This window comes from Thiobaca trueperi (assembly GCF_004342175.1).
In the GTDB taxonomy this organism is placed as follows: domain Bacteria; phylum Pseudomonadota; class Gammaproteobacteria; order Chromatiales; family Chromatiaceae; genus Thiobaca; species Thiobaca trueperi.
Genome location: NZ_SMAO01000010.1, coordinates 1 through 115,343, shown reverse-complemented (window position 1 = coordinate 115,343; position 115,343 = coordinate 1). Strand labels below are relative to the sequence as shown.

At 61.7% G+C, this 115,343-nt stretch carries 99 protein-coding genes (1 of these 99 running past the window's edge); 43 read left to right on the top strand and 56 right to left on the bottom strand.

The window, feature by feature from the left end:
* The 4 genes from EDC35_RS16730 to EDC35_RS16715 form a co-directional block, all read right to left on the bottom strand.
* Positions 1 to 145 carry the 5' portion of a HesB/IscA family protein gene (locus EDC35_RS16730; protein ID WP_132978405.1) on the bottom strand. 239 nt of this gene lie to the left of the window's left edge, so the window shows 145 of its 384 coding nt (coding positions 1–145); the start codon lies at positions 143 to 145; its stop codon lies off the left edge, out of view.
* Between the two features lie 134 nt (positions 146 to 279).
* A complete protein-coding gene (locus tag EDC35_RS16725; protein WP_132978404.1) occupies positions 280 to 492 on the bottom strand; it encodes an RNA polymerase sigma factor sigma-70 region 4 domain-containing protein in 213 nt (70 codons plus the stop codon).
* A 223-nt stretch (positions 493 to 715) separates the two neighbouring features.
* A complete protein-coding gene (locus tag EDC35_RS16720; protein WP_132978403.1) occupies positions 716 to 1,207 on the bottom strand; it encodes a DUF5063 domain-containing protein in 492 nt (163 codons plus the stop codon).
* Positions 1,208 to 1,286: 79 nt separating this feature from the next.
* Positions 1,287 to 1,451, bottom strand: a complete 165-nt coding sequence (locus tag EDC35_RS16715) for a rubredoxin (protein ID WP_132978402.1) — start codon at positions 1,449 to 1,451, stop codon at positions 1,287 to 1,289.
* Positions 1,452 to 1,466: 15 nt separating this feature from the next.
* Between EDC35_RS16715 and thiD the strand changes: the two genes are divergently transcribed.
* The 4 genes from thiD to EDC35_RS16695 all read left to right on the top strand — a co-directional run bounded on the left by thiD (position 1,467) and on the right by EDC35_RS16695 (position 6,506).
* Complete coding sequence (gene thiD, locus EDC35_RS16710; protein ID WP_132978401.1) at positions 1,467 to 2,273, top strand: bifunctional hydroxymethylpyrimidine kinase/phosphomethylpyrimidine kinase; 807 nt, start codon at positions 1,467 to 1,469, stop codon at positions 2,271 to 2,273.
* Positions 2,274 to 2,432: 159 nt separating this feature from the next.
* Positions 2,433 to 3,068, top strand: a complete 636-nt coding sequence (gene thiE / locus EDC35_RS16705) for a thiamine phosphate synthase (protein WP_132978400.1) — start codon at positions 2,433 to 2,435, stop codon at positions 3,066 to 3,068.
* 1 nt (position 3,069) lies between these two features.
* The gene (hemL, locus tag EDC35_RS16700; RefSeq protein ID WP_132978399.1) at positions 3,070 to 4,353 is read left to right on the top strand and encodes a glutamate-1-semialdehyde 2,1-aminomutase; all 1,284 of its coding nucleotides are present in this window, start codon (positions 3,070 to 3,072) and stop codon (positions 4,351 to 4,353) included.
* Between the two features lie 257 nt (positions 4,354 to 4,610).
* On the top strand, positions 4,611 to 6,506 hold the full coding sequence (locus EDC35_RS16695) for a propionyl-CoA synthetase (protein ID WP_132978398.1): 1,896 nt from the start codon (positions 4,611 to 4,613) through the stop codon (positions 6,504 to 6,506).
* A 251-nt stretch (positions 6,507 to 6,757) separates the two neighbouring features.
* On the opposite strand, the gene EDC35_RS16690 is transcribed toward EDC35_RS16695, so the two are convergent.
* The 11 genes from EDC35_RS16690 to lptD form a co-directional block, all read right to left on the bottom strand.
* On the bottom strand, positions 6,758 to 7,135 hold the full coding sequence (locus tag EDC35_RS16690) for a NifB/NifX family molybdenum-iron cluster-binding protein (protein ID WP_132978397.1): 378 nt from the start codon (positions 7,133 to 7,135) through the stop codon (positions 6,758 to 6,760).
* Positions 7,136 to 7,165: 30 nt separating this feature from the next.
* Positions 7,166 to 7,660 carry a SprT-like domain-containing protein gene (locus EDC35_RS16685; RefSeq protein WP_132978396.1) on the bottom strand — a complete coding sequence of 165 codons (495 nt, stop codon included), beginning with the start codon at positions 7,658 to 7,660 and terminating at the stop codon, positions 7,166 to 7,168.
* Positions 7,661 to 7,671: 11 nt separating this feature from the next.
* The gene (locus EDC35_RS16680; protein ID WP_132978395.1) at positions 7,672 to 8,007 is read right to left on the bottom strand and encodes a hypothetical protein; all 336 of its coding nucleotides are present in this window, start codon (positions 8,005 to 8,007) and stop codon (positions 7,672 to 7,674) included.
* A 16-nt stretch (positions 8,008 to 8,023) separates the two neighbouring features.
* Entirely contained in the window at positions 8,024 to 9,637 is a 1,614-nt protein-coding gene (locus EDC35_RS16675; protein WP_132978394.1) for a hydrogenase large subunit, read from the bottom strand.
* Positions 9,634 to 11,106 carry a hydrogenase 4 subunit F gene (locus EDC35_RS16670; protein ID WP_132978393.1) on the bottom strand — a complete coding sequence of 491 codons (1,473 nt, stop codon included), beginning with the start codon at positions 11,104 to 11,106 and terminating at the stop codon, positions 9,634 to 9,636. Before EDC35_RS16670 ends, EDC35_RS16675 begins: the two co-directional genes overlap by 4 nt.
* A gap of 154 nt (positions 11,107 to 11,260) precedes the next feature.
* On the bottom strand, positions 11,261 to 11,956 hold the full coding sequence (locus EDC35_RS16665; protein WP_132978392.1) for a formate hydrogenlyase: 696 nt from the start codon (positions 11,954 to 11,956) through the stop codon (positions 11,261 to 11,263).
* Entirely contained in the window at positions 11,953 to 12,906 is a 954-nt protein-coding gene (locus tag EDC35_RS16660; RefSeq protein WP_132978391.1) for a respiratory chain complex I subunit 1 family protein, read from the bottom strand. Before EDC35_RS16660 ends, EDC35_RS16665 begins: the two co-directional genes overlap by 4 nt.
* Positions 12,907 to 13,147: 241 nt before the next feature.
* The gene (hyfB, locus tag EDC35_RS16655; protein WP_132978390.1) at positions 13,148 to 15,160 is read right to left on the bottom strand and encodes a hydrogenase 4 subunit B; all 2,013 of its coding nucleotides are present in this window, start codon (positions 15,158 to 15,160) and stop codon (positions 13,148 to 13,150) included.
* 76 nt (positions 15,161 to 15,236) lie between these two features.
* Positions 15,237 to 16,235, bottom strand: a complete 999-nt coding sequence (gene pdxA / locus EDC35_RS16650; RefSeq protein ID WP_132978389.1) for a 4-hydroxythreonine-4-phosphate dehydrogenase PdxA — start codon at positions 16,233 to 16,235, stop codon at positions 15,237 to 15,239.
* A gap of 134 nt (positions 16,236 to 16,369) precedes the next feature.
* Positions 16,370 to 17,689 (bottom strand): peptidylprolyl isomerase, encoded by a 1,320-nt coding sequence (locus EDC35_RS16645; RefSeq protein ID WP_132978388.1) that lies wholly within the window; start codon positions 17,687 to 17,689, stop codon positions 16,370 to 16,372.
* Positions 17,670 to 20,249 carry an LPS assembly protein LptD gene (gene lptD, locus EDC35_RS16640; protein WP_341539448.1) on the bottom strand — a complete coding sequence of 860 codons (2,580 nt, stop codon included), beginning with the start codon at positions 20,247 to 20,249 and terminating at the stop codon, positions 17,670 to 17,672. Before lptD ends, EDC35_RS16645 begins: the two co-directional genes overlap by 20 nt.
* A 354-nt stretch (positions 20,250 to 20,603) precedes the next feature.
* Here lptD and EDC35_RS16635 point away from each other — a divergent pair, with 354 nt between their 5' ends.
* The 3 genes from EDC35_RS16635 to EDC35_RS16625 are packed head-to-tail and all read left to right on the top strand — an operon-like array spanning position 20,604 to position 24,921.
* Entirely contained in the window at positions 20,604 to 22,865 is a 2,262-nt protein-coding gene (locus EDC35_RS16635) for an NADP-dependent malic enzyme (protein WP_132978387.1), read from the top strand.
* A gap of 2 nt (positions 22,866 to 22,867) precedes the next feature.
* Complete coding sequence (locus tag EDC35_RS16630; RefSeq protein WP_132978386.1) at positions 22,868 to 24,439, top strand: AmpG family muropeptide MFS transporter; 1,572 nt, start codon at positions 22,868 to 22,870, stop codon at positions 24,437 to 24,439.
* 35 nt (positions 24,440 to 24,474) lie between these two features.
* The gene (locus EDC35_RS16625) at positions 24,475 to 24,921 is read left to right on the top strand and encodes an FUN14 domain-containing protein (RefSeq protein WP_243651756.1); all 447 of its coding nucleotides are present in this window, start codon (positions 24,475 to 24,477) and stop codon (positions 24,919 to 24,921) included.
* 27 nt (positions 24,922 to 24,948) lie between these two features.
* Here the strand turns inward: EDC35_RS16625 and cmoB are convergent, their stop codons facing one another.
* Together cmoB and cmoA are read right to left on the bottom strand one after the other, a co-directional pair.
* Positions 24,949 to 25,926 (bottom strand): tRNA 5-methoxyuridine(34)/uridine 5-oxyacetic acid(34) synthase CmoB, encoded by a 978-nt coding sequence (gene cmoB / locus EDC35_RS16620; RefSeq protein ID WP_132978385.1) that lies wholly within the window; start codon positions 25,924 to 25,926, stop codon positions 24,949 to 24,951.
* Entirely contained in the window at positions 25,917 to 26,648 is a 732-nt protein-coding gene (cmoA, locus tag EDC35_RS16615) for a carboxy-S-adenosyl-L-methionine synthase CmoA (protein ID WP_207896289.1), read from the bottom strand. Before cmoA ends, cmoB begins: the two co-directional genes overlap by 10 nt.
* 113 nt (positions 26,649 to 26,761) lie before the next feature.
* On the opposite strand from cmoA, the gene ppk1 reads away from it, so the two are divergent.
* A complete protein-coding gene (gene ppk1 / locus EDC35_RS16610; RefSeq protein WP_132978384.1) occupies positions 26,762 to 28,990 on the top strand; it encodes a polyphosphate kinase 1 in 2,229 nt (742 codons plus the stop codon).
* 56 nt (positions 28,991 to 29,046) lie between these two features.
* On the opposite strand, the gene gyrB is transcribed toward ppk1, so the two are convergent.
* From gyrB to cysS, 5 genes are all read right to left on the bottom strand, one after another.
* Positions 29,047 to 31,452 carry a DNA topoisomerase (ATP-hydrolyzing) subunit B gene (gyrB, locus tag EDC35_RS16605; protein WP_132978383.1) on the bottom strand — a complete coding sequence of 802 codons (2,406 nt, stop codon included), beginning with the start codon at positions 31,450 to 31,452 and terminating at the stop codon, positions 29,047 to 29,049.
* A gap of 123 nt (positions 31,453 to 31,575) precedes the next feature.
* Entirely contained in the window at positions 31,576 to 32,670 is a 1,095-nt protein-coding gene (gene recF, locus EDC35_RS16600) for a DNA replication/repair protein RecF (protein ID WP_132978382.1), read from the bottom strand.
* 41 nt (positions 32,671 to 32,711) lie between these two features.
* Entirely contained in the window at positions 32,712 to 33,812 is a 1,101-nt protein-coding gene (gene dnaN, locus EDC35_RS16595; protein WP_132978381.1) for a DNA polymerase III subunit beta, read from the bottom strand.
* 213 nt (positions 33,813 to 34,025) lie between these two features.
* Positions 34,026 to 35,363 carry a chromosomal replication initiator protein DnaA gene (gene dnaA, locus EDC35_RS16590; protein WP_132978380.1) on the bottom strand — a complete coding sequence of 446 codons (1,338 nt, stop codon included), beginning with the start codon at positions 35,361 to 35,363 and terminating at the stop codon, positions 34,026 to 34,028.
* A 183-nt stretch (positions 35,364 to 35,546) separates the two neighbouring features.
* On the bottom strand, positions 35,547 to 36,935 hold the full coding sequence (gene cysS, locus EDC35_RS16585; protein ID WP_132978379.1) for a cysteine--tRNA ligase: 1,389 nt from the start codon (positions 36,933 to 36,935) through the stop codon (positions 35,547 to 35,549).
* Between the two features lie 277 nt (positions 36,936 to 37,212).
* Here cysS and EDC35_RS16580 point away from each other — a divergent pair, with 277 nt between their 5' ends.
* Complete coding sequence (locus EDC35_RS16580; protein ID WP_132978378.1) at positions 37,213 to 37,701, top strand: peptidylprolyl isomerase; 489 nt, start codon at positions 37,213 to 37,215, stop codon at positions 37,699 to 37,701.
* Between the two features lie 256 nt (positions 37,702 to 37,957).
* The gene (locus EDC35_RS16575) at positions 37,958 to 38,593 is read left to right on the top strand and encodes a carbonic anhydrase (RefSeq protein WP_132978377.1); all 636 of its coding nucleotides are present in this window, start codon (positions 37,958 to 37,960) and stop codon (positions 38,591 to 38,593) included.
* Positions 38,594 to 38,796: 203 nt separating this feature from the next.
* Here EDC35_RS16575 and EDC35_RS16570 read toward each other — a convergent pair whose 3' ends face one another.
* On the bottom strand, positions 38,797 to 39,603 hold the full coding sequence (locus EDC35_RS16570) for a M90 family metallopeptidase (protein WP_132978376.1): 807 nt from the start codon (positions 39,601 to 39,603) through the stop codon (positions 38,797 to 38,799).
* Positions 39,604 to 39,696: 93 nt separating this feature from the next.
* On the opposite strand from EDC35_RS16570, the gene EDC35_RS16565 reads away from it, so the two are divergent.
* The 4 genes from EDC35_RS16565 to EDC35_RS16550 all read left to right on the top strand — a co-directional run bounded on the left by EDC35_RS16565 (position 39,697) and on the right by EDC35_RS16550 (position 42,502).
* Positions 39,697 to 40,338 carry an SCO family protein gene (locus EDC35_RS16565; RefSeq protein ID WP_132978375.1) on the top strand — a complete coding sequence of 214 codons (642 nt, stop codon included), beginning with the start codon at positions 39,697 to 39,699 and terminating at the stop codon, positions 40,336 to 40,338.
* 47 nt (positions 40,339 to 40,385) lie between these two features.
* Positions 40,386 to 40,859 carry a copper chaperone PCu(A)C gene (locus EDC35_RS16560; RefSeq protein ID WP_132978374.1) on the top strand — a complete coding sequence of 158 codons (474 nt, stop codon included), beginning with the start codon at positions 40,386 to 40,388 and terminating at the stop codon, positions 40,857 to 40,859.
* A gap of 92 nt (positions 40,860 to 40,951) precedes the next feature.
* On the top strand, positions 40,952 to 41,581 hold the full coding sequence (locus tag EDC35_RS16555) for a c-type cytochrome (RefSeq protein ID WP_132978373.1): 630 nt from the start codon (positions 40,952 to 40,954) through the stop codon (positions 41,579 to 41,581).
* A 141-nt stretch (positions 41,582 to 41,722) separates the two neighbouring features.
* The gene (locus tag EDC35_RS16550) at positions 41,723 to 42,502 is read left to right on the top strand and encodes an endonuclease/exonuclease/phosphatase family protein (RefSeq protein WP_132978372.1); all 780 of its coding nucleotides are present in this window, start codon (positions 41,723 to 41,725) and stop codon (positions 42,500 to 42,502) included.
* 189 nt (positions 42,503 to 42,691) lie between these two features.
* On the opposite strand, the gene EDC35_RS16545 is transcribed toward EDC35_RS16550, so the two are convergent.
* The 6 genes from EDC35_RS16545 to ftsY all read right to left on the bottom strand — a co-directional run bounded on the left by EDC35_RS16545 (position 42,692) and on the right by ftsY (position 49,913).
* Positions 42,692 to 45,118: a putative bifunctional diguanylate cyclase/phosphodiesterase gene (locus EDC35_RS16545; RefSeq protein WP_165903461.1), complete on the bottom strand. Its 2,427-nt coding sequence runs from the start codon at positions 45,116 to 45,118 to the stop codon at positions 42,692 to 42,694.
* Entirely contained in the window at positions 45,115 to 45,558 is a 444-nt protein-coding gene (locus tag EDC35_RS16540; protein WP_132978370.1) for a type 2 periplasmic-binding domain-containing protein, read from the bottom strand. Before EDC35_RS16540 ends, EDC35_RS16545 begins: the two co-directional genes overlap by 4 nt.
* A gap of 9 nt (positions 45,559 to 45,567) precedes the next feature.
* The gene (locus EDC35_RS16535) at positions 45,568 to 46,770 is read right to left on the bottom strand and encodes a hypothetical protein (RefSeq protein ID WP_132978369.1); all 1,203 of its coding nucleotides are present in this window, start codon (positions 46,768 to 46,770) and stop codon (positions 45,568 to 45,570) included.
* A gap of 134 nt (positions 46,771 to 46,904) precedes the next feature.
* Positions 46,905 to 47,870 (bottom strand): permease-like cell division protein FtsX, encoded by a 966-nt coding sequence (gene ftsX, locus EDC35_RS16530; protein ID WP_132978368.1) that lies wholly within the window; start codon positions 47,868 to 47,870, stop codon positions 46,905 to 46,907.
* A gap of 3 nt (positions 47,871 to 47,873) precedes the next feature.
* A complete protein-coding gene (gene ftsE / locus EDC35_RS16525) occupies positions 47,874 to 48,542 on the bottom strand; it encodes a cell division ATP-binding protein FtsE (protein WP_132978367.1) in 669 nt (222 codons plus the stop codon).
* 120 nt (positions 48,543 to 48,662) lie between these two features.
* On the bottom strand, positions 48,663 to 49,913 hold the full coding sequence (gene ftsY, locus EDC35_RS16520) for a signal recognition particle-docking protein FtsY (RefSeq protein WP_207896287.1): 1,251 nt from the start codon (positions 49,911 to 49,913) through the stop codon (positions 48,663 to 48,665).
* Positions 49,914 to 50,328: 415 nt separating this feature from the next.
* On the opposite strand from ftsY, the gene EDC35_RS16515 reads away from it, so the two are divergent.
* The 11 genes from EDC35_RS16515 (at position 50,329) to EDC35_RS16465 (ending at position 59,469) form a co-directional block, all read left to right on the top strand.
* On the top strand, positions 50,329 to 51,327 hold the full coding sequence (locus tag EDC35_RS16515; RefSeq protein WP_132978366.1) for a zinc-dependent alcohol dehydrogenase family protein: 999 nt from the start codon (positions 50,329 to 50,331) through the stop codon (positions 51,325 to 51,327).
* Between the two features lie 44 nt (positions 51,328 to 51,371).
* Positions 51,372 to 51,950 carry a metallophosphoesterase family protein gene (locus tag EDC35_RS16510; RefSeq protein WP_132978365.1) on the top strand — a complete coding sequence of 193 codons (579 nt, stop codon included), beginning with the start codon at positions 51,372 to 51,374 and terminating at the stop codon, positions 51,948 to 51,950.
* A complete protein-coding gene (locus tag EDC35_RS16505) occupies positions 51,919 to 52,701 on the top strand; it encodes a PP-loop family protein (RefSeq protein ID WP_132978364.1) in 783 nt (260 codons plus the stop codon). Before EDC35_RS16510 ends, EDC35_RS16505 begins: the two co-directional genes overlap by 32 nt.
* A gap of 57 nt (positions 52,702 to 52,758) precedes the next feature.
* Positions 52,759 to 54,270 carry a hypothetical protein gene (locus EDC35_RS16500; RefSeq protein ID WP_132978363.1) on the top strand — a complete coding sequence of 504 codons (1,512 nt, stop codon included), beginning with the start codon at positions 52,759 to 52,761 and terminating at the stop codon, positions 54,268 to 54,270.
* A 51-nt stretch (positions 54,271 to 54,321) separates the two neighbouring features.
* Positions 54,322 to 54,867, top strand: a complete 546-nt coding sequence (gene msrA, locus EDC35_RS16495; protein WP_132978362.1) for a peptide-methionine (S)-S-oxide reductase MsrA — start codon at positions 54,322 to 54,324, stop codon at positions 54,865 to 54,867.
* Positions 54,867 to 56,075 carry a type II secretion system F family protein gene (locus EDC35_RS16490; RefSeq protein ID WP_132978361.1) on the top strand — a complete coding sequence of 403 codons (1,209 nt, stop codon included), beginning with the start codon at positions 54,867 to 54,869 and terminating at the stop codon, positions 56,073 to 56,075. Before msrA ends, EDC35_RS16490 begins: the two co-directional genes overlap by 1 nt.
* Before the next feature lie 278 nt (positions 56,076 to 56,353).
* Entirely contained in the window at positions 56,354 to 56,773 is a 420-nt protein-coding gene (gspG, locus tag EDC35_RS16485; RefSeq protein ID WP_132978360.1) for a type II secretion system major pseudopilin GspG, read from the top strand.
* Between the two features lie 209 nt (positions 56,774 to 56,982).
* A complete protein-coding gene (locus EDC35_RS16480; protein ID WP_243651755.1) occupies positions 56,983 to 57,432 on the top strand; it encodes a GspH/FimT family pseudopilin in 450 nt (149 codons plus the stop codon).
* A complete protein-coding gene (locus EDC35_RS16475) occupies positions 57,429 to 57,821 on the top strand; it encodes a type IV pilus modification PilV family protein (protein ID WP_132978359.1) in 393 nt (130 codons plus the stop codon). The genes EDC35_RS16480 and EDC35_RS16475 overlap by 4 nt, the downstream gene beginning before the upstream one ends.
* Before the next feature lie 14 nt (positions 57,822 to 57,835).
* Positions 57,836 to 58,534: a prepilin-type N-terminal cleavage/methylation domain-containing protein gene (locus EDC35_RS16470; protein WP_132978358.1), complete on the top strand. Its 699-nt coding sequence runs from the start codon at positions 57,836 to 57,838 to the stop codon at positions 58,532 to 58,534.
* On the top strand, positions 58,534 to 59,469 hold the full coding sequence (locus tag EDC35_RS16465; protein WP_132978357.1) for a type II secretion system minor pseudopilin: 936 nt from the start codon (positions 58,534 to 58,536) through the stop codon (positions 59,467 to 59,469). Before EDC35_RS16470 ends, EDC35_RS16465 begins: the two co-directional genes overlap by 1 nt.
* A 144-nt stretch (positions 59,470 to 59,613) precedes the next feature.
* Here the strand turns inward: EDC35_RS16465 and EDC35_RS18905 are convergent, their stop codons facing one another.
* Positions 59,614 to 59,928, bottom strand: coding sequence for a hypothetical protein (locus EDC35_RS18905; protein ID WP_243651754.1), 315 nt, complete (start codon positions 59,926 to 59,928; stop codon positions 59,614 to 59,616).
* A 12-nt stretch (positions 59,929 to 59,940) separates the two neighbouring features.
* Here EDC35_RS18905 and EDC35_RS16460 point away from each other — a divergent pair, with 12 nt between their 5' ends.
* From EDC35_RS16460 to EDC35_RS16430, 7 genes are all read left to right on the top strand, one after another.
* Complete coding sequence (locus tag EDC35_RS16460) at positions 59,941 to 60,735, top strand: PilN domain-containing protein (RefSeq protein ID WP_243651753.1); 795 nt, start codon at positions 59,941 to 59,943, stop codon at positions 60,733 to 60,735.
* Positions 60,732 to 61,328, top strand: coding sequence for a type II secretion system protein GspM (gene gspM / locus EDC35_RS16455; protein WP_132978355.1), 597 nt, complete (start codon positions 60,732 to 60,734; stop codon positions 61,326 to 61,328). The genes EDC35_RS16460 and gspM overlap by 4 nt, the downstream gene beginning before the upstream one ends.
* The gene (locus EDC35_RS16450) at positions 61,325 to 61,909 is read left to right on the top strand and encodes a hypothetical protein (protein ID WP_132978354.1); all 585 of its coding nucleotides are present in this window, start codon (positions 61,325 to 61,327) and stop codon (positions 61,907 to 61,909) included. Before gspM ends, EDC35_RS16450 begins: the two co-directional genes overlap by 4 nt.
* Before the next feature lie 41 nt (positions 61,910 to 61,950).
* A complete protein-coding gene (gene gspD, locus EDC35_RS16445) occupies positions 61,951 to 64,200 on the top strand; it encodes a type II secretion system secretin GspD (protein WP_132978353.1) in 2,250 nt (749 codons plus the stop codon).
* A gap of 148 nt (positions 64,201 to 64,348) precedes the next feature.
* Entirely contained in the window at positions 64,349 to 64,795 is a 447-nt protein-coding gene (locus EDC35_RS16440; protein ID WP_132978352.1) for a tyrosine-type recombinase/integrase, read from the top strand.
* Positions 64,796 to 64,956: 161 nt separating this feature from the next.
* Complete coding sequence (locus EDC35_RS18900; RefSeq protein WP_243651752.1) at positions 64,957 to 65,157, top strand: type II toxin-antitoxin system RelE/ParE family toxin; 201 nt, start codon at positions 64,957 to 64,959, stop codon at positions 65,155 to 65,157.
* The gene (locus tag EDC35_RS16430) at positions 65,150 to 65,428 is read left to right on the top strand and encodes a helix-turn-helix domain-containing protein (protein WP_132978351.1); all 279 of its coding nucleotides are present in this window, start codon (positions 65,150 to 65,152) and stop codon (positions 65,426 to 65,428) included. The genes EDC35_RS18900 and EDC35_RS16430 overlap by 8 nt, the downstream gene beginning before the upstream one ends.
* A 36-nt stretch (positions 65,429 to 65,464) precedes the next feature.
* Here EDC35_RS16430 and EDC35_RS16425 read toward each other — a convergent pair whose 3' ends face one another.
* The 5 genes from EDC35_RS16425 to fabI form a co-directional block, all read right to left on the bottom strand.
* Positions 65,465 to 66,520: a PilT/PilU family type 4a pilus ATPase gene (locus EDC35_RS16425; RefSeq protein ID WP_132978350.1), complete on the bottom strand. Its 1,056-nt coding sequence runs from the start codon at positions 66,518 to 66,520 to the stop codon at positions 65,465 to 65,467.
* A gap of 21 nt (positions 66,521 to 66,541) precedes the next feature.
* Positions 66,542 to 67,798 (bottom strand): PilT/PilU family type 4a pilus ATPase, encoded by a 1,257-nt coding sequence (locus EDC35_RS16420; RefSeq protein WP_132978349.1) that lies wholly within the window; start codon positions 67,796 to 67,798, stop codon positions 66,542 to 66,544.
* Positions 67,799 to 68,058: 260 nt separating this feature from the next.
* Positions 68,059 to 69,270, bottom strand: coding sequence for an acetate/propionate family kinase (locus tag EDC35_RS16415; protein WP_132978348.1), 1,212 nt, complete (start codon positions 69,268 to 69,270; stop codon positions 68,059 to 68,061).
* The gene (locus EDC35_RS16410; RefSeq protein ID WP_132978347.1) at positions 69,267 to 70,676 is read right to left on the bottom strand and encodes a bifunctional enoyl-CoA hydratase/phosphate acetyltransferase; all 1,410 of its coding nucleotides are present in this window, start codon (positions 70,674 to 70,676) and stop codon (positions 69,267 to 69,269) included. The genes EDC35_RS16415 and EDC35_RS16410 overlap by 4 nt, the downstream gene beginning before the upstream one ends.
* Before the next feature lie 2 nt (positions 70,677 to 70,678).
* Entirely contained in the window at positions 70,679 to 71,455 is a 777-nt protein-coding gene (gene fabI / locus EDC35_RS16405; RefSeq protein WP_132978346.1) for an enoyl-ACP reductase FabI, read from the bottom strand.
* A gap of 357 nt (positions 71,456 to 71,812) precedes the next feature.
* On the opposite strand from fabI, the gene EDC35_RS16400 reads away from it, so the two are divergent.
* The 3 genes from EDC35_RS16400 to EDC35_RS16390 all read left to right on the top strand — a co-directional run bounded on the left by EDC35_RS16400 (position 71,813) and on the right by EDC35_RS16390 (position 74,754).
* Positions 71,813 to 73,288 carry an FAD-dependent oxidoreductase gene (locus EDC35_RS16400; RefSeq protein WP_132978345.1) on the top strand — a complete coding sequence of 492 codons (1,476 nt, stop codon included), beginning with the start codon at positions 71,813 to 71,815 and terminating at the stop codon, positions 73,286 to 73,288.
* Between the two features lie 251 nt (positions 73,289 to 73,539).
* A complete protein-coding gene (locus tag EDC35_RS16395; protein WP_132978344.1) occupies positions 73,540 to 73,743 on the top strand; it encodes a hypothetical protein in 204 nt (67 codons plus the stop codon).
* A 48-nt stretch (positions 73,744 to 73,791) separates the two neighbouring features.
* A complete protein-coding gene (locus EDC35_RS16390; RefSeq protein WP_132978343.1) occupies positions 73,792 to 74,754 on the top strand; it encodes an HNH endonuclease in 963 nt (320 codons plus the stop codon).
* A gap of 49 nt (positions 74,755 to 74,803) precedes the next feature.
* Here the strand turns inward: EDC35_RS16390 and EDC35_RS16385 are convergent, their stop codons facing one another.
* On the bottom strand, positions 74,804 to 76,390 hold the full coding sequence (locus EDC35_RS16385) for a DUF262 domain-containing protein (RefSeq protein ID WP_132978342.1): 1,587 nt from the start codon (positions 76,388 to 76,390) through the stop codon (positions 74,804 to 74,806).
* Between the two features lie 601 nt (positions 76,391 to 76,991).
* Positions 76,992 to 78,056 carry a uroporphyrinogen decarboxylase gene (hemE, locus tag EDC35_RS16380; protein ID WP_132978341.1) on the bottom strand — a complete coding sequence of 355 codons (1,065 nt, stop codon included), beginning with the start codon at positions 78,054 to 78,056 and terminating at the stop codon, positions 76,992 to 76,994.
* 464 nt (positions 78,057 to 78,520) lie between these two features.
* Here hemE and uvrD point away from each other — a divergent pair, with 464 nt between their 5' ends.
* From uvrD to EDC35_RS16365, 3 genes are all read left to right on the top strand, one after another.
* Complete coding sequence (gene uvrD / locus EDC35_RS16375) at positions 78,521 to 80,695, top strand: DNA helicase II (protein WP_132978340.1); 2,175 nt, start codon at positions 78,521 to 78,523, stop codon at positions 80,693 to 80,695.
* 317 nt (positions 80,696 to 81,012) lie between these two features.
* Positions 81,013 to 82,779, top strand: a complete 1,767-nt coding sequence (locus tag EDC35_RS16370; RefSeq protein WP_243651751.1) for a hypothetical protein — start codon at positions 81,013 to 81,015, stop codon at positions 82,777 to 82,779.
* A gap of 59 nt (positions 82,780 to 82,838) precedes the next feature.
* On the top strand, positions 82,839 to 83,624 hold the full coding sequence (locus EDC35_RS16365) for a DUF2272 domain-containing protein (RefSeq protein ID WP_132978339.1): 786 nt from the start codon (positions 82,839 to 82,841) through the stop codon (positions 83,622 to 83,624).
* 130 nt (positions 83,625 to 83,754) lie between these two features.
* Here the strand turns inward: EDC35_RS16365 and EDC35_RS16360 are convergent, their stop codons facing one another.
* Positions 83,755 to 84,102, bottom strand: coding sequence for a hypothetical protein (locus EDC35_RS16360; RefSeq protein ID WP_132978338.1), 348 nt, complete (start codon positions 84,100 to 84,102; stop codon positions 83,755 to 83,757).
* Between the two features lie 112 nt (positions 84,103 to 84,214).
* Positions 84,215 to 84,769: a cytochrome b gene (locus EDC35_RS16355; protein ID WP_132978337.1), complete on the bottom strand. Its 555-nt coding sequence runs from the start codon at positions 84,767 to 84,769 to the stop codon at positions 84,215 to 84,217.
* 311 nt (positions 84,770 to 85,080) lie between these two features.
* On the opposite strand from EDC35_RS16355, the gene EDC35_RS16350 reads away from it, so the two are divergent.
* Both EDC35_RS16350 and EDC35_RS16345 read left to right on the top strand, forming a co-directional pair.
* Positions 85,081 to 86,652 carry a methyl-accepting chemotaxis protein gene (locus tag EDC35_RS16350; RefSeq protein ID WP_132978336.1) on the top strand — a complete coding sequence of 524 codons (1,572 nt, stop codon included), beginning with the start codon at positions 85,081 to 85,083 and terminating at the stop codon, positions 86,650 to 86,652.
* A 40-nt stretch (positions 86,653 to 86,692) separates the two neighbouring features.
* Entirely contained in the window at positions 86,693 to 87,124 is a 432-nt protein-coding gene (locus tag EDC35_RS16345) for a hypothetical protein (protein WP_243651750.1), read from the top strand.
* 71 nt (positions 87,125 to 87,195) lie between these two features.
* Here EDC35_RS16345 and EDC35_RS16340 read toward each other — a convergent pair whose 3' ends face one another.
* The 14 genes from EDC35_RS16340 to hydG form a co-directional block, all read right to left on the bottom strand.
* Positions 87,196 to 87,546: a hypothetical protein gene (locus EDC35_RS16340; RefSeq protein ID WP_132978335.1), complete on the bottom strand. Its 351-nt coding sequence runs from the start codon at positions 87,544 to 87,546 to the stop codon at positions 87,196 to 87,198.
* A 98-nt stretch (positions 87,547 to 87,644) separates the two neighbouring features.
* Positions 87,645 to 88,844, bottom strand: a complete 1,200-nt coding sequence (locus EDC35_RS16335; protein WP_132978334.1) for an SPOR domain-containing protein — start codon at positions 88,842 to 88,844, stop codon at positions 87,645 to 87,647.
* Positions 88,845 to 89,085: 241 nt separating this feature from the next.
* Positions 89,086 to 90,240: a bifunctional 2-methylcitrate synthase/citrate synthase gene (prpC, locus tag EDC35_RS16330; RefSeq protein WP_132978333.1), complete on the bottom strand. Its 1,155-nt coding sequence runs from the start codon at positions 90,238 to 90,240 to the stop codon at positions 89,086 to 89,088.
* 230 nt (positions 90,241 to 90,470) lie between these two features.
* On the bottom strand, positions 90,471 to 91,361 hold the full coding sequence (prpB, locus tag EDC35_RS16325; RefSeq protein ID WP_132978332.1) for a methylisocitrate lyase: 891 nt from the start codon (positions 91,359 to 91,361) through the stop codon (positions 90,471 to 90,473).
* 46 nt (positions 91,362 to 91,407) lie between these two features.
* Positions 91,408 to 92,124: a GntR family transcriptional regulator gene (locus tag EDC35_RS16320; protein ID WP_132978331.1), complete on the bottom strand. Its 717-nt coding sequence runs from the start codon at positions 92,122 to 92,124 to the stop codon at positions 91,408 to 91,410.
* A gap of 289 nt (positions 92,125 to 92,413) precedes the next feature.
* A complete protein-coding gene (locus EDC35_RS16315; RefSeq protein WP_132978330.1) occupies positions 92,414 to 93,430 on the bottom strand; it encodes an HDOD domain-containing protein in 1,017 nt (338 codons plus the stop codon).
* 74 nt (positions 93,431 to 93,504) lie between these two features.
* The gene (locus EDC35_RS16310) at positions 93,505 to 94,320 is read right to left on the bottom strand and encodes an HDOD domain-containing protein (RefSeq protein ID WP_165903460.1); all 816 of its coding nucleotides are present in this window, start codon (positions 94,318 to 94,320) and stop codon (positions 93,505 to 93,507) included.
* 227 nt (positions 94,321 to 94,547) lie between these two features.
* Positions 94,548 to 95,480 carry a 2-dehydropantoate 2-reductase gene (locus tag EDC35_RS16305; RefSeq protein ID WP_132978328.1) on the bottom strand — a complete coding sequence of 311 codons (933 nt, stop codon included), beginning with the start codon at positions 95,478 to 95,480 and terminating at the stop codon, positions 94,548 to 94,550.
* A gap of 69 nt (positions 95,481 to 95,549) precedes the next feature.
* Complete coding sequence (locus EDC35_RS16300; protein WP_243651749.1) at positions 95,550 to 97,451, bottom strand: NADH-dependent [FeFe] hydrogenase, group A6; 1,902 nt, start codon at positions 97,449 to 97,451, stop codon at positions 95,550 to 95,552.
* Between the two features lie 23 nt (positions 97,452 to 97,474).
* The gene (locus EDC35_RS16295; RefSeq protein WP_243651748.1) at positions 97,475 to 99,130 is read right to left on the bottom strand and encodes an NAD(P)H-dependent oxidoreductase subunit E; all 1,656 of its coding nucleotides are present in this window, start codon (positions 99,128 to 99,130) and stop codon (positions 97,475 to 97,477) included.
* 733 nt (positions 99,131 to 99,863) lie between these two features.
* Positions 99,864 to 101,087, bottom strand: a complete 1,224-nt coding sequence (gene hydE / locus EDC35_RS16290) for a [FeFe] hydrogenase H-cluster radical SAM maturase HydE (RefSeq protein WP_132978326.1) — start codon at positions 101,085 to 101,087, stop codon at positions 99,864 to 99,866.
* Positions 101,084 to 102,331: a [FeFe] hydrogenase H-cluster maturation GTPase HydF gene (gene hydF, locus EDC35_RS16285; protein ID WP_132978325.1), complete on the bottom strand. Its 1,248-nt coding sequence runs from the start codon at positions 102,329 to 102,331 to the stop codon at positions 101,084 to 101,086. Before hydF ends, hydE begins: the two co-directional genes overlap by 4 nt.
* A gap of 99 nt (positions 102,332 to 102,430) precedes the next feature.
* Positions 102,431 to 103,858: an aspartate ammonia-lyase gene (locus EDC35_RS16280; protein WP_243651747.1), complete on the bottom strand. Its 1,428-nt coding sequence runs from the start codon at positions 103,856 to 103,858 to the stop codon at positions 102,431 to 102,433.
* Entirely contained in the window at positions 103,842 to 105,326 is a 1,485-nt protein-coding gene (gene hydG, locus EDC35_RS16275) for a [FeFe] hydrogenase H-cluster radical SAM maturase HydG (RefSeq protein WP_132978324.1), read from the bottom strand. Before hydG ends, EDC35_RS16280 begins: the two co-directional genes overlap by 17 nt.
* 387 nt (positions 105,327 to 105,713) lie before the next feature.
* On the opposite strand from hydG, the gene EDC35_RS16270 reads away from it, so the two are divergent.
* Complete coding sequence (locus EDC35_RS16270; RefSeq protein ID WP_132978323.1) at positions 105,714 to 107,720, top strand: FAD-dependent oxidoreductase; 2,007 nt, start codon at positions 105,714 to 105,716, stop codon at positions 107,718 to 107,720.
* Entirely contained in the window at positions 107,717 to 109,555 is a 1,839-nt protein-coding gene (locus EDC35_RS16265) for a [FeFe] hydrogenase, group A (protein WP_132978322.1), read from the top strand. The genes EDC35_RS16270 and EDC35_RS16265 overlap by 4 nt, the downstream gene beginning before the upstream one ends.
* 37 nt (positions 109,556 to 109,592) lie before the next feature.
* Here the strand turns inward: EDC35_RS16265 and ssb are convergent, their stop codons facing one another.
* The gene (gene ssb, locus EDC35_RS16260; RefSeq protein ID WP_132978321.1) at positions 109,593 to 110,099 is read right to left on the bottom strand and encodes a single-stranded DNA-binding protein; all 507 of its coding nucleotides are present in this window, start codon (positions 110,097 to 110,099) and stop codon (positions 109,593 to 109,595) included.
* A 71-nt stretch (positions 110,100 to 110,170) separates the two neighbouring features.
* The gene (locus EDC35_RS16255) at positions 110,171 to 111,607 is read right to left on the bottom strand and encodes an MFS transporter (protein WP_132978320.1); all 1,437 of its coding nucleotides are present in this window, start codon (positions 111,605 to 111,607) and stop codon (positions 110,171 to 110,173) included.
* Between the two features lie 113 nt (positions 111,608 to 111,720).
* Here EDC35_RS16255 and uvrA point away from each other — a divergent pair, with 113 nt between their 5' ends.
* Positions 111,721 to 114,546 (top strand): excinuclease ABC subunit UvrA, encoded by a 2,826-nt coding sequence (gene uvrA / locus EDC35_RS16250; RefSeq protein ID WP_132978319.1) that lies wholly within the window; start codon positions 111,721 to 111,723, stop codon positions 114,544 to 114,546.
* A 37-nt stretch (positions 114,547 to 114,583) separates the two neighbouring features.
* Here the strand turns inward: uvrA and EDC35_RS16245 are convergent, their stop codons facing one another.
* Positions 114,584 to 115,072 carry a retropepsin-like aspartic protease family protein gene (locus EDC35_RS16245; protein WP_243651745.1) on the bottom strand — a complete coding sequence of 163 codons (489 nt, stop codon included), beginning with the start codon at positions 115,070 to 115,072 and terminating at the stop codon, positions 114,584 to 114,586.
* Positions 115,073 to 115,343: the final 271 nt, after the last annotated feature.

Genomic DNA, 115,343 nt, shown 5'->3' with positions numbered 1-115,343 from the left:
CGAAACTGACGCCACTGCAACCACCAGCCGTCGCAAAGACGCGCACGCCCTGGATGTTGTCATCGATCTGCTGGAAGAGTTCCTGCATCTTTGCCTGGGCTGGCGGGGTCAGCGTCAGCTCCATTTCGTTGAGCACTGCGGACATGGATAAAACCTCTGGAGGCGATGCAAACTGGCGCGTGAGGTTATCAGAAAGACGATCAGTCATGCCAATGTAAAATGCAGGGTTATGTGAGTGGGTGCGAGGGAGAATTTTCTCCCTCTGATTAGCAGTTCCCTTCAGTTAGCAGGATTAAGTTGAGCACCTCTGCCACGGTGAGCATTGATGCGGGAGTACAATGTTTGCGAATTCATGTTGAGAAACTTTGCAATATCTTTGACAGAGTAACCAGAATCATAGATCTGCTGTAGCATTTCATCTTGATCTTTGCGTGGCATCTGGTCGAAAACTGCACGATTAAACTCCTTTTGAATTCCGTTGTTGAAAAACATAGGATAAACCCTCGTATCAGTTATAGTTTCAAGTCTTGCAGCATAAGAATAATAATGTTCTCATACTGTTTTCATACTAATCATGGCTTTCCGGTAATGTCAACCCTTTTTTGCTCTTCTGGGAGAATCTGGAACGGCACATAACAATCACAGGCAAAAGACGCCAAAAAGCTACGCTTGTTCCTCGCTACACTTTTTGCCGCCCCTGCTGTGGGCGTTAGAGTTACAGTCGGGCCTTTGCCCTCAACATCGCCAAATGGCGTTCGGCATCGATCAGATGCTGTCCCCAATGACGGACATAGCCATGCGACCAGGCCGCGACGGCGCACTCGGGATTCCGTTCAAACAGACACAGCCCTTGTTTCAGCTCGCAATAGATGTCGGTCAGGTCGTCAGCCAGACTGCCGGTCATGGCCTCAGCGCCCTCACTGGCCGAGTCGAATTCCAGCCAGTAACTGTCGCGATCACCAAGCAGATGACGCAGTCGCGCAAAGAGATCGAACCGGGCATCCAGATCCACCGGAGCCGGATGATCAATCGTTCTGTGAGGTGCGCGCATCGACATGATGGCGGCATGCAGGCGCGGCAGCAGACGCGCAATCTCGGCGAGCCAGCCGGGCTGATCGCATGCCTCGATCAGGTCACAGTAACGCTTGGCGAGCGCCGCCACATCATCGTAAAGGCCCGTGACAGGGAGCGGGGTTGAGCAAGTCATCGCATTCATGCGAGGGAGTGTAGCCGAGAACAGGCAAACTGGCCGACCCGAGGCGACGGACTGATTCACGGACTCCCGCTCAAACTTCGATCATGTCGAAATCATCCTTGCCGACGCCGCACTCCGGGCACACCCAATCCAGCGGTACATCTTCCCATTTGGTGCCGGGCGCGATACCGTCCTCCGGCCAGCCCTGTTCCTCGTCATAGATCAGGCCACACACCACACATAGATAGGTTTTCATTGCACAGATTCCGAAATGAATGCCATTGATACCCCGCCCGTCGTGCTCTGCATCGGCGGCCATGATCCGAGCGGCGGCGCCGGGATCCTCGCCGACGCCGAAGCGATCCGCGCCGCCGGAGCCTTTGCCGTGACCGTTGTCACGGCACTCACCGATCAGGATACCTGCGGCCTGCGCCACCTTTATCCACAAGCGTCCGAGCAGGTTGCGGCCCAGTGTCGGGCGCTCATCGCCGACAGCGCGCCGCGCGCCATCAAGATCGGACTGATCGGCAGTGCGTCGCTGGTGCCGGTGCTCGCTGCCATCATCGACGCTAACCCGTCGCTTCCGGTCGTGCTTGATCCGGTGCTGGCTTCCGGCGCCGGACAGTCGTGCGCCGACAGCCTGCTGTTGAATCAGTTGCGCCAGCAGCTCATCCATCGCAGCACGCTCATCACGCCGAATCTGCCCGAGACGCGCCTGCTCGCCGATGGTGCGACGGCTGACGACTGTGCAACCCGTCTGCTTGAAACCGGCGCGCGCTGGGTGCTCGTCACCGGCACCCATGACGACACCGCGCAGGTCACCAACCGGCTTTACGGCCCGGATGGCGATCGACAGGATCGGGACTGGCCGCGTCTGCCGGGTGAGTATCATGGCTCCGGCTGCACCCTCGCCAGCGCCATTGCGGCACGACTGGCCAGGGGCATGATGATGGCGGAGGCCGTCGCCGCCGCGCAGGACTATACCTGGAAGACGCTGCAACAGGCGTTCCGATCCGGACGCTGTCAGTTAACGCCGAATCGGCTTTTTGACCTGCACCCGGGCTCTGCTCAGTCCTGACACAGAATTGAACCGCAAAGGTGCAAAGAACGCGAAGGATTTTAAAGTGTTGCGTCATCGCAGCCATCATCCGCAGGACGACCTCAGCTGCACAGTAAAACCTTGTTTTTCTTTGAACTCTTTGCGCCTTTGCGGTTTCAATCACAGCATTCAGGATCCATGACCTTGACTCTCGACGGACTCTACGCCATCACTCCGGATTCCTCGCACAGCCCGGCATCGCTGGCCGCGCAGGTGGCGCTTGCCATCAATGGCGGGGCGCGGCTGATCCAGTATCGCGACAAAGGCGCCAATGACCGGGAACGCCATGCGCGCGGGCTCGCCCTGCTGACCGTCTGCCGACAGGCGGATGTGCCCCTCATCATCAATGACGATCTGGAACTGGCGGTCGCGCTGGGCGCGGACGGCGTCCATCTGGGCCGTGACGACGCCGACCCGCGCGCGGCGCGCGCCCGGCTCGGCGCAACCGCCATCATCGGCGTCTCCTGCTACAACGATCTGCGTCTGGCCGAGACCGCCGAACGGGCTGGCGCGAGCTATGTCGCCTTCGGCAGTTTCTTCCCGTCCGTCACCAAACCCCATGCGGTGCGCGCCGATGTCGGCCTGCTGACCGAGGCCAGCCGGCGTCTGCACATCCCGCCAGTTGCGATTGGCGGGATCACGCCTGAAAATGGCGCACCCTTGATCGCAGCGGGCGCGCGCCTGCTGGCGGTCGTCACTGGCGTCTTCGATCAGCCCGACATCGCGGCCGCCGCACGCGCTTACACCAACCTGTTCCCGAAGGAGAATCCTTGAGATGAGCCGATCCCATGACCTTTTCGCCGCCGCCCAGCGTCACATCCCCGGCGGCGTCAATTCGCCGGTGCGGGCGTTTCGCGGGGTCGGCGGCGACCCGGTGTTCTTCGAGAGCGCCGCCGGTCCCTATGCCTTCGATGCCGATGGCAAACGCTATGTCGATTATGTCGGCTCCTGGGGACCGATGATCCTGGGTCACACCCACCCCGAGGTACTGGCGGCGGTGCGCGAGCGGCTCGACAAAGGGCTGTCGTTCGGCGCGCCGACCGAGCTCGAAACCGTCATGGCCGACAAGGTCTGCGAACTGGTTCCGAGCATGGACATGGTGCGTATGGTCAGCTCGGGCACCGAGGCCACCATGAGTGCGCTGCGTCTGGCGCGCGGCTACACCGGGCGCGACAAGATCGTGAAATTCGAGGGCTGCTACCACGGTCACGCCGACTCGCTGCTGGTCAAGGCCGGCTCCGGCGCGCTGACTTTCGGCGAACCCAGCTCGCCCGGCGTGCCGGCGGCGCTCGCCGAACTGACCATCACCCTGCGTTACAACGATCTGGAGCAGGTACGCCAGACCTTCGCTGAGGTCGGCTCGGAGATCGCCTGCATCATCGTCGAGCCGGTTGCCGGCAACATGAACTGCATCCCGCCCGTGCCCGGCTTTCTGGAAGGTCTGCGCGCGATCTGCGATCAGTACGGGTCCGTGCTCATCTTCGATGAGGTCATGACCGGCTTCCGGGTCGCGCTCGGCTGCGCCCAGGGTCTGTACGGCATCAAGCCCGATCTGACCGCGCTCGGCAAGGTCATCGGCGGCGGCATGCCGGTCGGTGCCTTCGGCGGCAGGCAGGAGATCATGTCCAGGCTCTCGCCGCTCGGTCCGGTCTATCAGGCCGGCACGCTCTCGGGCAATCCCATCGCCATGGCCGCCGGTCTCAAGACCCTGGAACTCATCTCCGCCCCCGGTTTCTTCGACCGGCTCACCACCAGGACGACGACCCTGCTTGAGGGGCTTCAGACGCGCGCCGATGCAGCGGGCATTCCCTTCAGCACCAATCAGGTCGGCGGCATGTTCGGGCTCTTTTTCACCCGGGAAAAGGTCACAAATTACGAACAGGCCACGCAGTGCAATCAGGAGCAGTTCAAGGCATTCTTCCACGGCATGCTGGAGCGCGGCATCTATCTCGCGCCTTCAGCCTTCGAGGCCGGATTCGTCTCCATCATGCATGACGATGAACAGATCCAGGTCACCCTGGACGCGGCCGCCGCGACCTTCGCCACGCTCGCCGGCTGAGACCGACCGCACGCGATCTCTTGTCACGACGCCATTCGCCGGGGCATCGCCCCGGCGCCTAAGGTGGTTGCCGGGAAAGTTTCTACCAGCGTCAAGGCTCCAAATGGACAGGATGAACAGGATTCACAGGACAGAAACCATGGTTTTCTTAAATCCTGTCAATCTTGAAAAATCCTGTGAATCCTGTCCATTCACGGCCTCTCCGTGGGTAGATTGTTTTCAGGAAATCACCAAAAACATCATCTGGAGGAAAGAACATGGGTTACCAAACCGTCTATGATCGCTCAATGCGCGACCCGGCTGCATTCTGGGCCGAAGCAGCTGAACTGATCGACTGGGACAAGTCCTGGGATCAGGTGCTGGACAGTTCCAACCCGCCCTTTTATCACTGGTTCAGCGGCGGCATGCTCAACACCTGCTACAACGCTGTGGACCGGCACGTCATCGCAGGGCGCGGCAATCAGCCGGCGATCATCCATGACAGCCCGGTGACTCAGTCCAAGACCGTCATCACCTACGCCGAATTACAGGATCAGACCGCGCGTTTTGCCGGTGCGCTCCGGGCGCTCGGCGTGAGCAAGGGCGACCGCGTCATCATCTATATGCCAATGGTGCCGGAAGCCCTGGTTGCCATGCTCGGCTGCGCGCGCATCGGCGCCATCCATTCCGTGGTGTTCGGTGGTTTCTCCTCGCGCGAACTCGCCACCCGCATCGACGACGCCAAGCCCAAGGTCATGGTCGCCGGCTCCTGCGGGATCGAGACCAATCGCGTTGTTCGCTACAAGCCGCTGCTGGACGCCGCCATCGATCTGGCCGAGCACAAACCAGCCAACTGCCTGATTCTGCAACGCCCACAGGATCCCGGAACGCTGATCGACGGACGCGATCAGGGCTGGGCCGAGGCGCTCGCCGCTGCCGAACCGGCGGAGTGCGTTTCCGTCGCCGCCACTGACCCGCTCTATATCCTCTACACCTCCGGCACCACCGGCCAGCCCAAAGGCGTGGTGCGCGACAACGGCGGACATGCGGTCGCCATGGCCTGGAGCATGTCCAACATCTACAACGTCGAGCCTGGTGAAGTTTTCTGGGCGGCGTCCGATGTCGGCTGGGTCGTTGGACACTCTTACATCGTCTATGCACCGCTGCTGATCGGTGCCACCACCATCGTCTACGAAGGCAAGCCGGTTGGCACCCCGGATGCCGGCGCCTTCTGGCGGGTGATCGAGGATCATAAGGTCTCGGTCCTCTTCACCGCGCCGACCGCCTTCCGCGCCATCAGGCGTGACGACCCCAACGCCGAACATCTCAAGCGTTACAACCTCGGTGACTTCCGCGCACTCTTCCTGGCCGGCGAACGCTGCGACCCGGCCACCCTGGAATGGGCCGGACAGATCCTGGGCGTCCCGGTCGTCGATCACTGGTGGCAGACCGAAACCGGCTGGGCCATCGCCGCCAACTGTCTCGGCATCGAGCAACTGCCGGTCAAGCCCGGTTCGCCGACCCGCGCCGTGCCCGGCTACGATGTCCAGGTGCTGGACGAAACCGGCGAGCCGGTCGCGCCCGGCGACATCGGACGCATCATGATCAAACTGCCGCTGCCGCCCGGCTGTCTGCCGACCCTCTGGGGCAATGACGCCCGCTTCGTCCAGTCCTATCTGGCGACCCAGCCCGGCTATTACCTGACCGGCGACGCCGGTTACATGGATGAAGACGGCTACATCTTCGTCATGAGCCGCATCGACGACATCATCAATGTCGCCGGGCATAGACTTTCCACCGGCGGCATGGAAGCGGTGCTGGCCTCGCATCCGGACATCGCCGAATGCGCCGTCATCGGCGCTGCCGACCAGCTCAAGGGCGAACTCCCGCTGGGTCTGGTCGTGTTCAAATCGGGCGTGGCACGGGACAGGGAGATCGTCATCAAGGAACTGGTGAATCTGGTGCGCGACCAGATCGGCCCGGTCGCCGCCTTCAAAACGGTCGTTGTCGTGGATCGTCTGCCCAAGACCCGCTCCGGCAAGATCCTGCGCGGCACCATGAAGGCCATCGCCGACGGCAAGGCATTCAACCTGCCGGCGACCATCGACGATCCGGCGATTCTGGATGAAATCGCCGCCGCGCTCGAAGCCATTGGCTACGCCAAACACGGTTGACGCCCGACAAGCACCGACCTGACGAACAGGCGACGGGTCGGTGCTTTTAGGCGCTTTCCGGGAAAGTTTTTACCCGCCTGAAAGACGGCCAGTTAGACAGGATTAACAGGATGACTCAAGATTAACAAGATTAAAAACAATCATTTGAAATCCTGTTCATCCTGGAAAATCCTGTTAATCCTGTCTATTCGTGGCGCTATCAGGGGTAAAAATCTTCGCGTCTTTGCGGTTCAAATGGCTGTTTGATCTGCTCAATGCCGCGAAAAGCGGTCGAGCAGACGGCACAGAATCAGGCTGGGATCGAAACCGGGCTCCGGCAGCAGTTCACCCGCCAGCACGGCGGAAAAGGCCCGCGCCGCATCCCGCTCACCGGTCAGCAGCACCTGCACGCCGCGTGCATCCATGCGCCGCCGGAAACCATCGCCAGCGCTCCCCGCCACGATAACCTCGACCCCATCCAGCGGATGCGGCCCTTCATCTTCCCAGTAATGAAAAACCTGACGCTTATCGAGCTGGATACGCTGCGGCTCCAGCGGATCCGATTCGCTGTCATAGAGCAGCCAGTGACGGGCCTGACCGGCATGGCCGGAGACACGGGCGTAATCGTTAGTGGCAATGGCGATTTTCATGGCTAACCCCTCAAACGGATACCGAATCGCTCACAGGCCCCGCGCCAGCCGGACCAGTCGGAGCGTCCCCTTGGTGTCAGGACGACCGCGCAGATGGCGATGCGGCAGGGAAGATAGAAATTGGCTTGACGGTCGCCGGTGATAGGTCTTGATCACCTGCTCCTGGCCGTCGATCTCAGCCATCAGGACATAGGCCGGTGGAATCGCCTCGGCCTGCACCGACGAGGATCGCGCGCTGGCAAGATGCGTACAACCGATCTGCGCCGCCCAGCGGCGCCAGAGCGGGCCATGTCCCGCTTTGGGACCGGCCAGTGCGTGAGCGATCTCATGGCGAATGGTATTGAGGATCAGCGACTCATCGGGCTCGCGCGCGGTGAGTGGCGCTGACAGCTCGATCCGGCGCTGATCATAACGGCACAGCCCATGAGCGCGCCGACGACGGTTCCAGCCGAAGGACCAGGCGGCGAGCCGGGGGAAACGATCCAGCTCCTGTCGAGCCAGCGTCTCGGCGGTGTCGCGATCCATTGTCTGCCCACTCAGCGCGTCGATGGCTGACCGTCGAAACAGGTGATCCCCGTGCCCGTCTCGAACGCCTGACATGGACTCATGTAAGAGACGCTGTTGTCCCTGTGGATGGCGACCACATGATGCCCGCCGTTGGTGCAGGCCACGGCCACCAGCGCATCACCGTTCGAGGCGGTTCCAAGCGGCCGCGTCGTCTCGATTCCCTGGCAGGGGTCACCAAAGCGGTCGATGGCAATCTGGAACGCCTGCTGGGCCAACTGCGCGCTGGCCGGCGCCGCCACGAGGGCGAACACCAGCATGAGGGGGATGCCGTACAAGCTGGTGCTGGCGGATTGCGGTTCATCCATCGTCGGTTTCCTCAAGTTACAGATCCTGCCCCGCATAGGAGCCGTTGACCGATTTATTGCAGACCGGGAAATCGGGGACGATGTTGCCGAGAATCAGCCGCTCCAGCGCGGGCCAGGTGAACCAGCTCGGGTCGCGGGGGAAGTAGCGGGCGATGTGTCCGGCTGCGTCGAAGCGCACGAAACAGAGGATCTCGCCGCGCCAGCCTTCGATCAGCCCCAGGGCCATCGCGCCAGGTGCCGGCGATGGAAGCGGCGCGGCGATCTCACCTTCCGGCAGGGCATCGAGCAGACGGTCGAGCATCCAGAGACTGCCGCGCACCTCGGCCATGCGCACCCGCACCCGTGCCGCCACGTCGCCTTCGGTCTGGACCGGCACCTCGACACGCACGCTGTCATAGGGCGGATAGGGGCTGTGGTGGCGCACATCGAAGTCGATACCGCTGGCCTTGCCGACATAACCGGTACAACCGAGCGCGAGCGCATCGACCCTGGACAGGATGCCGGTGTTGTCCAGACGATCATCCAGCGAGGAGTGATCCTCGATCACATCGAACAGCGGTTCGACAGCGCGATGCAGTGCGGCATGATCCAGACGCAGGGCATGGAAGGCGGCGGCTGACAGGTCATGCGCCACGCCGCCGGGGATGATGGTGTCCATCATGAAGCGATGTCCGAACAGCTCGCGCGAACGTCGCTGCCACTGCTCGCGCAGTCGCGCGCACTGGACATGGGCGAAGGCGAAACCGACATCGTTGCAGATGGCGCCGATGTCGCCCAGATGATTGGCGATGCGCTCGCGCTCGGCCAGCAGGGCACGCAGGCTCAGTGCGCGCGGCGGCACGCGGCAACCGGTGGCGCGCTCCATGGCCTGACAGGCGGCCCAGGCATGGGCGACGGTCGAGTCGCCCGAGACACGCCCGGCGAGTCGAGCCAGCCCTGCCGGATCGCGCCCGACACCGAGCTTCTCGATGCCTTTGTGGACATAGCCCAGCCGCTCCTCCAGACGCAATACGTCCTCGCCCATGGCCTGGAAACGAAAATGACCCGGCTCGATGATGCCCGCGTGAACCGGCCCGACCGGGATCTCGTAGACCCCGGCGCCCTGCACGCGCACGAAGGGATACTCCACGTCGGCTGGGGTGCGTTTGACCGACTCGCCCGCCAGCGGAAAATCGTGGCGCAGCGGAAAGCGATCCGCCGGCCACGCCTGATGGCGGGTCCAGCGGCGGTCGTCGGGATGATTCGCGACAATCACGCCGGTCAGGTCATGGGCGTGACGCTCAAGCCGGTCGAGACCGGAGAAGATCGGGGTCTGAGACTCCAGCAGTGGCTGACTCAGGGGGACATGGGTTTCAAGTGCCAGATAATCCCCGTGAAGTTCCAGACAGGCATAGACACGAATGGCCGGTTCATCGTCACCTTCTGCATCCAGCGGATCGGCCCAGAGTCCGGCGTGACGCATGCCCATCTCAGCCGCCACATGGGCCGCGAGAGCCCAGTGCTCAGGGGCGAGCGTCAGACGATGGGCCGGGGCAAGACCTTGGGCATCGTTAGAATGGACGACGACCTGCCCAACCTCCAGTCGGGCCAGATAGTCGGACAGCCAGTCAAGGCGGTCGGCTTGATTCATAGCAGATGCATCCCGGTAATCAACTGCGTCGCGCGATCCAGCCAGACGGCGAGAAAGTCCGGGATCGACAGACCCAGCCACAGCACCAGCCCCAAATGGATGAACACCGGCAACAGGTTGGCCTGGACCGGCTGCTGTCCCTCGGGCGCGGGCCCATAGACCATCGGGTGCAGATGCCGGAAGAGTCCGGCGAAGGCCACCGCCAGACCGGTCAGCAGCACCACGGCGAACCAGGGCTGCGACTGCATGGTGGCGGTCAGCAGCAGGAATTCGCTGGTGAAGACGCCGAAGGGCGGAAAGCCGGCGATGGCGACGACGCCGAGCAACAGCGACCAGCCGATGGCGGGCTGGGTGCGGATGAGTCCGCGAATCTGGTCGATGGCCTGGGTGCCGGCAAGATGGGTGGCATGGCCGACGGTGACGAAGATGGCCGATTTGGTGAGCGAGTGCACCAGCATGTGCAGCAGGGCGCCGAAGGTGGCGAGCGGCCCACCGAGCCCGAAGGCGAAGGTCATGAGCCCCATGTGCTCGATCGATGAATAGCTGAACATGCGCTTGATGTCGCGCTGACGATGCAGAAAGAGCCCGGCCACCACGAAGGAAACCAGCCCGAATCCCATCAGCAGCGCACCGGCCAGATGCGGCGTGGCGGTCGTCGCCAGCGAGCCGTCCACCAGCATCTTGACCCGTACCACGGCATAGAGCGCGACATTCAGCAGCAGTCCGGAGAGCACGGCCGACATGGGTGTCGGGCCTTCTGAATGGGCATCCGGCAGCCATTGATGCATGGGCACCAGACCCACCTTGGTGCCATAGCCCACCAGCAGGAAGACGAAGGCGATCCGCATCACGGTGGGATTGAGTTCGTGTGCACGCTCATAGAGCGCGCTCCAGGTCAGACCGGCGGCGGGATCGGCCATCACATGCTGCGCGGCGAAATAGGTCAGCACGGTGCCGAACAGCGCCAGCGCGATGCCCACGCCGCAGAGGATGAAATATTTCCAGGCCGCCTCGACCGCCTCCGGGGTGCGGTAGAGCGAGACCAGCAGCACCGTGGCCAGGGTCGCGCCCTCGACCGCGACCCAGAGTACGCCGAGGTTATCGGTCGTCAGCGCCAGCAGCATGGTCAGCATGAAGGCTTGGTACATGCTGTGATAGACCCGCATGCTGCGCGCGCTGATTTTGCCGCTGGCGCAGACATGACGCATGTAGGGGCGCGAAAAGATCGACGTGGTGACACCGACGAAAGCGGTCAGTACCACCAGATAGACATTGAAGGCATCGACCCGGAAATACGGTCCCGCGATCACCCCGACCGTCGCCACCAGCCACGCCAGCCAGACCGCCGCACCCAGGGTCAGAAGCGAGACCGCGAGATTCAGCCAGCCGGCCAGATTCAGCGGACGCAGCAGCGCCAGCGTCAGACCGCCGAGCAGGGGAGTCAGGAGTAAGAGCAGGAGCGCGGTCATTCGATTTTTGAACCACGAAGGCGCAAAGGACGCGAAGCATCTGGAGCAGTCTGACCTGCGCGCGCATCGCCTGTCTTGGGTTTGCTGGCTCCCGGGGTCCAGTGTGGAAATGCGCCAATTCCCTGGCGCCCTGCGCGTCTTTGCGGTTCCAATCTCATTGGATGAGATCCTCGTTATCGACAGTCTCAGTCAATCGATTGAGCCGATCCACATCCAGCGAGTCGATACTCTCGCGGATCTGGAAAAAAAAGACCCCGAACAGGACCATGGCAACCAGCACGTCGAAGGCGACGCCCAGTTCCACGACCAGCGGCATGCCAGCGGTCGCCGAGACGGCGGCGAGAAAGAGTCCGTTCTCCATCGACATGAAGCCCAGCACCTGAGCCACGGCCTGCTGACGCAGCACCATCATCAGCAGCCCGATCAGGACGACCGCCAGACTGACCGCGACGATGTTGCGAGTGAAGGCCAGCCCCTGTTCGACCATGGGCACCACCAGCCAGTAGCTGAAGATCACCAGCGCGACCCCGGCCATCATCGCCAGCGCGGGCCAGCGCAGGGCTTCGGTATGACGTTCCAGACCCAGCCGACGCACCAGACGGTGCAGCATCCAGGGGATCAGCAGCGCCTTGAGCACCAGGGTCAGGAGCGCCGAAAAATACAGATGATGGGCATGACCGGCGAGCGCCACGGTGAGTGTCACCGCCGCGATCAGCGCGCCCTGCCAGGCGAAGAGATGGATGGCGGCAATCAGACGCGGCTGGGCCAGCAGCACGAATGACAGAAAGAGCACGAGCGCCGCCAGCAGCAGCACGAACTGTTGCAGCAGGGTGAGGACGGTGAGCGTCATGCCCCCACCTCCAGAATGACATGGCTCAAGAGACCCAGCAGCGCCAGCAGCAGGGCCAGATTGAGAAAGGCCGGGACGCGGAACAGACGCATCTTGGCCAGCGCCGTTTCGCTGACCGCCAGCACGGCACCCAGAATCATCAGTTTGAACAGCACGGCGGCGAGTCCCAGACCCAGCGCCAGCGGACTGAAATCCTGCGCCACACCCCAGGGAAAGAAGAGATTGGCGATGATGACGCCATAGAGCAGCAGCTTGATCCAGGCCGCCCATTCCATCAGCGCCAGATGCCGACCGGCATATTCCAGCAGCATCGCCTCATGGATCATGGTCAGTTCCAGATGGGTTGCGGGATTGTCCACCGGGATGCGCCCGCACTCGGCGAGCGCCACCAGCAGCAGTGCACCCAGGGCGAACAGATAGGATGGACGCAGCAGAAAACCATCGGTCAGATGATGATCGATGACGCTGACCAGACTGGTGCTGTGCGCCGTCATGGCGAGGGTGAAGACGGCTACCAGCATGGCGGGCTCGGCCAGCGCCGAGATCAGCATCTCGCGCGAGGCGCCCATGCCGCCGAAGGCCGTCCCTGCATCCATGCCGGCCAGGGCCAGAAAGAAACGCGCCAGCGCCAGCAGACCCACCAGCACGATGATATCGGCGATCCGGGAGGTCGGCAGATCCAGCGCCACCAGCGGGATGGTCGCCGCCGCCAGCCAGATCGCCACGAAGACGATATAGGGAGACGCCCGGAACAATGGCGAGGCGGTATGCGGCACGCGGATCTCTTTGACCAGCAGCTTGCGCAGATCGGCATACGGCTGCAACAGAGACGGCCCGCGCCGGTTCTGGAGCCACGCCTTGACCTTGCGCACCCAGCCGATCAGCAGCGGCGCCAGCGCCGCGATCAGCAGCGCCTGGATGAAGGCAATGAGCCAGGTGACGATGATCATGACCGTTCGCCCGCCAGCGCACGGCATAAGGTGGTTTCCGGGAAAGTTTTTACCAGAGTCAAGACTCCAAATGGACAGGATGAACAGGATTTCGCAGGAGAAAAACCTTTCTTCATCCTGTCAATCTTGAAAAATCCTGTAAATCCTGTCCATTCACATCCTCTCCGTGGGTAGATTGTTTTCAGGAAATCGCCTAAGGCCCCTCTCCCCTCGCGGGAGAGGGGTTGGGGAGAGGGGCAGTTCACGAAATGATCCATAGCAGCACCAGCAGCGTTGCCAGAGTCCAGCCCAGATAGGTCCGCACATTCCCCGATTGCAGACGCACCACCCGGCGCGATGCCGACTCGACGGCGCGCGCCACCGGCAGATACAGGAGCCCCCAGGTGCGGTCGGTCAGTTTGAGCCGATAACGCGGCTCGCCATCCGCGTGCGCGGGGCGCGCCTCGTCGATCTCGAACAGTGGGCCGAACACGCGCCGGATCGGCTGGGCGAAGGCGGTTGCCGTGTACTGCATGCCCGGCGTGGGCGGCGCGAAGCCGCAATCCCAGGGATCGCTGCGCCGGATGCGGCGCGGTACCCCGCGCAGGAACCACCAGAACGCGAACCCGGCCACCAGGGTCAGGAGCAGAATCGTCAGCGGCGCGCTGTAGCTGGCCGTCTCCGACGAGATCGGCGTCAGCCACAGCCAGCCATGGGCGCTGGCCTGCGGCAGACCCGTACCCAGAATCTGCACCGAGACGCCATCGATCAGCATGATGACTTGGGTCGGCAACACGCCGAAGAGCACGCAGAGTCCGGCCAGAAAGCCCTGCCCCGCCCGCATGCCGAATGTTCCCTGCCGCGCATGACGCACATGACGCGAGCGCGCCTGACCGAGGAAGGCGACGCCGTAGACCTTGACGAAGGTCGCCGCCACCAATGCCCCGGTGAGCGCCAGCACCGCCGAGGCGATGGGAATCAGGCTGCGCAGCACCCCGCTTTCAAGCTGCCAGGCCTGCAGCGCCGACTGGAAGATGAGCCATTCGGAAACGAAGCCATTGAACGGCGGCAGCGCGGAGATCGAGAGACAGCCGATCAGGAAAAAGGCGCCGGTCCAGGGCATGCGTCGCAGCAGACCGCCCATCTGTTCCAGATCGCGCTCGTGCGAACTGTGCAGAATGGCCCCCGCGCCCAGGAACAGCAGACTCTTGAACAGGGCGTGATTGATGACGTGATAGAGCGCCGCGACGAAGGCCAGCGCACCCAGCAGGGCATGACCGGTGCTTAGAAAGACCAGCGCCAGACCCAGCGCGATGAAGATGATGCCGAGGTTTTCCACCGACGAATAGGCCAGCAGACGCTTGAGATCGGTCTGCATCAGGGCAAAGAGCACCCCGACCAGCGCCGAGAGGCTGCCGATGACCATCAGCGTCACACCCCACTGCCACTGGACCTGACCGATGAGATCGAAGACCACGCGGATGAAGCCATAGACCGCCACCTTGAGCATGACCCCGGACATGAGCGCCGAGATATGCGAGGGCGCGACCGGATGGGCCTCCGGCAGCCAGGCATGCAGCGGCACCAGACCCGCCTTCATGCCGAAGCCGACGAAGGCCAGGGCGAAGGCGACGCTCGCCCAGCCGGGCGAGAGGATCGCTTCGCGCATCGCGTCGAAGGCAAAGCTGTGGCCGAAGCCCGAGAGCACGCCGAAACCGAGCAGGATGGTCAGCCCGCCGACATGGGCCATGAGCAGATAGAGAAAGGCCGCGCGGCGGTTGGCGGCGTTCTCGTGCTGAAAGGCCACCAGAAAATAGGAGGACAGGGACATGAGCTCCCAGGCCACCATGAAGAGAAAGGCATCGTTCGCCAGCACCACCAGCAGCATGCCGGCGAGGAACAGCCCGGTGAAGCCGCCGAGCGCGGTCAGCGACTCGCGCCCGTGCTCGAAGCCGCGCACATAGGAGGGGCCGTAGATCCCCACTGCGCAGACGACCAGCCCGATCGTCATGAGAAAGAACCCGGACAGCGCATCCAGCCGCACCTGCCAGGGCATCCAGGGCAGACCGAACGGCAGGGTGGTCGAGATATCGCCACCCGCGATCAGGGCCCAGAGCCCCGCCGCCAGCGCCGCCAGACCTGAGAGCCCGATCAGAGGCATCGCCACCCGGCGCAGCACCGACGGATCGCGGCTCGCAAGCAGCGAGACCGCTGACGAACCCAGCGCCAGCAGCACCGCCAATCCGGCCAGCAGCAACGCGGGGGTCATGTTCATCGGTCGGTGTTTCTCATCGGCGGGTTCTTGAGCGGCATCTTGGCGCAGTGCGAAAAATCACCTGATTGAACAGAGTTTAATCGGAAAGATGGGCCAGATCGATGGCGAGTTTGACCGCTGCGGTCAGGCTGCCGGGATCCGCCCGATCCGTACCGGCGAGATCCAGCGCGGTGCCATGATCGACCGAGGTGCGGATGATCGGCAGGCCGAGCGTGACATTGACCGCGCGTCCGAATCCCAGGTGCTTGAGGACGGGCAGTCCCTGATCGTGGAACATGGTGAGAAAGGCGTCGGCGCTGGCGATCCGCTCGGGAACGAAGGCCGTGTCAGCCGGCAGAGGTCCGACCAGATTCCAGCCCCGCGCACGCAGTGCGCTCAGGACCGGTTCGATGACCTCAACCTCCTCGCGTCCCAGATGTCCGCCCTCGCCAGCATGTGGATTGAGTCCGCAGACCAGAATGCGCGGCTGATCGATACCGAAACGCTGTGACAGATCACGGTGCAGGATCTCGATCACCCGGGTCAGATGTTCGCGGGTGATGGCCGCGCTCACCTGCATCAGCGGCAGGTGCGTCGTGACCAGTGCCACCCGCAGTCCGGGCGTGGCGAGCATCATGACCGGCTGTGCATTGCAACGCCGGGCCAAGAACTCCGTGTGTCCGGTGAAATGCACGCCGGCTTCATTGATGACGCCCTTATGGACCGGGCCTGTCGCCAGGGCGTCGAAGGCGCCGTTGAGACAGCCATCGCAGGCAGCAGTCAGGGTCTCCAGGACATAGGCCGCGTTGGCAGGATCGAGCCGTCCCGGCTCGGCTGGCTGACGCAGCGTCACCGGCAGGACACTCAAGTGACCGGGCGGCGAAAGGGTCGGCGGGCGCTCGGGATCGCAGGTCTCAAGACGCAGATCCAGGCCGAGCAGTCGCGCACGCGCGGCCAGCAGATCGGGATCGGCGATGGCGACCAGTTGGGCCTGACTCGCGCCCTGGGCGAAGCGCACGAGCAGATCGGGGCCGATGCCGGCGGGCTCACCCGGCGTGATGGCGATGCGGGGAATCGTGTGGGCGGTCTTCGACAACGTGTTGTTTCTCCGAAAAACGGTTTTTGGACAGGACTAACAGGATGATTCAAGATTAAAAACAATAATTTGAAATCCTGTCCATCCTGAAAATCCTGTCTAAATTCAAATCTGCCCGTTCCTGCGAATCAGGGTTATGGCTCGCGGTCGAGCCGGATTTCGACATAGGCCTGATCGCGCAACTGACGCAGCCATTCCTCGGTCGCCTCTTCGGCCTTGCGCCGTTGCAGTGCCTCGCGCGCCTTGATCCGCATGGCGTCACCGCTGGTGTCCTGACTGCGTCGTTCCAGGGGCTGCACGATGTGCCAGCCGAACGAACTCTTGAAGGGTGCGCTGACCCCGTTGATCGGCTGCTCGTTCATCGCCGTCTCGAACTCGGGCACGGTGTCGCCGGGATTGACCCAGCCCAGCTCGCCGCCCTTGAGGGCCGAGCCGGTGTCGTCCGAATGCGCGCGCGCCAGGGTGCCGAAATCGTCGCCGCTGATGATACGCTCACGCAGGATCGCCAGACGCTGTTTGGCGTCATCATCCGAGACCACTTCATTGGTGCGGATCAGGATGTGGCGGGCGCGGGTCTGGGGCACGTTCTGCGGGTCGGCGCCCTTGATCTCGCGCAGCTTGATGAGATGAAAACCGCTGGGGCTGCGCAGCGGCTCGGTGATCGCGCCTTCGGCCAGGGTCATGGCCTGCTCCGCGACCAGCGCCGGCACCGCGCCCATCTCGAACCAGCCGAGATCGCCGCCTTCGAGCGCGTTACTGCCGTCCGACTCGCGCGCCGCCACCGCGCTGAAATCGGCGCCCCCGCGCAACTGGGCCAGCAGACGTTTGGCCTTGGCCTCGGCCGTCCTGACCTGTTCGGGGGTCGGATCGTCCGGCAGGGCGATCAGGATATGCTGCAATCTGACCTGTTCGCGTTCGATCAGCGAACTGGACTCACGCGCCAGAAAGCGGTCGATCTCGCGGTCGTTCACCTGGATCTTGTTGATGACCTCCTGACTTTGCAGGCGGCTGGTGAGGATCTGGGCGCGGGTGTCCTCGCGGAAATCGGCAAAGCGGATGCCGCCGGCCTCCAGCGTGGCCTGGAGTGCTTCAAGCGACAGACCGTTGCGGCTGGCAATGTTGGTCATAGCCTCGGTCAGGGTGGCGTCATCCACCTCAATGCCGAGTTCCTTGGCCCGCTGGCGTTGCAGCCGCTTGAGGATGAGCCGGTCGAGCACCTGCTTTTCGAGCTGCGCCTGCGGCGGCGGCGGCGTGCCGCTTTGCTGCATCTGGGGAATGACCAGACTGATCTCTTTGTTGAGCTCGCTGCGCACCACGACATCGTCATTGACCACAGCCACGATGGCGTCCAGGGGTTGCGTCCCGGTCTGGGCGAAGACGGCGCTGCACGACAGGGTCAGGCAGACGCCCAGGCTCGCGCGCCGCAGCAGGCGGCTAGTTCGGTTGATAACCATAGATTCCTCGTTCCAGGCGTTTTTCGATCTGATTGCCGAATGAGCCGAGACCGGCCAATTCCAGTTGTAACATGATACTGGTGCTGCCGGCGTTCTCCGCGCTCCGCTTCAAATGCTGACCCAGCACCCGCAGACGCCAGCAGCAGCGACCGAACTCGATGCCGGCGAAGGCCTCGACCGTTTCCTCGTTGAGCAGCGAATAGAGCCAGCGGCCAACCAGTTTGACATTTCCGCCCACCGGCATCTGAAAGGAGATATCGGTGTCTTCGTACTGTTCGTCTTCCTGCTCGCCAAAGTTGAAACGATAGGCCAGATTCAGCAGCCGATCATCGCCGGGCGTATAGCGAAGCTGGAGCGCCTGTTTCTCCCAGGGGTGATCGGTTTGATTTGGATTCCACTGGGCGCTGACCAGCGCCGTCCAGTCTTTCAGCAGACGCGCCGCGACTTCGCCGGCCATCAATGAGCTGAGATCGTTGTCAACCGCATCGCCGTCGAGCTGCACCCGCCGGTCATCGAAGTAATAAATCTGTCCCAGGCTGGCACGGAAGAGTTCGTCGCCATCGTGGCTGGCAAGGGTGCGCGAGGTCAGACCAACAGTGAGACGGTTTTCGTCGCCAATGCGGTCATAGCCGGTGAAGCGGTTGGGACGAAAGAGGCTGGCAAAGCTGAAATCGAGCGCCGTGGTGTCGAAACGCGGGGTCTGTGACTGATCCTCGTAAGGCGTGAGGACGTAATAGAGACGCGGCTCCAGGGTTTGCAGGGTCGCGGCGCCGAACCAGTCGGTCTCGCGCTCGAAGATGAGCGTGCCGTCAATGTCGAGACTCGGGATGAGATGCGAGGGCTGTTCGGGCAGGCCAGGGGTCTGATCGACGAGATCGTAGCTGGTGGAATAGAGACGCGCACGCGGGATGAGATAGCCGAAGCTGCGGCGCAGCGGAATTCGCACCGTCGGAACGGCGACCAGGCGGTTGCCGTGCACGGCCGCGTTGTGGTCGAAATAGTCGTACTGACCGGTGAAGCTGTACTCGACCAGTTGCTTCCAGCGTTGTGGATCCAGGGCGAATTCGAGATGCGGCAACTGACCGTAAGGCCGGTTGGCAGGCGCAATGCTGCTATCAACGGTCTGGAATTCCTGGAACCGGGTGAGCAGACGCCAGCCGTCTCCGGCATAGCGCAGATCGCCGCGCCGGGTCAGATTGCGCAAACTGGTGACATCCAGCCCGTTGCCGAAATCCTCCAGATACTGATCGTCCGAGACGGCGGCATAATCGACTGAGGTTGACCAGCGTTCGCCGAGCTGGCCCCGCTGCTCGACCCGCAGGGCGCTGCGTGCGCCATTGTCGGGCATCTTCTGGTCGCTCGGCAGCAGTTCGCCGTTGATCTCCAGTTCCTGAAAGCTGGCGAGATGGCGGAACTGGGCGCCGAGCATCAGTCCCCGCGTGCTCATGTAGCGCGGTGTCAGGGTCGCGTCCATGTTGGGCGCGATGTTCCAGTAATAGGGCAGACGGATATCGGTGCCGGTCTCATCCGACGAACCGAAGGTCGGAATCAGGAAACCGCTGCGACGCCGGCCATCGATGGGAAATTGCAGATAGGGCGTATAGAGCACCGGCACATCGAAGAAGCGGATGCGCGCATGACGGGCGACCCCCAGGCCGCTCGCCTGATCCAGTTCCAGCTCGCGGGCCTGAAGCGACCAGTCCGAGTAACCGGGCGGGCAGGTGGTGTAGAGGATGTCCTGATAGCGGCTGAGTTGCTCCGAGAGCATCCAGGCGCGGTCGGCCTCGCCGCGCAGATTGGCGTTGCCGGAGACGCGATACCGGGCATGATCAATGGTGCCCGCTTTGGTCTCCAGGTTGTACTGGATGGAATCGCCGGTGAGACGCAGCCCCGGATAGTCCAGATAGATGCTGCCTGCGGCATCGACCTGGCCGGTGCGGCGATTGAAAGCTGACCGTTCGGCCTCCAGACGCCGCTCGTTCTGGACGAACTCGATGCCGCCCTGCAACTGAATCAGATCGGTATTCTGGTCGTAATCGACACGATCCGCCGTGATGTCGATCGGTATCGCATTCGTGCTGGCGGGCGGATCGACGATGCCGAGCCCGTCAGTACCGGGACGCGGGCCGCAATAGTCCCATGACAGACCTGTATGCAGGCGTGCTTCCTGAAGGCGCGCATCCGCGCGTGGCAGGGGGGCAACGGGTGCTCCGGGATCCTGGGGCGGCAGTTGCCGGGCCGTGTCAGGTTCTGGAACCTGCCGTGCGAGCGGCGGGATGGCCTGCTCCGGCGGACCCGGATTGGTCGGTGTCAGTGCTGGCAGGGCAGGACGATCAATCGCAATGGGCGAAGGCGTCAACTCGGCGCGTGCGGGAGGCACTGACGGCGGTTGTTCAGCGACCGGCTGCGTCGCCGTCAGCGGCGCGGCCTCAGCCTGATCCGCTGCCATGGCCGGGATCGGCGGCGTCACGGTGACGGAGTCGTCGGACAGGAGCGGAGACGACAGGGCGAAAAAAAGTAACAGCGCCGATGCGCCCGCGCTGCGTGTGAGATCGAGCATGCTCGGCATCCGTTTGACGGACTCGTGATCCTGAGAGTGGATGGGCTGGGCGTGCAACCATGTCATATCCAGGCCATGTCATCAATCCTGGATCCTGCGCATGGCCCGGTTGAGGCGCATCCTTAACCATCGAACGATCCTGTTACTGATGGGGCGAGAGGCAGGAACGGCACCGTCACGCCGATCATTCCGTGCAGATTCACGTCGCGGCCTCCATCGACGTTATCATAACAATCATCTGCGAGACGCTGGGTTCATCACGTCACTTTGCACTAAGATGCAGCGTCGCTGCATCATCGTCGGACCAAAAAGGCCGGCACAGTATACCCGCCCCCCTTCCACCCGGAGACCCAGATGTCGGAAGACCTCGACCAGAGCGCGCTCGATTATCACCGCTACCCCAAGCCCGGCAAGCTGGCGATCAAGGCGACCAAGCCGCTCGCCAATCAGCGTGATCTGGCGCTGGCCTATTCACCCGGCGTCGCCGCCGCCTGCCGCGAGATTGAGCAGGATCCGCTGACCGCCTCGCTCTATACCGCACGCAGCAATCTGGTCGGGGTCATCACCAACGGCACTGCCGTGCTGGGTCTGGGGGCGATCGGCGGTCTGGCCTCCAAGCCGGTCATGGAAGGCAAGGCGGTGCTGTTCAAGCAGTTCGCCGACATTGATGTCTTCGATATCGAGATCGACGAACGCGATCCGGAAAAACTCATTGAGACCATCGCCCGGCTCGAACCGACCTTCGGCGGTATCAATCTGGAAGACATCAAGGCCCCGGACTGTTTCATCGTCGAACGGGCGCTCAAGGAGCGCATGAAGATCCCGGTCTTCCACGACGATCAGCACGGAACCGCCATCGTGGTGAGCGCGGCCATCCTCAACGGGTTGCGGGTGGTCGGCAAGGACATCGGTCAGGTGCGGCTGGTCACTGCCGGCGCGGGCGCGGCGGCGCTGGCCTGTGTCGATCTGCTGGTCGCACTGGGTCTGTCCAAAGAAAACGTGACCCTGACCGACATCGCCGGGGTCGTCTATCCGGGACGGCTTGAGGTGATGGATCCCTACAAGGGACGCTATGCCCGCGACACCGAAATGCGGACGCTGGAAGAGGCCATCGTCGGCGCGGACATCTTCCTGGGTCTGTCAGCCGCTGGCGTGCTCAAACCGGAATGGCTGATCCGCATGGCCGATCATCCCATCGTCATGGCGCTCGCCAACCCCGAACCCGAGATCATGCCCGATCTGGCGCGCGCGGCGCGGCCCGACGCCATCATTGCCACCGGGCGCTCGGACTATCCGAATCAGGTCAACAACGTCCTCTGTTTTCCCTTCATCTTCCGGGGCGCGCTCGACTGCGGCGCCAGCGAGATCAACGAGGCCATGAAGGTCGCCTGTGTGCGCGCCATTGCCGATCTGGCGATGGCCGAACCATCCGACATCGTGCGCGCGGCCTATGGCGGCGATCAGCTCCAGTTCGGCCCCGAGTATCTGATTCCCCGACCTTTTGATCGGCGTCTGATGGAGCATCTGGCCCCGGCGGTCGCGCAGGCGGCGATGGAGAGCGGGGTCGCGACCCGTCCCATTGCGGATCTGGATGCCTATCGTCAGTCGCTGCACACCCGCGCCTATCGCACCGGCATGACCATGAAGCCGGTCTTCGACCAGGCCCGCACCGCGCCCAAACGCGTGGTCTTTGCCGAAGGCGAGGATGAGCGGGTGCTCCAGGTCGCCCAGCAGGCCATCGCCGAGGGCATCGCGCGCCCCATTCTGATCGGACGCACCGAAATCATCGCCAGCCGTCTCGGGACGCTGGGTCTGAGCATCCGCCCCGGTCGCGACTTCGATCTGGTCGTCCCCAGCGATAACCCGAACTTCGAGCACTACTGGCACGCCTTCTATGACCGGGTCAAACGTCGCGGCTATGCCCCGGACGAGGTGCGCAAATATATCCGCAACGACACGACCGTGCTGGCCGCGACCATGGTGCGTGTCGGCGACGCCGATGCCATGATCTGCGGCATCGTCGGACGCTATTCGCGTCACTTCAAGCATGTCGAGGAGGTGATCGGCGCCGCGCCCGGCGTCAGGCGTCTCACCGCCATGAGTGCACTGGTGCTTCCGGGCGGCCCGCTCTTCATGGCCGACACCTACGTCCAGGTCGACCCCACTGCGGAGGACCTGGTCGAGATCACCCGTCTCTGCGCCGCCGAGGTGCGCTGCTTCGGACTGGTGCCCAAGGTCGCCCTGCTCTCGCACTCCAATTTCGGCAGCCACGACTCGCCTGCCGCCACCAAGATGCATGAGGCACTGCGTTTGCTGCGAGAGCTGGAGCCGGAATTGGAAGTGGAGGGCGAGATGCACGCCAATCTTGCCTTCGACGCGGCAGTCCGGCAGGCGCGCTTTCCCGAATCGCGTCTCACGGGCCGGGCCAATCTGCTGATCATGCCCAATCAGGACGCCGCCAATATCGCCTTCAATCTGCTGCGCACCATGAACGAGGGCGCATCCTTCGGCCCCATGCTGCTCGGTACTGATCGTGCCGCCCATATCGTCACCCCGAGCACCTCGGTGCGCGGGCTGCTCAACATGACCGCGATTGCGGCGGTGCAGGCGGGTTGACGATGACAGAGACGGCAATCACCGCAACGCGGAACTGGAAACAAACCGGAAAGGAATTTCTCAATCCGCGTGTCGTCAGCATGCTGTTTCTCGGCTTCTCAGCCGGAATCCCGCTGCTGCTGATCTTTTCCTCGCTCTCGCTGTGGCTGCGTGAGGCCGGAATCGAGCGCAATGCCGTCACCTTTTTCAGTTGGGCGGCGCTCGGTTATTCGTTCAAATTCGTCTGGGCGCCGCTGATCGACCGTCTGCCGCTGCCCGTTCTGACCCGGCGGCTCGGTCGCCGCCGCGCCTGGATGCTGACCGCGCAGATCGCCATCATCACCGCCATTCTGCTGATGGCGATGGTCGATCCATCGACCGGCCCGGACAGCCTGACACGCATGGCGCTGGCCGCCGTGCTGCTGGGTTTCTCGTCCGCGACCCAGGACATTGTCATCGACGCCTACCGCATCGAATCTGCCGAACCGCGATTCCAGGCGCTCATGTCATCAACCTATATCGCCGGTTATCGCATCGGCATGGTGGTAGCCGGCGCCGGTGCGCTCTATCTGGCCGCGCGCTTCGGCTCCGAGGCCGGCGCTTACAGCTATGTTGCCTGGCAGATGACCTATCTGATCATGGCCGGCATCATGCTGGTCGGCGTGATGACGACCCTTTCGATCCGTGAGCCGGAGACCAGCCGCGCCAATGAAATCCACTATGCCGCGACCGATTATCTGCGTCTGGTGCTGGTGTTCGCCGCCACCGCAGCGGCCTTTGCGTCCGGCTTCTTTCTGACAGGCGGGATCTTTACCGAACTCAAGACCGCCGCTGGCGGTAGCGCCCTGAGCGGTTTTCTGCTGGAGACGCTGCGCTTCGTGCTGGCGGTCGGTGCGGCGGTGCTGGTCGGTTGGGGACTGGTGGTGCTGGGCGCGATCAATCGGGTCATGGCGCGCGAGACCTGGGTCGAGCCGGCGCTCGATTTTTTCCGCCGCTATGGTCTGAACACTGCGCTCCTGCTGCTGGCTCTGATCGGGCTCTACCGGATCTCGGACATCGTGCTGGGGGTCATCGCCAATGTCTTCTATCAGGACATCGGTTTCACCAAACCCCAGATCGCCACGGCGGTTCAGACTTTCGGGGTCTTCGTCAGCATTGCCGGCGGTCTGCTCGGCGGATTGCTGGCGACCCGTTATGGCGTGCTGCGGATCCTCATGCTGGGTGCCATCCTGTCGGCGGCGACCAATCTTATCTTCGTGGCGCTGGCTGAGATCGGCAACAATGTGCTGTTGCTCTACGTGGCCGTCGGTGCGGACAATCTCGCAGCGGGACTCGCCAGCGCGGCCTTCGTCGCCTTTCTGTCGAGCCTGACCAATGTCTCTTTCACCGCCGTGCAATATGCCATCTTCAGCTCGCTCATGACCCTGCTGCCAAAACTGCTTGGCGGTTATTCGGGATCCATCGTCGATGGCATCGGTTATCCGGGCTTCTTCATCTTCACGGCCCTGATCGGCGTGCCGGTGATCGCCCTGGTCTGGTTCGCAGGCCAGCGTCTGGACATTGATGGCCGGGCGAAGCCGGCTCACGTCCGCTAAACCGATCCCTTTCATTCCTGGATTCGCGACGACTCATGTCTCATCACACGATGCTCTACCGCCCGGCCGCAGGATGGCTGCCGGCCCTCTCTGTCTGGATCTTTTCGACGGTTGTTCACGCTGCGCCTGCCGTTGCGCCGCCTGTTCCAGCAAACGCCGGGCCACCCGATGCCGGAGGACTGTTCAGCGAGGCGTTTTTTCTCAAGCTCGGCTTCTCGTTCATGATCGGGCTGGCGATGGGCTTCGCACTCAAGGTCGCCTTCAAGATCGCACTCCTGGTGATGGGCCTGATCCTGCTCGCGCTCTTTCTGTTGCAGTATCACGGCGTCATCGATGTCGATTGGTCCGGTTTCGAGGTCCATTACGACACCTGGATCGACTGGCTCGGCGCCCATGCCGGGGTCTTTTTCGGTTTCGTCGGAGACAATCTCACCAGCGCGGCGTCCTTTCTGGCAGGGCTGGCGCTGGGGTTCAAGTATTGAGTTGGCAGGACGACTGACGACTTGAATTTACTTCCGCGCAATGAGAATTGCGCGCACTGGTGCGGGCAGTCCTTCAACCGTTTGGTTTGGATCGGCAGGATCCAGATGATCGGGCAACGACTGGAAATGCATCCAGTCGGTTGACCGCTGTTCCTCGCGGCTGGTGCGGCTGACATCGACCACCCGCACCGCCTCGAAACCGCAGCGCCTGAGCCAGACCGACAGCGCCGCGACGCTCGGGATGAACCAGACATTGCGCATGCTGGCATAGCGCCCCGGCGGCACCAGCGCCTGCGTCCCATCGCCTTCCAGAACCAGGGTTTCCAGCACCAGTTCACCGCCCGGACGGAGCAGGCGACGCAGCTCGGCGAGATGGTCCATGGGCGAGCGGCGGTGATAGAGCACCCCCATCGAGAAAACCGTGTCGAAGCCGGTGACTGTGTCGGGCAGATCCTCGATGCCGAGCGGCAGCACCGCCAGCTCATCGCGAGCCAGATAGCGGTTGATGGCGAGAAACTGGAGCACGAACAGGAGCGTCGGATCGATGCCGAGCACCAGTCGCGCGCCCGCGCCCAGCATCCGCCAGCCGTGATAGCCGTTGCCGCAACCGACATCCAGCACCAGTCGCCCGTCCAGCGGACTGATGGCGTCGGCCAGCCGATCCCATTTCCAGTCCGAGCGCCATTCGGTATCGAGATGCAGACCATGCAGACAGAATGGACCCTTGCGCCAGGGATGCAGCCGCATCAGCGTCTGGCGCAGGATGGCTGCGGTTGCCGAATCGAGTGGGGTGATCGCCTGGAGACCGACGCAGGCGGCATTCAACCGGATTTCGCCCTCCGGCAATGACGGCAGCGCGGCCAGCGCCGACTCCCAGCGCGCCAGATCCCCATGTGCGCCCGCGCCAAGCCGGGCCAGACTGGCATCTGCCAGCGCATCACGCCAGGGAGCGAGCGGGGTCGCTGCCAAACGCGCCAGAAACGGCTGAAAATGACTCAGGTCCATGCGATCCAGGCGACGAAGTTGAGACTCTGAAACCAGCGCGTCACCTCGATGAAGCCGGCAGCAGCGAGCCGCTGCTCATGGGTTTCAATCGAATCCGGCACCAGAACACGCTCCAGCGCGGCGCGCTTGCGGGCGATGGCCAGCTCGCTGTAGCCGTTGGCGCGCTTGAAATCTTCGTGCAGTGCGGTCAGCCAGGCACCGTTACGGTCATCGAGAACCCGGATCTTTTCGGCCAGAAGGAGCGCACCGCCGGGCACCAGACCCGCACGAATCCCTTGCAGCAGGCTCAGACGCCGTTCCGGCGGGATGAACTGGAGGGTCAGATTCAGGACGACCAGCGACGCCTGCTCGATCCGCACCGCTTCCACATCTGCGCAGATCAGCTCGATCCGCTCCGCGCCCGGCACATCGGCGAGCCGGTCGCGCAGACCCGCGATCATCGCGGGGGCATTATCGACTGCCACGATTCGCACCGTCGCGGGAACCTGCCGCAGCATGGCGCGCGTCACCGCGCCCAGCGAGCAGCCCAGGTCATAACAGGCGGTTCCGGGTCGTGCCACGCGCCGGGCGATCAGCCCGGAGAGTCCCACCAGTTCGGCATAGCCCGGCACCGAACGCCGCACCATGTCAGGAAAGACCCGCGCCACATCGGCATCGAATTCAAAGGGACGGATCGGCGCATCGGGCCGGTCGAAGAGATTATCTGGATCACTGGTCATCATGCGCGGCATTGTAACGGCCATTCCAACAAGTCACGAAACCAACATCGACGAACGTCCGGCGATTGTTAGAATGTCAGGTCAATGACCACGCGCCCAGACCACGGAAAACCACCATGAGCACGAGCGACATCCAGGTATTCGACGAAGACGTGAACTACGTCAAAACGCTTGCCGATCCGATTCCGGTCTTGGCCGAGGACATCAATCTCGACGATCCCAGTCTCTACCTGAATCGCGAGCTGACCTGGCTGGCCTTCAATCATCGTGTGCTTCACGAGGCGGACGATCCGCGCAATCCGCTGCTGGAGCGGATCAAGTTTCTGGCGATCGTCAGCAACAATCTGGACGAGTTCTTCATGAAACGCATCGGCGGGCTCAAGCAGCAGATCGCCGCCGGTGTCCATACCCCGAGCCTGGACGGCCGCACCCCGCTTCAGCAGCTCAAGACCTGTCAGGCAGCGGCGCGCGATTTCCAGACCGAGCAGCAGCGCATCTATGACATCCTGATGAGCGAGCTGGCCGCACATGACATCCGTATCGTTCTGCATGATCAATTGCCCGAGGATGCACGCGAGCGGCTGCGCGATTATTTCCGCGCCAATATCTTCCCCATGCTCACTCCGCTGGCGATGGATCCGGCGCATCCATTCCCCTTCATCTCCAATCTGACGCTGAATCTGCTGGTGACCCTGCGCTTCCCGGATGGCAACGAGGTCTACATGGCCCGCGTCAAGGTGCCGGTGAGCAAGGATGTCTCCAAACGCCTGATCCCGGTGGATGGCAGTCTCACCTTCGTCACGCTCGAAGACCTCATGGTCAATAACCTGGACATGCTGTTTCCGGGAATGGAGATCGTCTCCTGCGCGCTCTTCCGGGTGACCCGCAACGCCATCGTCGAACCGGATGCGGAAGCGGCCAACGATCTGCTGGAGATGATCGAGACCGAACTGCGCGAGCGCCATTTCGCGCCCATCGTGCGGCTGGAGGTGCAGCCGGGCATGGAGCCGATCCAACGCGGCATGTTGGCCGCCGAACTCGGCCTGAACGAAGAGGAGGATGTCTTTGAAGTCGCTGGCATGATGGCGCTGCGTGATCTCTTCGAGATCGCCGCCATTGAAAAACCCGAGCTGCACGACAAGCCGCACCGTCCGGTCGATCACCCGCTGCTCGCCAATGACCGGCGCAATATCTTTCATATCATCCGCGAGAACGGGCCAATCCTGCTCCAGCATCCCTATCAGCCCTTCAGCACCTCGGTCGAGCGTTTTCTGCGCACGGCCGCTGAGGATCCCAAGGTGCTGGCGATCAAGATGACCCTCTATCGCACCTCCGCCGGGGCCATCCTGGACTCACTCATCCAGGCGGCGCGCAACGGCAAGCAGGTCGCGGTGCTGGTGGAACTCAAGGCGCGTTTCGACGAGGCCGCCAATATCCAGTGGGCGCGCCGGCTGGAGGCCGAGGGGATCCATGTCAACTATGGTGTCATGGGGCTCAAGACCCACAGCAAGCTGATCTTCGTGGTGCGCCGTGATTACGCCCAACTGCGCCGTTACTATCACATTGGCACCGGCAACTATCACGCTGGCACCGCCAAACTTTATACCGACCTTGGCATGCTCGGCTGTGATGAGGGCATCGGCCAGGATCTCACCGAGCTGTTCAACTATCTGACCGGCTACTCGCCGCCGCCAAGCTATCGCAAGATCCTCGCCGCGCCCTATAACCTCAAGCGCGCCATCATCGATAAGATCAACCGCGAGATCGAGCATCAGAAACAGGGGCGCGGCGGTCTGATCCAGATGAAGATGAACGCACTGGAAGACGCCGACATCACCCGCGCGCTCTATAAGGCTGGCCGCGCCGGGGTGCAGATCGATCTGATCATCCGCGACACCTGCCGCTTTCGCCCAGGGCTTCCCGGCATCAGCGAGCGCGCGCGCGTGGTGAGCATTGTCGGGCGCTTTCTGGAGCATGGGCGGATCCTCTATTTCCGCAATGGCGGCGAGGAGGAGTATTACATCGGCTCGGCGGACATGATGGGGCGCAACCTGGACAGCCGGGTGGAGGTTCATGCCCCGGTCGAAAATCCGGAGCTGCGCCAGGATCTGCGGCTCATTCTGGATGTGCAGTTCGCCGACACCCGTTCGGCCTGGGATATGGACGCCACTGGTCATTACACCCAGCGCACGCCGGAGGACGACAGCAAGAAAGGCGCACAGGAGACCCTGATCGGCGTGGCCGAGAAACGTCTTGCTGCTGCCGCCAAACACAAGGAAAAGAAGGTCCGCTCCAGGCTGCTGAGCCACTTCCAATGGCGGCTGCGGGACAAGAATCAGCCGTGAACTGAACCGCGCGCTCAGAGCGATCAGGATGCTCTGAGCGCCTGGATGCTGCGACTCTAGACGTCCAGATTTTCGACGTTTAACGCATTTCGCTCGATAAAGAGCCGACGCGGCTCCACCTGATCACCCATCAGCGTGGTGAAGATCTGATCCGCCGCGACGGCATCCTCGATGGTGACCCGCAACAGACGCCGGATCTCGGGATTCATGGTGGTTTCCCAAAGCTGTTCGGGGTTCATTTCACCCAGACCCTTGTAACGCTGAATGCCATAGCCGCGCTGTGCCTCAGCGAGCAGCCAGCGAATCCCTTCACCGAGATCCGCAATCTCCTTGCGACGCTCTCCCCGGCTGACATAGGAGCCGGCTTGGAGCAGGCCATCAAGCTTCTGTCCGAATTCCAGAATTTTTGCGTAATCCGCCGTCTGGAAAAACTCAAGTGGAATAATCCGGGTTTCCGGGATCCCATGAATGAGCCGGATCAGTTCAATGACAGATGCCTTGCCTGACGATGACTCGCCAAGATGCAGTTTATAGTGCAGCGAAATGGAATCATGCTGATTCAGACGTGATTCCAGTTCAACACACCACTCTGCGAGACGCTGTGTATCCGCAATTTGCGCTGTGTCCAGCGCGGGCGACTTGAGCAATTCTTCGAGAAAGACGGCGTCATAACGGGACGAAAGTCGTTTGACGATGGCGACGAAGACCTGATACTCATGCGCGAGCGCTTCAAGCGCAGTGCGGGCCAATGGCGGCGCATCCGTGTTGACGAAGAGATCGGCATCATCCAGCGCGGCTTGCAGCATGGCGCGATTGAGCGCCGACTCATCTAGCAGATATTCCTCCTGCTTGCCTTTTTTGATCTTGAAGAGCGGCGGCTGGGCGATATAGATATGGCCGCGCTCGACCAGCTCGGGCATCTGACGGTAGAAGAAGGTCAGGAGCAGGGTGCGGATATGGGCTCCGTCTACGTCCGCATCTGTCATGACAATGATGCGGTGATAACGCAGGTTATCCGGGTTATATTCCTCACGGCCAATACCGCAGCCCAAGGCGGTAATGAGCGTCCCGACCTCAGCAGATGACAGCATTTTGTCGAAACGCGCCTTTTCGACATTCAGGATCTTGCCCTTCAGGGGGAGAATGGCCTGAAAGGCCCGATCCCTGCCCTGCTTCGCCGAGCCACCTGCCGAGTCGCCCTCGACCAGATAGAGTTCCGATTTGGCCGGATCCTTTTCCTGACAGTCGGCCAGTTTGCCCGGCAGTCCCGCGACATCCAGCACGCCTTTGCGACGTGTCATTTCACGCGCCTTGCGCGCCGCCTCACGGGCGCGCGCCGCTTCCAGCATCTTGTTCGCAATCACCTTCGCCTGGGCGGGCTGCTCTTCCAGAAAAAGATCAAGCTGCTCGACGACCAGCGATTCGACCGCTGCCTTGACCTCGGAAGACACCAGTTTGTCTTTCGTTTGGGATGAAAATTTGGGGTCTGGCACTTTCACCGAGAGCACAGCCGTGAGTCCTTCGCGCGCATCATCGCCGACCGGGCGGATCTTCTGACTCCTGTCCAGCCCTTCGCGCTCGATATAGGCATTCAGAGTGCGCGTCAGCGCCGCGCGAAAGCCGGCCAGATGGGTGCCGCCATCCTTTTGCGGGATGGTGTTGGTATAGCAATAGATCGTCTCCTGATAGCTGTTATTCCATTGAATCGCCAACTCCACACCAATGGAGTGACGTTCCGAACTGAAATAAACCACTGTCGGATGAATCGGCTCCTTGTTCTGGTTCAGATGCTCGACAAAGGCGCGAATGCCGCCTTGATATTCAAAGATATCCTGTCGCCCTGAGATCTCCTCATTCAGCGCAATGCGCACGCCCGAGTTCAAAAAAGAGAGTTCGCGCAGACGCTTGGCCAAAATATCGTAGTGGAAATCCAGATTCGTAAAAATTTCAGACGACGGATAAAAACGAATTTCAGTCCCGGTGTCACTCGTTTCGCCGACCACTTTCAATGGATACTGAGGAACGCCAAGACGGTACTCCTGCTGATAAACATGCCCGCCGCGACAGATACGTAAATGCAGGCGTTCAGACAGGGCGTTCACCACCGACACGCCAACACCATGCAGTCCGCCCGACACCTTATAGGAGTTGTCGTCGAATTTTCCTCCTGCATGCAACACTGTCATGATGACTTCAGCGGCCGAACACTGCTCTTCCGCATGGATGTCAACCGGGATGCCACGACCATCATCGACGACGGACACGGATCCATCACCGTGCAGGGTGACGGTTATATTCGTGCAGTAACCAGCGAGCGCCTCGTCAATGGAGTTATCGACGACCTCGAAGACCATGTGATGCAGACCGGTCCCGTCATCCGTGTCGCCGATATACATGCCGGGGCGCTTGCGTACCGCGTCGAGCCCTCTGAGGACTTTAATATTGGTGGAGTCGTAAGTCATGGAGTCTGATTAAATCGATGATTGATAGGAAGAAAAATGCCAGCGGCATGGGTTTTGTACAGAAGGTTGATCCATGCATGATGTCATGCATGAATCATCGTCAAAACGGCAGCGGCATGGCGATCAAGGCGTCAAGACGCCATGTTCCACGTGGAACAAGCAAGCCTTGCCTCCTGCGGTCCACTCATCGGCCATTGGCCTTGTCGAAACGCGCGTGACAAACCGCTGGGCCTCTGTCGCCGCAAAAATTGACCAGATTTTTGAGCAGGTATCCTGATCAAGCTCCGCCTCCAGGTCATCCAGGAGCCAAACCGATGCGCCAACACCATGTTCAGCATGAACGCGATCGGCAGCAAGTTGCAGCAAGCAAACAAGAGCTTTTGCCTGTCCTCTTGAAAAGCACGCCGCCTTACCGTCACGTTCGACCGTGAAATCGGCGCGACTCGGGCCGATCAATGTGTATCCACAGGATACTTCGGCTGCTCTCACCTGGGTCAACGCATCACCCAATGAGTCGCGATCTGACCAGCCTCGTCGAAACCGGATATCACAATCAGCCAAAAAATCGAACGTCGGACAAAGCTGAAGAAACTGGACGCGCCAATCCGTAAAAAACTGCTCGCGATACCGATTGACTTCTTCCGCAAGCTCCACGAAGGAACGACTCCAGATACCGTCCGCCCAGTCTTTGGAGCGCAGGACAGCATTTCGTTGCGACAAGGTGCGATGGAAGTTCTTGCGTAGTCGTCCGAAGCGATGTTCCACGTGGAACACGTTCCAGTCGAGATAGGTTCTTCTAAGCGCCGGATCTCCGTCCAACAAGGATTGAGCGTTCTCCCCGATCAGTTTGACGGAAATCGGAAAATGGGTTGCATCCTGATTCTCCCACGGGGCTGAATCAAGCGAACGCTGGGTGCCTGTGCGGTCTCGATAAAAGCCGAGACTTAGTTTACCCCGCTGCCCCGTACAGAAACCCTTGATGGAGGTACAGCATTCGCCATTGGTCGTGATCGGGCCGGCCTTGCGTCCACGAAAACTTCGGCCTCGTGCAAGCAGGTAGATCGCCTCCAGAACCGTTGTTTTACCTGCGCCATTCCCACCACTTAAAATGACAACCGGCGCATCCAGATCAATTTGCATGCGTTGAATGTTACGTAGATTTTCAATACGCAGCGAAACCAGACCCTGGAGTTTTCCATCTTCGATAGCCGATTCCATCCAAACTCACTCGAAACTCAGCATTTCGCTCTGGACGCGGTTTAGAGCCGCATCGGCATGACAACATAGGTTTCGTCCTCGGCGTCTTTTCCACGCCAGACTGAACTGCTGTTTCCGTCCTGAAAACGAACCTGAACCTCGTCGCCATCAAGTGCGTTCAATACATCGATGAGATAAGCCACATTGAAGCCAATTGCAGTCGGCTCGCCAGCATAATCCAGTTCGATTTCCTCTTCGGCCTCTTCCTGCTCTGGATTGTGAGCAAGCAGTTTCAGCACACCCTGCTCAAATGTCAGTCGAACACCGCGATATTTTTCGTTGGATAAAATCGCCGTGCGTGATAACGCGCGTTTCAGATCCTCTTTGTTCATTGATGCCAAATGACCGATTTCGCGCGGAATAACGCGCTCATATTCAGGATAACGGCCATCAACCAGTTTGGATGTCATCGTCATATGGCCAACAATGATTCTAAAGCTCTTCTCCCCAAGACTGATTGACACCTCATCTTCTGTATGGCCGAGCTGGCGCCGCAGTTCCAGAACTGTCTTGCTCGGAACGATGACCTGTCGGACGCCGTCCATCACGATACCGGTTTTGCTCTGGAACTTCGCCAGTCGATGCCCGTCGGTCGCAACAGCTGTCAGCATGGCGGCACCGAACTCGATCAAGAGACCATTCAAGTAATAGCGCACGTCCTGCTGGGCCATGGCAAATGCGGTTTTATCCAGCAAACGCTTCAGGATGCCTTCAGTGATGGAAAAATTGAGCCCGGCACTTTCCGGCTCCATCAGCGGAAAATCGGCGGGCGGCAGGACGCCAAGCGAAAAACGTCCGCGACCGGCAGTGACCACACACCGCTCATCCTTGACTCGAAAGCGAATTTCCGCGCCCTCAGCCAAACTGCGGCAAATGTCCATCAGCTTGCGCGCGGGCAAAGTGGTCTGCCCCGCCTGCTGGATGTCGACGGCAAAGTCTGTTTTAACTTCGACTTCCAGATCCGTTGCGGTCATGATCATGCGCTCGCCCTGGCTTACCAGCAGCAAGTTGCCGAGAATCGGCAGTGTCTGGCGCCGTTCGACGACGCCGTTCACTTTGTTAAGCGCCGGAAGCAGAACCTCTCGGTTGACGACGAATTCCATCGAATTCTCCATACATATTCAGTTAAGCCGCGTTTGGCGCGGTATACGATATTTTTGGTTTGGATCGACCTTCGCTGCATCGACGATTGCCAAAGCTGGCGCGGTTTAAAATATTAAAAAATACAATTTTAAACTGCGTCCCACCAAAGATCGTGGATGCGCCAAACGTCGAATGCACTCGAAATTTAGCCTCTCGCTCTGGACGCGGTTTAACTATGAGGTCAATCTTCTTAACAGATTCTTATAGTCCTCTTCGATTCCGGCGTCGCTTTCCCTCAAGCTTTTGATTTTCCGTGTGGCGTGCAGAACGGTCGTATGATCGCGACCACCAAAGGCGCTGCCGATCTCGGGCAGGCTATGCTTGGTTAATTCTTTCGCCAGCGCCATCGCAATCTGTCTTGGACGGGCCAATGAGCGGCTGCGTTTAGCCGACAGGAGTTCGGTCGTGCGGAGCTTGAAATATTCCGCCACCGTTTTCTGGATGTTTTCGATGCTAACCTGCTTGTCCTGCGCCGCCAGCATGTCGCGCAGCGCATACCTGGCAAACTCCAGTGTGATGGGTTTTCCGGTAAACTGGGCATTCGCCACCAGACGGCGCAGGGCGCCTTCCAGTTCGCGAATATTGGAGCGAATACGACGCCCGACGAAAAAGGCAACATCATCACTCAGCTCGACACCCAACTGAGTGGCCTTGCAATGGAGAATGGCAACACTCGTCTCCAGGTCAGGAGGCTCGACCGCAACCGTCAATCCCCATCCGAAGCGCGATTTCAAACGCTCTTCCAGTCCGACAACTTCCTTGGGAAAACGGTCGCTCGACAGGATGATCTGCTGGCGGGACTCAAAAAGTGCATTAAAGGTATGGAAAAACTCCTCCTGAGAACGATCCTTGCCAGCGAAAAATTGCACGTCATCAATGAGTAATGCATTCACCGAACGATAGATTTTTTTGAATTCATCGATCCGGTTATGCTGTAACGCCTTGATCATCTCGGCAACGAAGCGCTCCGAGTGGAGATAGACCACCCGCGCATTGGGATTTGTGGCGAGGATGACATTGCCGATCGCATGCATCAGATGGGTCTTGCCAAGCCCGACCCCACCATAGATAAACAATGGGTTATAAGCCGTTCCAGGACTTTGACCAATCTGCATCGACACCGCTCGAGCGAGCTGATTGGACTTGCCCTCAACAAAGGTTTCAAAGGTGAAATCAGCATTCAGATTGGCGCTGGCGCGTCGTTCGCCCAGATCCGGCACAGCGGGTTGACTGTTCGCTCGGTCCTGTGCGGATGATCCGCCTGTCCGATGCTCTAGACCACCCACCTCAAAGGCGATCTGTACGAGGTTCCCCGCGCTGAACAGGGTGCAGAGTTCAACCAGACGTTTCTCATAATGCTTCTGCGTCCAGTCCAGCACAAAGCGGTTGGGAGCGAAGAGGCGCAGGCGGGAACCATCTGCGCGCGCCTGAAGCGGCAGAATCCAGGTATTGAACTCTGCCGATGTCAACTCGCCCTTCAGTTGCCTGACACATTGTTCCCATACGCCCACGGCCACTCCCGACAGTCATCGTTTCATCAGTCCCGCTTCGACAGGTACCCAGCATACGCCGTCCCCTGCCATCGCCCTCCCCTGTTTTGCCTGGGAACGGCGCATCCGTCCGTCGCCTGACCGGATTGATCGAAGATCCGCGAGTCTAGCTGCGTCGAACGGACTTATCCACAAGCACGGACATCACAGGGATCCACGCCGCCAGGTCGTCCCTTGCGGACCATCTTCCAACTGAATGCCGGCTTCGGTGAGCAGTGCGCGCAGACGATCCGCTTCAGCCCAGTTGCGGTCGGCGCGCGCGGCCATACGCCGCGCGATCAGCGCCTCGATCTCGGCATCGGCCAATCCATCATCCGATGCGTTGCCACGCAGATAGCCCTCCGCATCACCCTGAAGAAGACCGAGCACGCCCCCCAGATACCGCAGTTCAGCGCCCAGAATCGCCGCACGGCTGCTGTCATCGGATCGCACCCGATTGATTTCGCGCACCAGATCGAACAGCACCGCCAGCGCCTCGGGCGTGTTGAAGTCATCATCCATCGCCGCCTTGAAGCGATCACGGAAAGATTCAGCACCTGTCGGTTCGGCGGCGTGCAGTCCACGTAACGCCGTATAGAAACGGTTCAGCGCACCCCGCGCGTTCTGGAGATGCTCGTCATCGTAGTTCAGCGGGCTGCGGTAGTGGCTGGAGAGGATGAAATAGCGCACCTCCTCGGGCCGATAGGCCTGCAGAACCTCGCGGACAGTGAAAAAGTTGCCCAGCGACTTGGACATCTTCTCCTCGTTGACGCGCACGAAACCGTTGTGCATCCATACATTCACGAACGGCTCGCCGGTCGCCCCTTCTGATTGGGCGATTTCGTTTTCATGATGCGGGAACTGGAGATCGGCGCCACCGCCATGAATATCGAAATGGTTGCCCAGTGCACAGGTGCTCATGGCGGAGCACTCGATATGCCAGCCGGGGCGACCTTTTCCCCAGGGCGAATCCCAGGCCGGCTCACCCACTTTAGCGGACTTCCAGAGGGCAAAATCGAGCGGATCGCGCTTGGCCTCATCGATTTCGACCCGCGCCCCGGCCCGCAGATCCTGCGGATCCTTGCCGGAGAGTCTGCCGTAGCCGGGAAAACGACCAACGGCATAATAGACATCGCCGTTGTCCGCCGCATAGGCGAATCCCCTGTCAATCAGCGTCTGGACCATTGCGAGAATCTCGCCGATATGCGCGGTCGCGCGCGGCTCGTCGGTTGGCGGCAGCACACCCAGGGCTTGAGCATCCTCACGCATGGCCTGAATGAAGCGGTCAGTCAGCTCAAGGAAGGGCTCGCCATTCTCGTTGGCGCGGCGGATGATCTTGTCGTCGATGTCGGTGATGTTGCGGACGTAGGTCACCTCGTAGCCCAGCGAGCGCAGATAGCGGTAAACCACGTCGAACACGACCATCACCCGCGCATGACCAAGATGGCAGTAGTCGTAGACCGTCATGCCGCACACATACATGCGAACCTTGCCGGGCTCGATAGGCTGGAAGGGTTCTTTGTGGCGGGTCAGGCTGTTGTAAATCTGTAGCATCAGGAAGAATTCTTAATTCGTGGGTCAGTGTTTCGTCATTTGTGGCAGACCGGGTTGTGGTAGAGACAAACCCTCCGCCCCCGCTGACGACCGCGCCTGCCGGCCACACATGACGAGAGGAAAGCGCATGACTTCCATGTTACCAAAGGCATGGATGACGGCGTTACTGTGCTTTCGCGGACGCACCAAAGTCCGTACCATGCGCGCAATTGCCCCTCAAATCCAGTGCGCCCGCTCAAACAGAGTCCGCGCCGTTACCTAACCCGGAGTCACCCGCATGATCAGACTGACCACCAACCACGGCGATATTCTCATCGAACTGGATGCTGAGAAGGCACCGAAGACCTGCGCCAATTTTGAGCAGTACGTTCGCGACGGACATTATGATGGCACCATCTTTCATCGCATCATTGATGGCTTCATGGTTCAGGGCGGCGGCATGACCCCGGATTTCACCCCCAGGCCAACCCGCCGCCCAATCGAGAACGAGGCCAAGAACGGGCTGAAAAATCTGACCGGCACGCTTGCCATGGCGCGGACCATGGATCCCCATTCGGCAACCTCGCAGTTCTTCATCAATGTCTCCGACAACGGCTTTCTGGATTATCCCGGTCAGGATGGCTGGGGCTACTGTGTCTTCGGGCGCGTGACCGAAGGAATGGAGATCGTCAATATCATCAAGGGCGTCAGCACCGGCAGCCGCAACGGTCATCAGGACGTGCCGGTCGAGGATGTCATCATCGAAAAAGCCGAAGTCATCGACTAAACCGCGTCCAGAGCGAAATGCTGAGTTTCGAGTGAGTTCGACGCTTGACGCATCGACGGCCCTTAGTGGTGACGCGGTTTAAAATTTTATATTTCTTAATATCTTAAACCGCGCCCGCTCACACGGTCGTTGATGCCGTCAAGATCGATCCAAACCCAAAACATCGCATACTGCACGGAGCGGTTTAATAAGCCACTATTCTCCGTTTCCGCAAGGCGGCTTGAATCCTGCTTTGCCCGCTGAGTTCTGATCATCCATGAGTAAAACACCTTCCGCTCGCGAGGCGCTGCAACGTCTGCGCGACGGCAATCTCCGCTTCGCCAACAATTGCCGTCAGGCCGATAAACTCCTGACCCATCAACAGCGCGCCGCACTGGCGGTACAACAGACACCGTGCGCCATCGTCATCGGCTGTTCGGATTCACGGGTGCCGGCTGAAATCGTCTTCGATCAGGGGCTGGGCGATCTGTTCGTGATCCGGGTAGCAGGCAACATCGTGGCGCCGTCGCAGGTCGGCAGCGTGGAATTCGCCGTCTCCCGTTACCATACCCGACTGGTGGTGGTACTCGGCCATTCATGCTGCGGCGCGGTCACGGCGACCATCGAGACCCTGCTGGATGGCGGGGGCAGCGAATCGTGCAACATCGATTCGATCGTCAGGCGGGTCAAGCCAGCGGTGGAAGGCTTTCTGGATACCGAACTGCGGCATGACCGCGATGCCCTGCATCGGGCAGCGGTGCGCGCGAACGTGCGCGCCTCGGCGGATCATCTGCGGCATGGCTCGGCGATCATCGAATCGCTGATCGAGCGTGACGGTCTGCTGGTGGTCGGGGCCGAATATGCGCTGGAAACCGGTCTGGTTGATTTTTTCGACGGTGTTCCAACCGATTAAACCGCGTCCAGCGCGATAGGCGTCATTTTCAATTTGTGTTTGGCTTTGGAGATGTCATCGATCTCAGTGGAGACGCGGTTTAAAATTTTATATTTTTTAATATCTTAAACCGCGCCCGCTCGAACGGTCGTCGATTCTGTCAAGGCCGACTCAATTCCCAAACATCAGATACCGCAGCGGGCACGGTTTAAGCCCACAGCGGCTCACCGCCCTGGAACAAATCGGCATGCCGGCTCTCCAGAACCGTGCCGCCTCAGCGGATCCTGCCGATAGAAGGCCCGGAGCTGGGCGTAGACATCGGGATACTCGCTGACGAGCAGCGCCGACACCTCGAAAAAGGACTCGCTGACAACGGCGAAGAACTCGGCAGGCGATTCGGCGGCATAGGGATCAATCACCGTCTCCTCATCCGCATCGACCTGCCGGCAGAGGGCGTCGTAAGCCCGCGAAAATGCCGCCTTCCAGGCGACAGCCGACATGTCGTCATGGAGCGGCGGACAGCCGTTGGCGACACCATCGCGCATGTCGAGCTTATGGGCCAGCTCATGGATGACGACATTGTAGCCATCGAGTTCCAGTCCGGCCTCCACGTCGGCCCAGGAGAGAATCACCGGCCCCTGCTCCCAGGCCTCGCCACTCTTGGCCTCGTTGTCGAGCCAGACCAAACCGTCCTCATCCATGACCTCGCGCGCCGGGACAAAAGCATCCGGATAGAGGATGACTGCGTACCAGCCGCGATACCAGTCGAGCCCGAGTTCCAGCACCGGCAGACAGGCCTGCAGGGCGATCATCAGACGCATCGGCGCGGTAAGCAGAAGCCCCTGAGCCGGCTCCAATGATTTGTCGCGCAGAAACAGCAGCGCAAGATCGGCCAGTCGCTCGGTCTCGGCTGACCCGAGATTCCTGAGCAGCGGGAGCGACGCCCAGGCCTGCTCCCAGTCCCCGGCGCTGAAGCGCAGACGTTCCTGCTCCAGGATCCGCGTCTGCCACCAGTCGCTCAGGCGGACCATGCGGCACCGAGGAACGCGAGCATCGTCAGACCCAGTCCGGCGGCGGTAGAATGCTTGCACATAAAATGATCCATCATCAGAAAATCCGGATACATGACACGACATCGACTGCTCGTCGCCATCGCCGTGCTTGCCGCACTGCTGGGCTGGCTGCTGTCGGGCTGGGAGCCGACCCGTCGCGCGGCAACAGAGGTGACGTCGGCGCTCGATCTGGCAGCCCCACCCCAGGGCGGTGATTTTACGCTTGATTCGGCAGCGGGTCCGGTCAGGTTATCCGATCTGCGCGGACAGGTGGTGCTGATCTATTTTGGCTACACCACCTGCCCCGACATCTGCCCAACAAATCTGGCCTTTCTCGCCGCTGCACTCAGGGAGCTGACGCCCGATGAGCTGCAACGAGTGCGCGTGCTTTTCGTCAGTGTCGATCCCGAACGCGACGACCCGCCCCGGCTCGCCGTCTATGCCGCCTACTTTCACCCCAACATCCAGGGCGTGACCGGCACTCCCGAACAGGTGGCGCAGGTCGCCGCGCAGTATGGCGCCGCCTATCGCCGGACGGAACAGACGGGCTCGGCTGTAGGCTATCTGGTGGATCACTCCGCTTATACCTATATCGTGGATCCCGCCGGCCATCTGGTCCAGACTCTGGATCACGCCACCCCGCCGGAGCGGATTCTGGCCGTCATGCGCCGGCTGTTGGCCGTTACCCCGTCCAAAGACACCGCTGACAACTGATGACAGTCAAAAACCCTATCCCCATCAATCACCCGGAGCCCGGCCACATGTTTCGATCATCCGCCCTGGCGTTCACCCTGTTCGCCGGAATCACCATCGCCGCGCAGGCGGCTGAGATCGCCATCAGCGATCCCTATGCCCGCGCCGTCCCGCCCGGCCAGCACAACAGCGCCGTGTTTCTGTCGCTGACCAATTCATCGGCACAGAACCATGCGCTGGTGGGAGCGGAAAGCCCGGTCGCCGGAGTCACCGAGCTGCATACGCATGTCAATGAGGATGGGATGATGCGGATGCGCCGCATTGACCGCATCGAACTGCCTGTTGGCGAGACGGTCACGCTCAAGCCGGGCGGTCTGCACCTCATGCTGATCGGTCTCAAGCAGAGCCTGGAACCCGGTGCGTCCGTCGATTTGACACTCATCTACGACGATGGCAGCAGGATGTCAGTCCAGGCGCCCGTGCGCCAGACCGGTGTGCCGCCAATGCAGCATCCTGGTTTGACCAAGAAGCCAAATATCTGATATACATCGCCAGATTTTCCGAACCCCAACCTCAGGCTGCGCGTCGCTGGACGATGGGCGTGGCCGCGAAACGAACAGATTAGGCATTTGCGATGATGAAGACTTGGCTGATGACGGTTTCGGTGGCGGCGGTCCTGACGAGCGGTTCGCTCCAGGCCGCCGAGGCGCTCAAGCCCGGCGATCCCAAAGCGGGCGAGACGAAGGCCAGCACCATTTGCGTGGCCTGCCATGGGCCGCAGGGCAACAGTATCGTGCCGATCTGGCCCAAGCTCGCCGGCCAGCATCCGGCTTACATCCAGAAACAGTTGATGGACTTCAAGGCCGGCAATCGCGCCAATGTCCAGATGACGCCGATGGCCATGCCCCTGACGGATCAGGAAGTACTCGATCTGGCGGCCTATTTCTCGACTCAGACCCAGCGCGGCGGGGCTGCCGATCCGGAACTGGCCAAGTTGGGCGAAGCCATTTATCGTGCCGGCAATCCGGTCACTGGCGTGCCGGCATGCAGCGGTTGTCATGGCCCGGCCGGTCTGGGTCAGGGACTGTCGAAATTCCCCCGCATCTCCGGTCAGCACGCCGATTACATCAAGCAGACGCTGGTCTATTTCCAGAAACAGGAGCGGGCGAACGATCCCAACGGCATGATGCGCGGCGTGACCGCCCGCATGACCGAAAAGGAGATTGCGGCGGTGTCCCAGTATCTTCAGGGTCTGAGCCAGTAAGGCATTCCGGACGACTGACGACCTCATGAGGCAGCCTCGCGGCTGCCTTTTTACTCTCCATCTCGCTTGTGGATTCTCCATTTGCGCGAGGGTTAGCCGCATATCGAGGCATCCGCTTGGAGGACCATCCGCGTTGCGATCATGCGGCAACTGAATCTGTTGAGCTACAACGTGCAGGGGGGAATCTATTCCCGCCAGTACAGCGACTATGTCACCAATAGCTGGAAGCACGTCCTGCCTCATCCCGAGCGACTGGTCAACCTGACCCGCATCGCCCAGCTTCTGCGGCAGTTTGATCTGGTGGGGCTTCAGGAGGTCGATGCCGGCAGTCTGCGCAGCGCCTATATCGACCAGATTCACTATCTCGCCCGTCAGGGCGCCTTTCCCCACTGGTATTGCCAGATCAACCGTAACCTTGGCCCCTTCGCCCAGCACAGCAACGGGCTTCTGAGCCGTTTGCATCCACAGCGGATCACCGAGCACAAGCTCCCCGGACTGCCCGGACGCGGGGCCGTGGTGGCGGAGTACCCGCTTTCGGATGGTGCAGCGCTGGCGGTCATCATCGTCCATCTTGCGCTCGGCTGGCATGCGCGGCGACTGCAACTGGATTATCTGGTGGCGCTTGCTGAGGAGCACCCTTATCTGGTGCTGATGGGCGACTTCAATTGCGGCAGCGATTCCAAAGGTCTGCGCGCCATGGTGTGCAAGACGCAGATGCAGGGGCTCGATTGCGAACTCAAGACCTTTCCGAGCTGGCGTCCGCGACGTAATCTGGATCATATTCTGGTCTCGCAGCCGCTCCAGGTCATCACGGCACGGGTCATCAATTACCCGCTTTCCGATCACCTGCCGCTGTGCATGACCATCGAATTACCCGAAGGTATCTGCTTTGCCGAGTCAATGACGACTGCCTGCGCATAGGGGGCAGTCGTCAAATCAGGTTAGTGCCCTGACTCGTCGAATAGAAAGTTTTCAGACAGGGTTAACAGGATTCAAAACAATGGTTTAAAAATCCTGTTAATCCTGTCAAAAAGACTGTTTTTCGGCGGCGCACCAGATTGAGCTTGGTAGGGTGAAATGGAGGCACCGCCAACTGCCAAGATCGGCTCATCAGGATGTATCGCGCAAGAAACCCTGCAATGCGTTGCCCAGCATGTCCGGCAGCTGATCATGGATGTCGTCGAAGGTTTCGAGCGGTACCGGCGGCGAGAAATAAAAGCCCTGAAGATAGCGGCAGCCCATGGCATGCAGGAGCCGCACATGCTCGGCCTCCTCGACACCTTCAGCAACCACTTCCAGCGAGAGACTGCGCGCCATGGCGACGATGGCCTCGACCAGGGCGCGATCACTGGGATCCTTGTCGATATCGCGCACAAAGCTGCGATCCACCTTCAGGCGATCAACCGGAAAGCGTTTTAAATACGACAGCGACGAATAACCCGTCCCAAAATCGTCCAGATAGATCGAAAAACCCTGACTGCGGACGGCGGTCAGCCAGTTCAGCGCCCCTTCCACATCATCCAGCAGCACGCCTTCAGTGATCTCCAGCGCCAGGAACTCTGACCTAAAACCCAGGCGGTACAAGGCATCCCGCAGTACCTCAACCGGAAGCCCGGCAGGGATCTGCCGACCGGAAACATTGAGCGAGAGAGAGAGTTCACGTCCTTCGGTACGCCACCTGGCGAGTTGGCGACCGGATGCCTCAAGCGCCCACAAGCCGATATCGATGATGAGCCCCGTGTCTTCCGCCAGCGGGATGAATTCATTCGGGGACACCAGGCCGCGCTGCGGATGGTTCCAGCGGATCAGCACCTCGGCGCCTGAGATCCGACTTTCAAGCAGGTCCACGATAGGCTGAAAAAAGAGCACGAACTGCTCTTCCCGAATGGCCATGCGCAGGTCGTTTTCCAATTGACGCCGACGCTCGGCCGCCGCAGCCAGCTCGGGGTTGAAAAAATGCATGCCATTCCCGCCCTCGGCCTTGGCATGATCCAGCGCGAATTCGGCATTGAGCAAAAGACGCGGCAGATCGCCAGTCGCGTCACGCGGATAGAAGGCGATGCCGATACTGACATGGAGTTTCAGCGGAGAACCGGCGATGAAATAATGCTGTTGCAGCGAATGCAATACCCGCAACGCAACACCTTCGGCGTCTTCGCCCTGGTATAGATTCGACAGCAGCAGTGCGAACTGATCCGCACCAAGCCGGGCCACGACATCCGTACTCTTCACACAGGCGCATAAACGCTGAGTCGCCTCTTTCAGGATCTCATCCCCTGCCGGTAGCCCGAAGCCATCGTTGATGCGTTTGAAGTTATCGAAATCCACCAGCATCAGCGCAAAACCGCTGATCTGGCCGTGGGCGCAGGCCTGCGCCAGATCACCCAAACGCTGCTCCAGTCCGCGTCGGTTGGCGATCCCGGTCAGCGGATCGGTCACGGCCTGCCGCCTGGCTGATGCCTCCGCTTCCTTGAGCGCGGTCACATCATGCAGGACGCCCTGCAGGGCATCGGTGTCGATGGGTGTCAGAACGAGATGCAGCCACAGGTTCGCCCCGTCGGGTGCACAGTAATCCAGATCCGCAGAGGTGCTGGAGGGGCGATTCAGACAGTTACGCAGGAGCGATCTCACGCGCTCAGGTGTTTTCCAGCCCAGAGCCTGGAGCGACAGACCGGCCGGCGATGCGGCGGGCGGCAAATGCAGTAATCGGGCGAAACTCGGGTTCCAGGAATTGAGCGCGCCAGCGGTATTGAGGAGAAAGAGACCGGTCTGGGCGTTATCGAAAATCGCGTGATAACGACGTTCCTCGAATTCACGCTGAAGACGCAGCGCACGTTCTTCCTCAAGCGTCTGGACCAGACGGTCCGCCAGATGGTTCACGTCGGTCACCAGTTGGCCGATTTCCGACCGGCTGTGATGCAGCGGCACCGACAGCCGCTCACCGCGCGTCGCATCCATGGCATGCAAGGTGCTGGAGATGGAGGCGATGGGACGAATGATCCACATCAGCATGGCGGCCATCACCGCCAGCGCCGCCACGGTCAACTGCAAGGCCATCTGCAACAGCGCGGCGATCAATTCATGGCGCATCGTCTGACGGATGAGCGCGTGATTGGGGACCAACCGGAGCTGACCGACCCGCTGGCCTGGGTCGAAGGGCGAATGGATGTCACGCACCAGCGGTGCGGCGGGCGCTTCGTCCGGATCCGTCTGTGCCGACACATGGCGCTGGTGGCTGACCAGCTCCGCATCCCCCGCAAGAATCGTGACGGACAGAACCTCTGAATTCTTCAGCAGACCGGATGCCAGTTCTCCCGCCAGCACCTCGTCGTTGGCGAAACAGGCCACGCTGGCCGTACTCTCGACCGTATCCAAGAGCTGCTGGAGACGCTGGCGGGAAGACTCCTGGAGTCGCAATTTGGTCGCGTGCAGGCCCGCCGTGACGGTGACGGCGCCCAGAACCAGAAAGACGCCGACCAGGACCGCTCCGGTGCGGACCAGGAGACTGCCATGCCAGCGTGACCTCAACGGCTTCACGGCGCGGCACTCAGTACGAAAACAATCCTGACCTGTGATGGCGGATCCGTGTCGAGATAGGCCACTGCGCCGGGATTTTCCGCCAGCCATTGCAGCACCTGCTCCGGGGTTTCAGCCTGGCGCGGCGGCGTGGTTTTCCCCGAAAACACAAGTCGGGCCCAATACGCGCGGATTTCAGCCAGTTGTTTGTTGACCAGCCGCTGGTAGAAGGTCGCTTTGAGCGGCTGATCCGCTGGCTGATCAATGGGGAGAGCCGGCATGCCGTTGGGCAACTGACGGAAGCGGCCGAGAAAGATATTGACGACCTGGTCGCGGGTGAGGCTCTCAACGCCGCTGGCGGAGTTCATCACGACCAGTACCCCGGGGTCTGCCCAAAGCACGGTCGTTCCCAGGAGCCAGAACAGGAGCAACCGTGTCAGCAGGACGATGGGCGTTGGCATGAGTTGGGCCTAGAAGATGAAATCCCAGCCCAAGCTGAACACCGTCATCGAACCGTCCCAATCCGGGGTTTCCCAGCGATAGAGAAAAATCGAATCCGCTGTGCCGCGCACGATGTCAACCTGGGCTTTCAGGCACATTTTTTCCATGAAATCCCAGCGGACACCAAAGAAGGTCGTGCGCTGGTCGCTATGGAAATCGGCCTGATAGAGGTCGGTGTAGGGATAGACAGGCTGCTCCAGCGTCCTGGGGGCGGATTTGACCGCCGATAAGCCGATGAAGGGGGTCAGATCGCCACGGCGATAGCTCAGGATCAGATAGCCGGCCCAGGTATCCTGGAAGGTGCCGTGGTCATTATGGGTCTTGCTCAGCATGAACTGACTCTGCAAGGGTCCGCCGTCATAGGTCAACCCGAACGAGGTGAAGCTGCTCCATTTGCCGGCGACACGTAATTCGTCGGCGGTCGCCGTTGGCAGGCGGTCATAAAAGCTCTCGACCGGCAGGTCATGTTCGAAGCGCAGCCGCGAATGCCCGAGACGGATCTGCCAGGCACCTTTGAAGAAATCCAGATAACCGCCTTCAAGAAGCGAGCCGCTCATGTCGAAATCGGGATCTCTGCCGAGCGGAGAAAGCTCTTGGTTGATTCCCGCGTAGAGTTTACCGCGCAGCAGTCCGCCAGCCACTGGAGTGGCCGCCGCGATGTCCAGGCCATCAACCGTATTGAAGGGGAAGGTTCCATAAAAATCGACCGGCGGGCGCACGGTGACATACGAATAACCGACCAGACGCGAATCCGCCAGCATGTAGAACTCTGTGCCAAGACGCCCGGCACGCAGGCTCCAGACCGGATTGGGGTCGTAACGCAGGAAGCCCCAGGTGATCTCGGGGGTAAAGGTGCTGTCGTACTGATAGCGGGAAACCACCTGGAGCACGCCCTGCCACTGCGGCCCCATACTCAGGTTGGCCTGGACCCCCAGGAGCGAATCGTTCTCAAAATGCCACCCACGGGTCAGCCCGTCCGGCTGCGACAGATCACGGACGAACTGCGCAGAGTCGTCCGTGGAGCGAGCGAGCGCCACGGTGCCGAAGCCATTCAGCGACAGATCGATGCCCGTCGGCAGCGCCGCCGCCGGGGTCACGGCTGTCCGCAGGCACAGGAACACCAGAAACAGGCAGGTCAGCGCATATCGAATGATTGCGCTGGATCTTTTCATGCTGACCATGAGCCCTGATCGTCGCAAGACTGTGATCGAGTTGATAGGCGCGCGGCAACAGATGCCGCGCACGGTCGCCTGGATGGTCATGCCGCAGGTTCCCACGGCAAAGGGATCAATGAGGCCGCCCCGATTCATCCTGGCTCCGCCCCGCGCAGATGGCGGTTGACCGCAATCCAGCTTCCGATCAGACCCAGCAGGATGCTCGACGCCAGAATCACGCCAGTCGCCGCGAGTCCTAGTCCGGATAAGGGAAATTCACTGCGATAGAGGCTGGCCAGACGCGAGACCGGGTGTTGCAGCAGCAGCACGGCCAGACTCACCAGCAGCCAGGCGGTCAGGCCGCCGAGCAGACCATACCAGACCCCGGCATAGAGAAAGGGGCGGCGGATGAAGGCCGCTGTGGCGCCCACCAACTCCATGATCTCGATCTCGTTGCGCCGGTTGAGGATCTCCAGCCGGATGGTGTTGCCGACAATCAGCAGCACCCCCATCCCCAGCAGCCCGCCGAGCAGCAGGGCCGCACTCTGCACCAGATCCAGAATCGCCTGAAAACGCTGTAACCAGAGCGTATCCATCCGCGTAAAATCGGCCTCGGGCAAGGCCAGCAGCTTGGTTTGCAGGGCTTCCATGCGTGCGGGAGTCGAGTCGGCAGTGCGCGGATAGATGGCGAGCACCACCGGCAGCGGGTTGGTCTTGATCTGCTCCAGCGCCGCTTCGAAGCCGCCGAGCGCGCGAAACTCAGCCAGCGCCTGCTCGCGGGTCACCAGTTGCACCTGGGCGATCTCGGGCCAGCCGCGCAGCTTGTCAGCGACGACAGCGGCGGCGGAATCGCTGGTCTCGTATTGCAGAAAGAGCGAGACCGCCGCTGTCTGGTCCCAGCCGCCAGCCATGGTGCGCAGATTGTCGGTCAGCACATAGAGCGCGGCAGGCAGCGAAAGCGAGATGCCGATGACCGCCACCGTCATCCCGGTGGGCAGCGGTGTATCGAACAGCCGACCCAGGGTGGCGACGATGCTTTGCAGATGCTGGTTGAACCAGATTCCGGGACGTTCGAGCAGGCCGGGTGCGCGGCTGCGCTGGGCGCGGCGTTTGGCCATGCGTCAGTGCCCCCCCGAGTCCTTCACCAGCCGCCCGTCGTGCAGGGTGAAGGTGCGGTGTGACATGGATCTGACCAGGCTCAGGTCGTGGGTCGCGATCAGCAGGGTCACGCCAACGGCATGGAAACGCTCGAACAGCTCGAAGATTTCACGCGAGAGATCGGGATCCAGATTGCCGGTCGGCTCATCGGCCAGCAGCACCGGCGGACGCGCAACCACGGCGCGGGCGATGCCGACCCGCTGCTGTTCGCCGCCCGAGAGCGCGGACGGAGTGGCACGCTCGCGCTTGAGCAGGCCCACCTGATCCAGCGCGGCGCGTACCCGTCGCCCGATGTCCTTGTGCGGAAGCCCGGCGACCACCAGCGGCAGCGCGACATTGTCGAAGACACTGCGGTCGGGCAGCAGCCGGTAATCCTGAAAGATCATCCCGACCTGACGACGGTGGAAGGGGATCTGGCCGCGCGGCAGGGAGGCCAGATTGCGTCCGTGGACCACGACCTGACCGCGAGTCGGGCGTTCCAGTAGCCCCAGCAGACGCAGCAGGGTGCTTTTGCCGGCGCCCGAGTGGCCGGTCAGAAAGGCCATCTCGCCGACGTTCATCTCGAAACTGACATCGCTCAAGGCTTCGCCGCGTTCCGGGTAGCGTTTGAAGACATGTTCGAAGCGGATCAAGCGCGGCGCTCCCTGTTGCAGCAGTGCAGATGTTCTGAGACCGTCTCTGATCGTTGTCGTAATCGAAGATTCGCAAGCTGACGACAACGAACGGCCTCGGGATTTCCAAGGTGCTGCACACTAGCCGAGCAGCGCATCGAGAAATTCATCCGCGTCGAAGGGACGTAGATCCTCAATGGACTCGCCGACGCCAATGAAGCGGATCGGCACCCTCATCTGCTCGGCAAGCGCAAAGAGAATGCCGCCTTTGGCCGTACCATCGAGCTTGGTGAGCGTGATGCCGGTGAGTCCCACCGCGCGATGAAAATGCTCGGCCTGATTGAGCGCGTTCTGGCCCGTGGTGGCATCCACGACCAGCATCACCTCGTGGGGCGCCTCGGGGTCGATCTTTTTGAGGACGCGCGCGACCTTTGACAGCTCGTCCATGAGGTTGGTCTTGGTGTGCAGACGCCCGGCGGTGTCCGCGATCAGCACATCGGCCCCGCGCGCGGTTGCGGCCTGGAGCGCGTCGAAAATGACTGAGGCCGAGTCCGCGCCAGTATGCTGGGCGATGACCGGAATCCGGTTACGCTCGCCCCAGGTCTCCAACTGCTCGACGGCGGCGGCGCGAAAGGTATCGCCAGCTGCCAGCATGACGCTGTTGCCTTCATCCTGGAGTCGGCGGGCGAGCTTGCCGATGGTCGTGGTTTTGCCCGCACCATTGATGCCGACCATCAGAATCACCTGTGGCTTGCCCGGCGCGGGCTGGCGCACCGGCCCGTCAGCGGCCTGTAGAATGGCGCGCAGATCTTTTTTCAGCGCCTGGAGCAGCGCCTGCGGATCGGCCAGCGTTTTGCGTTTCACCCGCTCGGTCAGATCCGCGATGATGCGCGCGGTGGCTTCCACGCCCACATCGGCCATGATAAGGAGCGTTTCCAGTTCCTCCATCAGGTCGTCGTCGATGCGCTTGCGACCGAGAAAGAGATTGCCCAACCCGTCGCCGAATTGTGAGCGGGTACGCGACAGACGCTCGCGCAGACGCGAGAAGACGCCGCGTTTCGACTCGGTATCCGGTGCCCATTCCGGCGCCGCAGCAGGTGGCGCAACCGGTCGCGGTGGCGCGGGTGCGATGACCGCTGGAGCTGGCTGGACCGGTGCCGGTTCGGCGGCAGACGGCTCGACCGGTGCCGCGCTCGGTGAAGACGGCTTGCCGGACCTGAACAGCTTGCCGAACCAGGGTTTTTTGGGTGACTCGGACAATTGATCCGATTTCGCCTCAGGAATCGGTTCAGCCGGCAGCGGCTCCAGGGCAATGAGCGGCTCGATTGACTCAGTGCGTGGATCCGGCTCAGTCTGACCGGGCGTCTTGTGCTTTTTTCCGAAACCAAACATAAAGGCTTGTTTTCACAGGTTGATGTCAGAGGCATGGCAACGGCTGAACGGCCAGCACGTCACCAATGCTACCAGATCGTCATGTGACGCGCCCCGTCCCGACTGCCAGGCCGGTTGTTCTGTCACACTTGTTTGGGTCGCGCTTTCCATGGTCTGACGCCGACCATGGATGACAGGTGGCATCGATTGCGGTCGAAATGCCCATCAATCATAACGGGTGTTTGGTCGGGAACAGGTTCGCAAAACGCCCTGAGCTTCCCCGCCGCTTGTCGGGCAAGGGCTGCCGCCCTTACATAATTGCTGCTGACTCATCTGACGCATCGGCTGACCGCCTGTCAGACAGGATCCGCCGCGCGCATTGCCGATCAGCGGCAGCCAGACAGAATCGAAACAGATGCAAACAACGGAGCAAGCGATGAAAGCAATCGAGATGCGCGAGACCGGTGGACCGGCGGTCCTGCAATGGGTGGAGCGACCACGCCCGGAACTCAGCGGGCCGGATGACATCCTGGTCAGGCTCCATGCCGCCGGGGTCAATCCGGTGGATACCAAGATCCGCAGAAATGGCCCGCTGATCCCGGATGGACTGCCGGCGATCCTCGGTTGCGACGGGGCCGGCGTGGTGGAGGCCGTCGGCGAGTCGGTCATCCGCTTCAAGCCGGGCGATGAGGTCTGGTTCTGCTGGGGCGGGCTCGGCGGACCAGCGGGGAACTATGCCGAATACCGGGTGATCGACCAGCATCTGGCGCAGGCCAAGCCGCGCGCACTCTCCATGATCGAGGCCGCCGCCGCGCCACTGGTGCTGCTCACCGCCTGGGAGGCGCTCCATGACCGGGCGCGTCTGACCGAAGGCCAGCGGGTGCTGATCCACGGCGGCGCAGGCGGGGTCGGGCATGTCGCCATCCAGCTTGCCCGAGCCGCCGGGGCGCGGGTCTGCACCACGGTCAGCAGTCCGGAGAAGGCCGAGTTTGCCCATGCGCTGGGTGCCGAATACTGCATCAATTACCGCGAAGAGGATCTGGTCGAGTCGGTCATGGACTGGAGTGAAGGACAGGGCGTGGACATCGCACTGGAAACGGTCGGCCCCGAGGTCTTTCGCCAGACGATCCCGGCGATGGCGCATTATGGCGATCTGGTGACCATTCTCGATCCCGGCCCGGAGCTGGATCTGAAAGAGGCGCGGGTGCGCAATCTGCGTCTCAGTCTGGAGCTCATGCTGGCTCCGATGCTGCGCAACCTGCCGCGCGCGCGCATCCATCAGGGCGAAATCCTGCGTCGCTGCGGCGATCTGATCGATCATGGCGCACTGCGCATCCATGTCTCGCAAACCTTTCCGCTCGAACAGGCGCCGGAGGCCCACAAACTGATCGAGCAGGGACATGTGACCGGCAAGCTGGCCCTGACCATGACCTGATGTCAGTGACTCATCACCCGCCCATTTTGGATACTGTTGCGGCCATGCCGCTGGTGCGTGTCGCCATTCTGGCCGACACCCACGGTGCACTCGATCCGCGCGTCCGGGAAGTCGTCGAGAGCTGCGATCTGGCCGTGCATGGCGGGGACATCGGTCACGCCGCCATCCTCGCCCAGATCCAGCCGCGACTCGGCCGGGTGCTGGCTGTCTTCGGCAACAACGATGTGGCGCGCAAATGGCCGGCAGAGGATCGCGCGCTGCTCGTTCATCTCCCCGAATGCCTGGAACAGCCACTGCCCGGCGGGAGCCTGGTCGTGATTCACGGCCATCAGATCCCGGCACGTCATCGTCATCGTCTGCTGCGGCGACGTTTTCCGCGCGCCCGCACCATCGTTTATGGTCACAGTCATCTGCTGACCGTGGATCTCGACGCCCCTCCCTGGGTCGTCAATCCCGGCGCTGCCGGACGCTCGCGCACCCACGGTGGCCCGTCCTGTCTGGTTCTGATCGCGACCCCGACCGACTGGCGCATCGAGTCCCATCGCTTTGCGCTCTCCTCCTTCCATCGGGGTCTGGGATACACTTGCCTGCATGAATGCCATCAACCCGCTCAAACCACCTAAGTCGCTGCTCCGGCAGGTCGGACGCGCCATCGCCGATTTCCGCATGATCGGCGAGGGTGACCGCATCCTGCTCGGCGTCTCCGGCGGCAAGGATTCACTCTCGCTCCTGCACATCCTCAACCATCTGCGCACCTACGCCCCGGTGCGTTTCGAGCTGGCGGTACTGACCGTCGATCCCGAGGTGCCGGGCTTCGATCCGCAATCATTGAAGGATTATTACGACACCCTGGGCGTGCCCTGGCACTACGAACAGCAGCCGCTGATGGAACAGGCGAAGGAACACATGGACGGCGATTCATTCTGCGCCTACTGCTCGCGGATGAAGCGCGGCATCATGTACCGCATCTGTCGCGAACAGGGCTACAACGTCCTGGCGCTGGGCCAGCATCTGGACGATCTGGCCGAGAGCCTGCTGCTGTCGCTCTTTCACGGTGGACAGTTCCGCACCATGAAGGCGCACTATCGCAACGACGAGGGCGATGTCCGCATCATCCGCCCGCTGGTCTACTGCCGCGAGCGCCAGACCGCCGATTTCGCCGCCCGCGCCGGGCTGCCGGTCATCCCCGACTCCTGCCCCGCCTGCTTCACCATGCCCACCCGACGCGAGCACATGAAGACGCTGCTGGCCCGCGAGGAGGCCGAACATGGTCATCTGTTCCCGAACCTACTGCACGCCATGCGGCCCGTCATGATCGAGGGCGGGCTGCCGGATCCGGGATGGATGGCACCCGAGGAAACGCCGGCCCATTGAATGCAAGCCTGCGTGACTGGCGCTCACCCACATCTCAATCGATCAGGAGACTCACTGATGCGCAAAGCTCTGGGCGCCATCGCGCTCTTCTTCGCCGCCGCCAATGTCCAGGCGGCGATCCCCGCCACGCCGGTGATGACGGTCTATGGCTTCAATGGCCCGTTCGAGGTGCCCTATTACACCGCCGACAGTGTCGGCGGCTCCGGGAGCGGGACGCGCGCGGGCACCCTGGTCCAGGGGACATCGCTCATTCCCTGTCTGCCGCTGCGCGACGGCAGGCCGCTGACAGACCAGGACGGCACGCCCTATGTCGGCTTCGAGGTCGTGGTCGATCCGCGTCAGGCGACCCGCGCATCGACTGATGTTTTCAAGCGCGCCGTTGCCGCGCGCAAGGATCTCAAGGTCGAGAATCATCACTGCCCGTCCAGGGTGCGTCATGTCATCAGCGTGCGCAATCTCTATGCGCTGGAGAAGGCGCCTTCATTCGATCCGCCGCGCGCAGGCAGCGGACGCGCCGAGGCTGGCGTGAGTGAACTGGACCGCATCGTGCGCGCCTTCCATGCCTCCAGCGACTGCGATGGAGCCAATGCCCGTCTGACCCAGCGCCGCACTGCGCTCAAGCGCGCCTGGGACGATTTCATCCGTGACAACGGGAAACTGGGCTCGCCGACCACGCTCGCCCGCGCCAAACATCTGGATTACGTCATGCGCACGGCCATCTACGAGGGCCATCTGGGACGCGGCTGCAATGCCTACGGCGCCTGCGAGCGCAACATCATCGCGCTCTCCATCCGCAACCGCGCGGTCGGTCAATGCCAGAGCAAACAGGGCTGCGGCTTCCCCGGCGATTTCCAGGGCGCCTCGTCATCGGTCACGCAATACAACATCTGGGACGAATATCTGACTCAGATCTCGGGGCTCACCTCCTGTTTTCTGCGCCCCGATCTCGCCGGCAACGAGCGCTACACCAAGCTCCAGGCCATGTATGCCCAGAGCCTGCCCGATGTCGAGCGCATCCTGTTCGGCACGGATGACGATCTGCTCAGGGTCTTTCCCGACAACAGCCTGAGCGATCTCAAAATGATGCGTCACTACTATCACGCGCCGGCGATGGGCAAGTGTTTCCCCAACCATCCGCGCGTGGAATACATGACCGGCGCGGTGGCAAAGAAGGGGGACGACTTCGCCCTGATCGCCAACACCCGCATTGAGGTCGGCGATAAGCGCGACGAGGGCTATACCTTTGAGGAATTCCGCTTCGACGAAACCCCGGAGCGGGATGTGGTGCGGATCGAGGACAACTACCCCGGTTTTCTGGTCGATGCGCGCAAGGTCTCGCTGCGCGGGGCGGGTGCCTGTCCGGCCTATGGCATTCCCAGCGGCTGCCGCGCGGGTGAGGCCGGACGCTATCGCAAGGTTCCGAACTGGCTGAGCGAAGGCAAACCGCTGGGGATCACCTGCCGGCTGTCTGACCGAGGCGAATCCTGCCGCGATGCCGGTGCGGTCAAAACGGTCGAGGTCGGTGGTGTCTGCGACCGGGAAATGCGGCCGGTCGCCGGAGTACGTTGAGCCTGAACCGCCGGGCATCATGCAATCATTCACCTTGACGGGGATGTGCCGATGACGATTGAAATCACAACGCTTGGCGGCGGCTGCTTCTGGTGTCTGGAGGCCGCCTTTCAGGTCATCAAAGGCGTCGAGTCGGTTGTTTCGGGATATGCCGGCGGGAACCGCGAGCATCCAAGCTATCGCGATGTCTGCAACGGCAGGACCGGACATGCTGAAGTGGTGCAGATCACATTCGATCAGGATCTGCTCGACTTCGGCAGACTTCTGGAGATTTTTTTCACCATCCATGACCCGACGACCCACAATCGTCAGGGCGCCGATGTCGGCGACCAGTATCGATCCGTGATCTTTTATCACTCAGCTGCTCAGTGCGAAACTGCCGAGCGGACCATCGCCGACCTGACAGCCGCCCGGATCTGGCCCGCTCCCATCGTGACCCGGATCCTGCCCGCGCCAACCTTCTATCCGGCCGAGGACGAGCATCAGAATTATTATCGCCGTCATCCGGAACAGGGATACTGTCAGGCCGTCATCTCGCCCAAGCTCGCCAAACTGCGGGCCCGGCATCAGGAACTGTTGTTGAGCGGGATGTCCTGATGCCGAAGTTTTTTTATAAGGCCGTGAAGTTCGATGGCGAGTCGGTCGAAGGCGAGATCGAGGCGGCGGACGAGGCGGCGGTGATTCGCCAGCTTCAGGGCGAGGGTCTGATCCCCATCGAGACCCGCACCACCAAAAGTCTGCGCTCCAAGCTGGGGCGGGTGCGGCGACGGCGGTTGAGCCAGAAAGAGATCGGCATCCTGACCCGCGAGCTGGCGACGCTGCTGGAGGCCGGCATGACGCTCGACCGCTCGTTGCAGATCCTGGTGGATCTGACCGCAGAGGAGCATCTGGTGCGGGTGCTGTCCGATTTGCAGGAACGGGTGCGGGGCGGCGCGACCTTTTCGAGTGCGCTGGAGGGCCAGGACGGCCAGTTTGCGCGGCTCTATATCAATATGGTGCGCGCCGGTGAGGCGAGCGGCGCGCTGGATCAGGTGCTCAATCGGCTGGCGGATTATCTGGAGCGGGTCGCCGAGCTGCGCCAGACGGTCATTTCGGCGCTGGTCTATCCGTCCATCCTGCTCTTTGTCGCCGGGCTCTCGGTGATCATGCTGCTGGTCTTCGTGGTGCCTCAGTTCACCGTCCTCTTTGACGACATGGGCGCGGCGCTGCCGGTGCCGACGCAGATCGTGGTCGCGGCGGGCGATCTCTTTCGCAACTACTGGTGGGCCATGCTGTGCGTGGTGGCACTGATTGCGGTGATCCTGGAACGCTGGATGCAGAATCCGCAGGTGCGCGAGCGCGTGGATCATCGCGTGCTCGATCTGCCGCTGTTCGGCGATCTCATCTGGAAGATGGAAACGGCGCGGCTCTGTCATACGCTCTCGACCCTGCTGAAAAACGGTCTGCCCCTGCTCAATGCGCTGAACCTGGCGAAGGAAGTGGTGTCGAACCGCAAGATTTTCGGCCTGCTCAACGAGGCAGGCGACGATCTCAAGCACGGTCGGGGGCTGGCCGGACCGCTGGTGCGCCTGCAGGCGCTACCGGATCTGGCGTTGCAGATGATCCGCGTCGGCGAGGAATCGGGCAGTCTGGACGCCATGCTGGCCAAGGTCGCCAGCATCTATGACCGCGAAACCCGGACGAGCGTGCAGAGTATGCTGACACTGCTGGAGCCGGCGCTGATCGTCGGTCTGGGCGTGGTCGTAGCCGGCATCATCATTTCCATCCTGATGGCGATTCTCGGGGCCAATGATTTGGTCTTCTAAACCGCGTCCAGTGCGATATGCGTAATTTTCAATTTGTGTTTAGCTCTGGGGAAGTCAGCGACATCAGTGGCGACGCGGTTTAAAATTTTATATTTTTTAATACCTTAAACCGCGCCAGCTCCGATAATCCTTGAGTCTGCCAGGGCCGATCTGACCCACAAAGATCGCATACCGTGCTGGGCGCGGTTTAAGCGGATCGTCCTTGGTCATCAAACCCGTTGCGCCATACAATGCGCGCGGCTTTCATCATTGAATTTTTAGGAATCCGAGGTATCCCGATGCGTTCAATACATTCCAGACGCGGACGTGGTTTCACGCTCGTCGAATTGCTGGTCGTGCTTGCCATTCTGGGTCTGCTGGCCGGACTGGTCGGCCCACAGGTGATGAAATTTCTGGGCAGTTCCAAGAGCAAGACGGCCCATCTCCAGATCAGCGATCTGTCGGCCACGCTCGATATGTACCGCCTGGAAATCGGTCGCTATCCGAGCGACATCAAAGCGCTGGTCGAGAAGCCGGGCGATGCGCCGAATTGGAACGGACCCTATCTGAAAAAGGACGAGGTGCCGAAAGATCCCTGGGGCTTCGAGTATCAGTACCGCTTCCCCGGCGAGCATGGCGCCTTCGACATCTGGTCGCTCGGCGCCGACAATCGCGAAGGCGGCGAGGGCGAGAACGCTGATATCCGCAGTTGGGATTAGGTGATTTCCTGAAAATCCATCCCTGATACGCGCCTCAAATGGACAGGATTAACAGGATTTTCCAGGATGGACAGGATTTTTCAACAACCTGTTTTCAATCTTGTTTATCCTGAATCATCCTGTTAATCCTGTCCATTGACGGTCTGTCAGGCGGGTAGACACTTTCCAGGAAAGCGCTTGACGTGTTCTCTGTTCCAAGATTGCTCCCTGTGTCCGGGCAGCACGGCTTCACTCTGGTCGAACTGCTGGTGGTGATGGCCATCGCGGCGCTGATGATGACGGCGGTTCCCTCGCTGTTTTCAGCCTCTTTTCCAGGACTCGAAATGAAGTCCGCCGCGCGCCAGACGGCGGCGATCCTGCGTCTGGCCAGGGAATCGGCCATTCGCCAGGGCGCTGAAACCGAACTGCTGGTCGATCTCGACGCGCACCGTCTGGATCTTCGCGGCTATCGCAGTCTCAAGCTGCCCAAGCGTCTGACGGTCCAGTTGGATGCGGCCAGCCGCGAGATGCTGGACGATCAGCGCGGTGTCATCCGCTTTTTCCCCGATGGCAGTTCAACGGGCGGACGAATCCTGCTGGCGAACGGCGATCACGGTTTTCAGATCGGTGTGATCTGGCTCACCGGGCGCATCGATCTGGCGACCTGGGAGGGTCCATGAGCACCCATCGGCAAGAGGGTTTTTCGCTGCTCGAAGTGCTGGTGGCCTTTGCCATCCTCGCCCTGTCGCTCGGCGTGCTGATGAACATCTTTGCGCGGGCGACCCAGACAACCATCCTCTCATCTCAATACAGCCAGGCGGCCTCGCTCATTGAATCGAAACTCGCCGCCGTCGGTCATGCGATTCCCCTGGAAGCCGGTTCGGTTGTGGGCGACCCGGAGAACGGTTTCGACTGGGAACTGAGCATCATGCCGGTCGAACTCAGCGAGGACGCCGTGACCGAACCGCCCGCCACGGCCTATGTCATCCATGGCAGTGTGCTCTGGCGCGATCTCGGGAAGGTGCGGCGGCTGACGCTTTCGACCCTGCGTCTGGGCGAGAATCCCTGAAACATGGAACAGAGATGAAAGCCCCAACGCAGCGGCCGCAAGGTTTTACCCTGGTCGAACTTCTGATCGCACTGGCCATGATCGGTCTGATCACGCTGCTGCTGTTTTCGGGGCTGCGCCTCGGTTCGCGCGCCTGGGAGGCGGTGGAGAAGGTCAGCGGCCAGACCGACGAACTGCGTCTGGCGCATGGCTTTCTGGCGCGCGCGCTGAGTCAGGCCCGCAACCTCAATGTCATGGTCCAGGCCGAATCGGTCATGGTCTTTGGCGGCAGCGATACGGCACTCGAATTCGCGGCGCCGCTCTCCGAACATGTCGGCCTCTCCGGGCTCTACGTCCTGCGTCTGACGCTCGAACGCCGGGGCGCGAGTCAGGCACTGGTGCTGAGCCGTTGGCTGCTGCACCCCGAGGTGCTGGCCGGAGGCGACGACTTTCCGCCCTGGGAGCCATTGGAGAAGGACGGCGGCAACACGCTTGATGACTATCCATCCGATCTGGACCGGGCGGGCGGTGCCTTTGGGCGAACCCTGCTGCTGGCTGAAGTGGACGCCTTTAGCGTCGCCTACTATGGCACCCCCGACGGCGAAACCGAGCCCGGCTGGCATAACGAATGGCTCGCTCAATCCACCCTGCCCACACTCCTGCACATCCGTCTGACGACCGCCTCGCAATCATGGCCCGATCTCTTCATCACCCTGCCAGCGCAGCAATTCTGATGTCACCATCGGTACGCCAGCGAGGCATCGCACTGATGCTGGTCATGTGGGTGCTCACCCTGCTCACGGTCATGGCGGTCGGCCTGACCGCCGCCCAGCGTACCGAGGTGGCCCTGACCGACAATCATGTCGAGACGGTTCGTTTCCGTCTCCTGGCCGACGCCGCCCTCGCCTATGCCGCCCTGAATTTCATGACGCAGCCTTCGGAAACCGATGCCGAGGCGACCACAGCGGAAACAGGGACGGCAATCTGGCTGCCGAATGGTGCACCGCACTCCTGGTGGTTCGCCGGAACCGACCTGAGAATCTCGGTGTTCAACGAAATGTCGCGCATCAATCTGAATCAGGCCGAACCCGAATTGCTCGAATCCTTGCTGCGCGCGCTCGATGTGCCGGAAGATGAGGCGAACGCGCTGGCGTCAGCCATTACCGACTGGCGCGACGAGGACGATCTGGCGCGTCTCAATGGCGCCGAAGACGGCGACTATAAACAGGCCGGACTTGCTTTCGGCGCCAAGGATGAGCCCTTTGTCGCGGTCGAGGAGCTGCGACAGGTACTCGGCATGACCCCGGACATCTATCGGCGACTGGCGCCCGAGGTGACGGTTGAGGGCGAGGGCGAAGCGCTGGCGGAGAAATTCGCCTCGCCAGCGGTGCTGGCGGCGACGCAGGGGATCTCGCTCGAAGCGGCCCGGGAGCAGGTTGCCGAACGGGATCAGACGACGGTTCCCGGCAGCACCGGACCACGCACACTTGACCGTGGCGGTCCGCTCTATCGGATCCTGGTCAGGGAAGGATCCTCTGGCCGACAGGGGCGTCGCATGGAGGCTGTGGTAGAAGTAATGTCCGGCCAACAGCCGCCTTATCTGGTTCGCTGGCGACGTTTCGGGCTTGGGCCTGAGCAATCAGCGGATCCAGAAGTGAACGATGGTTGACCGGACGCTGAGGGTGGCGAGTGATTGACTGATCGATTGACACTGAGAAAAATCCTGTCAACCTAAACTGCGTCCAGAGCGGGATGCCGGGTTTCGAGTGAACCTGACGTTTGGAGCATCCACGCCTCTTGGTGGGGACGCGGTTTAAATTTCATATTTTTCAAATCCATGGCCCTCACCGATCATTTCAATCGCTTGACCCAAGGCATCTCTCGAACCAGTCCATCCGTTGCTGACCTGTCCCAAGACATCCGCGAGCGTTTTGCGGGCTGTCTGCCACGGTTCGCGCGTCTGGCGCTGGCGAATCGCCGTCGGCGTCTGATCGTCGAGCCGGAGGGCGCCACGGCGCACCTGTTTTTTGCGGTGGGCCAGGAACGCGAACCCATTGGCGATTTCGATGTCGCGGGCATCACGCCCCTGCCGGGCGTTTTGTTCGAGCGCAGCAGGGATCCCGGACATGTGACGGAGCTCATGCTGCCAGATACCGCCATCCTGACGCGGCGGGTTTCCTTTCCGGCCCAGGTGCGGAGCAATCTGCCGCAGGTGCTGCGCTATGAGCTGGACCGTTTATCGCCCTTTCAGGCGCAGGACGTGGTCTTCGACTACCAACTGCAAGGTTCTCAGCGGACTGATCGTCTGACCCTCGATCTGGCGCTGTGCCGGCGCGATCAGGTGGAGGCTTGGATCAGGCGATTGCAGGAAGCCGGTTCGCCGATTGACCGGATCGTCTGGCAGGGCGCCTGGCCACGGGCGAATCTGCTGCCGCTGGCGGAACGACCGCTCCATCGACAGGCATGGTTCAGTGTCAGCCGACTGCTGCTGATCGTCGCCCTGCTGCTTGGCATGGCGATCATGGCAACCCCTGTGTGGCAAAAAAGCCAGATGGCGCAATCGCTCGACGCGGAGGTGCGGCGTGTCCGCGCGCAGGCGATCAGGGTCGATGAGGTGCGTCAGGAACTGGAGCTTGCCCGCCAGGGGAGTACGGCGGTGTTGCAGCAGAAATGGAGCCAGCCGCCAATCCTGGAGATGCTGCGCGAGCTGACCGACCGCTTGCCCGACGACACCTGGATCCAGAGTCTTGAGTACAACCAGGGTCAGGTCGATCTGCGTGGCGAATCCGGACAGGCGACGGCGCTGATCGCCATTCTGGAACAGGCACCCGGAATCGACGGCGTGGCGTTCAGATCCCCGGTGACCCAGATCGCCCGCACCGGCAAGGAGCGTTTCAATATTTCCTTCAGCTTTACCCTTCAGAGCGACCAATGACCCTGAAGCTGCCCCCCAAGATCGTCTGCGCCCTGGTCTGGCTGCTGCTCGTCATGGTGCCGCTCCTCTTGCTCGCCGGTATCCTGCTCCCCTGGACCAACCAGATCGCCGAACTCAACGAGAGGATCGCGACGGGCGAGGACCAACTGGCCCGCTACCGGCGGTTGCTACAGACGCTGCCGGGACTCCAGGCCGAACTGGAACAGGTTCGCAGTAACGATGCCTTCAAGGCATTTTATTTCAGTGCACCAACCCCGGCGCTCGCTGGCGCTCAGTTGCAGAGTCAGGTCCAGACGATTGTCACGGCGGCCAAGGGCAGCCTGGTCAGCACCCAATTGCTGCCGGAAGAAAAGAGCGAGAATCCGCCGCGCGTGCGCGTGCGAACCCAGATCCAAGGCTCGACTGAGACCCTGCTCGATGTCCTGCACCAGATCGAGCAGGCGCGTCCGTTCCTCTTTGTGGAGCAGCTGTCGATCCGTTCCTCAGCGCGTCCCGATCTGCCCGGCGGCCCCCGTCGCATGCCGAGATCTCCAACGGGCGAACTGACCGTCAGACTGGACATCTTTGGCTTTGCCCTCGGGGGTGGCACTTGACGAGGATCCTGCCCGCTTTCACCGTCCTGCTGCTGCTTGGATTTTTAGTTCTGCTGTGGAAAGACTGGCCGCCACCGCCCTCTCAGGCCGGGCTCGGCAACGAGTCGGCTGGGGCGACCGGCACGCAGATCGAGTCTGCTCCGGATCCACTGGCCAGACTCAAGCCACCACCTGAACGGGAGACCTTCGCAAGCGTGATCGAGCGTCCCATTTTCCGGCCCGACCGCAAACCCGAGCCGGAACCGGACGCAGAACAGACGGCGCCAGCCACTCCCGAGAGCAATGCCCAACTGGATACCATGGACTTGACCGGTGTCCTGATCACGCCGTCGATCATTTCCGCCTGGGTGAAAGACCCGGCGCAACCCAAGCTGCGCCGGGTCAGAATCGGCGACGATTTCGAGGGCTGGTCGGTGCGCGAGATCCTGGAAGACCGCGTCCTGCTGGAGCGACAGGGTGAGGAGTATGCGCTAATATTGCGCGATTACAGCAAAGAGTCGCCTGCGGCAGCCCCCGCGCCTGTCCCGCGACGCACGCCCCGCCTGCCCAAAGGCGTGCCGCCTGCCCCCCCCACACCATGATCCATTCGCCGCCATGCGGCGACCGTCATCATCGAGGCCCAATGTACGCCGATTTTCATTGTTATCGTCGGATGCAGCCTGGACGCTGGCTGCGCCCGCTCATCCTGATCGCCCTGGCGCTGACACTGGCAGCATGCGAGCGCGGCTACTGGGATCCCACCGTCAAGGTTGGCGAACCTTCAGGTCATGTCGTGGATCGCGACCAGCTTGATAGACGGGAAGCCTTCAAGGAACGCGGCGGCACGGGCGCCGAGACCATTGCGCTGGGTGACGAAAACACCAAAACGGCAAAATCCAACGAGTCGCTGCAACGCGGCACCGGAACCTTCGTCCGCAAGGTCACACCGCCGAGCGTCGATACCACACCCGGCGACGTGACCCTGAACTTCGACGGCACCGACATTCGCGAGGTGGTCAAGGTCATTCTCGGCGATCTGCTCAAGGTCAATTACGTCCTGCATCCGGCGGTGCAGGGCGTCACCTCGCTCCAGACCGGACGCCCGCTGCGCCGCGAGGATTTGATCCCCACCCTGGAGACCCTGCTGCGCATGAACAACGCAGCCATTGTCTACCGGGATGGTTCCTATGAGGTCGTGCCACTGGCCAATGCCATGCAGGGCAAGGTCGTGCCGCAGCTTGGCGAATCGGCGCGCGCCCTGCCCCAAGGCTATAGCGTGCAGGTGGTGCCGCTGCGCTATATCGGCGCGGAGGAAATGGGCAACATCCTCCAGCCGCTGGCGCCAGAAGGCAGCGTCATCCGCGTGGACAACCTGCGCAACCTGGTGGTCATCGCTGGCACCAGCCCGGAAATGGGCAATCTGCTCGATACCATCCGGGTCTTCGATGTGGACTGGATGTCCGGTCTGTCGGTCGGCTTTTTCGTCTTGGAATACGCGAAATCCGCCGATGTCGCGACCCAGTTGCAAAGCCTGCTGGCCGACGAAGCGGCCAACCCGATCAAGGGTCTGTTCCGCTTCGTACCGATCGAAAGCTCCAATGCGCTGTTGGTGGTCTCGCCTCAGGAGAGCTATATCCAACAGGCGCGCAACTGGATCGAGCGACTGGATATGGCCGAGGCCACGGGCAATGCCGCCGAGCGCCTCTTTGTTTATCGGGTCAAGCACGGCGACGCCGAGGGGCTCGCCGACATCCTCTCTCAACTGTTCGGCGGTACCAGTGGTGGCGGCAGCAATCGCTCGGTCGGCAGCGTGGCGCCGGGGCTTGGCAAGTCGAGCATCGGCTCCCGGGGCTCATCCGGGAGTTCCTCTGGGCTGAACCGTTCAGGCGGACTAGGGGCGAGCAGTCAAACGAACACCAGCACCGATTCCGCAGTCGGTCAGTCCGACTCCACCCGCAGTGCTTCATCGCGCGAAATCGAGATGTCGGCCAGCGTCAGCATCGTCGCCGACACCGTCAATAACTCGCTGCTGGTGCGCGCCAATCCGCGCGACTTCAAAAAAATCCTGGACGCCCTGAAACAGCTCGACATCGTCCCGTTGCAGGTGCTGGTGGAGGCGACCATCGTCGAGATCACCCTGACCGGTAATCTCAAATACGGTGTCCAGTGGGATTTCTTTGGCCTGGCGACCAAGGATCAGCGTAGCCGCATCTCGCTCGACGGTACCCTCGACAGCTCGACCGAATCCGGCATCAGCAACATCTTTCCGGGTTTCAACTGGGCCGTGATCTCGCGCCCGGACACCATCCGCGCCACCCTGAGCGCACTGGCCGGCGAGAACCTCGTCAATGTGCTGTCGTCGCCATCGGTCATGGTGCTGGACAATCAGGTCGCGAAGATCCAGGTCGGCCAGCAGGTTCCCGTGGCCACCTCGCAACAGCAGGCCACATCGGTCAACGACCGTGTCATCAACACCATCGAATACAAGGACACCGGCGTCATGCTCTCGGTCAAGCCGCGCGTGACCCCGGGCGGGCTGGTGCAGATGGAGATCGAGCAGGAGGTGAGCACGGTCGCGACGACGAAAAGCTCATCGCTCGACTCACCGACCTTTCAAACGCGCAACATCACCAGTTCGGTGGCGGTGCGCTCCAATCAGGCGGTCGTGCTCGGCGGTCTGATCCAGGATCAGCGCAGCGACGGCAAGCAGGGCGTCCCCGGACTCTACGATCTGCCCTTTGCCGGCGCGCTGTTCGGCGAGCGTTCAAAGGAAGCCAATCGCACCGAACTGGTCGTGGTGCTGACACCCAAGGTCATCTCCAGCGACCAGGATATCGAGTCGGTAACGGAAGATTTCCGCAACAAGGTGCGTGGACTGAATTTCAAGTTCTAAAGTTGCCAGTTACGCCATGATCCGCCAAGATACACCCGCATACATCATCACTTTTGAATCAGCGAGTTAGAGGTTTACGGACATCCTCAGACACCCACCAAGATTCACGACGGCGGTAGCCCCCAGGTAGCCCCGTCGTTTTGACCAGATGGTCCCTGACACCAAGAATCACGAACCGCACACCCTGCCCCTGTCTGACTTCCTGTTCGACCTGCTGACCAGCCGCCGCACTCAAGCGGCCCCAGGGGATCGCTACGTCTTCGCCAGCGACACCAACCGGGCTGGGCATCTGGGCGACATTCAGCGACAGCTCAACCGCGTCACCGCCCGGTCAGGCATCACCTTCACCCTGCACGACCTGCGGCGCACCTTCATGACCACGGCGGAAGGACTGGATATTTCGGCCTATGCCGTCAAGCGGCTGGCGAATCACAAGACCAGCGGCGACGTGACCGCCGGTTACGTCATTACCGACGTGGAACGGCTGCGGAAGCCGATGCAGGCCGTCGCCGACTTCCTGCTGCGTGCCATCGGTCTGCGCCCGCGTGGCGAGGTTGTGACCTTGCCCCGATCCACCCAGGAGCAGGCCGGATAACCCGTCACGCAACACAGACGAAACCACGCCTTTGACGTATCATCGCCGGCATGGTCTTCATCGAAACCTCACTCTTTACCCGACTCGTCACCCAACACCTGACAGATGACGAGTACGCGGCCCTGTAAGCCGCCCTGATCCTGCATCCCGAGACGGGTAACGTGGTCCCCGGTAGCGGAGGCGTGCGCAAGCTGCACTGGGCTGGATCGGGACGGGGCAAGCGCGGAGGACTGCGGATCATCTATTACTGGCGCAGTCGAGCCGGTCAAATCTGGCTGCTGACCCTCTACCCCAAGAACGAGCAAGCGAACATCCCGCCCCACATCCTGCGGGCGATTGCCGAGGAAATCAGTGATGAGTAAGCGCGACATCGGGCAAGAAATCCTTGACGGCATCCGCGAGATCAAGGCCCACCAACGCGGCGAGGTGACGCTACGCACCCGCGAGGTATCGGAACCGGACGCCCGCGCCATCCGCCAGCGCATGGGCCTGACACAAGACGCCTTCGCCGCGCTGTTGGGCGTCAGCGCCCGGACCCTGGAATGCTGGGAGCAGGGACGGCGACACCCGCGCGGCCCCGCCCTGGCGCTGCTGCGGGTCGCATCGAACCATCCCGAGGCGCTGCGTCCCTGATCCTGGCAAACCCACGCCTACCGCACCGGGCGCGGTTTAACCGAAATGCACCTTCGCCTCTAGGTTGGGCGCCGAGTCGGCATTGGTGAGCGCCTCTTCCAGGGTGATGGTGCCTTCGCGATAGAGCGCCAGCAGCGCGTCGTCGAAGGTTCGGATACCCTCGCTGTTGCTCTGCTGCATGGCCTCGTTGACGGCATCGACACGCCCTTCCCGAATCAGATCCGCAATATGGGGTGTGTTGACCAGCACCTCCATCGCGGCACAGCGCGCCCCGCTCTTGGTGCGCACCAGACGCTGGGAGAGAATCGCCCGCAGATAGACGGACAGATCCATGAAGAGCGTCTTGTGCATCGCCTGCGGAAAGAGGTTGATGATCCGCTCCATCGCCTGATAGGCGTTGTTCGCATGCAGGGTTGATAGCGCCAGATGACCGGTTCCGGCGAGCTCGATGGCGGCCTCCATCGCTTCACGGGTGCGGATCTCGCCGATCAGCACCACGTCCGGCGCCTCGCGCAGCACGCTCTTGAGTGCATTGGCATAGCTCTTGGTATCGAGTCCGACTTCACGCTGGCTGACGATGCACTGCTGGTGCGAATGGGTGAACTCGATCGGATCTTCGATGGTGATGATGTGTCCCGAGGCGCTCTGATTGCGATGATTGATCATGGCCGCCAGCGTGGTCGATTTGCCGGATCCGGTGGCGCCGACCATGAGGATGATCCCGCGCTTGTGCATGACGAGCTGCGACAGAATCGGCGGGGCGTTGAGTGACTCCAGGGTGGGGACATTGGCCTGGATGTAGCGCAGCACCATCGATGGCTGGCCGCGCTGATAGTAGGCGTTGACCCGGAAACGTGCGCGTCCCTCCAGCGCGATGGCGAAATCCAGCTCCCGTTCACGTTCCAGTTCGCCGATCTGTTCCGCAGTCATCACTGCCTCCAGCGTCTCGCGACAGAGCGCCGGGGTCAGCACCGTGTCGCCGACCGACCGCATGACACCCTCGATCTTGATCTTGACCGGAGCGCCGGTGGCGAAAAAGAGATCCGACGCATTGTGGCGGATCATGAGTTCGAGATAGGGCTTGATGTCCATGGGTGTCTGTCCGTTGAGCGTTTAGAATGACCCGCGCGGCTTGGGGCGCGGCTCGCCGAAGGTTCCGGCTGGCGGATCCTCGATACGCGAGACCGGCGAGGAGTCGCCAAACAGGTTCGAATCCAGGACGTCCTCTCCCTCATCGCCGACCATTCTGAGGGTTTCCGTCTCGGTGAAGTGATCCTTTTCGCGCGCCTCGCGTCCCTCCAGCTTGATCGCCAGACGCAGGCCATTCATCGAATCGGCATTGCGCAGCGCATCCTCGTAGCTGATCTTGCCCGCCTCATGGAGATCGAAGAGCGCCATGTCGAAGGTCTGCATACCCAGCTCGCGCGAGCGTTTCATGATGGCCTTGATCCCGCCGACATCACCCTTGAAGATGAGATCCTGGATCAGCGGCGAGTTGAGCATGACCTCGACGGCGGCGATGCGTCCGCCATCGGTGCAGGGCAGCAGACGCTGCGAGACGATGGCGTTGAGATTGAGCGAGAGGTCCATCAGCAACTGTCCCCGGCGCTCCTCCGGAAAGAGGTTGATGATGCGGTCAAGCGCCTGATTGGCGTTGTTCGCATGGAGCGTCGAGAGACAGAGATGTCCGGTCTCGGAGAAATTAATCGCGTATTCCATGGTCTCGCGGGTGCGGATCTCGCCGATCAGGATCACGTCCGGCGCCTGGCGCAGGGTATTGACCAGCGCCGCCTCCCAGCTTTCGGTATCGACCCCAACCTCGCGCTGGGTGATCAGACAGTTGCGATGCGGATGGACGTACTCGACCGGATCCTCGATGGTGATGATGTGACCGTAACTGTTGACGTTGCGATGACCGAGCATGGCCGCCAGCGAGGTGGATTTGCCCGATCCTGTGCCGCCGACCATCAGCACCAGACCGCGCTTGTTCATCACCACTTCTTTCAGCACCGGCGGCAGATGCAGTTCCTCGATGGTCGGGATGCCCGCGTTGATGGTGCGCAGCACCGCGCCGCACAGTCCCTGCTGGACGAAGGCATTGACCCGGAAACGCCCGATGTCCTGGGGACTGATGGCGAAGTTGCATTCCTTGTGGGCATCGAAGTCGCGCACCTGACGGTCGTTCATGATCGAGCGCACCAGGGTATTGGTCTGCTCACCACTCAACGCCTGGCTGCTCATTGGCGTCATGCGGCCATCAATCTTGCAGGCGGGGGGAAAACCGGCGGAGATAAAGAGGTCGGAGCCCTTCTTGAGCACCATCTTGCGCAGACATTCGAGCATGAATTGAGCGGCTTGTTGACGATCCATGAAACACCCCGACGATTCTGATTAGCGACCCATGATTGCCATAATGGATCACATGATAAGCGCGGGGCTTCATTCCCAAAATAGGGGCCGGTCAAGATTCTCCTGAGTACCGCAAGTTTCAACAAAAAGCGGCCCGATTGGGCCGCTGCATGTCAATCCTCAATCACATCTGAGCAATCGCCGCTGGCAATCGCAAAATGGATTTCAACCAGGATTCGGTTTGCTGAACAGACGGTGGGTAGATCCTGCGGAAGATCGGCTTATCCGCCAGCGCACAGTCGCAACGTGTGACAGGCGATCATCAGCTCTTCATCGGTTGGAATCACCCAGGCACTCACCCGGCTGTCATCCGTGCTGATCCGGGTGGCATGGGCGGCGTTCGCGTCCGCATCCAGTTCCAGCCCCAGCCAGCCACAACCGGCGCTGACTGCTTCGCGCACCGGGGCGGCACGCTCGCCGATGCCGGCGGTGAAGACCAGATGATCCATCCCCCCCGCAACCGCCGCCAGGGCGCCGATCTCACGCACAATGCGATGCACGAACAGCTCAATCGCCTCACGCGCGCTGCTCTCGGTGCTGTCAAGCAACACGCGCATGTCGGCGCTGATGCCGGAAACCCCGAGCAGCCCGGATTCGTGATAGAGCACCCGCGCGACCTGTTCCGGTGTCAGTCCCTCCTGTTGCAGCAGATGCAGCACTACGCCCGGATCCAGATAGCCGCAGCGCGTCCCCATCGGCAGACCGTCCAGCGTGGTGAAACCCATGCTGGAGGCGACACTGACGCCATCGCGCGTCGCGCACAGACTGGAGCCATTGCCCAGATGTGCCATCACCACCCGTCCGGTCGGCGCCCCATCCAGATGCTGCGCCAGACGCCGGCTGACATATTCGTAGGACAGCCCGTGAAAGCCATAGCGGATGAAACCGGCTTCGCTCAATCGCCGGGGCAGCGCATAGGCCTGCGCCGCCCAGGACTGGCTGGTATGGAAGCTGGTGTCAAAACAGGCAACCTGTGGCAGCTCGGGACGCAGCGCGGCAAAGAGCCGCATCGGCGCCACACTGTGCGGCTGATGGAGCGGCGCGAGCGGGGTCAGGGCGTCGAGCCGCTCCAGGGTCGCTGCATCCAGACGCACCGGCTGACGATAATCACGCCCGCCATGCACCACCCGGTGCCCGATGGCCAGGATCTGTCCAGACCCCGGCTGTCCTTCCAGCCAGCCGAGCAGGTTCTGCAGGGCGGCGGCGTGGTTGAACACGCCCTCACTGGCCGGCGTCTCGTCGGTCAGGTCATGGCCCATGCCATCCCTGACCAGCAAGCGGGGCCGGTCGCCGCCCAAACCGGAGAAATGACCCCGGTAGCGGAGACTCAGGGCATCCATGCCCTCGCTGCTCTCGCTATCGGCGGCGTGGCCAAAGACCGCAAACTTGATGCTCGACGAACCGCTGTTGACGATGAGCAGATCGCCGCTCATGGTCCCTTCTTCAACTGATACTGCGCCAGCAGCAGCGCCAGGGCACAGGAGGCCATGCGGGTGATGGCGTCATCGGCGCGGCTGGTCAGCACGATCGGCACCCGTGCCCCGACCACCAGGCCGGCGCCGGTGGCGTCGGCCAGATAGGTGAGCTGCTTGACCAGCATGTTGGCGGCTTCCAGATCGGGCGCGACCAGGATGTCAGCCTTGCCGGCGACCTGCGAGACGATTCCCTTGGTCGCTGCTGCCGCTTCGGACACGGCATTGTCGAAGGCCAGCGGACCATCGAGCAGGGCGCCGCTGATCTGGCCGCGCTCGGCCATCTTGCACAGCGCCGCCGCCTCGACCGTCGAGCGGATCTTGGGATTGACCGTCTCGACCGCTGAGAGGATGGCGACCTTGGGCTGCGCGATGCCGACCGCGTGCGCCAGTTCGATGGCGTTCTGGATGATGTCGATCTTTTCTTCCAGGGTCGGATCAATGTTGATCCCGGCATCGGTGATGAAGAGCGGACGCGGATAGGTCGGCACGTCGAAGGCGCTGACATGGCTGATCCGACGCTCGGTGCGCAGACCGGAGTTGCGCCGCACCACCTCACGCAGCAGTTCGTCCGAATGCAGCGAGCCCTTCATGATGGCGTTCACCGCGCCGCTGCGGGCAAGCGCCACCGCCTGTTCCGCCGCCGCGTGGCTGTGAGGCACGTTGACGATCTGGAAACCCGAGATATCGACCTCGGCCTCGTCCGCCGCGTGACGGATGCGATCCTCGGGGCCGACCAGCACCGGGACGATCAAACCGGCCTGAGCCGCCTCAAAGGCCCCCAGCAGCGATTGCGCGTCCACCGGATGCGCCACCGCCATCGCCACCGGCTCCGGCTGGTTCGCCGCATCAAGCAGCTCGTGGAGCTTGGCCCGCTCGGCCATGCGCACCCGTGGCATGATGGTGCGCGCACGGCGGATCTTCTCGGTCGGCGCCAGCACATCGGCCACGCCCTCGATCACATTGCGTCCATCCTGGTTGGTGCAGGTGCAATCGAAGGTGACGCGCTTCTTCTCGGGATCCTTGTCCCGTACCGTGACCGTGACCTTGAGGATATCCCCCAGACCGACGGTGGCGCGAAAACGCAGGGTCTGACCCAGATAGATGGTGCCGGGACCGGGCATCTCGGTGCCAAGCACGGTCGAGATGAGCGCGCCACCCCACATGCCGTGGGCAATGACCTCCTGGAAACGGCTGCTCTTGGCGAAATCCTCGTCCACATGGGCCGGATTCACGTCACCCGACATCACCGCGAACAGCTTGATGTCGTCCATGGTCAGACGCCGCTCGATGCTGGCGCTGTCGCCGATCTGGAGCTCGTCGAAGGTCAGGTTCTCGATGAATTGCTTGTCGTTCTTGATTTCCATGTTCAGGCTCTCACGTTGACGCCGGCATCGACGTAAGTGGTGCTGCCGGTCAGTCCGCTGCCCGCCCCGGAGGCGAGAAAGACCGCCGTGCGTCCGACATCATCGATGGTCGCCAGACGACGCAGCGGCGCGCGGGTCTCGGCGCTTGCCAGCAGTTGATCGAAGTCGGCAATGCCGGATGCGGCGCGGGTCTTGATCGGGCCGGGCGAGATGGCGTGGACGCGGATCCCCTGCGGGCCCAGTTCGGCCGCCAGATAACGCACCGAGGCCTCCAGGGCGGCCTTGACCGGACCCATCATGTTGTAATTGTCCACCACCTTTTCGGCCCCGTAATAGGACAGGGTGATGAGGGTGCCGCCTTCCTTCAGCAGCGGCTCGGCACGTTTTGCCAGCCGGATGAATGAATGACAGGAAATATCCATCGCCAGCGCAAAGCCGTCGCGCGAACAGTCCACGACCCGCCCGTGCAGATCGTCCTTGAGGGCGAAGGCCATCGAATGGATGAGGAAGTCCAGCTTGCCCCAGCGGCTGGCGGCGCGCTCGAACAGGGCCGCAACCTGAGTCTCGTCCTGCACATCGCACAGGAGCGCATCGGCGTTGCCGAGTTCAGCCGCCAGTGGCAGCACATATTTATCGGCCTTTGCATTACCGTAGGTGAGCAGCAGTTCGGCGCCAGCCTCATGCATGGCCCGGGCGCAGCCATAGGCGATGCTGTCGGCGTTGGCGAGACCGGTGACGATGCCGGTTTTGCCTTGAAGTGAAAAGGGGTTGGTGCTCACGAGAGATCTCCGGGTCTTGGTTTTCGAGTGACGATCAGACCACAGGATAGAGAAAATGTTGCGGCGCAACAAATACTATTCGGTGATGGTTAAACCGCGCCCGGTGCAGCAGGCGATATTTTTGGACCGGATTGATCCTCGCCGCATCGACGATAGTCGGCGCTGGCGTGACTCAAGACATTGAAAAGACAGTCGCACACGAAAGAAATTATTGTTCGATGCAATGCAATAAATGTATCTGGCGGCGTTCTTTCCTGCTTCGACATCCGTTAGTGTGGCGCCTTTGCTGCACCGCACAACGCCATCCTGCCGTGATGGCCTTCGGTGCGGACAGCCGCCGGAGAACTGCTCAACACCATGTCCACCCATTACGATGTCCTGATCGTCGGCGCTGGCGTCACGGGCACGGCCCTGCTCTATGAGCTGGCAAAATTCACCGATCTCGGCCGGCTGTGTCTGGTCGAGGCGCAGGACAGCATCGCCACCCTCAACTCGCACGCCCACAACAACAGCCAGACCATCCACTGCGGCGACATCGAGACCCATTACAGCCTGGACAAGGCCAGTGCGGTCAAACGCACCGCCTATATGGTGCTCAATTACGCGACCAAGCTGCCGGGCCGCGAGCGCGACCGCATCGTCCACAAAATGCCCCGAATGGTGTTGGGTGTCGGCCCGGCTGAAGGTGCGGCGCTGCGACGGCGCTACGCCGCCTTCAAGGGTCTCTATCCGCGCATGCAGCTGCTGGAACGCCACGACATCGCCGACATCGAGCCGAATGTCGCGCTGGTCGATGGCGCCTGGCGCCGTGACGAGATCGTCGCCACCGGCACCCCGGATGACTACAGCGCGGTGGACTTCAAGGAACTGGCGCAATCCTTCTCGCATGAATGCGTGCGCATGGACCGCACCACCAGCAAACAGATCACCCAGTTGTTTTCGACCAAAGTGGACGCCATCCGTCGCGACGGCAACGACTATGTGGTGGAAACCAGCCGGGGTCCGCTCCAGGCGCGGGCGGTCGTGGTCTGTGCCGGCGGACACTCGCTCTCGATGGCGCAGTCGATGGGGCTGGGGCTGGAGTACGTCTGTCTGCCGGTTGCCGGCTCCTTCTATTTCGCCCCGGAGGCGCTCAACGGCAAGGTCTATCGGCTTCAGAATCTGAATCTGCCCTTTGCCGCCGTGCATGGCGACCGTGACATCAAGGAACATGGCAAGACCCGCTTCGGGCCAACCGCGCTCATGCTGCCGATGCTGGATCGTCAGCGCCGCGAACGGTTCGAACGCTTCTCTGATGCCTTTCGCTTCGACCGGCGGGTCGCCCGAGCGGTCTGGGATCTGCTGCGCGTCAGGGAAACCCGCGATTACATCCTGCGCAATTTTCTCTATGAAGTCCCGCGTCTGAGCCGGCATCTGATCATCAAGGAAATCCGGCGCATCGTGCCTTCCATCGATGCCGCCGACATCACCCATGCCGAGGGTTTCGGCGGTGTGCGGCCACAGTTGATCGATACCGGAACGGGCCGCCTGAAGATGGGCGAGATCAAGATCGCCAATGGGGCAGGACTCATCTTCAACATGACGCCCTCGCCCGGCGGCACCAGTTGTCTCGGCAGCGGCGAGCAGGATATGCGAACCCTGGCCGGCTACCTGGGCGCGCGGATCGACGAGCAGGCATTCGAGCGCGAACTGCTGATGGGCTACGAGGACACCCGGCATGACCGGATCGAACCGATGACGCCACCTGTCAGGCAGACGCCGACCAGGCCGGCGTCCCGCTCCGACTACAAGCCCTCCGAGACCGGGACGGTGCTTATTCCGCGTCCGCTTTAAACCGCGCCCGGTGCGGCATGTGATATTTGAGGATTGAATCGACCTTGGCAGAATCAACAACCGTTCGAGCAGGCGCGGTTTAAAATATTAAAAAATATAAAATTTTAAACCGCGTCTCCACTGAGGTCGGTGGCCTCTCCGAAACCGAATACAAACTGAAAATGACGCATATCGCTCTGGACGCGGTTTAAAGCGGATGCCGAAAATGGCTGAAACATCGGGGTTACAGCGAAATTCAGCCACAATCGGCTTTGACGGTCGATGTCGCCGCTGTGGAGAATGACGGGACATTCGACTTCGACCTGTCAGGCTGGGAGATGGATGACGCGCTCCCGGTGCTAAACAAGGTGATGGCTTTGCCGGAAGCCTCGAATACTCATTCGGCCTGGCGTTCACAGGAAGTTGGCTTTTTGAGCGGTGCGAGCGCGGCAGAGCACATGATTGCATGGGTTTGACGCTGCTGCCCTATACCCACCAAAGTCAAGAATAAGGAGCCTATTCGATTGACGGGTAGAGACCACGAGATTCGTCTGGCGGCTTTTGCCCATTGCGCGCGACTCATGCACGATGACGGCGGGGCGGTTGCCTGGGAGGCGATTCAGGAGGGTTTCGAGTTCGGTGGCGAGCGGGTCTATCTCGCGGGCAAGGCGCGCGGCATTCATCGACCGCGACAGATGAAACGGGGCGTCCTCAGCATCAAGACCACCAAGCCCCGGAAAGGGCGCACCGCCCGTTATGATGACGCACTCGTCGGCGATGGCTATTTTTCCTATGCGTTTCAGGGTGACGATCCCGGCAACCATGACAATACCTGTCTGCGTGAGGCGTTCGCGGATCAGTCGCCCCTGATCTATTTCTACGCGCTGGTGCCGGGCATCTATCAGATCCTCTACCCCTGCTATCTGATGGAATGGAATCCGCACAGCCTGTTCTGTACCGTCGCAATCGGCAGCCAATTTGAATTGGTCCAACCTTCCGAGGTACGTGAGACCGTCGGCCACTATGAGTTGGCGCAACCGTCCGCAGCGCGCGAGCCAACGTCACCCATCGAACGCCGCTACAGCACCATTGAGGCGAAGGTCCGGCTGCATCAGGCCGAATTCCGCGAACTGGTGCTGTCCGCCTACGACCGTCGCTGTTCGGTTTCAGGATTGCCCATCCCGGAACTGCTGCAAGCCGCCCACATCATTCCCGACCGCGACGAACGCGGACAGCCGGATATCACCAACGGCCTCTGTCTTTCGATTTTGCACCACACCGCTTACGACCGAAATCTGTTGGGCATCGATCCGGACGGGCGGATCGTCGTCGCCGAGTCAGTGCTCGGGCAACACGATGGGCCGACGCTGGAGGCGGGGATCAAGGGGTTGCACGGCCAGATGATCCGCCTTCCTCGCCATGACGGGGATCGGCCAAATCGGGATTATCTGGCTGAACGGTTCGAGGCGTTTCGGAGGGTGGGGTGAGTGTATGTAGAGCGTTCAGTCGGTCACGAGAAGTTGGTACCGAAAGTAGTTAACCGTTCTCTAAGTGAGATTGTGCGCATTCAAGAAGTATCTTATCCCTATCAGCCAAGAACTTATCGTAATTATCGTCGAACAAGCTAGCTGGACACAAGGCCGATTTTAATATAGCGTCAAAATCTTCCGGCCCACCGACGCATAAACGTCGGTATTCACTAGGTCGCTTCCTGCTAATCTTGCGGTTGTCTGCTCCACTAATCACTGCAAAATTTGCGAGACAGTTAATCTGGTCGTCTTCGACGGCATTTTCTCTCAGGAACGCTTTAGGAAAGAGATGGTGAAACTCGCCGCGATTGTATTTTTGAAGCACACGGTCTACATCGACTTCTGCTCCACTCAAGAGAGACCGTGGACCTTCGTTAATCAGCATCAAGATAAACGATTTCGTTATGGCAGACGAGAGTTTAAACACATTTCGCGAGAAATAATCATCCCCCAAATCAGTCTGGATATCGTCGAGATTAGACTTTCTTCCATCTTTTAACTTTGTAAATGCTTCTATGTCACGCTGTGCCGTCTTCTTTGGCTGGCTTGTGTAGCGCCTACTGAAACACGAACGCCAGAACCATCTTCTTATAATGCGGTAAGTTTCTGCGCTGTAGGTGACATCTTTGCCATCAGGCTCTGCGAAGAAAACTGCCAACGGAGTTAGCAGGGCAGAGTAAGGTAAACATTTCAGGCCTGCAACTCGTAGTTGCTTTCGAAAGAAATCAATTGCACCTAGAATTCCATTTCGGACTATTGGAAACGATTCCCTAACTCGCGTTCCGTTCAGATCGATCAGGCGGTCTGGACTACTGTCCCCGGTAAGAATCGCCGAGGCACATCGCAAAATAAGACTAGTATTATCACCAACTTCAGCAAAGCCAAAATCCTCTAACTCATCCTTTAACTCACGAAAAGCGTCAATTAGATCGAAGTCTTCATTCCAAGTCCAGGCGCTCAGAAGCTGTAATGTGTCCAGCTCCATCCCTAGACGATTGATTCGCTCAAAAACGATAGCGACACTACTTCGTTCTTCGGTTGTGAGTATTTGTACGGGAATCGTGACTTCTTTGAACCGTGCCTGTAAATCATCGATGGCACGCAAGATTTTAGGGGATTGTGCGAACCGGTCAGTAGCCTGTCGGTATTTTACTGGATCGAACAAGCAGGAAAGTGGGAAGTGCTTATCCAGATCGGGATTCTCTTGCGGAGAAAACAAGGACTCCTGGTAATCATTGTCAGAAACGATGTTGAAATAGATTTCTGGCCACCTCTCTCCAATGGGTTCAAGTTCTGTTTGAAACACGGAAAATATTGACGTAATTCTCTGCTGACCATCTAATACGTAATATACAGGATATTCATCAGGCGCTTCAGGAAGCTTAAAAGAGCCAAGTCTCTTATCACTTGTAAGTCGATTCTTAGTCCGCCAGAAAAGAAGTGAGCCAAACGGATACTGCTTATAGATGCTATCCATCAGGTAAGCAACATGATCAAAGTCCCAGACGAAATCTCTCTGAAAAGACGGGATACGAACAGCTCCCTTCAAAACATCATCGGTGAGCTGCCGAATAGAGAATGCCTGGAACTCCATATGTATCTCCCATTGGTAATCGATTGATCTGCGCGCGTCGGGAACGGTCGCGCTGTGGAACGACATCGACAAACTGCCGGTTTCAGGCCGGGGTCTCCGCTGCCCTCTCCATGCCCTGCACCGCCGCCTGGAGCGGCATCCTGGTCTGCATTTCCATCGCTTTATACAGCGCGGTGTGTTGAGTATCGGCGACATCCCGCTAGACTGTCACCTCTGGCAGCCTAACAGCGACCGGCCGAAATATCGGCTCGGCAATCGGGCGGCAGCGCGTCAGGGATTCTATTTTTATCGCAACAGCCGCATGATCCAGGCCGGCGGCTGGAACGGGCTGTTATAGAGCGATGCCGAACCGCACGGTTCGCTGGCCCTGATCCGGATCAGTCTGTTCAGCACGCCGGGCGCGGAGCGCGTCGTCAGATTCCGGGTACTCGGATCCGGATACTACCGGGCATCGACAGCGCACAAACCGATCCGGTCAGGGCAGCCTAACCCGACATGAGATGCCATGACGTAAAGTCGGGTTACGGCGCGCGTTAAGTCTTTCTGCGAACACTTAAAATCCGTCGCGACACGCGCCTAACCCGACCGACTGGCGACGGGTTCAGACGTGATAGGCGCGGCTCAGTTCATGCACGGCGGCGACCATGGCGCCAGCATTTTCCGGATTCACATCCGGGGTGATGCCGTGGCCCAGATTGAAGACATGACCCGGACCCTTGCCATAGCTGGCCAGCACGCGGGCGACTTCCTCGCGGATCCGCTCGGGCGACGCATAGAGCGTGCAGGGATCCATGTTGCCCTGAAGCGCGACCCGGTCATCGACCATGCGCCGGGCATCGGCCAGATCGGTCGTCCAGTCCACGCCGAGCGCGTCGCAGCCGGTCTTCGACATATCACCCAGCCACTGGCCGCCGTTCTTGGTGAAGAGAATGACCGGCACCTTGCGACCCTCCGCCTCGCGGGTCAGACCCTCGACCACGCGCTGCATGTAGGCCAGCGAGAACTCGCGATAGTTGGCCGGCGCCAGCGCCCCGCCCCAGGTGTCGAAGATCATCGTGGCCTGCGCGCCACGCGCGATCTGCGCATTGAGATAGGCCGTCACGGCGTCCGCCGTCTTCGCCAGCAGGGTGTGCAGCAGGGCTGGCTGATCGAACATCATCCCTTTGATTTTGGAGAAATTCTTTGAGCCGCTGCCTTCGACCATGTAGGTCGCGAGCGTCCAGGGACTGCCGGAGAAGCCGATCAGGGGCACACGTCCGTTCAATTCGCGCCGGATGGTCGAAACGGCGTCCATCACATACTTGAGTTCGCCTTCCGGATCGGGAACCGCGATCCGTTCGACATCTGCCGCCGTGCGCACCGGACGCTCGAAATGCGGTCCCTCGCCTTCGGAAAAATAGAGTCCCAGGCCCATGGCGTCGGGCACGGTCAGGATGTCCGAGAAGAGGATGGCAGCGTCCAGCGGAAAACGGTCGAGCGGCTGGATCGTGACCTCGCAGGCCAGCTCCGGGTTCTTGCAGAGATCCATGAAACTGCCGGCCTTGGCGCGGGTGGCGCGGTACTCCGGCAGATAGCGGCCAGCCTGGCGCATCATCCAGACCGGAGTGTAATCAACAGGTTCACGCAGAAGCGCACGGAGGAAAGTATCGTTCTTCAATTGGGTCATGGATCAGTGCCCGAACAGAGTGTAGTGAAAAACCCGAAATGGTCGAGCAGCGGATTATACGACGGCGCGAGGCTTCCGGGGTCGATCGTCGGGGCGGCTCTTTGGCTTCAGCGGCAAGATATTTTTAACACTTGAAAATCAGTGATTTATGAATGTTGATAACCTGTGGAAAAGGCTGTTGATCAACCTGTGGATAACTTGTGCGCAATTCAGCAGGCGTTTTCCCGGCTGATTTAACCACAAGTTATCCACAGCCTTACCCACCTGCCAGAATCACGTAACCTTTTATTTATATTCATGTTATCGAAACAATTCAGTTATCCACAGGGCTTATCATTACTATCTTTTCTTAAAAAAAGATAATAATTGGATTCAGCCGCCAGCATCGCAAACGCCCTCCCCGGTCGATTGACTGATCGACAAACAGATAGGGTCAGGCTGTCTGAGATTGGTAGAATCCGCCGATGGACGTTTCTCACCTTCTCGATTCTCTCAACGACGCCCAGCGCGAGGCGGTCTCCGCCTCACCCGGCAGTCTCCTGGTTCTCGCTGGCGCCGGTTCAGGCAAGACACGGGTGCTGGTGCATCGCATCGCCTGGCTGGTTCAGGTCGAGCGTGCGCCTGCGCGCTCGGTGCTGGCCGTCACCTTCACCAACAAGGCGGCGCGCGAGATGCGCGGACGCATCGAGGAGATGCTCGGCGAGCCGGTCGGCGGCATGTGGGTCGGCACCTTTCACGGTCTCGCCCATCGCTTTCTGCGCGCCCACTGGCAGGACGCCGGATTGCCTCAGCATTTCCAGATCCTGGACTCGGACGATCAGTTCCGTCTGATCAAACGCATCCACAAGGCGATGCAGCTCGACGAGGCGCGCTGGCCGCCGCGTCAGGCGCAGACCTTCATCAACCAGCAGAAGGACGAGGGTCTGAGGCCTCAGCATCTGGATGCCGGCGGGGATTTCTTTCTCGACAAACTGATCGCGATCTACCGCGAGTACGAGTCGATCCGCACCCGTGGCGGTCTGCTCGACTTCGCCGATCTGCTGCTGTCCACGCTCGAACTGCTGCGCGCGCGCCCGGACATCCTGCATCACTACCAGGAGCGGTTCCGGCATATCCTGGTCGATGAGTTCCAGGATACCAACGCCATCCAGTACGCCTGGCTGCGTCTGCTTGCCGGACAGAACGACAACCTCTTTGCGGTCGGCGACGATGATCAGTCGATCTATGGCTGGCGCGGGGCGCGGGTTGAAAATATCCAATTCTTCCAGCGCGATTACCCCACTACCCGCACCATCCGGCTGGAGCAGAATTACCGCTCGACCGGCAATATCCTGGCTGCCGCCAACGCCCTGATCGCCAACAATCCGACCCGCCTGGGCAAAAACCTCTGGACCCAGGACGGTGCCGGCGAGCCGATCCGTCGTTACACCGCCTTCAACGAGGTGGACGAGGCCCGTTTCGTCATTGAGCGCATCCGCAGCCATGTCGAGACCGACGGTTATCGGCGCGATCAGTGCGCCATCCTCTACCGCACCACGGCCCAGTCGCGGCTGTTCGAGGAGGCGCTGATCCAGGCGGGGATGCCCTATCGCGTTTACGGTGGGCTGCGCTTCTTCGAGCGCGCCGAGATCCGCGATGCGCTGGCCTATCTGCGTCTGCTCGCCAATCCGAACGATGACGCCGCCTTCGAACGCGTGGTCAACACCCCGACGCGCGGCATCGGCGATCGCACGCTCGATCTGCTGCGACAGCAGGCGCGCGAGTCCGGCCTCTCGCTGTGGCAGGCGGCGCTGGATCTGACCGCAACCGGTGCGCTCGGGCCACGGGCCAGCGGCGCCCTGCGCGCCTTCCTGAACTTCATTCAGGAGCAGGCCCAAACGAACGTCGGCGTGGCCGTGTCGGAGACCGCCCGGCGGCTGATCGAAGCGGCGCAACTGCCCGATTTCTACCAAAAGAACAAAGATGGAAAAGGTCTGGATCGGGTCGAAAACCTGGAACAGTTGGTGGAGACCGCTGCGCGTTTCGAGCAGGATCTGAGCGACGAGGATGACGATGCGCTCGGCGCCTTTCTCGCTCATGCCGCGCTGGAGGCCGGCGAATCCCAGGCCGACCCCTTCGAGGACAGCGTGCAGCTCATGACCCTGCACAGCGCCAAGGGACTGGAATTCCCGCTCGTCTTTCTGGTTGGGGTGGAGGAAGGACTCTTTCCGCACAGCCTGTCCGCCGAGGATCCCGCCCGGCTCGAAGAGGAGCGCCGACTCTGCTATGTCGGTCTGACCCGCGCCATGCGTCGGCTCTATGTCACCCACGCCGAGAAGCGCCATCTCTACGGACGCGAGGACTACCCCGCACCCTCACGCTTTCTGCGTGAGATCCCGCCGGAGCTGGTGGAAGAGGTCCGTGGCGGCGGCATCGCTCGCAAGCCGGTTGCGGCGGTGATCCCGCGCAGCGTCGCGACCGCCGCGCCGGTTGTTGGCGGTTTCAGACTCGGACAGCGGGTCAGTCATCCCAAATTCGGCGAAGGCGTGGTGCTCGCCAGCGAAGGCAGCGGACAGCAGGCGCGTCTTCAGGTCAATTTCAAAGGGGCGGGAGCCAAATGGCTGGTGCTGGCTTATGCGCGTCTGGAGCCGGCTGGCTGAGTGGCGTCGTTTTCAGGTGATTTTCGGTAAAGTTCGTACCTGTGACCGGTATTTGTAAGGATTTTCAAGCCACTTTGGCGTAGTCAGCGTTCAACGGCTCTTCGTTGTCGTTGTCGTTGTCGTTGTCGTTGTCGGCCATCGAATTTTCGATTACGACAACGACAACGATCAGAGACGATCTCGGAACCTCTGCGCTGCTGCGCTTTAATCCTGTCTCAATCAAAACATTGATCCAGGTATCCTGTTCCCTGAAATCACCTTAGGCGGTTGAGACGACCCAAACATTCACTCAAATTGCTCAGGAGGCGGTTCCGCCGATGCCAATGCCGCATATTCCGGTATTTTTGTTTCGCGTCACCCTGTTGCTGGCGAGTCTCGTGACCGCTGATCAAGCGGTGGCAGCGACGGACTGTCATGCAGGTGACGCCGTGCGGATCTGGACCGCGCCGCAGCGCCCGTTGCCTGGAGATCCTTTTGAGATCATGGCGGTCGCCACCGACGCAGATCTGGATGAACTCCTGCTGACCGATCCCGGCGGGCGTCAGACCAGCCTCAGAGGCACGCGCAATGGCGGGCCGCCCTGGAGTCTCTACGGCACACTCTTTCGCCCCAGCGCCGGGGTTTACCGGATCGATGCCATGCGGAACGGTCGGCTCGCTGCCTGTCGCGAGGTCAACATCGGCGGCGGTGGAGAGCGGCAGGGCAGCGGCGAATGGGATCCGGCGACCCAGGCATTCTATGCGGCCTGGATTGAACATCTGTTCAACGCCCCGCCCGAGCAGTCATTGAGCTTCGATTCGCTCGGCCCGCTGCTGCGTGATCCCGAGCGCAACATGCTGTTCAATTATCTCGGCGCGGGCGAGGACAACCGGCTGCCCGCCGATCCTGACTGCGCCGATCTGGCCTATATCCTGCGCGCCTATTTCGCCTGGAAACTGGGTCTGCCGGTCGCCTATCGTCCATGCAGCCGGGGTAGCCGCAACAGTCCGCCGCGCTGTGAGGCACCCATGATCGACAGGCGTTTTGCCAGGGCGCCCGCTTCGGCCCAGACCTTCCGCGAGGTCAGCCGGCGCATCATGGACACGGTTCATTCGGGCAGCGGTCGCACCGCGCTGCATGACGAGTCCAGCGATTTCTATCCGGTGCCGCTGACGCGCGAGGCGCTGTGGCCGGGAACGCTGTTCGCCGATCCCTACGGTCACGTCATGATCCTGGTCAAATGGGTGCCCCAGCGCCCCGGACAGCCGGGTCTGCTGCTGGCGGTCGATGCCCAGCCGGACAATTCGGTCACGCGCAAACGCTTCTGGGAAGGCACCTTTCTGTTCACCGAGACGCCGAGCGCCGGGCCGGGCTTCAAGGCGTTCCGGCCACTGATCGGCGGGCGTCTGCTGTCCAACCGCGCGCTGGATGGCGCGTCCGGTCTGCCGCCCTATTCCACCGGGCAGGCCGGACTGGCGCCGGCTGATTTCTACGCCCGCCTGGAGCAGCTCATCAACCCCGATGGACTCGATCCCGAAACGGCCTATGAATCGACCCTGGCCGCGCTGATGGAGCAGCTTGAGACCCGCGTGACCTCGGTGGACAACGGCGAGCGTTATGTGCGCGCCAACCCGGCACGCATCGTCATGCCAGGTGGCCCCGCCATCTTCGAGACCATCGGCCCCTGGGAGGACTACGCCACCCCGTCGCGGGACATGCGTCTGCTGATCGCCATGAAGGTGCTCGCCGGACTGCCCGAGCGCATCCGCCGCTATCCTGAACTCTATGTGCTGCGCGGCGACAGCCCTCAGAACGCCGCCGCACGCATCGAGCGGCTTCATGAGCAGCGTCTCGACGAGCGGTTTGTGACCTATACCCGCAGCGACGGCAGCCCCTGGCGCCTGAGTCTGCGTGACATCGTGGAAGATCGTCGTGAGCGGTTTGAAGTGGCTTACAACCCCAACGATTGCGTGGAGCGCCGCTGGGGTGCGTCACCCGAGACCCCCGATTACGCCACCTGCCGTCGTCAGGCGCCAGCCGACCAGCAGGCGCGCATGGCGGAATACCGCACCTGGTTCCGCGACACGGTCAGACCACCAAGATAAGGCGGTCATCCTGTTTTCATTGGCTATCCAAACGTCTGGAGCCTTCAAGGAGAGATCCTGTGCCAACTCGAACCATCCTCCCGGCATGGCCCAAAGGCGTTGTGATCGGTGCGCTCTCTCTGCTCCTGGCAGCCTGCGGAACCGCGCCCGAGCAGCCCGGTACCGGCGTCGCCGGGCGTTGGGCCGGGCGTCCCATCGGTTCGCCGCCCGCGCCCATGCCGGCGATCAGACAGGCGATTCTTTCCAGCGCCATCCGGGAGTGGGAATTCTTTGGCCGGCAGACCGTGATCCTCAGGAACACGGAAGAGAGCATTCCGCATGTCGGCGCCTGGGAAGACGATGGCGGCATCTACAGCAGCCGCGTCAACGCTTATTGGCGCGCGGTCGGCGAGCCGGGGCTCGACGGCATGGATTGTCAGTCGCCCTGGTCAGCCGCCTTCATCAGTTGGATCATGAAGAGTGCCGGCGTCCCCGAAAGCCAGTTTCCACCGGCAATCGCCCACTGGGTTTATCTCGCCAGAAGCATCGAGGCGGCCAGCGAGCCGGGGCGCTGGTTCGTGCCCCGGCGCGTGGCCGATTACAGCCCCCGTCCCGGCGATCTGGTCTGCGCCTCGCGGGGTGCGTCGCGTTCAGGCATCCGTGATGGCGACATCAGCGCCAGCCAGCTCCAGGGTCTCAGCAGCCATTGCGACCTTGTGGTCAGCCACAGCGGGCGGACGCTGGATGTCATCGGCGGCAACGTCCGCAATTCAGTCTCCCGCACCACCCTGGAACTGGACACTCAGGGCCGTTTGCAGGTCGTGCCCAGACGGCCCTGGTTCATCATTCTGGAGAATCGGCTTTGAATCGCGCCCATTGCGGTATGCGATGTTTTTGGATTGAACAAACCTTGGCACGCAAACGCCCTGCCCCGGCGTGTTCAGCCGGGGCAGGGCGTCGGGACTTCAGCGGTTACAGCGCTCTCAGGACAGGCCGTCAATCGTCGCAGGATTCGTCATCCCATTTTTTTGCGTCGTAACCCAGAGACATGGCGGCGGTCTGCTCTTCGGGACTCAATTCAGACCATTTCTTGTCTTCGGACGCCGGCTCGGCATCATCGTCGTCCGTGTTCCAGTTGGCGGACGTCCAGCCCAGTACCGCCCAGGCGCCCTGCTCCGTTGCGTTCAGATCATCGAATTTCAGTGTTGACCAGAGACAGGTGTCGGTACTCGCATCGCGGATTGCTGGCGCGGTCTCATCGGCTGCACCGCTAACCAGCGGCATGGTCAGCGTTGCAGCGACGAAGGCGCTCACCATGAATTGCCTGATGGTTGTTGTCTGCACGTCGAACCTCCTGCGTCATGTTGGTTGGACGGGAGCCGGAACAGAACTCCCGACTTGATTCTGGCACGCCTCCATGATCCGCGCCAGCGACTGACGCGGTTCGGAAAGTCGGTCAGGCCCGCTTGCCCCAGGGCAGCATGCGCTCCAGCGCGCCGTCGCGGAGGATGTACTGATGCCAGATGGCGGCCACCACATGCAGAGCGACCAGCGCGTAAAGCGCAAGCTCCATCGGCTCGCCGTGGAGGATGTGCATGAGATCGTTGATCCAGGGCGATTCGCCAAGGAGCGAGGGCAGTGGGGTGCCAAAAAATTCGGCCACGCGGCCTTTTGACACCACGCGCAGATAACCGGAGATCGGAATCAGCAGAGTGGCGAGATTGAGCACCAGATGGGTCAGTTTGGCGACCGTCTGCGTCCATGCGACGCCGGGAAGGGGCGCGGGTTGGGGACTGACACGGGCCCAGAGGATGCGCGGGATCACGACGAGAAACAGCAGAATGCCAAGCGAGATGTGGAGCTTGATCCACCAGACGGCGCTTTCCGAGGCCTCGGGCGCTGCGACGTGGAGCTTCTGGGTCACGATGAGACCGATGATCAGTGCCGCCACCAACCAGTGGAAGAGCTGCGACAGCAGGTTATAGCGTTGCAGGGAAGGATTCAGGTTCATGCAAAGTCACCTCATTGCGGTTGAAAAGACCGTTATGATCGCACAGGAATTCGCAAGCAGCGTGCATTGATCAGATGCACGGTGGCGCTGCTTACCGCGTGCGGAGCATGACTTCATGATGTCGCCAGGTTCCTGACCGATCGCTGACAAAGTCTGGGGTTGATCATGCGTCTGCCCTGAAAAGCGGTGGCGCGCACTCTACGCGCCTCGTGGCTTGAGTTAATATGCGACCACGTCATGGAGACGGGATCGAAACGTATCAGGACCCAGATCACACCACGCCACCAAGCAGACGCGATAAGGCTGTCACCATGAAGATCAACCTCCCTGTGACCAACCGGGAAAACGATTACTCCGATTCACTGATCATCGTCTCCACCACCAACACCAAAGGCATCATCACCTACTGCAACAAGCCGTTCATCGAGATCAGCGGTTTCACCGAGCAGGAGTTGCTGGGGGTGAATCACAATCTCGTGCGTCATCCTGACATGCCGACGGCGGCCTTCAAGGATCTCTGGAGTACGGTCAAGAAGGGCAGGCCCTGGCGCGGCATCGTCAAGAACCGCTGCAAGAATGGCGATCATTACTGGGTGGATGCCTATGTCACCCCGGTCTATGAAGGCGACACCCTGGTCGGTTATCAATCGGTGCGCGTCAAGCCGACCCGCGAGCAGATCCAGGCGGCCGAGCGTCTCTATGCGCATATCCGCGAGCGCAAGCTGGAGGATCTGCCTAAATCGATCATCCCCCAACTCAATCACCGCGCCTGGTTGACCGCTGCCTTCGGTCTGATCGGACTGGGCGCGCTGGCGGCTGGCTGGCTGAACAATCTCTGGATCGGTCTGGGAACCCTGATCGCCGCTCTGAGCCTGGCGCAGGTGAGTGCTGCGACCATCTTCAATCCGATCAAGGAAAGCATCACGGCGGCCAAGAAGATCGCCAGCGGCGATCTCAACTTTCCGATCCATGTCGATAAAAACAACGAAACGGCCGAAATCCTGCAAGCCATCAAGATGCTCCAGTCGCGTCTGGCGACCGTCATCGGCAATATCCAGGAATCCGCAGAGGGTTTGGCGGTGGCAGCCGGTCAACTGGCGAATGCCAGCACGTCCACGCACCATCTGATGGAGCAGCAGCATCAGGAAACCGACATGGTGGCGACGGCCATGAACGAGATGTCCGCCACCGTCGCCGAGGTGGCGCTCAACACCACGGCCGCTGCGGATGCGGCCCATCAGGCCAGCGCCGAGGCCCAATCCGGGCGCGCCATCGTGCGTCAGAGCGTGACCGGCATCGAACAACTGGCCGATGGGGTTTCCGAGGCCGCCGAGGCCATCGGTCGTCTGGGCGAGGAGTCGGAGAATATCGGCAAGATCCTGGATGTGATTCGCGGCATCGCGGGGCAAACCAATCTGCTGGCCCTGAATGCCGCCATCGAGGCGGCGCGTGCCGGCGAGCAGGGTCGCGGCTTCGCCGTGGTCGCTGACGAGGTGCGGGCGCTGGCCCAGCGTACCCAGGAATCGACGCAGGAGATCCAGTCCATGATCCAGCGTCTACAGGAAGGCGCACGCAGTGCTGTGGCTGTGATGAAACGTGGGAGCGAGCAGGCGGAGCAGAGCGTGCAGTCGGCAGGCGAGACGGATCGTTCACTTGATTCGATCACCCATTCGGTTGACCGCATCAACGACATGAATGCGCAGATCGCCACGGCCGCCGAGGAACAGAGCGCGGTGGTCGAGGAGATGAACCGCAATGTCGAAAGCATCCGCCATCTGTCGATGCAGACGCTTGAGAGTACCGACACCGTGGTATCGGCCACCGGTCATCTTGAGACGCTCGCCGGACGCCTGACCTCACTTGTCCACCAGTATAAAGTCTGAGCCACCGGATTCGGGTTGGTGGAGCCTGATTGCAGGGCTTGTGCTGGTCGCTGTGATCACGCTGCTGGCCCATTGGCTCTGGCCGATCCTTTATCCGCAACCCGTGCAGATCGCAGATCGTGACCCCGGCTGCGATCTGCGCTCAGGCGCCTGCATGGCGCGCCTTCCGCAGGGTGGCGCAGTCAGTTTCGAGATTGGCCCCCGCACCATCCCGCTTCTTTCGCCGCTGCGGCTCGATGTGGGGATTCAGGGGCTTGATGATGTGCGTGCGGTTGAGGTGGATTTTGTCGGGGTTGAGATGAATATGGGCTTCAATCGGGTTGCACTGACCAGGATTCAGGCCGGTCATTACACCGGACAGGCAACGCTGCCGGTGTGCACAAGCACCCGCATGACCTGGGAGGCAAGGGTGCTCATACAGACCCCGGATGCCCTGCTGGCTGCGCCCTTCCGTTTTGAAACAACCCGTTAAACCGCGTCCAGAGCGACATGCGTATCGCACGGGGCGCGGTTTGGATTCTGTCTGGGAATGCCCGGATGACGCTATCCATCCAGCGCGGCGAGTTTTGCCCGCAGGGTGGCGATTTGTTCACTCAACTCACGCAAAACGCTGATTTGATTCTGAAGGAAATTGATTTCCTCCGTCATGCGCAGCGTGCTTTGCGATTTCTCGCGTCGATCACGCAAATCGGCCAGCGCCAGCTTGAGTTCGAGCGACCCCTGTTCGCGACGTACCACTAATTGACGCATGCTGGCCGCATTGGTGTCGGGAACGGGTCGTTTGTCGGCGTTGGCGCCATAGACCCGGTCAAGGATCTGGTCCAGGTCGCGATCAAAATGCTTTGACGTTTCTCGAAACATGAATGTGGACCCCGGCGACGCGCAGGCTGGCATCGGTAATTCAGGTGATTCGAGTATAGATCGCGTTTTTAATCTCTTGAACCGCGCCGACTCCGACAATCCTTGAGTCTACGGGGCCGATCCGCAAAACATCACATGTCGCTCTGGGCGCGGTTTAATACGACAAGCGGGGTCTCCGGATCCAACCTGCGCACCCAGACATCCAGTCCGCTCAGTCCGGCGGGAAGACTGGCGATGGCAGCCATTGCGGCCTCGCGGTCGGCATGCAGGCTGTAAATGAGCGCGAACCAGGGGCGACCGCGATAGGTTTCCTCGCGGTAATAAATCACCCGGGATGACAAATCGAAACGATCCAGGAATGTCTGGAGCGCGTCGAGTGAGTGGAAACCGATCAACTGCAGGGCATAGGGCTGATCGCCGACCAGGATGCGTTGCGGAGTGGGCACCGGCCCGGCGTTTGTGCCGACTGCCTGATCATTCTGATCATTGGTTGCAGTCTGCTCCGGATCAGGCGTGTCGATCAGTGGCGCTTCAGCAGGTGGCGTTGACGGAGCGGGAGACTCTGTGACAGCCGTCGCAGGCGGTGGATCCGCAGTGGCCGGGGTCATGCCGATGGCGTCACCGGCTGTCGTCAGACCATCTTCATCAGCGACCTGGTTGACGGTGGTTTCTGTCGGGCCGGATTGCTCGCCGATCTGAGACGGATCGGCGGGGATGGCGGCTGGAGCCGGTTCCGGTGGTCGGTCCAGGGTCGCCAGAGAGGCCGAGATGGCCTGAATCGATGCGGACAGTCTGGACAGACTCTCATGAATCAGCTTCTCTTGATTCAGTTGATCCGAAGACGGCGCTCGCTGCTGTTCCAGTGCGATTCTGAGCTGAGCGATCTCCTCGCGCATGTCCTGCTGCGCCGCGTTGAAACGGACGTGGAACAGAGCCAGGATCACCCCGATCACGACGCCACAGACCAGCAGGGCGGCCGCGCCGAACCACCCCTGGCGTTTCACGCGCACGCTCATCTCGCCATACTGGGTCTGCCAGGCGCGCTGAAGCCGCATGTCGGCGCAACGACGGTCATCATCGACATCGCCGATGCGTTCGATCAGGGCGCTTTCGGCAGACTGCAGGGCGCTCTTTTGCCGCGCCAGTTCGGCGACGACCTGGGCCATCAGGTTGCCCTGGGTCGCCGGGCAAATCTGGAAGTCGGGGCTTCCCCTGGTCGCATCGGTATCCGCGAGAGCGGCGTCGGCGGGTGCGGTGTTCGTTGCTTCCGCAGCACCGGTTGGCGGCGTCAGGTTGGGAGCGGACGCATCCAGTGGTGATGTGGGCGTCATATCCGTGTTATTTGCCATAGACAGGACACCCAATGCTGGTGGACAGGGTTTGCCCCATCAATCCTCTGATGTGGAGGCCGAACCCAGGATCATGGATCGATATTCGTGGCACAAGAATATCGACCCGATGTCTTTTGTCTACCTCTAAACTGCGTCCCGGGTGACCGGCGTCATGTCGAGTGAGGACCGGCCTGCGACGACTGGTGACGTGCGGTGAGACGCGGTTCAGGTTAGAGCCTGATCAGCGACGGTCGATCGGCGCCCACTTGCGGTTTTCGGGGCCGATGTAGTTGGCGCTCGGACGGATGATCTTGTTGTCCTCGCGCTGTTCGATGACGTGGGCGGTCCAGCCGGTGGTGCGCGCGATCACGAAGATGGGCGTAAACATGGCAGTCGGAATGCCCATGGCGGCATAGGAGACGGCGGAGAACCAGTCGAGGTTGGGGAACATCTTTTTCTGATCCCACATGACGGTTTCCAACCGCTCGGCGACCTCGTACATGCGGGTGTCCTGGTTCAGCTCGGACAGTCGCAGCGCAACGGACTTGATGACCTTGTTGCGCGGATCGCTCACGGTGTAGACCGGATGGCCGAAGCCGATGACGATCTCCTTGCGGCCAACCCGTTCGACGATGTCGGCCTCGGCCTCGTCGGGGGTGTTGTAACGCTGCTGAATCTCGCAGGCGACTTCGTTGGCGCCGCCATGCTTGGAGCCGCGCAGTGCGCCGATGGCGCCGGTGACCGCCGAGTAGATGTCGGAGTTGGTGCCGGCAATGACCCGCGAGGTGAAGGTCGAGGCGTTGAACTCATGCTCGGCATAGAGGATGAGCGAGGTGTGCATGGCGCGCACCCATTCGGTCGAGGGGACTTCGCCGTGCAGCAGATGCAGGAAGTGTCCGCCGATGGTCTCGTCGTCCGTCTCCACGTCGATGCGCCGGCCGTGGTGCGCCCAGTGATACCAATAGAGCAGGATGGAGCCCATGCAGGCGATGAGACGATCACCGATGGCGCGGGCGCCGGCATAGGGCATGGCCTCTTTCTCGGGCTCCAGGGTGCCCAGGAGCGAGGTGCCGGTGCGCAGCACATCCATCGGGTGCGAGGCGGCGGGAATCTGCTCCAGAGCCAGCTTGAGGCCGGCCGGGAGACCGCGCAGGCTGCGCAGACGTTTTTTGTAGGCGGTCAGTTCGGCGCGGTTGGGCAGATGGCCGTGGATCAGCAGATGGGCGATTTCTTCGAACTCGGCGTGGTCGGCGAAATCGAGGATGTCATAGCCGCGATAATGCAGATCGTTGCCGGTGCGTCCCACCGTACAGACGGCGGTGTTGCCGGCGGCGGTGCCGGACAGGGCGACCGATTTCTTCGGCTTGGGCAATTGGCTTTCCTGGTTGTCGCTCATCGTTCATTTCTCCTCAGTAGGGTCTGGGATGCCGCAGATGTTGATTCTGGACGGGCATTTGAACCGCAAAGGCGCAAAGGACGCAAAGAAATAAGGTGCGAAAAGACATGATCCATCCTTCGCGTTCTTTGCGTTCTTCGCGGTTCAGCGGTGCTTTGGGTGATTTCCTGAAAACAATCTACTTGAAGCCTTGACTCTGGTAGAAACTTTCCCGGAAACCACCTTAGTCGTTATTCCTCGGTTTTCCCTTGCGCAAACAGCGCATCGAGTTTCTGCTCGAAGCTGTGATAGTCGAGATAATCGTACAGCTCCATGCGGGTCTGCATGGTATCGACCACGTTGGCCTGGGTGCCGTCGCGGCGGATCGCCTGATAGACGTTGAGCGCGGCCTTGTTCATGGCGCGGAAGGCGGACAGCGGATAGAGCACCAGCGAGGCGCCGGCCTGACCCAGTTCAGTGGTGGTGAAGAGCGGTGTGGCGCCAAACTCGGTGATGTTGGCCAGGATCGGTACCTGGACTGCCGCGCTGAACTGTTCGTATTGCGCCAGTTCGGTCATGGCCTCGGGGAAGATCATGTCCGCGCCCGCCTCGACGCAGGCCACGGCGCGCTCAATGGCGGCCTCGATGCCTTCGACGGCCAGCGCATCGGTGCGCGCCATGATGACGAAATCATCGGTACGCGCATCCACGGCGGCCTTGACGCGATCGACCATCTCGGCCTTGGAGACGACCGCTTTGCCGGGACGATGGCCGCAACGCTTGGCGGCGACCTGGTCCTCGATATGACAGCCGGCGGCCCCGGCGCGGATCAGTTGCTTGACCGTGCGGGCGATGTTGAAGGCGCTGCCCCAGCCGGTGTCCGCATCCACCAGCAGCGGCAGCTCGGTGGTGTAGGTGATGCGGGTGACGTCTTCCAGCACGTTGTCCAGGCTGGTCATGCCCAGATCCGGCACCCCGTAGGAGCCTGCCGCGACGCCGCCGCCGGAGAGATAGAGTGCGCGGTAGCCGGTGCGCTCGGCCATGCGGGCGTGATAGGCGTTGATCACGCCCACCACCTGCAATGGATGTTCTTCCTGGACGGCAAGGCGCAGTCTGGCGCCGGGCGTGGTCTTGTCAGTCATCGTTTCGCCTCGTTGTTGATCAGTGCGCAGCAGGGTGCGCCGGTTCTTAATGTCTTGATCTGAATGTGCTGACGGATTGCCCGCTGTTCTCGGCGACCAGTCGCCGCTCGACGGCCCGCCGCGAGAGGCGGATATGGCGGCGCATCAGCCATTCCGCCAGTTCGCCGTCATGTTCCGCGATGGCGTCGGCGATGAGTTCGTGTTCCTTGATGGCGTCGCGAACCCGGTCACTCTTCATCCCGAACTGGCAGCGGTACATCCGCGCCAGGTGATAAAGATCATTGCAGAGGATGTCGATCAGCCGGCGGTTGCCGCTACCCTGAACAATCCGGAAGTGGAAATCCAGATCGCCTTCCTGCTGGAAATAGGTCTGTCCGTCCCGCGCGACCTCGCTGCGATGCTGCGCCAGCAGTTGTTGCAGATCGGCGATGGCGGCGTCTGACATCTGTTGCGCCGCCAGCCGTGCGGCCATGCCTTCCAGTGCCTCACGGATCACATAGATCTCCAGCAGTTGATCGCTGGAAAGGGTGATGACCCGGGCGCCGACATTCGGTTTGCGGTCAACCAGGTTGGTTGATTCCAACCGCCGCATGGCCTCGCGCAGCGGTCCCCGGCTGATGCCGTAACGCGCCGCCAGCACGGGCTCGCTGATCTTGCTGCCGGGCGGAATCTCGCCTTCCACGATTGCCTGCCTGAGTCGGTCGAAGATCCGGTCGGCGATGGTCGCACTGGTATCGGAGACATCGTCGGCTGAAACAAACATGCGCTGATTGTCGACAGATTATCCTGAATGGCTGCATAAATTAGCGTTTTTCTCGCTAAAGTCAAGGCTCAATGTCGACAATGTGGGTCGGCATGCATCCCTGGCGGCCTGTTCAGATCTGTCTGGCGGGCGGGGTGTGCTGCGGATGGATTGCCGGGATCGGGTCAAATCGAGCTGGTGCGTCCGTGCAGATGTTCCGCGACCGTCTCAGATCGTTGTCGTTGTCGTAATCGACTTGCGGATTTTCGATTACGACAACGAACGGTATCGGGACTTCCAAGGTGCCGCACTAAACGCTGGCGGTTCCGCCCGCGACCGGCAGACGCTGATTTTCTTTCAGCAGATCCAGCTTGCTCGATTGATCACAGCGACACAGGATCCGACCAAGCGGCGACATCGATTCCAGCGGTCCCTGTTCGGCCTTCTCGCCAATCGCCTGAATCACGTTCTCGGGAAAGCCCCATTCCGCGACGATGCGGTGTGAAAAATGCCCGGCATGAAGGATGAGTGACCGATAGAAATCCCAGGCGTGCGGGATGTCATGCGCCTCTTTGCCCGACATCTGATCCATCAGGCGCAACCCGACCATCACGCCCACATTGACCACGAGCCCGGACAGATAGGCCGCAAAGGCGTCCAGCTTCTGTTTTTCGGCCAGATCGTGACAGGCCAGGGCGCACAGCTCGGACTGACCCCAGAGGCGTGCGCCGGCACGCTGGGTCATCTGCCCCGAGCGCAGATTGAGGATGGGATAGAAGGCCACGCGCGCGATGAGCTGATTCAGGCCATTCTGGCCCAAAAGCACCACGGCCTGTTCGATGCTGGCAATTTTCCGGCTTCTTCGATAATAGGGGCTGTTGGCCAGCCGAATGACTTCGCCAACCAGCACCGGATCCTTCGCAATCTGCCGCGCCAGTTGGGCGCTGGTCATCTTCTCATCTTTCAGACTGTGCATGAGCTGCGGGATCACGGTGGGCAGGCGCGGCACCAGGTGGGCGTTCGATTGCTGTCCCCTGACCATCTGTTCGAAGTCATGCAGAACAGACTGCTCGAATGCGTTTGGCGGCTGTTCAACGAGGTCGTCGAGACCGATCAGCCAGGCATAAAAATAACGATCGACATCGAACGTCGGCGCGTCAAGGTCGGCGACAGACCGATCAGGGACTTCAGGCTCGCCATTTTCTTCCGCTTCCTCTCCCGTCTCTGTCCCGGCGTCATCGATCTCAGGGTTCACCGGTTGATGAACCAGCGCATCCGCGTGCCGGGCCGAAAACAAACGATCCGCCCATTTTGTGATGAAACTCATGTCCGCTCTCGTTGAGTCTGAAACTCGAAACTCAGTATCACGCTCTGGACGCAGTTGAGCGTCGGGCTTGCCGTTCAGCCGGTCATGGTCGTCTCGATTTCGCGAATGTCTACGGCATCGTCAAAGATCTCCAGGGTTCCGCCCGGACTGATCGGCCCCGGCTTGAGCCTGTGATACGCCGGCAGCCTGTCGAGCGGCGGCAACCCGTTCGCCGCGCCATCGGTCAGGAACCGCACATGCCAGGTGGCGAGCAGGACGACGTCCGCCAGATCCGGCTTGCTCTGATCGTCGCGGAGCCAGTCGTGACGACTGCGTGCCACCTCCAGCAGCTCATCGTCGAATCCCCAGGATTCCAGAAGCGTCACACTGATGCGGGCGCTGAAGTCCTCCGCCAGTTCATGGATGATGTCGCTGTTGTCCAGTGTCTCGGGATGTTTTTCCAGTCGAACATACAACAGTGGCAGACCGATTTCCTGGAGCAGCCCGGCCAGGAGCGCGCGATCCGGGCTGATGCGGCGGCACTGCTTCGCCAGCACCGCGCTCAGAGCGGCGCGATGTGCGCTGTCTTTCCAGGCCGTCTGAAGCAGTGTGCGCAGCGTCGGCGTTTTGTGGCGAAACATCGCCCGCAGCGAATAGCTCAGACAGAGATTGCGGGTCATTTCCTGCCCGAAGAGCGAGACGGCGCGTTTCAGATCCCTGGTTTCGCGCCAGCCGCGATAGAGCGAGCTGTTGGCCATCTGGATCAAATGCGCCGAGAGTCCGGCATCGGTCTGGATGATGCCTTCGATGGTCGCCAGGTCGCAGTTGGGATGCTGCATGGCGCGGCGGATGCGCAGGGCGACGTCCGGCAGGGTTGGCAAATGCGCCTCGCCGGTCTCGATTTCATGCATGATTTTGGTGTAAATCCCCAAACCACTCAGCATCGGTCGGTCCCCAGTCAGTCGGTTGATGTCGGGCGTGAGGTCTGGATGATGCGGGTGGATTCATCATATGGCGTGAAACCGCGTCTCACCGAACATCGTTGGTTGCCGCAAGGCTGATCCTTGCTCGAAACGATGCCTGTCACACTGGACGCAGTTTAACGCCAGCACGAGATGAAGCGTCTACCCGCCTGATCTCATCCCTCGCGATTTCGCCTGTCGGCAAAGGCCAACTGACTGGCAATGGCTTCAACTGCCGGGAGTCTGACGCCATGTCTGGCTACCTCCCTCAGGGGTCTGCGGTACAGATATTCAAGCTCGATCTCCCGTCTGGCGAGAAAATCCAGCCGCATGCTGGGCGCATAAGGCGTCATGCGTTCGGTGATGTCGAGCAGTGCGCGGGTGAAACCAGTGTCGAAAGGAACGCCACAGGCAGCGGCGCCGACCGCGACTTCAGCCATCAATTCCTCCGCCAGCGCCCTGGCGTCAGGGTCCGCCATGATGACATCCGTATTGACCCCGAGCAGGACCGACAGCCCGTTGAAGGGGATGTTCCAGGCCAGTTTGCGCCAGCGGGCCTGCGGGAGCGAGGGTCGCGACTCCACGGCGATTCCGCCGGCGCTGAACGCCGCCATCAGGCGTGGAATCCAGTCATGTCCGCGCTCATCGAATGCGGCAAAACTCACCAGCCCATAGTCGAGATGGGCGATGTGGCCGGGACCGACCTTGTTCGAGCAGAGAAAGCAGAGCCCCGCGATTACGCAGGCATCCGGGAAGGCAGCCGCCAGCTCGTCCTCCATGGTCAGGCCGTTTTGCAGATTGAGAATCACCGTCCCGGCGCGGACCAGCGGCTTGAGCAGCTCGGGCAACTGCGCGTTTTGGGTCGTCTTGAGCGCCACGCAGACGACATCGCTCGGCGGAATCGCATCCGCGCTGGCATAGACCTCGACCGGCTGGTGCACCAGATCGCCGAGCGGCGAATCGACCCGCAGCCCGTGCGTCCGCATCCAGTCCACGTCACTGTGGGCAATGAACCGCACGGTCGATCCGCCCTGGAGCAGTCGTGACCCATAAAAGCCACCGAGCGCGCCGGTGCCCAGGATGGTGAAGCTCAGGTGTTTTGCGGTCATCGCCTGTTCCGTGAAGAGGGTTTGCTGCCCGGTCCAGACGAACCGGGTCAGCGGACGATGGCAGCGCGTTCAGCCGATGAACTTGCCGCGCGCCTGATAGTGCGTGTGCAGATGATGGTGCGAGATGTGTCCGCAGGGACCGTCAGTCAGGAATTCCCGGTAGAGCTGGAGCACCATCGGGTTTTCGTGCGACTTGCGTACCGCGTAGTCGGCGTCGAGCTGGTAGATGGCCTTGGCGCGTTGGGCGCGGATCTCGGGACTGGTCGGAATCGGCTGACCGCCGCCGCCGAGACAGCCGCCGGGGCAGGCCATGAACTCGATGAAATGGCACTCGCTGAAGGGACCGCCGGACTTGATGTCCTCCATCACCAGTTGGGCGTTGGCCGTTCCGTGCACCACGCCGACCTTGAGGGTCGCGCCCTTCAGCCACTCCCAGTCCGGGACCAGATGCTTGACGAGATCCGGCACCGGGCCGACCTCGGTGATCGTGATCTCGGCCAGACGCGCCCCCTCGATCCCGCGTACCGGCAGGATGTTGGCGTGATCGTAGAAGTTCTCGACCTGTTTGCCGGTGACCATCTCGATCACGGTGCGCAGTGCGGCCTCCATGACCCCGCCCGTGGCGCCGAAGATGACACCAGCACCGGATGCCTCGCCGAATGGCTCGTCGAAGCCGGTCTCGGGCACCTTGGGCAGATCGATGCCTGATTCCTTGACCATACGCGCCAGCTCACGGGTGGTCAAACCGTAGTCCACGTCCTTGAAACCGCTGGAATTCATCTCCGGGCGGTTGCATTCGTATTTCTTTGCGGTGCAGGGCATGAGCGCGACAACGACCATGTCCTTGGGATTGACGCCACGCTTCTCGGCGTAATAGGTCTTGAGCAGCGAGCCGAACATCTGCTGCGGACTCTTGGCCGAGGACAGATGATCAAGCATGCCGGCGTAAAAGTGCTCCATGTACTTGACCCAGCCCGGCGAACAACTGGTGAACTGGGGCAGCTTCACGCTCTCGTCCTTCTGCACCAGCGCCTTGTAAAGCCGCAGGATCAGCTCGGTGCCTTCCTCGATGATGGTGAGGTCAGCGGTATGATTGGTGTCGAAAACGGCGTCGAAGCCCATCCGTTTGAGCGCGGTGTTGAGCTGATAAGTGACCGGGGTGCCGGGTTCCAGATCGAAACATTCGCCCATGCCAGCGCGTGGCGAGGGAGCGGTCTGGATGACGACATGCTTGGCAGGGTTGTCGATCATGGTCCAGACCTCGTCGGTCTGATCCTGTTCGGTCAGGGCGCCGGTCGGACAGTGGTTGATGCACTGACCGCAGTTGATGCAGACCACGCCGGAGAGCGGTTTGTTGGCGAAGGTCGAGACGTGCGCACGCGATGAGCGGCTGGCGACGGTCAGACAGCCGACGCCCTGGAGTTCATCACAGGCGCGCACGCAGCGACGACAGAGCACGCACTTGTTCATGTCGCGCACGACCGAGGTGCTGCTGCGGTCGATGGCGTACTTGGGCTCGGTCGGATGGCCGAAGCGGTAGAAATCGACGCCATACTCGGTCGCGAGCGACTGCAACTCGCAGTTGTTGTTGCGCTTGCAGGTGTTGCAGTCGCCATAGTGCTCGGCGAGCAGCAGATCGATGATGTGACGCCGCGCCGAACGTACCTTGGCGCTGTTGGTCTTGAGCGTGATCGGCTGCATGACCGGGGTGGCGCAGGACGCCTGAAGATTGCGCATCCCCTCGACCTCGACCACGCAGATGCGGCAGACGCCGGCAGTGCAGAGGTCGTCGTGATGGCAGAGGGTTGGAATCCGCACCCCGATCCGGCGGGCGGCGTCGAGGATGGTCGTCCCCTGTGGCACCTGGAGTTGGATGCCGTCGATGGAGACATCGATCATGGCCGTGTCCGGACCGGGGACAAAGGTCCGGCGGCGGTGTTGGGTGGTTGTCTGCATAGGTGTGCTGCTCATCTCGTGGTTGCTCCCATCCATCCTCAGGCCGCCAGGACCGGGCGCGCCATGATCTCTTCCTTGAAATGCTCGTTGATGGCGATGAAGATGTTCGGACTGGCCTGACCCAGACCGCACTTGGAGGTGGTCTTGATGCTGTGGCTGAGACCGATCAGGTCGTTGAGGTAACGGTTGGAGCAGGTGCCCTTCTGGAGCAGACGCACGCCATCCAGGAGCTTGGTGTTGCCGATGCGGCAGCCGGTGCACTGGCCGCAGGACTCCTCGATGAAGAACTCCAGATAGTTCTCGGCCACCTCCAGCATCTCGCGGCCCTGACCGTAGACGATGATGGAGCCGCCGATCCCTAAATCCTCGTAACCCATGACGCGGTCGAACTGACTCGCCGGGACCAGCTCGCCGGTGTAGCCGCCGACTTGGACCGCCTTGGCGCCCTGACCGTCGACCAGCTCCAGCAACTGCTGGACCGTCATGCCCCAGGGCAATTCATAAACGCCGGGACGGGCGCAATCCCCCGAGACGCTGAACAGCTTGAAGCCCTTGGAGCGCTCGGTGCCGATGCTGGTGAACCACTTGGCGCCACGCGCGACGATGCAGCTCGCTGTTGCCAGGGTCTCGACGTTGTTGACCACGGTCGGACGCCCGAGAAAGCCCTTCTCGACCGGATAGGGCGGACGGTTGCGCGGCTCGCCGCGACGGCCTTCCAGGCTCTCGATGAGTGCCGTCTCCTCGCCGCAGACATAGGCGCCCGCGCCCATGTGAATACGGATGTCGAAGCAGAAACCCGGCTTGCCAAGGATGTTCTCGCCCAGCAGATTCGCCTTGCGGCGCGCGGCCAGGATGGTCTCCAGATGCGGGCGCAGGTGGGTGTATTCGTAGCGCAGATAGACGATGCCCTCGGTCGCCCCAACGGCATAAGCGGCCAGGGTCATGCCCTCGAACACCAGATCGGCGTATTTGCCGAGGATGATGCGGTCCTTGAAGGTTCCCGGTTCGCCCTCGTCGGCGTTACAGATGATGTACTTGACGTCACCCTCGGCCTTGGAGGCCAGATTCCACTTGACGCCGGTCGGGAAACCCGCGCCGCCGCGTCCCTTGAGTCCGGAGACGGTCAGCTCGCCGCTCACATCGGCGGGACTCATCCGCTGTTGGACCAGCCGGTTCAGGGCCGCGTTCGGCTCGTGGCTAGCATAGCTCAGGGTGCTCGCATGGGTCTCGCCGACATTGCCCACGGTGGGGCGATGGGCATAGAGCTCCTGGCGGCAGTCCTCGATGATGCGATGGACCTTGGGCGGGGTCAGATTGGAAAAGACCTCGTTGTTCACCATCATGGCCGGGGCCTGATAGTTCATGCCGATGCAGCTCGTCCACTCCAGAGTGAACATGCCGTCCGGGGTCGTCTCCCCCATGCGGATGCCCAGATCGTTGCGCAACTGGCGCGCGACCGACTTGGCGCCCTTCATGATGGAGGACATGTCGCGGCTGAGTCGGATGATGAATTTGCCCTTGGGCTTCTTGTTGATGAAGTGGAAGAAGGTGGCGACGCCATAGACCTCGTTGGCCGACATCTTCAATTGGTCAGCGATGAATTGCATGGAGAATTCGGAGACATAGCCGAATTCATCCTGCACCGCGAGGAGGATCGGAATCAGTTCCGATCGCTCGGAGCCAAGGGTTTTCATCAGTTCCCTGATGATCGCTTTTTCATTGTCCTGCCCAGTCAACAACATCAGAGACCTCACTCGACGCAACCCATGCAAGGGGCGCGCACTGCCAGGTTGAACACGAGCCGGGCGGCCGCGCGATGATGACGCAGTCCCCGCGTTGCGACCCTTCGTTTCTGGAAGACCGGAACGGCGCGGGAACACGAATGACCTGTAGAGGAATCCGGTGTCCGACGGCGTGACGACCACTGCGGCGAATGAAGGATCATGTTTGGGGTTAAACCGCGCCCCGTGCGATAGGCGATGTTTTTGGTCTGGATCGATCTTGGCAGCATCGACGACCCTGTGAGCGGGCGCGGTTTAAGATATTAAAAAATATAAACTTTTAAACTGCGTCCCCGCCAGGGGCCGTGGATGCGCCAAACGTCGAATGCACTCGAAACCCGGCATCTCGCTCTGAGCGCGGTTTAATACCCCTATAAAATGCCAAAGAATTTAATGGCATTCTAAAATACCCCTGTCATACAAGCAACTAGAGCGACTTGACTGGATATCATGAACTAAACTGCGTCCGGTGCGACATGCGTCATTTTCAGTTTGTGTTTAGCCCTGGGGATGTCATCGACCTCAGTGGAGACGCGGTTTAAAATTTCATATTATTGAATATCTTAAACCGCGCCAGCTCCAACCGTCGTCAGTTCTGCCAAGGCCGGCTCAATCCCCAAACATCGCATGCCGCACTGGGCGCGGTTTAATCCTCTCGGGAACCGGTTCGAACCGCATCCCCGCGCCAGGAGACGAAAGGGACGGCAATCGAGCCGGCCCGCATCGGCGGCTCACCCAGTGGAAGGATCTCGACCGGGAGATTCATGCGTCGGCGGAAATGACGCGAGCAGCCCCATTGATTCCAGCCCACCCGCCGGCCCATGCGCTGGATGCGCCCCTCCAGACAGGCGCGGCAGTCGGTCGGCTCCTCGTCGATGCAGGGTTTGTTGTCGTAGAGCTGATAGCGTTTGCGCACCGGGCGCGGCGTGATGTTGGGCATGATGATGTTGCAGCCGTGGGCGATGCCCTGTTCACGCCCGTCCTCGGCCAGTGCCTGAAGAGCGGTCGCCGCCGCAATGTTGACATCCCGCAGCACCAGCCGGCAGACCGCCAGCATGTTGAGCGCGAGCTGGAGCAGCGGCCCCGATTCCATCATGCCCGCATCGAGCAGGTCGCCGCCGCCGGAGAGGATGTAAGGCCCCATGCCGAGCATGTCGGCATCCAGGCGCTGATAGAAACGGATGTCCGCGCAGAGATCGGCGAGTGTCTGACCGGGCAGTCCGATCATGCCGCCGGTGCCGACCTGGAATCCGGCGGCGCGCAGATCCGCAAGCGCCTGGATGCGCGACTCATACGCCTTTTCATGGGCGAAGCCGTCCGGGTGGAGCCACGCGAAGAGTTCGGGGTTCGAGGTCTCCATCCGCAGCAGATAACGCATGCACTCGGTCTTGCCGCCGGCCTCGCGCCAGCGCCGGTAGGTCTCCGGCGACTGCTCGCCGAGCGAGAGCGTGATGCTGGCGCCCTCGGGCAGGGTGTCCGAGACGGTTCGGGCGCGGATCTCGCGAATACAGTCCTCGACCAGGGCGATAAAGGGCTCGTCGCGCCGCTCGCCGGCCTGGAGACAGACCGAGCCATAGTGGTTCTCCGCCGCCCAGATGGCGCTCTCGATGATCTCCTCCCGGCTCAGGTCGTAACGCTCCAGATCCCGGTTGTCGCGACGGATGCCGCAGTAGCGGCAGTTGAGGGTGCAGCGGTTCGAGAACTCGATAATGCCGCGATAGTGGACCAGATCGCCGATGAGCCTAGTCGTCAGATCGTAGGCCGCCCGCCGCAGGCGTTTGCAGTCGGCGGGATCGGTCAGGCCGAGCAGCCGCACGATGTCGGCGTCGCTGAAGGTCTCCTGTGTCAGCAAGTCATCCAGCGCCTTCATGCCGATGCCTCCCCCGCCGCGCAGGCGTCCCGGTAGGCCAGCATGGCCGCCGGGAAACAATGCAGCGAACGCGGCAGCACCCCCTGCAACAGCGAGATGGCGACGCCATAGTTGGTCATGGGTACGCCCTGACGCTCGGCGCGATAGAGCCAGGAGAGCATGTGCCGGCGCGTCACCATGCAGGCGCCGCACTGGATGATGAGATCATAGTGGGCGATCTCCTCGGGAAAGTGCTTGCCGGTGCTGAAGTCGATCTGGAGCTCGCCGCCGACGAACTGACGCAGCCAGCGCGGGATCTTGACCCGCCCGATGTCGTCGCAGATGAGGTCATGGGTACAGGCCTCGGCGATCAGCACCCGGTCGCCCGGATTGAGCCGGTGGATCATGGCCGCGCCAGCGGTCAGCTTGATCAGATCCGCCTTGAAACGCGCCATGAGGATCGAGAAGGTTGTTAGTGGCACCTCGGGCGGGGTGTCGGCGGCGGCCTTCATCACCACCTGCGAATCGCAGATCACCAGCGCGGGCGGTGTGCGCAGATTCTCGAACACGGACGCCAGCTCGCGTTCCTTGACCACGGTGCAGATGGCGTCCGCGTCCAGCGCCTCGCGGATCACCTGCACCTGCGGCAGGATCAGCCGCCCCTTGGGTGCGCCCAGATCGATGGGGACCACCAGTACCACCGTGCTGCCCGGCTGGATGAGATCGGCGACCAGTGGGGGCTCCTGCAGATAATCCTCGGGCGCCAGACGGATGATGGACTCCTTCACCGCATCGAGGTTGTGGTGTTCCCGTGCCGAGACCCGCACCAGCTCGCCGGTCTCGCCCAGCAGTTCCGCGATTCCGATATCCGGTGCCTCGCCCAGATCGCTCTTGTTGAGCACACAGAGGATCGGCGTCTGGCGTTCCTGGAGCTTCGCGATCAGCGCGCGCTCCTCCTCGCCGAGGCCGCGCTCGTCGCAGACCAGCAGGGCGATATCGACCCGCTCCAGCACCCCGGCGGTGCGCGCCATGCGCAGGCCGCCCAACTCGCCCTCGTCGTCGATCCCGGCGGTATCGACGAAGACCACCGGGCCGAGCGGCGGCAGCTCGCACGCCTTCTCGACCGGATCGGTGGTGGTCCCGGCCACGTCCGAGACGATGGAGAGTGGATAGCCCAGCAAAGCGTTGATCAGACTCGACTTGCCGACATTGCGGCGACCGAAGAGGCCGATGTGCAGGCGCAGGCTTTTGGGGGTGTCCAGCATGGGAGATGGCCCGATTTGGATGGGTTTGAATGATGTTGGATTGGTGAGTGGATGCTCGATGGCGGAATCCGTCTCCTCCAGCGGCGGTATTGCGTGCGGTCAGCGAAACCCGAGCGCCGTCATGGCCGCCGGGGACAGCAGCCGATCCAGCGTCGGTGCATCGAGCAGCCCCTGCTCCAGGACCAGATCGCGGACCCGCCTGTTGCTTGCGGCGGCCTGTTTGGCGATGCGGGAGGCGGTCTCGTAGCCAAGGGCCGGAACCAGCGCCGTGACCAGCGCCCAGGAGCCTTCGACCTGGTCGCGGCAGTGTTCGACGTTCACTTCGATGCCCGCGACGCAGCGTTCGGCCAGGGTCAGACAGGCGCGCTCCAGCACCGCCAGACTCTCCAGGAGTGCGTTGGCGACCAGCGGCAGAAAGGCGTTCAGCTCCAACTGACCGGACTGACAGGCCTGGGTGATCATGGCGTCGTTGCCGATGGCGGTCATCGCTGCCTGCCCCACTGCCTCGCAGATGACCGGGTTGACCTTGCCCGGCATGATGCTGGAGCCGGCCTGGACCGGCGGCAGGCGCAGCTCGCCAAGCCCAGCGCGCGGCCCCGAGGCGAGCAGGCGCAGATCGGACGAGATCTTGTAGAGGTTGACCGCATGGGCCTTGAGGATGCCGGAGACCTCGACATAGACATCGGCGTTCTGGGTCGCGTCCAGCAGGTTCTCGGCGCGGGCGAGGTTGAGCCGCGTCTCCTCGCGCAGCCGGTCGGTGACGCGAAAGATGTAGTCACGCGGCGCGGTCAGCCCGGTGCCGATGGCGGTTCCGCCGAGGTTGACCACCCGCAGGCGCTCCCTGCACTTGAAGACGCGCCAGCGATCGCGGGCAAAGGCTTCGGACCAGGCGCCGAAGGCGGCACCGACCGTCATGGGACAGGCGTCCTGAAGCTGCGTCCGACCCATCTTGACGATGCCCTCGCAGGCATGCTCCTGAGTCTGGAAGGCGGATTGCAGACGGGCGATGCCCTGCTCCAGCCGCTCCAGCGCGACGAGCGCCGCGACCTTGAGCGCGGTCGGGAAGACATCGTTGGTCGATTGATGCAGATTGACCTGATGGATGGGGTGAACGCGCCGGTATTGGCCGAGCGACCCGCCCAGCAGCTCCTCGGCGCGGTTGGCGATCACCTCGTTGAGGTTCATGTTGAGCGAGGTGCCAGCCCCGCCCTGGAGCGCATCGACCCGGATCCACTCATGGAGCCTGCCGGCGACGATCTCGCGGCAGGCGGCGAGGATGGCGTCGGCCTCCTCCGCTGGCAGGAAGCCAAGCTCGGCATTGGTGCGGGCGCAGGCCAGCTTGACCTGCGCCAGGGCGCGGATCAGCTCAGGATGGCAGGGTCGGCCAAGCAGATCGAAGTTGGCCAGGGCGCGGGCGGTATGAATGCCGTAATAGGCATCGATGGGAACGGGAAAATCGCCGAGCGGATCGGTCTCGATCCGCGCGGCGGATTCTCGCGCCCCGGCCATCTCAGCAGAAGACGTCACGCTTGCCAGCGCGGATACGGTCGAGGATCACCGTCGAGACACGCCGCTCTGCGTCTCCCATCTCGGCCAGATCGCGCGCGATGGCCGCCTCGCCGGCCCGCACCGTCTCCGGCTGACCGTAATCGAGCAGATATTCCATGAAGGTGCCAACCGAATTGGGCCCGCACTTCTGCTTGATGTCAGCGGTCTTGGCCCAGTGCATGAAGTCCTCGCCGGTGCGTCCGTTGCGATAGCAGGCGGTACAGAAGGATGGGGTGTAGCCCAGCTCGGCCAGCTCGCGCACCACGACATCGAGCGGTCGGTGATCGCCGAGCGAGAACTGACTCGCATCGAAGTCCTCCCGCCCGTCCTCATCCGGCAGGGCGACGGTTTCGGCATGCGCCGCATAGCCGCCGGGATTGGTGCGGCTGCCGGCCGAGATCTGCGAGACCCCGAGTGCATAGGTCTCGCGGCGCATCCGGGCCGTCTCGCGAGTTGACATGATGAGGCCGGTATAGGGCACGGCCAGCCGCAGGATGGCGACCAGCTTCTTGAAATCCGCGTCCGACACCGGGTTCAGGGGCGAACGCGAGAAGTCGGAGCCGTGCGCCGGCTCGATGCGCGGGACGCTGATGGTGTGACAGCCGGCGCCATAGGTGGCTTCCAGATGGGCCGCATGGTTCATGAGCGCCAGCACGTCGAAACGCCAGTCGCCCAGTCCGAACAGCACCCCCAGTCCGATGTCGTCGATGCCCGCCTGCATGGCGCGGTCGGGTGCGGTCAGACGCCAGTCCATGTCACGCTTCTTGCCTCCCAGATGGGCGGCGGCATAGACATCGCGCTGGTAGGTCTCCTGGAAGATCTGATAGGTGCCGATGCCGATCTCATGCAACTGGCGGAATTCATCGACCGACAGCGGCGCCAGGTTGACGTTGATGCGGCGGATCTCGCCGTTGCCCAGCCTGAGTGCGTAGATAGCCTCCAGCGCATCCAGCACATATTTCAAGCCGTTCGGATAGGATTCGCCGGCGACCAGCAGCAGCCGCTTGTGGCCCTGGTCGATCAGAACCTCAGCCTCGTGTTTGATCTCATCGATCGTCAGGGCGCGACGTTTGAGGGTCGTGTTCTCCTTGCTGAAGGCGCAGTAGGTACAACTGTTGCCGCAGAAATTGGAGATGTAGAGCGGGGCGAAGAGGACGATGCGCCTGCCGTAGATCGCCTCTTTGGCCCAGCGGGCGGAGGCAAAGAGTTCGTCGAGCAGCGCGGGATCCTGGATCTGGATCAGCGCCGCGACGTCGCGGGTCGCGAGCCCTTTGAGTTCACGCGCCTTGGCGAGAATCTCCCGGACCAGTCCGGCATCCTCGCAGCGGTTGTCCGCGAGGGCGGCCTGGATATCCCCGGCGTTGAGCCAGGAGGTGTCGGCCCCGGTATCGATCCGGGATGAGCCGAACGAGGAAGGCCCGCTGTCAGCGTGCGCCGGAGTGGTCATGTCTGCATCTCCACAGGTCTGTCGGGCAGTGGCCGCCGTTTGCCTGGCGGAACAGTGGGCTGTGCAGATTGTACATCAGCCACAGATCCCATTTAGTCATTGACGGCGCCGGGAGATCGATTCGATCTGCGCGGATCGAAACGCGACAGGCTGAACCAGACTCCGGCGATGACAATACATTGTCGTCATAAAATGTATCATTCGTCATACTCAGGACATAGAGTAGTCATGCTGTGCGCTGTTAAACCGCGCCTCCACTGATGTCGATGACATCTCCACAGCTAAACACAAATTGAAAATTATGCATATCGCGCTGGACGCGGTTTAGTGGTGACTTTCCTGCATGTCGCGTGAATTATCCGCATCCGACGTTATACGGAGTGTGCTATGACCAAGATTGCCTACGGCGTCTGGGATGGGCAGGCAGTTGATCGGCGTGCTGGCGAGACGGCGCTCCCGACCGGGTGGCCCGATCTCGACGGTTTCGATTTCTTCAACAAGGGCAATCCGATCCGCGCCTTCATCGGCGACCGCGGTTTCCTGATCTTCGACGATTCGGTGAGTCTGGTCGATGCCTTCCGCCGCCAGATGGAGATGGCCGCCGCACAGTCCTGCGGCAAATGCACACCCTGCCGGATCGGCGCTCCGCTGATCCGCGATGCGCTGGCGGCCTACGCCCAGGCCCGACCGGGGCCGATCGATCTCGACGGGATCATCGAACTGGCCCGTCAGATGACCGACTCATCACTCTGCGGGCTCGGTCGCACCGCGACCGTGGCCCTGATGGGCGCCTTCAGGCACTTCCGCGCCGACATCGAGGCCGAAATCGCAACGACGCAGCCGCTGCCGGAGCAGGCGGGTATGGAATACATGACGGCACCCTGCATCGAGGCCTGTCCGTCGAAGATCAACGTGCCGCGTTATATCGATTACGTGCGCGATGGCAAACCCGATTATTCGCTCGGTGTCATCCTGCAGAAATACCCGATGGCTGCGACCTGCGGGCGGGTCTGCGTGCGCTTCTGCGAGATGGCCTGCCGACGCGCACTGGTCGATGAGGCGGTGGGCATCAAAACCCTGAAGCGCTATGTCGCTGATCGTCAAAAGGGGCCGGATGCGCTGCATTTCACCCGCGACATGGTCAGCCGTCAGCTAGCGCCCGAGATGCGTGTGGCAATCGTGGGTGCCGGGCCAGCCGGCATCGCCTGCGCCTACCATCTGCTGCTGCACGGCTACCACGTCGATATCCTGGAGGCGCTCGACGAGGCGGGCGGTATGGCAGCGATCGGGATTCCGAGCTATCGGCTGCCGAAGGACGTGCTGCACTCCGAGACCGATATCATCACCACGCTCGGCGGGCGTTTCCTGTTCGGGCAGGCGATGGGACGGGATTTCAGCGTCGATGACCTTTTCGCGCGCGGCTACCGCGCGGTCTTTCTCGGTCTCGGCTGTCAGGAGGGCACGCACATGGGTGTCGCCGGCGAGGATCTGGCGACAGCCGGTTACGAGACCGGCATCAGCTTCCTGCTCAAGGTGCATGACCACATCGCCGGCATCCGCAAAACCGATCTCAGCGGCGACGTGGTCGTGGTCGGCGGTGGCAATGTCGCCATGGATTGCGCACGCTCCGCCCTGCGGATGGGCGCCGAGCGGGTGCATCTGATCTATCGGCGCACGCGCGCGGACATGCCGGCGGATCCGGGCGAGATCGAGGCCGCCGTCGAAGAGGGCGTCGTCTTCCATCCGCTGGTGAACCCGGCACGGGTGTTGAGCGACGCGGGCCGGGTGACCGGGATCGAGCTGGTCGCCATGCGCCAGACCGAGATTGACGCCAGGGGGCGGCGCGGAGTCGAGCCGATTCCGGGCAGCGAACAGTTCATGCCCTGCACCACCCTGATCGCGGCGATTGGCCAGCAGGTGCAGAGCGGGGCGGTACAGCCGCAGGATGGTCTGAACCTGACGCGCTGGGGCTGGATCGAGATCGATCCCTTCGATCTCTCCACCTCGCGTCCCGGTGTCTTCGCCGGCGGCGACTGTGCCTTCGGCCCATCGACCCTGATCCACGCCATGTCCAATGGCTTGCAGGCAGCACGCAGCATCAACGACTGGATCCAGTTGGGGCATACCTGTTTCTTCCCGCGCACCCGCATGCGTGCGCTGCTGCACACCCACAAGCTGCTCGCCAGCGACTGCGAAGAGGTGCCGGTCAAGCGCGAATACCGGGTACATCACCCGGAGCTGGATCCGGAGGTCCGGCGTACCATGTTCGAGGAGGTCGAGGCCACGATCAGCGACGATGATGCCTATCGCGAAGCGCGGCGCTGTCTGCGCTGTTATCGCATCTATTCAGTGATCACCGCGCAACCCATCCCGGAAGGAGCGGAACTGTCATGAACCAGCCGAACGCTACCGATCCGCTTCTCCTGCTGACGGTCGATGGTCAGACGCTCGAAGCCCTGCCGGAAGAGACCATTCTGGCCTGCGCCCGCCGCCACGGACTCTACATTCCGAGTCTGTGCGAGCTGAACGACATTGATCACGCGCCCGGCACCTGCCGGGTGTGTCTGGTCGAGGTGGCGAGCCAGAATCAGACGGACGAGCCCCTGCTCGCCGCCGCCTGCGTGACGCCGGCCAGAGCGGGCATGAATGTTCGAACGCGCTCGCGGCGCGCGCGTGAGGCGCAGCGGTTGCAGGTCGAGCTGCTGATGGCCGACCACAATCAGGACTGCGCGACCTGCGTGCGTCACGGCAACTGCGAGCTCCAGGACGTGGCCCAGTTCGTCGGGCTACACACCAACCGTTTCTATGACCGGGCGCGTGTCATGGGACGCACGGTTGATCGCTCGTCCCCGGCGATGGTCCGCGACATGACCAAATGCGTGCGCTGCCAGCGCTGCATCGCCATCTGCCGACAGGGTCAGACGGTCGATGCCCTGGTGGTGACCGGGAACGGGCTGGACACCGCCGTCGGTCTGCGCCACGGGCTCTCGCAGGCCGAATCGACCTGTGTCACCTGCGGCCAGTGTCTGCTGGTCTGTCCGACCGGGGCGCTGGGCGAGCGTGACGAGACCGACCGGGTGCTCGACTATCTGTTCGACCCCGAGATCGTCACCGTCTTCCAGTTCGCGCCGGCGGTGCGGGTCGGGTTCGGCGAGGAATTCGGCTTTCCGGTCGGTACCAATGTGGAGGGACACATCATCGCCGCGCTGCGGAGCCTCGGGGCGGACATCGTGCTCGACACCAATTTCGCCGCCGATGTCGTCATCATGGAAGAAAGTGCCGAGCTGCTGCGCCGGCTCGGCGACGGACGGCGTCCGACCTTCACCTCCTGCTGTCCGGCCTGGATCAATTTCGCCGAGCGCCACTATCCGGACCTGCTGCCGCTGCTCTCGTCCACCAAGTCGCCGCAGCAGTGTCTCGGGGCCATCGCCAAGACCTATCTGCCGGAACGCATGGGTATCGATCCCGCCCGCATCCGGGTCATCTCCATCATGCCCTGCGTGGCCAAGAAGGACGAACGCGCGCGATCACAATTGGGAGCGGGCGACGTGCAGGAGGTGGATCTGGTGCTGACCACGCGCGAGTTCGCCCGTCTGCTCAAGCGTCGCGGCCTGGATCTGCGCAGTCTGACGCCGTCCACCTTCGACAACCCCTATATGAGCGCCTATTCGGGCGCTGGTGCCATCTTCGGCACCACCGGCGGGGTCATGGAGGCCGCCGTGCGCACCATGTACCGCATCGTCAACGGGCACGAACTCGATCACACCGAGGTCGCGCCCCTGCGCGGCTTCGAGGGACTGCGCACGGCGGCAGTCGAGGTCGGCGGCCCGATCGGACGGGTGAAGGTGGCGATGGCTCACGGACTGGGGCCGGCCCGCGAGCTGTGCGAGCGCATTCGCGCCGGCACAGCGGACTTCGATTTCATCGAGATCATGGCCTGTCCGGGCGGCTGCGTGGACGGCGGCGGCAACCTGCGCTCGAAGAAGGCGTACCGGCGCAACGCACTCAAACGGCGCGATACGCTGTTCGCCATTGATCGCGCCACGCCGGTTCGCCAGTCACACAACAACCCGCAGGTCCAGGCGCTGTACCGGGATTATCTCGAACAGCCCTTCTCCGAGCGGGCGCATCGGCTGCTGCACACCTGGTACAGCGACCGCCGCGTCGCCATGACCCTGACCGTCAAGGACATCTGGAACGAGATCACCATGAGTACAACGATCTATTAGCGATCCCCTCGTCCGAATCAAACCGCCTGGCGGCAGTTTAGAATGGTATGTCGTCGTCGAAGCCGCCCGGCGCGTCATAGCCTCTGGGCGTCTGACCGCCGCTCGTCGGAGCGGGAGCTGGCGCGGCGGACTGAGGACGTGCACCGCCGCGCGAGGCGGATGCGGGTTCGTCGTCGAAGGGAACGGATGAACCGCCGCCGGACCGGCCGTCGAGCATCTGCATGGTGCCATTCATATCAACGACCACCTCGGTCGAATAACGGTCACTGCCGTCCTGCGCCTGATATTTGCGCGTGCGCAGCTTGCCCTCGACATAGATCTTCGAGCCCTTGTGCAGATACTGCTTGACGATCTCCGCGACCTTCCCGAAGAACACCACCCGGTGCCATTCGGTGCGCTCCTGCTTCTCGCCCGTGTTCTTGTCCTTCCAGGACTCACTGGTTGCGATGCTGACATTCGCCACGGCATCGCCGCTCGGCATGTACCGGACCTCCGGATCGGCACCGAGATTGCCGATCAGAATCACCTTGTTAATGCCTGCCATACCGTCCTCCCGCCCCACGCGGGCGCTGTGTGTTTCATCGAAAAAGGTGTGTCAGCGGTCTGACGCGCGCGTCAGGTACTGGCCGCAAAGGTTTGTAATCTTGCCCAATCGAGCTGGCGGCTGTCCACTTTCAGATAGGCCACGCCTTCATCCAGTGCGATGACCGCCTCCTTGACCCCCGGCACATCCAGCAAAAGCTGCTCCAGACCCGGTGCACCGTCCTTCGGTGACGCTGCCAGCGTGAGGACGTGGCGGGTCAGATTCTCCGGCATCGCCATGGTCGCCATCAGCCCGATCCAGATCAGCGAGGTCAGGGCGCCAACCAGATAGACCGCGTCGGCGCCGAATTGCTGATGCGTCCAGCCGCCCAGCAGGCCGCCCAGAAAGGCGCCGATGAATTGGGCGCTGGAAAAGATCCCCATCGCCGTGCCACGCGCACCGGCGCGCGCCGCCTTGGAGACCAGCGACGGCAGCACCGCCTCCATCAGATTGAAGATCGCAAAGACCGCCACCAGCAGTATCGCAAGCGCCCACAGCGAGTCATCGAAGGCATGGAGGCCCAGCATCGCCAGGCCCAGGGCGACGACCGAACCCAGCAGGACAGGACGCTCCAGCCCCTGACGTTCAGCGAGGACGACGAACGGCACCATCGCCAGAATGGCGAGCAGGATCACCGGCAGATAAAGCTGCCAGTGATCGATTGCCGCCAGCCCGGCCGATTCGACCGACAGCGGCAGCACCACGAACAGGCTGACCATCGTCAGATGCAGCAGAAAGATCGCCAGATCGAGCCGCAGCAGGGTTGGATGTGTCAGCGCGCCGGTGAGTTGACTCAGCACGGGCTGGGCGTCGCGATGCATCGTCGAGCGATCCGGATCCGGCACCACATAGGCCAGGATCAGCATGCCGATGACAGCCAGTGCTGCCGTCAGCCAGAAGATGCCAGCGATGCCGAACCAGCGCGCGAGCGGAGGTCCGATCACCAGCGCGGCGGCGAACGAAAAGGCGACGCTGACGCCGACGATGGCCATGCCCTTGGTACGCACCTCGTCGCGGGTGAGATCGGCGGTGAGGGCAACGGTGACGGCGGCAATGGCCCCGCTGCCCTGAATCGCGCGTCCCAGAATCACCCAATGGATGCTGTCGGCCAGCGCGGCAACCAGACTGCCGAGCAGGAAGACCGTCAGTCCGCCATAGATCACCGGCTTGCGTCCGATGCGGTCGGAAAGCAGGCCGAGCGGGATCTGGAGGAACGCCTGGGTCAGGCCATAGGCGCCGATTGCCAGCCCCACCAGCATCGGGGTTGCACCGGGCAGTTCATGGGCATAGAGCGCGAACACCGGCAGCACCATGAACAGACCCAGCATCCGGGTCGAAAAAATGGCGGCCAGACCGGCGGTCGCGCGGCGTTCGGTCGCGGAAAAGGGGACGTTGGCAGTCTTGATATCGGGTCTGTCTGATCGGTTCACGGCCGCTGGCCTTTGCGTCTGGTCGGCGAAGCTCCGCATAATAGCAGCTTGGCCTGCGCGACAGCGCAGGCACTGAATCCTTCCCTTCTGTTGCGAGACAGCCGGCACAACCCCCCGCGTTGTTGAACATCGGCCACCACTGGCAGAGCTTCATGGATACCATCAGCATTCGCGGCGCGCGGACCCATAATCTGAAGAGCATCGACCTCGATCTGCCGCGCGACCGGCTGATCGTCTTCACGGGTCTGTCCGGCTCCGGCAAGTCCTCGCTCGCCTTCGACACCATCTATGCCGAGGGTCAGCGGCGTTATGTGGAGTCGCTGTCGGCCTATGCCCGCCAGTTCCTGTCAGTCATGGAAAAGCCGGATCTGGATCATATCGAAGGTCTGTCGCCGGCCATTTCCATTGAGCAGAAGACCACCTCGCACAACCCGCGCTCGACGGTTGGCACCATCACCGAGATCTACGATTATCTGCGTCTGCTGTTCGCCCGCGTCGGTCAGCCGCGCTGTCCTGAGCACGACGCGCCGCTCGACGCCCAGACGGTCAGCCAGATGGTCGATCAGGTGCTCGCCCTGCCCGAAGGCGAGAAACTGATGCTGTTGGCCCCGGTGGTCTCGGCCCGCAAGGGCGAATATCAGCGTCTGCTCGCCGAGCTGCATGCCCAGGGTTTCGTGCGCGCCCGGATCGATGGGGCGCTGTGCGAGCTGGATGACCCGCCCGAACTGGACCTGAAGAAAAAGCACGATATCGAGGTCGTCATCGACCGCTTCCGGGTGCGCGCCGATCTGGCCCTGCGGCTGGCCGAGTCGTTCGAGACCGCGCTCAATCTTTCGGGCGGCATCGCCCGCATCGCCTGGATCGACGAGCCGGAGCGTCCCGAGCTGACCTTTTCGGCCAAATTCGCCTGTCCGGTCTGCGGTTACAGCATCGTCGAACTGGAACCGCGGCTCTTCTCCTTCAACAACCCGGCCGGCGCCTGCCCGACCTGTGACGGACTGGGCGTCGAACAGTTCTTCGATCCGACCAAGGTGGTCGCGCATCCGCACATGAGTCTGGCCGGCGGTGCGGTGCGTGGCTGGGATCGACGCAACGCCTACTATTTCCAACTGATCCGCTCGCTCGGCGAGCATTACGGCTTCGATGTCGAGACCCCCTGGCTGGAACTCGCCGAATCGGCGCGCTCGGTCATTCTCTTCGGCAGCGGCAGGGAGAAGATCAAACTCAGGCTCCCACATGAGAAAGGCAGCGCCAAAGCGCAGCCCTTCGAGGGCATCGTCCGCAACATGGAACGGCGTTACCGCGAGACCGAATCCAGCACGGTGCGCGAGGAACTGGCGCGCTATCTCTCGCATCAACCCTGTCCGTCCTGCAAGGGAACCCGATTGAATGAGTCGGCGCGGCACGTCTTCGTCGGTCCCTGGAATCTGCCGGCGATTTCGGGGATGCCGGTCGGCGATGCCCTGCGCTATTTCGAGACGCTGGAACTGCCCGGTCAGCGTGGTGAGATCGGCGCCAAGGTCATCAAGGAGATCGCCACCCGGCTGCGTTTTCTGGTCGATGTCGGGCTCGATTATCTGACCCTGGAACGCAGCGCCGAGACGCTCTCCGGTGGCGAGGCGCAGCGCATCCGGCTTGCCAGTCAGATCGGCGCCGGTCTGGTCGGGGTCATGTACATCCTGGACGAGCCCTCCATCGGACTGCATCAGCGCGACAACGCCCGGCTACTCAAGACGCTCACCCATCTGCGCGATCTCGGCAATACCGTGATCGTGGTCGAGCACGACGAGGAGGCGATCCGCGCCGCCGACCAGGTGGTGGATATCGGCCCCGGTGCAGGGGTTCACGGCGGCGAGATCGTCGCCCAGGGAACCGCCGCACAGATCGCCGCCGAACCGCGCTCACTGACCGGGCGGTATCTGACAGGCGAACTGCGGGTCGTCATCCCGAGCCAGCGCACGCCCAACGATCCAGCACGCCAGTTGCGCATTCTGGGGGCACGGGGCAATAACCTGCGCAACGTCGATGCCGCTATCCCGGTCGGCAGTTTCTGCTGCATCACCGGCGTTTCTGGTTCGGGTAAATCGACGCTCATCAACGATACCCTCTATCCGGTCATCGCCCGGCATCTCAATGGGGCCAGCCTGACGCCCGCGCCACATGCCGCCGTCGAAGGTATGGAGCATTTCGACAAGGTCGTCGATATCGACCAGAGCCCCATCGGTCGCACCCCGCGCTCCAATCCGGCGACCTATACCGGACTTTTCAATCTGGTGCGTGACCTCTTTGCCGCCGTTCCCGAGGCGCGCTCGCGCGGTTACGCACCCGGACGTTTCAGCTTCAATGTCAAAGGCGGACGCTGCGAGGCGTGCAAAGGGGATGGATTGATCCGGGTCGAGATGCATTTTCTGCCCGATATTTATGTGCAGTGCGACACCTGCAAGGGCCGGCGCTACAACCGCGAAACCCTGGAGATCCGCTACAAGGGCAAGACCATTGACGAGGTGCTGAATCTGACGGTCGAGGACGCGCTGACCTTCTTCGCCCCGGTCCCGGTCATCCACCGCAAACTCCAGACCCTGATGGATGTCGGACTCGCCTATGTACGGCTCGGCCAGAGCGCCACCACGCTCTCGGGCGGCGAGGCCCAGCGGGTCAAACTCAGCCGCGAGTTGAGCAAGCGCGATACCGGGCGGACGCTCTACATCCTGGACGAGCCGACCACCGGACTGCACTTCCATGATGTCAAACATCTGCTCGACGTGCTGCACCGTTTCCGCGACCAGGGCAACACCGTGGTCGTCATCGAACATAATCTGGATGTCATCAAGACCGCCGACTGGATCATCGATCTGGGTTCTGAAGGGGGCGACAAGGGCGGCGAGATCATCGCTGTCGGCACCCCGGAAGAGGTCGCCGTCAATGACCGCTCGCATACCGGGCGCTTTCTGCGGCCTTTGCTGGAGCGGGGGTGGTAACCGGGATCTGGCTTGAGATGGCCAGCGCGGCAGACAGTCAGGATCCGGCAGGCTGGCGCAGGGTCAGCGTATTGCCACGCTGGATCAGCTCCAAGTGCTTGAGATAGCTCATCCCTAAAAGTACCTCGTCGCCCGGCATGTTGGGCAGCACAGTGGCGCGGATCCGGTGGGCGACGAGTCCGCCAAGATCGATGCGCTCCAGTCGGGTGTTCCAGGTTCGTACCGCGCCATTGGCGGTCATGCTCATGCCGCCGGGGCTCAAGGGTAACTCCAGACGTTGCGCCAGTTGCAGCGGAAGGGCGACATTCGTCGCCCCCGTATCGACCAGAAAACGCACGGGCATGCCGTTGATGAGTCCCGTCGCGACATAGTGACCGGCGCGATTGCGTTGCAGCACCACAGCGGGAACCCCGTCGCGACCCTGAGCCAGGACCGGATCCGGATTGGGATTGTTCTGTCGTTCAATCAGGTCATTGAAGAACAGCACCAGAAGCGCAAGCCCCACGATCCATGCGCCAAAAAGCATCGCGCGCCCGAGATGGGACGGCAGATCGTCAGGTCTTGGCGTTCGGCTTGACATGGATGATGTGTCTTGAGCTGCGTCTGTGATGAAACAGCTTAGACCAAGTGCGGCGTGCCTGGCGATTGCCGCCGGTATCTTAATTGCGCGCAAAGAAAAACCCCATCTTCGAGAGAAGATGAGGTTTTGGGTATAAGGCCCTGGCGGTAACCTACGTTCACATGGGGAAGCCCCACACTATCATCGGCGAGCCACCGTTTCACGTCTGAGTTCGGGA

Excerpts from the sequence above, each read along its gene's own strand:
- recF (WP_132978382.1), bottom strand. The coding sequence starts at position 32,670 with ATGGAATCGGCTATCGAAGATGGAAAACTCCAGGGTCTGGTTTCGCTG.
- uvrA (WP_132978319.1), top strand. The coding sequence starts at position 111,721 with ATGGATACCATCAGCATTCGCGGCGCGCGGACCCATAATCTGAAGAGC.
- EDC35_RS16580 (WP_132978378.1), top strand. The coding sequence starts at position 37,213 with ATGATCAGACTGACCACCAACCACGGCGATATTCTCATCGAACTGGAT.
- EDC35_RS16560 (WP_132978374.1), top strand. The coding sequence starts at position 40,386 with ATGTTTCGATCATCCGCCCTGGCGTTCACCCTGTTCGCCGGAATCACC.
- EDC35_RS16540 (WP_132978370.1), bottom strand. The coding sequence starts at position 45,558 with ATGCCAACGCCCATCGTCCTGCTGACACGGTTGCTCCTGTTCTGGCTC.
- EDC35_RS16440 (WP_132978352.1), top strand. The coding sequence starts at position 64,349 with ATGGTCCCTGACACCAAGAATCACGAACCGCACACCCTGCCCCTGTCT.
- EDC35_RS16410 (WP_132978347.1), bottom strand. The coding sequence starts at position 70,676 with ATGGAAATCAAGAACGACAAGCAATTCATCGAGAACCTGACCTTCGAC.
- hydG (WP_132978324.1), bottom strand. The coding sequence starts at position 105,326 with ATGACCACTCCGGCGCACGCTGACAGCGGGCCTTCCTCGTTCGGCTCA.
- ftsX (WP_132978368.1), bottom strand. The coding sequence starts at position 47,870 with ATGGCCAAACGCCGCGCCCAGCGCAGCCGCGCACCCGGCCTGCTCGAA.
- hyfB (WP_132978390.1), bottom strand. The coding sequence starts at position 15,160 with ATGAACATGACCCCCGCGTTGCTGCTGGCCGGATTGGCGGTGCTGCTG.
- EDC35_RS16670 (WP_132978393.1), bottom strand. The coding sequence starts at position 11,106 with ATGACCGCGCTCCTGCTCTTACTCCTGACTCCCCTGCTCGGCGGTCTG.
- EDC35_RS16665 (WP_132978392.1), bottom strand. The coding sequence starts at position 11,956 with ATGACGCTCACCGTCCTCACCCTGCTGCAACAGTTCGTGCTGCTGCTG.
- EDC35_RS16645 (WP_132978388.1), bottom strand. The coding sequence starts at position 17,689 with ATGGTTATCAACCGAACTAGCCGCCTGCTGCGGCGCGCGAGCCTGGGC.
- EDC35_RS16265 (WP_132978322.1), top strand. The coding sequence starts at position 107,717 with ATGAACCAGCCGAACGCTACCGATCCGCTTCTCCTGCTGACGGTCGAT.
- cmoA (WP_207896289.1), bottom strand. The coding sequence starts at position 26,648 with ATGATGACCAGTGATCCAGATAATCTCTTCGACCGGCCCGATGCGCCG.
- EDC35_RS16500 (WP_132978363.1), top strand. The coding sequence starts at position 52,759 with ATGCGCAAAGCTCTGGGCGCCATCGCGCTCTTCTTCGCCGCCGCCAAT.
- EDC35_RS16420 (WP_132978349.1), bottom strand. The coding sequence starts at position 67,798 with ATGGATCGTCAACAAGCCGCTCAATTCATGCTCGAATGTCTGCGCAAG.
- EDC35_RS16340 (WP_132978335.1), bottom strand. The coding sequence starts at position 87,546 with ATGCCAGCCTGCGCGTCGCCGGGGTCCACATTCATGTTTCGAGAAACG.
- EDC35_RS16335 (WP_132978334.1), bottom strand. The coding sequence starts at position 88,844 with ATGACGCCCACATCACCACTGGATGCGTCCGCTCCCAACCTGACGCCG.
- EDC35_RS16680 (WP_132978395.1), bottom strand. The coding sequence starts at position 8,007 with ATGGATGAACCGCAATCCGCCAGCACCAGCTTGTACGGCATCCCCCTC.
- EDC35_RS16370 (WP_243651751.1), top strand. The coding sequence starts at position 81,013 with ATGCCAATGCCGCATATTCCGGTATTTTTGTTTCGCGTCACCCTGTTG.
- EDC35_RS16625 (WP_243651756.1), top strand. The coding sequence starts at position 24,475 with ATGTCTCATCACACGATGCTCTACCGCCCGGCCGCAGGATGGCTGCCG.
- EDC35_RS16350 (WP_132978336.1), top strand. The coding sequence starts at position 85,081 with ATGAAGATCAACCTCCCTGTGACCAACCGGGAAAACGATTACTCCGAT.
- EDC35_RS16635 (WP_132978387.1), top strand. The coding sequence starts at position 20,604 with ATGTCGGAAGACCTCGACCAGAGCGCGCTCGATTATCACCGCTACCCC.
- thiE (WP_132978400.1), top strand. The coding sequence starts at position 2,433 with ATGACCTTGACTCTCGACGGACTCTACGCCATCACTCCGGATTCCTCG.
- EDC35_RS16695 (WP_132978398.1), top strand. The coding sequence starts at position 4,611 with ATGGGTTACCAAACCGTCTATGATCGCTCAATGCGCGACCCGGCTGCA.
- EDC35_RS16400 (WP_132978345.1), top strand. The coding sequence starts at position 71,813 with ATGTCCACCCATTACGATGTCCTGATCGTCGGCGCTGGCGTCACGGGC.
- EDC35_RS16270 (WP_132978323.1), top strand. The coding sequence starts at position 105,714 with ATGACCAAGATTGCCTACGGCGTCTGGGATGGGCAGGCAGTTGATCGG.
- hydE (WP_132978326.1), bottom strand. The coding sequence starts at position 101,087 with ATGAAGGCGCTGGATGACTTGCTGACACAGGAGACCTTCAGCGACGCC.
- EDC35_RS16310 (WP_165903460.1), bottom strand. The coding sequence starts at position 94,320 with ATGCATGAAATCGAGACCGGCGAGGCGCATTTGCCAACCCTGCCGGAC.
- ssb (WP_132978321.1), bottom strand. The coding sequence starts at position 110,099 with ATGGCAGGCATTAACAAGGTGATTCTGATCGGCAATCTCGGTGCCGAT.
- lptD (WP_341539448.1), bottom strand. The coding sequence starts at position 20,249 with ATGCTCGATCTCACACGCAGCGCGGGCGCATCGGCGCTGTTACTTTTT.
- hemE (WP_132978341.1), bottom strand. The coding sequence starts at position 78,056 with ATGACCCAATTGAAGAACGATACTTTCCTCCGTGCGCTTCTGCGTGAA.
- gspM (WP_132978355.1), top strand. The coding sequence starts at position 60,732 with ATGACCCTGAAGCTGCCCCCCAAGATCGTCTGCGCCCTGGTCTGGCTG.
- EDC35_RS16515 (WP_132978366.1), top strand. The coding sequence starts at position 50,329 with ATGAAAGCAATCGAGATGCGCGAGACCGGTGGACCGGCGGTCCTGCAA.
- EDC35_RS16550 (WP_132978372.1), top strand. The coding sequence starts at position 41,723 with ATGCGGCAACTGAATCTGTTGAGCTACAACGTGCAGGGGGGAATCTAT.
- EDC35_RS16470 (WP_132978358.1), top strand. The coding sequence starts at position 57,836 with ATGAAAGCCCCAACGCAGCGGCCGCAAGGTTTTACCCTGGTCGAACTT.
- EDC35_RS16430 (WP_132978351.1), top strand. The coding sequence starts at position 65,150 with ATGAGTAAGCGCGACATCGGGCAAGAAATCCTTGACGGCATCCGCGAG.
- EDC35_RS16255 (WP_132978320.1), bottom strand. The coding sequence starts at position 111,607 with ATGCGGAGCTTCGCCGACCAGACGCAAAGGCCAGCGGCCGTGAACCGA.
- gyrB (WP_132978383.1), bottom strand. The coding sequence starts at position 31,452 with ATGACTTACGACTCCACCAATATTAAAGTCCTCAGAGGGCTCGACGCG.
- EDC35_RS16690 (WP_132978397.1), bottom strand. The coding sequence starts at position 7,135 with ATGAAAATCGCCATTGCCACTAACGATTACGCCCGTGTCTCCGGCCAT.
- ppk1 (WP_132978384.1), top strand. The coding sequence starts at position 26,762 with ATGAGCACGAGCGACATCCAGGTATTCGACGAAGACGTGAACTACGTC.
- uvrD (WP_132978340.1), top strand. The coding sequence starts at position 78,521 with ATGGACGTTTCTCACCTTCTCGATTCTCTCAACGACGCCCAGCGCGAG.
- EDC35_RS16685 (WP_132978396.1), bottom strand. The coding sequence starts at position 7,660 with ATGGATCGCGACACCGCCGAGACGCTGGCTCGACAGGAGCTGGATCGT.
- EDC35_RS16510 (WP_132978365.1), top strand. The coding sequence starts at position 51,372 with ATGCCGCTGGTGCGTGTCGCCATTCTGGCCGACACCCACGGTGCACTC.
- hydF (WP_132978325.1), bottom strand. The coding sequence starts at position 102,331 with ATGCTGGACACCCCCAAAAGCCTGCGCCTGCACATCGGCCTCTTCGGT.
- EDC35_RS16305 (WP_132978328.1), bottom strand. The coding sequence starts at position 95,480 with ATGACCGCAAAACACCTGAGCTTCACCATCCTGGGCACCGGCGCGCTC.
- msrA (WP_132978362.1), top strand. The coding sequence starts at position 54,322 with ATGACGATTGAAATCACAACGCTTGGCGGCGGCTGCTTCTGGTGTCTG.
- EDC35_RS16720 (WP_132978403.1), bottom strand. The coding sequence starts at position 1,207 with ATGACTTGCTCAACCCCGCTCCCTGTCACGGGCCTTTACGATGATGTG.
- EDC35_RS18905 (WP_243651754.1), bottom strand. The coding sequence starts at position 59,928 with ATGTCCGGGATCCCTGCTGCGCTCGAACAAAACGCCCGGCAGGGGCGT.
- EDC35_RS16425 (WP_132978350.1), bottom strand. The coding sequence starts at position 66,520 with ATGGACATCAAGCCCTATCTCGAACTCATGATCCGCCACAATGCGTCG.
- EDC35_RS16660 (WP_132978391.1), bottom strand. The coding sequence starts at position 12,906 with ATGATCATCGTCACCTGGCTCATTGCCTTCATCCAGGCGCTGCTGATC.
- EDC35_RS16300 (WP_243651749.1), bottom strand. The coding sequence starts at position 97,451 with ATGAGCAGCACACCTATGCAGACAACCACCCAACACCGCCGCCGGACC.
- EDC35_RS16315 (WP_132978330.1), bottom strand. The coding sequence starts at position 93,430 with ATGAGTTTCATCACAAAATGGGCGGATCGTTTGTTTTCGGCCCGGCAC.
- thiD (WP_132978401.1), top strand. The coding sequence starts at position 1,467 with ATGAATGCCATTGATACCCCGCCCGTCGTGCTCTGCATCGGCGGCCAT.
- dnaN (WP_132978381.1), bottom strand. The coding sequence starts at position 33,812 with ATGGAATTCGTCGTCAACCGAGAGGTTCTGCTTCCGGCGCTTAACAAA.
- ftsY (WP_207896287.1), bottom strand. The coding sequence starts at position 49,913 with ATGTTTGGTTTCGGAAAAAAGCACAAGACGCCCGGTCAGACTGAGCCG.
- prpC (WP_132978333.1), bottom strand. The coding sequence starts at position 90,240 with ATGAGCGACAACCAGGAAAGCCAATTGCCCAAGCCGAAGAAATCGGTC.
- EDC35_RS16570 (WP_132978376.1), bottom strand. The coding sequence starts at position 39,603 with ATGGTCCGCCTGAGCGACTGGTGGCAGACGCGGATCCTGGAGCAGGAA.
- EDC35_RS16715 (WP_132978402.1), bottom strand. The coding sequence starts at position 1,451 with ATGAAAACCTATCTATGTGTGGTGTGTGGCCTGATCTATGACGAGGAA.
- EDC35_RS16725 (WP_132978404.1), bottom strand. The coding sequence starts at position 492 with ATGTTTTTCAACAACGGAATTCAAAAGGAGTTTAATCGTGCAGTTTTC.
- EDC35_RS16245 (WP_243651745.1), bottom strand. The coding sequence starts at position 115,072 with ATGCTTTTTGGCGCATGGATCGTGGGGCTTGCGCTTCTGGTGCTGTTC.
- EDC35_RS16415 (WP_132978348.1), bottom strand. The coding sequence starts at position 69,270 with ATGAGCGGCGATCTGCTCATCGTCAACAGCGGTTCGTCGAGCATCAAG.
- EDC35_RS16385 (WP_132978342.1), bottom strand. The coding sequence starts at position 76,390 with ATGGAGTTCCAGGCATTCTCTATTCGGCAGCTCACCGATGATGTTTTG.
- EDC35_RS16675 (WP_132978394.1), bottom strand. The coding sequence starts at position 9,637 with ATGAATCAAGCCGACCGCCTTGACTGGCTGTCCGACTATCTGGCCCGA.
- hemL (WP_132978399.1), top strand. The coding sequence starts at position 3,070 with ATGAGCCGATCCCATGACCTTTTCGCCGCCGCCCAGCGTCACATCCCC.
- EDC35_RS16490 (WP_132978361.1), top strand. The coding sequence starts at position 54,867 with ATGCCGAAGTTTTTTTATAAGGCCGTGAAGTTCGATGGCGAGTCGGTC.
- EDC35_RS16505 (WP_132978364.1), top strand. The coding sequence starts at position 51,919 with ATGAATGCCATCAACCCGCTCAAACCACCTAAGTCGCTGCTCCGGCAG.
- EDC35_RS16295 (WP_243651748.1), bottom strand. The coding sequence starts at position 99,130 with ATGAAAACCCTTGGCTCCGAGCGATCGGAACTGATTCCGATCCTCCTC.
- prpB (WP_132978332.1), bottom strand. The coding sequence starts at position 91,361 with ATGACTGACAAGACCACGCCCGGCGCCAGACTGCGCCTTGCCGTCCAG.
- EDC35_RS16575 (WP_132978377.1), top strand. The coding sequence starts at position 37,958 with ATGAGTAAAACACCTTCCGCTCGCGAGGCGCTGCAACGTCTGCGCGAC.
- EDC35_RS16460 (WP_243651753.1), top strand. The coding sequence starts at position 59,941 with ATGCTGCCAGATACCGCCATCCTGACGCGGCGGGTTTCCTTTCCGGCC.
- EDC35_RS16355 (WP_132978337.1), bottom strand. The coding sequence starts at position 84,769 with ATGAACCTGAATCCTTCCCTGCAACGCTATAACCTGCTGTCGCAGCTC.
- EDC35_RS16555 (WP_132978373.1), top strand. The coding sequence starts at position 40,952 with ATGATGAAGACTTGGCTGATGACGGTTTCGGTGGCGGCGGTCCTGACG.
- EDC35_RS16320 (WP_132978331.1), bottom strand. The coding sequence starts at position 92,124 with ATGTTTGTTTCAGCCGACGATGTCTCCGATACCAGTGCGACCATCGCC.
- EDC35_RS16535 (WP_132978369.1), bottom strand. The coding sequence starts at position 46,770 with ATGAAAAGATCCAGCGCAATCATTCGATATGCGCTGACCTGCCTGTTT.
- EDC35_RS16630 (WP_132978386.1), top strand. The coding sequence starts at position 22,868 with ATGACAGAGACGGCAATCACCGCAACGCGGAACTGGAAACAAACCGGA.
- cysS (WP_132978379.1), bottom strand. The coding sequence starts at position 36,935 with ATGCTACAGATTTACAACAGCCTGACCCGCCACAAAGAACCCTTCCAG.
- EDC35_RS16475 (WP_132978359.1), top strand. The coding sequence starts at position 57,429 with ATGAGCACCCATCGGCAAGAGGGTTTTTCGCTGCTCGAAGTGCTGGTG.
- gspG (WP_132978360.1), top strand. The coding sequence starts at position 56,354 with ATGCGTTCAATACATTCCAGACGCGGACGTGGTTTCACGCTCGTCGAA.
- EDC35_RS16465 (WP_132978357.1), top strand. The coding sequence starts at position 58,534 with ATGTCACCATCGGTACGCCAGCGAGGCATCGCACTGATGCTGGTCATG.
- EDC35_RS16565 (WP_132978375.1), top strand. The coding sequence starts at position 39,697 with ATGACACGACATCGACTGCTCGTCGCCATCGCCGTGCTTGCCGCACTG.
- cmoB (WP_132978385.1), bottom strand. The coding sequence starts at position 25,926 with ATGGACCTGAGTCATTTTCAGCCGTTTCTGGCGCGTTTGGCAGCGACC.
- gspD (WP_132978353.1), top strand. The coding sequence starts at position 61,951 with ATGTACGCCGATTTTCATTGTTATCGTCGGATGCAGCCTGGACGCTGG.